Genomic DNA, 110,196 nt, shown 5'->3' on the forward strand with positions numbered 1-110,196 from the left:
TCCCGGCCGGGGAGGTGTAGTCGGCCCAGGCGATGACGGCCGTCTTGGTGTGCGGGGCGTCGGCCCGCTCGTTGTCGTAGAGCGCGCGGGCCATGCCGACCGTGGCGGTGTACGGGCGCCCGGTCTTCTGGAACGTCAGGATGTCGGTGTCCACGCCCGGCACCACGATCGAGACCCGGTTGGCGTGGGCGAGGTCGCCGAAGACCTCGGCGGCCCGGCCGGCGCCCGAGGGATCGAACGAGAGGATCTGCCGCCCGGTGCCCAGCAGGTCCTCGTAGCGGTGCATCCGGCGTGTCGCGTCCGAGCGGCCCATCGGGGTGAGCCGGGTGTCGTGCATCCGCTTGCGCTCATCGGCGCGCGCCTTGAACAGGGCGACGCGGTTGGCGCGGTAGCGCAGGGTCACCGGCGCGCCGTTGAGATTGCCCACGGCCAGCGGATAGCGCCGCACCACCCGGTTGGTCTGGGTCTTGGTGAGGGAGTCGAACCAGCGGCCGAGGGCGCGCGGCGAGCCGTACGGGTCGGGCAGCGCGCGGCCGCCGAGCGATCCGTGGCGCCAGGCGTCCATGGACGCGGAGAGCGCGTCCGGGGCTCCTCTGTGGCTCCGTACGGCCGTCCAGCCGGTCGTGGCGAGGAGGACGAAGACCACCGCCAGCGCGAGCAGGGCGCGCCAGGCGGTGGAACCGGGGGAGGGGGAGCCGAGCTCCGAGAAGGAAGTCACCGCGGGACACCCTAGGAGAAGCGCGGCGCTGCATGCCAAATCCCGTGATTCATATCACGTTTAAAAGTGGGAATGCGCGGGAGCTATGTCGGAATTGATGCTACTTATCCCATTTTCCGGCAAGGGTGGGACCCACGTAATCAAGATGGAACGCGGTGAGGTCTCGCAATGTGACGACGCTGTCCTCCTCACCCTCGGTCCACAGCTTCCCGGCCACCCGGATCACCCCGCCGAACATCGCGACCACCAGCCGCGGCCGCGGATCGGCGTCGATGTCCAGCTCCTCGCGGCGGGCGATCTCGCGCGCCAGCCGCTCCTCCATCTCCGCGGTGCGGCGCAGATGGACCGCGAGCAGGCTCGGCGTGGACTCGATCACCCGGTACATCCGCATATGGAGCTCGGGCGACACCAGCTGCTCGATGGCCTCTCCGATGTTCCCCCAGGCGTCGAGGATCGCGCCGCGCAGCGCGGCCAGTGGCGCCTCGCCCGCGGGGCGTCCGCACAGGGCGGCGAAGAAGTGGCACTCGGCCGCCTCCTGGCTCGCGAAGGCGACCTCCTCCTTGTTGGCGAAGTACCGGAAGAAGGTGCGCTGGGAGACCTCGACCGCCTCGGCGATCTCGTCGACCGTCGTCCGCTCGTATCCCTGACGGGTGAACAACTCCAGTGCGGAGCGCACCAGGGCGCTCCGCGTCCGCCGCTTCTTGCGCTCGCGCAGCCCGGCCGGTGGTGGCGTCGTCGTGCCCGCCACTGCCTCGTCCGTCGTCACCTATCGGCTCGCTTTCTACCGGTGTGGGGCCGCGTCGCGGCTGCTCAGGATACCTGTGACCAAAACGTCAGTTACCGGCGGATGAATCGGTTTGTCAATTGTCAGACGCTGACATTAGCCTCCGGTCATGACCTCTTCGACCACCGTCGCCGATTCGGCGTCGGAACCTCCCATAGCCGATGCCCCGAAGGGGCTTCGGGGTCATCCATGGCTGACGCTTCTCACCGTCGCCCTCGGTGTGACGATGGTCGCCCTCGACGGCACGATCGTCGCCATCGCCAATCCGGCCATTCAGAAAGACCTCGGCGCCTCGCTCGCCGATGTGCAGTGGATCACCAATGGCTATCTGCTGGCCCTCGCCGTCGCGCTGATCACGGCGGGCAAGCTGGGTGACCGCTTCGGCCACCGGCAGACCTTCCTCATCGGCGTCGTCGGCTTCGCCATCTCCTCGGCCGCCATCGGCTTCTCCGGCGAGGTGTCGCTCGTCGTGGCGTTCCGGGTGCTGCAGGGCCTGTGCGGCGCGCTGCTGATGCCCGCGGCGCTCGGGCTGCTGCGCGCCACCTTCCCGGCCGAGAAGCTCAACATGGCCATCGGCATCTGGGGCGCGGTGATCGGCGCCTCGACCGCCGCCGGGCCCATCGTCGGCGGACTGCTCGTCGAGCACGTCAACTGGCAGTCGGTCTTCTTCATCAACGCGCCCGTCGGCGTGCTGGCCATGGTCCTCGGCCTGCTGCTCCTGGTGGACCACCGCGCGGAGAAGGCCCCGCGGTCCTTCGACATCCCCGGCATCGTGCTGCTGTCCGGTGCGATGTTCTGCCTCATCTGGGCGCTCATCAACGCCGCCGACTGGCACTGGACCGACCAGCGCACGCTGCTCTTCCTGGGCCTGGCGGCGGTCTGCTTCGGCGTTTTCGTCTTCTGGGAGAACCGGACGGCGGAGCCGCTGCTGCCGCTCAGCATGTTCCGCTCGGTGCCGCTGAGCGCGGGCACCGTGCTGATGCTGCTGATGGCCTTCGGCTTCATGGGCGGGCTGTTCTTCGTCACCTTCTATCTGCAGAACGTGCACGGGATGAGCCCCGTCGACAGCGGGCTGCGGCTGCTGCCGCTCACCGCGATGATGATCGTCGCCTCGCCGCTGGCCGGAGCGCTGATCACCAAGTTCGGGCCGCGGACGCCGCTGGTGGTCGCCATGGCGATCACTGCCGTGGCGATGTTCGGCATGTCCCGGCTGGACGTGGACAGCGGCGGTGTGGAGATGGCCGTGTGGTTCGCCCTGCTGGGCCTCGGCCTCGGCCCGGTCATGGTCGGCGCCACGGAGGTCATCGTCGGCAACGCCCCGATCCAGCACGCCGGTGTCGCCGGCGGCCTCCAGCAGGCCGCGATGCAGGTCGGCGGCAGCCTCGGTACGGCCGTCCTGGGCGCGGTCATGGCGGGCCGGGTGGACAGCGCGCTGCCGGACAAGTGGGCCGGCGCCGGGCTGCCGCCGATGCCCGAGGGCGCGGAGTCCAAGGCGTCGGACGCGGTCGAGGTCGGCATCGCCCCGGTCCCCAAGGGCACTCCGCCGGAGGTCGCGGGCAAGATCACGGCCGTCGCGCATGACACCTTCGTGTCAGGGATGGGGCTCGCCTTCACGGTGGCCGCCGTCGTCTCGGCGGTCGCGGCCCTGGTGGCGGCCTTCACCAAGCGCGGTGAGAACGCGGAGGCGTCCGGGGGCGCCGTCCACATCTGACCCCTCGCGGTCAACCCCCTATCAGGGTGGACCTTGATCGACCCCATGGTGGCGAACGGGAGCCGGCGGACAGGCTGGCTCCCGTTCTGTTCTTTCCACACGGGGAGCGAAAGCGTTATGCACAAGATCATTACGGCCGCCGTCCCGGCCCTGGCCCTCGCCGCCACCCTCACCGCCGCCCTCGCCCCGGCCGCGGCCGCGGCCCGGCCCGCCGCACCACCGCGGCTGGGGAACTGCGCCGCCGGGCAGCTGTGCCTGTGGCGGAGCGGCGGCTTCACGGGGGCGCGCCAGACCCATGAACTGGCCGACGTCGACATCGAAAGCTGTGTCCCCCTGCCGTCCGGCACCACCGCCGCGGCCCTGGCGAACCGCACGGGCCGCCCGGTGACGGCCTATCAGAGCCGCGAATGCGCCGAGACGGCCGAGTTCCACACCTACCCCACCGGCACGTGGGCCCCCGAAACCCCGTACCAGGTCCGCGCCTTCAAGATCTGGGAACGCTGACCGGCGGTCCGGGGCCCACACCGGGTCCCGCCGCCCGGGTGCGGGGCCGGGATGTTCCCCGACCCGCCCCTTCCCGAACCAGGGGCTCCGCTCCTGGACCCCGGGCGCCCTCCGGGCCTGTCCTCAAGCGTCCCGCCGGACGGCGGCGGGCGGTTCCGCCGCCGTCCGCGGTGCAGCCGATCCGGCCGGCTCCACCGCCATCGGCGCCGCCGGAAGTGCCAGGCACGGCGCCTGGACCGGACCACCAAGCCCGACCCGGGCCCGACGCCCGGGGGTCCGGGGTTCCGTCGCCCGTGACCCGGGCGCCAGATCCGGGTCTGGCGCCCGGGGGCGAGATCCGGGGTCCGGGGCTGTGCCCTGGGGTCCGGGGGTCCGGGCCCGGGGTCCGGGGTCCGAGGCCCTGGGACCCGGGGGTCCGGGGTCCAAGGGTCCGGGGTCCGAGGCCGTGCCCTGGGATCCGGGGGCCTGGGGGCCTGGGGTCCGGGATTCGGGGTCTGGGTCCGGCTTGGGATCCGGGGGTCTGGGGTCCGGGGCCGTGTCCCGGGGGCTGGGGGTCCGGGGCGGAGCCCCCTGGACCCTGCGGTGGGGGGCGGGGGCGCCGCGCCCCCGCCCTCAACTACCCCCTGGCCCCAGGCGCCAGGGCCTCGGGGCACACGACGACGCGGGGCGGGCTGGAGGTGGATCTCCGGCCCGCCCCGCGTCACGGGTTGCTGCCGTCGTAGACGGCTACGCGTCGCCGCCTGCCGGGCCCGGGTCGGCGGCGGCCACGTCCAGGAGCTGGTAGCGGTCGATCGCCTGCTTGAGCGCCGAGCGGTCGATCTTGCCGTCGCGGGCCAGCTCCGTCAGGACGCCGAGCACGATCGACTCGGCGTCGATGTGGAAGAAGCGCCGCGCCGCGCCGCGGGTGTCGGCGAAGCCGAAGCCGTCCGCGCCCAGCGACTGGTACGTGCCGGGCACCCAGCGTGCGATCTGGTCGGGAACCGCGCGCATCCAGTCGGAGACGGCCACCTTCGGGCCCTCCACGTCCGCGAGCTTCCGGGTGACGTACGGAACGCGCTGCTCCTCCTCCGGGTGGAGCAAATTGTGCTCCTCCACCTCGACGGCGTCCCGGCGCAGCTCGTTCCAGGACGTGGCCGACCAGACGTCCGCCTTGACGTTCCAGTCCTCGGCCAGGATGCGCTGGGCCTCGAGCGCCCACGGCACCGCGACACCGGAGGCGAGGATCTGTGCCGGTACGGAGCCCTTCTCGCCCTGCCGGTAGCGGTAGAGGCCCTTGAGGATGCCCTCGCGGTCCACGTTGTCCGGCTCGGCCGGGTGCTGGATCGGCTCGTTGTAGACGGTGAGGTAGTAGAAGACGTCCTCACTGTTCTCGCCGTACATCCGGCGCAGACCGTCCTGGACGATATGGGCGATCTCAAAGCCGAACGCCGGGTCGTACGCGACGACCGCCGGGTTGGTCGAGGCCAGCAGCTGGGAGTGGCCGTCCGCGTGCTGGAGGCCCTCACCGGTCAGGGTCGTACGACCGGCGGTCGCGCCCAGTACGAAGCCGCGTGCCAGCTGGTCGGCCATCTGCCAGAACTGGTCACCGGTGCGCTGGAAGCCGAACATCGAGTAGAAGACGTAGACCGGGATCAGCGGCTCGCCATGGGTGGCGTACGCGGAGCCCGCCGCGATCAGCGAGGCCGTACAGCCCGCCTCGGAGATGCCGTCGTGCAGCATCTGGCCGGTCGGCGACTCCTTGTAGGCCAGCAGCAGCTCACGGTCGACCGACTCATACATCTGGCCCAGCGGCGAGTAGATCTTCGCCGAGGGGAAGAGCGAGTCCATGCCGAAGGTGCGGTACTCGTCGGGCGCGATCGGCACGAACCGCTTGCCGATCTCCTTGTCCCGCATCAGGTCCTTCAGCAGCCGTACGAACGCCATGGTGGTGGCGATCTGCTGCTGACCGGTGCCCTTCTTCAGCGTGGCGTAGGTCTTGTCGCCCGGCAGCTGGAGCGGCTTGGCGCGCACGACACGGGTCGGCGCGTAGCCGCCCAGCGCCTTGCGGCGGTCGTGCATGTACTGGATCTCCTCCGAGTCCCGGCCCGGGTGGTAGTACGGCGGGAGGCCGGACTCCAGCTCCTTGTCCGGGATCGGCAGGTGCAGCCGGTCGCGGAAGCGCTTGAGGTCGTCGACCGTCAGCTTCTTCATCTGGTGGGTCGCGTTGCGGCCCTCGAAGTTCGGGCCGAGCGTCCAGCCCTTGACGGTCTGCGCGAGGATCACCGTCGGCTGGCCCTTGTGGGCCTTGGCCGCCGAGTACGCCGCGTAGATCTTCTTGTGGTCGTGACCGCCGCGGCCCAGGTGCAGGATCTGGTCGTCGGTCATGCCCTCGACCATCTTGCGCAGCCGCTGGTCGTCGCCGAAGAAGTGGTCGCGGATATAGGAGCCGGTCTCGGTCGCGTACGTCTGGAACTGACCGTCCGGCGTCGTGTTCAGCCGGTTGACCAGGATGCCGTCGCGGTCCTGCGCCAGCAGCGGGTCCCAGGTGCGGTCCCAGACCAGCTTGATCACGTTCCAGCCGGCGCCGCGGAACTGGGACTCCAGCTCCTGGATGATCTTGCCATTGCCGCGCACCGGGCCGTCGAGCCGCTGGAGGTTGCAGTTGACCACGAAGGTCAGGTTGTCCAGGCCCTCACGGGCGGCCAGGGAGAGCTGGCCGAGCGACTCCGGCTCGTCCATCTCGCCGTCGCCCAGGAACGCCCAGACGTGGGAGTTGGAGGTGTCGGCCACGCCGCGCGCCTCCATATAGCGGTTCATCCGCGCCTGGAAGATCGCGCCGAGCGGGCCCAGGCCCATGGAGACCGTCGGGAACTCCCAGAAGTCCGGCATCGACCGCGGGTGCGGGTAGCTGGACAGCGCGTGACCGAGCTTGGACTTCTCCTGACGGAATCCGTCCAGGTGGTCCTCGCTCAGCCGGTCGAGCAGGAAGGCACGGGCGTAGATGCCGGGGGACGCATGGCCCTGGAAGAAGATCTGGTCGCCGCTGTCGTGGTCCTTGCCGCGGAAGAAGTGGTTGAAGCCCACGTCGTACAGCGAGGCCGACGAGGCGAAGGTGGCGATGTGGCCACCGACCCCGATGCCCGGGCGCTGCGCCCGGGAGACCATCACGGCCGCGTTCCAGCGGGTCGCGTTGAGGACCTTGCGCTCGATCTCCTCGTTGCCGGGGAAGAACGGCTCGTCCTTGGTGGCGATGGTGTTGACGTAGTCCGTGCTGCGCATCTCGGGCACGGCGACGCGCTTCGCGCGGGCGCGCTCGATCAGGCGAAGCATCAGGTAGCGGGCACGTTCCCGGCCTCGCTCATCGACGGCTGCGTCGAGCGAGTCGAGCCATTCCTGGGTCTCTTCGGGATCGAAGTCCGGGACCTGGCTGGGAAGGCCGCCAATGATGATCGGGTTGCGATCGGATCCGGAAGCCACGCTATTCCTTCGCTTTTCGGTCGTGCTGTGCACGGACATGGATTCGTGCTCTGCTGCTGTCGCGCCGCTCTCCATCGTGTACCTCGGGTACGGGATACGTCACCTCTACCCAGTGGTAACCATCACCAGGCGAGACGGGCGCTTCGGCGGCCGTCTCACGCGCGACGGCCGAATCGCAACCTTACGCCCACGACCGGGGTCGTCTGCGTACGACCGTTCGGCACGGGAGCGGCGTAGGGTGGCTAGACACACACGTAAGCCGGACATCCTCGGGCAATCCGGTCGGCCGCGCGCCGTTGCGTGCCGTTCCTCCATGATGGGAGTTGCGGCGACACGTCAACGTTTGGGCGGGATCGCTGGCCGGGTACTTGCGCGATCCGCCCGGCCCGTGTGGACTACGCCCAAGCCCTCGCGTACGCGCGCGGGGCGCACAGACTCGAAGAGTGAATGAAAGATGACAGGAGGCAATCCGTGAGCGCGACCGCGGACCACGCGGAGGAGCGGACCAACCCTGCCGCGAGGCTGGGTTTTCAGCCCGAACAGGTGGTCCAGGAGATCGGCTACGACGACGATGTCGACCAGGAGCTCCGCGAGTCCATCGAGGAGATCACCGGCCAGGAGCTCGTCGACGAGGAGTACGACGATGTGGCCGACGCCGTTGTGCTGTGGTTCCGGGAGGACGACGGCGACCTGACGGACGCGCTGGTGGACGCCATCCAGATGATCGACGACGGCGCACCGGTCTGGCTGCTGACGCCCAAGACCGGCCGTGACGGCTATGTCGAGCCGAGCGACATCAATGAGGCGGCGACCACTGCCGGCCTGTCCCAGACCAAGAGCTTCAACGCGGGCAAGGACTGGACGGGCAGCCGCCTGGTCACGCCCAAAGCCGCGCGCAGCGGCAAGCGCTGAGGCCGGCGGATCCACACCCCAGAGCCCCCCTCCGTTCCCTTACGGAGGGGGGCTCTGAGCGTAGGCTGGGCCGCGCACCTCATGATCAATTCAAACCTTGATCAATTCAAACCTTGATCATGCCGGACATGATCTTCCGAGCATGATCTTCCGAACGTGAGCGAAGGGATGGCTCCCATGGCGATAGAGGTCGGCGCGAAGGCCCCTGACTTCCAGCTGAAGAACCAGCACGGCGAGTCGGTCAGGCTCTCCGACTTCCGGGGCGAGAAGAACGTCGTACTCCTCTTCTACCCGTTCGCCTTCACCGGCGTGTGCACCGGCGAGCTGTGCGCGCTCCGCGACGAGCTGCCGACGTTCGTCAACGACGACGTCCAGCTGCTGGCGGTCTCCAATGACTCGCCCTTCAGCCTGCGGGTCTTCGCCGAGCAGGAGGGCCTCGAGTACCCCCTGCTGTCGGACTTCTGGCCGCACGGCGAGACCAGCCGCGCCTACGGCGTCTTCGACGAGGACAAGGGCTGCGCGGTGCGCGGCACCTTCGTGATCGACAAGGAGGGCGTGGTGCGCTGGACGGTCGTCAACGGCCTGCCCGACGCCCGGGACCTGAACGACTACGCCAAGGCCCTGGAAACCCTGTAGCCAAGGCCCGCGAAACCCTGTAGCGGCCGGGAACCGCTCACTAGGATCGACGCGTTGATCCTGATGGGAAACCTTTGATGAAGGGGCACGCAGTGCTCCTGACGAACCTTTTTTGGGAGGACTCGTGGGAGTCAGCCTCAGCAAGGGCGGCAACGTCTCGCTGACCAAGGAAGCCCCGAACCTGACCGCGGTCGTCGTGGGTCTCGGCTGGGACGCCCGTACCACCACGGGCACGGACTTCGACCTCGACGCCAGCGCCCTGCTGACCAACGCCGAGGGCAAGGTCGGCAACGATCAGAACTTCGTCTTCTTCAACAACCTCAAGAGCCCCGACGGCTCCGTGGAGCACACCGGTGACAACATCACCGGTGAGGGCGAGGGCGACGACGAGCAGATCAAGGTGAACCTGGCGGGCGTCCCCGCCGATGTCGCCAAGATCGTCTTCCCGGTGTCGATCTACGACGCCGAGACCCGTCAGCAGAGCTTCGGCCAGGTGCGCAACGCCTTCATCCGCGTGGTGAACCAGGCCGACGGCAATGAGCTCGCCCGCTACGACCTCTCCGAGGACGCCTCGACCGAGACCGCCATGGTCTTCGGCGAGCTGTACCGGAACGGCGCGGAGTGGAAGTTCCGCGCCATCGGCCAGGGGTACGCCTCGGGTCTGCGCGGCATCGCGCAGGACTTCGGCGTCAACGTCTGAGCGACGTCCGAACGGGCCGTCGAAGGCCGCCGAAGGCCGTCGACAGGGCAATCATTCCGGCGCCGCACCCCCCGCGCCCCAGAGGCAGGGGTGCGGCGCCGGACGCGTATCACCCATGCACCACCGCGGGGAGGAAACAGCATCATGGGCGTCACACTCGCCAAGGGGGGCAATGTCTCCCTCTCCAAAGCCGCTCCGAATCTCACACAGGTGCTCATCGGCCTGGGCTGGGACGCGCGCTCCACCACCGGAGCGCCGTTCGACCTCGACGCCAGTGCCCTGCTGTGCCAGTCGGGGCGGGTGCTCGGCGATGAGTACTTCATCTTCTACAACAACCTCACGAGCCCCGAGGGCTCCGTCGAGCACACCGGCGACAACCTCACCGGCGAGGGCGAGGGTGACGACGAGTCCCTGCTGATCGATCTGGGCAAGGTCCCGGCCGAGGTCGACAAGATCGTCTTCCCGGTCTCCATCCATGAGGCCGAGGCCAGGCGCCAGACGTTCGGGCAGGTCAGCAATGCCTTCATTCGAGTGGTGAACCAGGCGGACGGCCAGGAGCTGGCCCGCTACGACCTCTCCGAGGACGCCTCCGGCGAGACCGCGATGATCTTCGGCGAGGTCTATCGCTACGGCGGCGAATGGAAGTTCAGGGCCGTGGGGCAGGGGTACGCGTCGGGTCTGCGAGGCATCGCTCTAGACTTCGGAGTCAACGTTTCGTAAAGCCGCGTAAAGTGCGCGGGGGAGACCTTACGACGAAGGATTGGGTAGGCAGTGCTCCTCAAAACCTTTGGTTGGTCGTTCGCCATCACGGCGATCGGTCTGGCCCTGGCCGGCGTCCTCTGGGGGTGGCAGGGGCTCGCCATCGTCGGGATCCTCTCGATCCTGGAGATCTCGCTCTCATTCGACAACGCGGTCATCAACGCGGGCATTCTGCGCAAGATGAACGCCTTCTGGCAGAAGATCTTCCTGACCGTCGGCATCCTGATCGCCGTCTTCGGCATGCGGCTGGTCTTCCCGGTGATCATCGTCGCCGTCACGGCCAAGATGAGCCCCATCGAGGCCGTCGATCTCGCGATCAACGACAAGAACCAGTACGAGCACCTGGTCACGGCGGCGCATCCGGCGATCGCGGCCTTCGGCGGGATCTTCCTGCTGATGATCTTCCTCGACTTCATCTTCGAGGAGCGGGACATCAGGTGGCTGGGGTGGCTGGAGAAGCCGCTCGCCAAGCTGGGCAAGCTGGACACGTTCTCGATCGTGGTCGCCCTGATCGGACTGTTGGTCACCGCCACCACCGTGGCCACCGACGTGGCCCACGGCGGCGGTGACAAGAGCGCCACCGTCCTGTTGTCCGGCGTCGCCGGTCTGCTCACCTATCTGATCGTCGGCGGCATCTCCGGCTACTTCGAGGACAAGCTCGAAGAGGAGGAGGAAGACGACGAGGACGACGAGGCCGACGCGGCCGGGGGCGAGGTCGACGAGGGCGCGAAGGCGGCCACGAACGCCCAGCTCAACGGCAGCGGCGGCCGTGGCTCCAGCGGCGCCACCGTGGTCGGCCTGGCCGGCAAGGCCGCGTTCTTCCTCTTCCTCTACCTCGAGGTCATCGACGCGTCCTTCTCCTTCGACGGGGTCATCGGCGCCTTCGCGATCACCAACGACATCTTCGAGATGGCGCTGGGTCTGGGCATCGGCGCCATGTACATCCGGTCGCTGACCGTCTTCCTGGTCCGCAGGGGCACCCTGGACGACTACGTCTACCTGGAACACGGCGCGCACTACGCGATCGGCGCGCTGGCCGTGATCCTGCTGGTCACGATCAAGTACGAGATCAACGAGGTCATCACCGGCCTGGTGGGCGTGGTGCTGATCGCCGCCTCGTACTGGTCCTCGGTCCGGCGCAACCGTAAGGAGGCGGCCGCCGGGGAGGATTCGGAGGCCAAGACGGAAGTCACCTCCGGAGTCTGACCGCCGGGGTGTGACGCGGCGGTGTTTGAGGAACGCTCTGAGCGGGGCGGCCGAGGTCTTCGGACTCCTGGCCGCCCCGCGGCAGTTGAGCGGGTGGCAGGCGGCTTGTGGGGCTGTTTCCGGGGCAGCCTTCTGCCAGCCACGAGGCAGCGAGCGACGAAGGGTGGGGGTGCGCACCATGGCGTTCTGGAACAACTGGGGACGGTCCGCATGGCGTCAGTTCGACAGCGGTGACGCGTCCGGTGTGGTCGAGCTGACCAAGCGGCATGCGTCGATCTCGCTGACCAAGCAGGGGGCCGCCACCGGCAATCTGCGCATCAACCTCTCCTGGCAGATGCGCACCTCGGACTTCAACAGCAGGGCGAGGCGCGGCTCGCTGCGCCATCCGCTGCAGATGTTCAAGCCCGAGCCGGTGCAGGCCCAGGGACCCGCGTTGGTCAATGTCGACCTCGACCTCGCGGTGATGTACGAGCTGAAGAGCGGCTCCAAGGGCGTGGTGCAGCCGCTGGGCGAGTTCTTCGGCAATCTCAACGAGGCGCCGTATATCAAGCTCAGCGGCGACGACCGGTTCGGCTCCGGGTCCGGTGAGACGGTCTACGTCAACATGGACCACAAGGACGACATCAAGCGACTGCTCGTCTTCGTCTACATCTATGACGGCACCCCCGCCTTCGACCGCACCCACGGCCTGGTCACGCTCTATCCGAGCAATGGGCCGCGGGTGGAGATCGCACTCGACGAGCGTGCCCCGCAGGCGCGCTCCTGCGCCGTCGTGCTGATCGAGAACGTCAAGGGCGAGATGATGGTCCGCCGCGAGGTGAAGTACGTCTACGGCTTCCAGGCGGAGCTGGACCGGCTGTACGGCTGGGGCCTCCAGTGGGGCCGGGGCTACAAGTCCAAGGTGTGACCCCGGCCCGCCCCGCGGCCCCGTCCCCGTCCGCTCTTACCTGTTCTGGAACTGCGGCCCCTGCGGCGGCAGGACGAAATGGGGGTCCGGCACCTGGGCCGGGATCGGCGGCGGGGGCGGCGGCACCGGTCCCGTCGGCTGCACCTGCTGCGGATAGCCGTACGCGGGCGGCTGCGGGTAGCCGTATCCCGGCTGAGGCTGCGGCTGCGGCTGCGGATACCCATAGCCGGGCTGCGCCGGGGCCTGGGCGGGCGGCTGCGGATATCCCGCGCCCGGGGCCTGCGGGGGCGGGGGCGGCACCTGCGACGGCACATAGGCGTAGCCGCTGTCGCCCTGCGCGGCGGCGGGGTGCATGGGCTGGGTGCGCTGCGGATCCCAGGGGTCGGGCGACACCGGGTGCGGATAGCCGTACGCCGGGGGGTGGGCCTGGGTCGTCGCGTCGGACGGTGGCGGGGGCGGAGCGCCGGGGGCCGAAGCGGGTGCGGAGGTGGCGGCGGCCGCGGGCTCGGGGGCGGGGGCCGGGGTTTCGGGTGCGGCGGCGGGCTCGGGTGCGGCGATGGCCTCCGGCTCGGCCGCGGCGTCGTCCTCCGGGCCGCCCTCGCCGTCCTCCACCGAGATCCCGTACTGCGTGGCCAGCCCGACCAGCCCGGACTCATAGCCCTGCCCCAGGGCCCGGAACTTCCAGCCGTCGCCGCGCCGGTAGACCTCACCGCAGATCAGCGCGGTCTCCTTGCCGGTGTCCGGCAGCACCGCGAAGATCGCGACCGGCTCGGCGTCCGCCGTGTCCGGCGCACCGGGTGAGGCGTCGTACAGCAGCAGGCTCAGATCCCGTACCTGCCCGAAGGTGCCGCCGTCGGCGGACGCCGCGATCACCACCCGGCGGATCTCCGGCTGCAGCCCGATCAGCTCGGCCTCGATGGTGTCCGTCAGCGTGTCCTGGTTCGGCTTCTTGGGCAGATGCCGGACCAGACCCGAGGGGTGCTGCGGCTGGTTGTAGAAGACGAAGTCCTCGTCCGAGCGCACCCGGTCGTCCGGCCCCAGCAGCAGCGCCGAGGCGTCCACGTCGGGTACGTCCGTGCCGGGGGTCCAGCGCAGCACCGCGCGTATGGCCGTGGCCTCCAGCGGGATGTTCGATCCCTTCAGCATCGCCTGCGTCATGGCGGCAATCCTGCCTTCCCGGTGGGTGCGGGGACAACGCAGGGTACGCGGCGGGCGGCAGCGCGGGGGTGGTACGGGGCGGCAGGGCGGGCATGCCGGACACCACGCGGACGCACATGGGTTACGTGATTTTCACGCCCTTGGGGAACTTTTGACCCATGGCCGCACGTACGATTATCGGCCAACCGTGGGTCAGCGTGACCGAGGCGGCGTACCGGCAGCGCGGGGAGTTGTATGCGGCATTTCGAACATCTGCCCGTCGAGGTGCGAGCCAACCTCTTCCACCGGGAGCCCGGTGAATTCAGCGTGGACTCGCCCACCCGGACGCTGGCCGTCGCCCTCGGAGCCACCCTGTACTGCCCGGCGACCCGGCCCCGGCTGGCCGAGGATATCGTCAAACAGGCAGGTCGTGGCGTCGTCTCCATGGTGCTGTGCCTGGAGGACTCCATCGACGACGCCGAGGTGGCGGGCGCGGAGGAGAACCTCGTACGGCAGTTCGCGGAGCTGTCCGGGCGCGACTCCGGCACCTCGCTGCCGCTGCTCTTCATCCGGGTCCGCACCCCCGAGCAGATCGTCGATCTCGTCTCCCGGCTCGGAGCGGGCGTGCGGCTGCTGTCCGGATTCGTACTGCCGAAGTTCACCGAGGAGCGTGGCGGGGCCTTTCTCGAGGCGCTGATGTCGGCCGAAACCGCCCAGGTGACCGAGGCGTTGGGCGGACGGCGGCTGTTCGCGATGCCGGTCCTCGAATCGCCCGAGCTGATGCACCGCGAAACGCGCACCGACAGCCTCAGCGGCATCAGCCGGATTGTCGACAAGTACCGGGAGCGGGTGCTGGCGCTGCGGCTCGGGGTCACCGATCTGTGCTCTGCGTACGGGCTGCGCAGGGCTCCCGACATGACCGCCTACGACGTCCAGCTGGTCGCGTCCGTGATCGCGGACGTGGTGAACATGCTGGGCCGGGCCGATGGCACGGGCTTCACGATCACCGGGCCGGTGTGGGAGTACTTCAAACCGCATGAGCGGATGTTCAAGCCGCAACTGCGGATCAGCCCCTTCAGCAGCGGCCGCGCCGAGTCGCTGCGCACCGCGCTGATCGAGCACCACATGGACGGGCTGCTGCGCGAGATCGAGCTGGACCGGGCCAACGGTCTCCAGGGCAAGACCTGCATCCACCCCACCCATGTGGCCCCGGTGCACGCGCTCTCCGTCGTCAGCCACGAGGAGTTCAGCGACGCGGTGGACATCCTCGAGCCGCAGCGCTGCGGGGGCGGTGTGCTGCGTTCCTCGTACACCAACAAAATGAACGAGGTGAAGCCGCACCGGGCCTGGGCCGAGCGGACCCTGCGGCGCGCGGAGGTCTTCGGGGTGGCCCGGGAGGATGTGAGCTTCGTGGAGCTGCTGGCGGCGAGCCTGCGGACGTAGGGCGAACCGGGCCCGGCACGGGCCCGGGGACGAGGGACGAGGGACGATGGAAACGAGGCGCAGGGCGGCGTGAGCGTGGACAACGTGTGGTCGGGACAGTGGGTCGCGGACCGGCTCGGAGTACGGCTGGCCGGGGCCGGGACTGGGGCCGGGACTGGGACTGGGACTGGGACCGGCGCCGTGGCCGGGAGCGGGCGCGGGAGCGCGGACGGCGACGGCGGCGCGGAGCTGCGGGAGCTGCTGGGGCTGGCCCTGCGGCGCAACCCCAAGCGGGCGCATCTGCTGGTCTCCAACGTGCTCGGCAAGCACGTCCCGCAGCGCCCCGCCACCGTCCACGGCGCGGGCGTGCGGCTCGGCCGCCGGGTGCGGGAGCTGCTGGGCGACGAGGCGGCGGCGCGCGCGGTGGTGCTCGGGTACGCGGAGACCGCCACCGGCCTCGGCCACAGCGTGGCCGACGGGCTCGCCCTCGCCCCGTACCTCCACTCCACCCGCCGCCCGGTCCCGGGCGTCGCCACGGTGGGCGGCTTCGAGGAGGAGCACAGCCACGCCACCTCCCATCTGCTGCTCCCCGAGGACCCCGGGTTCCTGGCCTCGACGGGCCCGCTGGTCCTCGTGGACGACGAGTTCTCCACCGGCCGCACGGTCCTCAACACCATCGCCGCCCTCCACCGCCGCTTCCCCCGCGACCACTATGTGGTGGTCGCCCTGGTGGACATGCGCTCGCCGGAGGACCGCGACCGCCTGGACGCCTTCGCGGCCGACCTCGGCGCGCGCGTCGACCTGGTCGCCGCCGCGGCCGGAGCGGTGCACCTCCCGGACGACGTCCTGGAGCGCGGCGCGGAGCTGGTGGCCGCGCACGAGGCAGCCGCCGAGGGCGGTGGGGCCGCAATCGAGAACCGTAAGGCCACGCCCGAGGGCCATGAAGACGCGCCCGAGAACCGTAAGGCCGCCGCCGGGAACCGTAAGGCCGCCGCCGAGGACCGTAAGGCCGCCGCCGCCACCACCGACACCGCCACCGGCGCGGGCCCGTCCGCCGACCGCGTGGACCTCGGCTGGCCCGAAGGGCTCCCGGACGGCGGTCGTCACGGCTTCACCCCCACCCACCGCGCCCGCCTCGAAGCGGCCCTCCCCACCCTGGCCACCCGCCTCGCGGCGGCGCTGCGGGAAACCCCGGACGCCTCTGCCACAGCTGCCGACGACCCGGCGGCAGCCTCGGGCCGGGCCGCGCCCGCCCCGGGCGGGCCGGGCGGCGACGCGGGCGGGCCGGGGGGTGCCCCGGGCGGCCTCGGCACCGGCGGCGCCCCCGCCCCGCCCCGCCCCGTCCGTCGCGTCCTCGTCCTCGGGTTCGAGGAGCTGATGTACGCGCCGCTGCGGATCGCGGAGGCGCTGGACGAGGCGCTCGACGGCGTCGAGGTGCGGTATTCGACGACCACCCGCTCGCCCGTGCTCGCCGTCGACGACCCCGGATACGCCATCAGGACCCGGCTGACCTTCCCCGCGCACGACGACCCCGCCGACGGCCCCGGGCCCCGCTACGCGTACAACGTGGCGCCCGGCGCCGACCCCGGCCGCCGCTTCGACGCCGTCGTCGCCGTCGTCGACTCGACCGCCGACACGCCCGCGCTGCACGCCCCCGGCGGGCTGCTCGCCGGCTTGGGCGCGCACACGGACCGGCTGGTGCTGGCCGTGGTGCCGTCCTACCGCCCGCAGACCCCCCCCACCCCCCGCACCGTCCCCGAACGACAGGCACCGCCCATGCACCAACCGTCGAACGAACCCCTGCGCGGACCGGACTTCTCGTCCTACGCGCCCGAAGAGGTCGGCTGGCTGCTCCAGGACTTCTCCCACGTCACCCTCGAGGCGCCCACCGAGGAGCGGGAGGAGGCGATCCAGAGCGGGGGCGCGCACTACGCCGAGTCGCTGCCCGTGGAGTACCAGCCGAACGAGCGCTACCAGGAGCTGTTCCGGGCCGCCCTCGACACCTCCGCCGCCCGGATCGCCCGCGCGGTCGGCGCGGTCACCGAGACCGTGCTCGCCGAGCGCTCCCCGCGCCCCGTACTCGTCTCGCTCGCCCGCGCCGGTACCCCCGTCGGGGTGCTGATGCGCCGCTGGGCGCGCCACGCCCACGGGCTGGACCTCCCGCACTACGCGATCTCCATCGTGCGCGGCCGCGGCATCGACACCGCCGCGCTGCGCTGGCTGGCGGACCACCACGACCCGTCCGACGTCGTCTTCGTCGACGGCTGGACCGGTAAGGGCGCCATCACCCGCGAGCTGTCGGACGCCGTCGCCCCGTACCCGGACTTCGATCCGCGGATCGCGGTCCTCGCCGACCCCGGCCGCTGTGTGGACACCTACGGCACCCGGGACGACTTCCTCGTCCCCTCCGCATGCCTCAACTCGACCGTCTCCGGGCTGATATCGCGCACCGTGCTCCGCGCCGACCTCGTCGGCCCGAACGACTTCCACGGCGCGAAGTACTACCGCGAACTCGCCGGCTCGGATGTCTCGGAGCACTTCCTGGACACCGTCTCGGCCCGCTTCGCCGAGGTCGCCGAGGCGGCCCTGGCCGACGCCGAGCGGCTCGCGGCCACCGACCGCACCCCCACCTGGGAGGGCTGGGCCGCGGTCGAGCGGATCAGCCAGGAGTACGGCATCCACGACGTCAACCTCGTCAAGCCGGGCGTTGGCGAGACCACGCGGGTGCTGCTGCGCCGCGTCCCGTGGAAGATCCTCGCCCAGCGCGGCGCGGGCGCGGACCTGGACCACGTGCGGCTGCTCGCCGAGCAGCGCGGAGTGCCGGTGGAGGAGGCCGACGACCTCCCGTACACCTGCGTCGGGCTGATCCACCCGCGCTACACCCGGGGCGCCACCGGGGCCGACGGAAAGACGGTCGGCACGGCTTCCGACAAGGCGGCCGACAGGACGGGCGACAAGACGGACGACAAGGCGAACACCGCGGACACGGCGGGCATCGCCGCCGGCAGACACGAGAGAACGGTGGCGGCACGATGAGCGTTCTGGTGGCAAGCGACCTCGACCGCACCCTGATCTACTCCGCGGCCGCGCTCGGCCTCGAGATGCCGGACGCCGAGGCCCCGCGGCTGCTGTGCGTCGAGACGTACGAGGGCAAGCCGCTGTCGTACCTGACCGAGACCGCCGCCGGGCTGCTCGCCGAGCTGGTCCGCACCTCCGTCTTCGTCCCCACGACCACCCGCACCGTCGAGCAGTACCGCCGCATCCGCCTCCCCGGCCCCGCCCCCCGCTTCGCGATCTGCGCCAACGGCGGCCAGCTGCTGGTCAACGGCGAGCCCGACGCCGACTGGCAGCAGCGGGTGCGCGGCGCCCTCGACGACGGATGCGCCCCCCTGGAGGAGGTGCGCGCCCACCTCAGCGCCACCGCCGACCCCGCCTGGCTGCTCAAGGAGCGGGTGGCCGAGGAGCTGTTCGCCTATCTCGTGGTGAGGCGGGAGCTGCTGCCCGAGGGGTACGTCAAGGAGCTCACCCAGTGGGCCGACCCGCGCGGCTGGACGGTCTCCCTCCAGGGCCGCAAGATCTACGCCGTGCCCAAGCCGCTCACCAAGAGCGCGGCCGTCGCCGAGATCAAGAGCCGCACCGGAGCCGACGAGGTGCTCGCCGCGGGCGATTCGCTGCTCGACACCGATCTGCTGCTCGCGGCCGACCGCGCCTGGCGCCCCGGCCACGGCGAACTGGCCGACATCGGCTGGTCGGCGCCCCAGCTGACCGTGGTCGAGGAGAAGGGCGTCGCGGCGGGCGAGGCCATCGTCCGCGCCCTGGGGACACGTTCCTCCGTCACCTGGGCGCGCGCCCGCAGCCAGATCATCCGCGCCGTCTCCCGCGGCCGGGACTGACCAGCCGCACGGCCACCCATCCCAGCACCGCGAGCCCGGCCGCGCCCAGCACCGCCTTCGAGTAGACCGAGACGTAGTCCGTGACGTCGCGCCAGTTGTCGCCCAGCGCGTAACCGGCCAGGACGAACACGGAGTTCCAGATCGCGCTGCCGAGGGTGGTCAGGGCGAGGAAGACCGGCAGGGGCATCCGCTCGATACCGGCCGGAACCGAGATCATGCTGCGGAAGATCGGCACCATGCGGCCGAAGAAGACCGCCTTGGTGCCGTGGCGTCCGAACCAGCGCTCGGTCCGGCCGATATCGGCGGGCCTGACCAGCGGCAGCCGCTCGGCGATCGCGACGGTCCGCTCCCGGCCGAGCAGCGCGCCCACCCCGTACAGCGCCAGCGCGCCCACGACCGAACCGGCGGTGGTCCACAGCAGCGCGGCCACCAGGCTCATCCGCCCCTGCCCCGCCGCGAACCCGGCGAGCGGCAGGATCACCTCGCTGGGCAGCGGCGGGAAGAGGTTCTCCAGGGCGATGGCGGCGCCCGCGCCCGGCGCCCCGAGGGCGTCCATCAGGCCGGTGGCCCAGTCGGTGATGCGATCAGTCATGGCCGGAACGCTAGGAACCGGCCGCACCCGGCGGCCATGAGGCCGACCATCCGGTTCCCCGGCCGTCCACCGCACCGGCAACCTGCGGAAATCCTCAGTGTCCCGGCCGGTCCGGGCCGCTAGCGTTTCCACCATGAGTGCCACCACGGGGAGATGGCCGCGGCGCGCGGCGCGGCGCTCGTCGCGCTGCCGTTCCTGGTGGCGGTGGGGCTGACCCTGCTGTCCGTGCCCTGGCCGGGCGCGCGGCAGTGCGTACTGCGGCCGTTCACGGCGGGCGCGGCGCGGCTGACCGAGCTGGAGCGCCGCAGACTGGCCCGGTTCCTGGACATCGAGGTCACCTCCGACTACGGCGGTCACCAGGCGCTGCGCTACCTCGCGGCACGCACCGCCGTCGGGCTGCTCGGCGGTCTGGTGCTGCTGGCCGGGCTCGCGGGCATCGCCTACGGCACCTTCCTCCTCTGGGGCTGGCTGCTCGGCTACGCCTTCCACGACCTGGTCAGCGTCGTGACCAGCGGTGTCGGCGGCCTCTTCCTGTTGTTCCTCGCCGTCCAGGGGGTCCTCGGCGTGGTCGGCCTCGAGGCGCGGCTGGCGCGCGACGTCCTCGGCCCCGAGACCCAGGACGCGCTGCGGCACCGCATCGAGGAGCTGGCCGCCAGCCGCGCCGGGGTGGTCGAGGCGGTCCACGACGAACGGCGCCGCATCGAGCGCGATCTGCACGACGGCGTACAGCAGCGGCTGGTGGCGCTCGGCATGCTGCTCGGCCGGGCCCGCCGCAGCCAGGACCAGGCCAAGGCGCGCGCCCTGCTGGCGCAGGCCCACGAGGAGAGCCGCCAGGCGCTGGACGAGCTGCGCGAGGTGGCCTGGCGGGTCTATCCGACCGCGCTGGACGAGGCCGGGCTGCGGATCGCCCTGGAGACCGTCGCCGAGCGCTCGGCCATCCCCGTACGGCTCGACTACGGGCTCACGGCCGAACCGGTCACGGCGGTGCGCACCGCCGCGTACTTCGTGGTGGCGGAGGCGCTGACGAACGCGCTCAAGCACTCGGGCGCGGCCCGCGTCGACGTCGCGCTGACCGCCGTGGCCCCGGGCACGCTGACCGTCCGCGTCACCGACGACGGCACCGGCGGCGCCGACCCGGCGGGCGGCGGCCTGCTCGGCCTCGCCCGCCGGGTCGCCGCCCTCGACGGCCGGCTGAGCGTGGTGAGCCCGCCCGGCGGCCCCACCACCGTCACCGCGGAACTGCCCGCCCCATCCCCGGGCGGTGTGCCGTGCGGGTGATCCTGGCCGATGACTCGACCCTGCTCCGCGAGGGCCTGGTGCGGCTGCTCGCCGAGGAGGGGCACCAGGTGGTGGCGGCGGTGGGGGACGGCGCCGCGCTGGTGACGGCGGTCGAGGCGGCACCGGACGTGGACGCGGTGGTGGTGGACGTACGGATGCCGCCGACGCATACGGACGAGGGGCTGCGGGCGGCGCTGGAGATCCGGCGGCGGTGGCCGGGGGTGGGCGTGCTGGTGCTGTCGCAGTACGTGGAGAAGCGGTACGCGACGGAGCTGCTGACGGGGGAGGGGGCGGCCGAGACGGACGGGCCCGGGGCTCCCGGGGCACGGTCCGGCGGAGTCGGCTACGTGCTCAAGGACCGGGTGGTGCAGGTCGACGAGTTCCTCGACGCGCTGGAACGGGTCGCCACGGGCCGCGCCGCCTTCGACCCGGAGGTCGTACGCAGACTGCTCGCCCGCTCCACCCGCACCGACCCGCTGGGCCGCCTCACCCCGCGCGAGCGGGAGGTGCTCGACGCGATGGCCCAGGGGCACACCAACGCGGCGATCGCCGAACGGCTGTATGTGTCCCGCAGCGCGGTCGAGAAGCACATCAACGCCATCTTCGAGAAGCTCGAACTGCCGGGGAACGCGGGGTACAGCCGCCGGGTGCTCGCCGTACTGCGCTATCTGGGAAGCTGAAGCTGACTGGATCGGAACCGGTCGGGGAGCCCAGGAGCCGAAAGGGAGGCCGTGATGGCCGAGAGCAAGAGCACACCGATCACGGCCGAGCTCTACGACTACGTCCTGCGGCACAATCCGCCGCTCGACCCGGTCCTGCGCGAGCTCGTCGAGGTCACCCACCGCAACCTTCCCGGCCACGCCGGGATGCAGTCCGCCGAGGAGCAGGCCCCGCTGCTGGCCTTCCTGGTCCGGCTGACCGGCGCCCGCCACATCGTGGAGGTCGGCACCTTCACCGGCTTCTCCGCGCTGGCCATGGCCCAGGCGCTGCCCGCCGACGGCCGGCTGATCGCCTGCGATGTGTCGGAGGAGTGGACGGCGTACGGGCGGAAGGCGTGGGCGAAGGCCGGTGTCGAGGGCCGCATCGACCTGCGGATCGCGCCCGCGCTGGACACGCTGCGCGCGATGCCCGCCGAACCCCATGTCGATCTCGCCTACCTCGACGCGGACAAGCAGAACTACATCCCGTACTGGGAGGAGCTGGTCCCACGGATGAACCCGGGCGGTCTGATCGCCGCGGACAACGTCTTCTACCACGCGCAGGTCATGGAGGCGGCGCCATCGCCCGGGGGCGCCGCGATCCGGGCGTTCAACGACCATGTGGCGGCGGACGCCCGGATGGAGGCGGTCATGCTCACCGTCGCCGACGGCCTGACGCTCGCACGCCGGGTCAGCTGAACCGCCGGTCGGATCAGCTGAGCCGCCGGTCGCGGATCCGCTGCCGGACCCGGGCCCAGCGCCCGGGGGGCCTGTGCTCACCCGCGGGCTCGCCGCCCCCGGGCTGATCCAGCTTGCCCCACTTACCGGGCGGCTGACCGGACCGTTCAAGAGGCTCACCCTGGGCGCTCGGGGCCTCGGGCGTGAGCGGGGCGCCGGGCTGGAGGGCCGTACCGCCCCGTTCGGCGGCCCGCTCCCGCGCCGCGACCAGCTCACGCGCGTGGGCGGCCTCGCGCTCGGCCTGCTCGGGGTGGCGGGTCACCCAGTACGGATTGTCATGCGGCAGACCGCCGCTGACCCGTCCGTACATCCCGAACCACATCAGCAGCAGCGCCACCACAAAGCTGAACAGCACGTTCTGCATCCGGAACGCCAGGAAGTTGTACGGGGTCTCCAACAGCGCCAGATTGACGAACCCGCTCAGCAGGAAGAGCAGCCCGAGCACCATGTTGAGCGTCGAGGCGAAGTTGCCGCCGATGAGCATGCCGAAGAACAGCAGCAACCCGATGACGATGGAGAGCACGCTCAGCGTGCCGTTGGTGTTGAGCCCGGCGACCGTGTTGCTGCCGGTGTCGAAGAAGCCGACCCGGTGGATCAGGCCCAGGATGCCGAAGGCCACGAGCACCAGCCCCATGAGCCCGGCGCCGACGCGATAGACCTTGCTGAGCCGGTGATCGACGGGCAGATGCTCATCGAGCGTGGTGTGCGCGCCGATCCGCTCCGGGAAGTGCCGTGCGACTCCGGCGGGATGAGGACCGATGGGGGAGGGGCGGCCCGTAGCCATCTCCGGCCTCCTTGCTGCTGGCGCCGGACCCCGGCCGCGCGCTCTTCGCGGTCGAGGCCGTACCCGTGGACCGCCACGTCACCGGCGCGTACACGACGTACACGCACGACGTACACGCGCACAACCGGAGGCGCGGCACGGGTACGTATCTCCAGGATCCGCCCGGGTCCCCCAAGGCTCAACCGCAGCAACCGCCGCCGCAGCAGCCGCCACCGCCACCGCCGGACGGGGGCCGGGCCGAGGAAGCGGAGGACGAGGAGGACGCGGCGCCGGTGACGGCCACGGTGGACAGCAGCTTCACCGTGTCGTCGTGCCCGTCCGGGCAGGACGCGGGAGCGGAGGACTCGGCCATGGGCCGGTTCAGCTCGAAGGTGGTGCCGCAGGCGCGGCAGCGGTACTCGTAGCGAGGCATGGCAGGAGCATAACCACCGAACCGCAGGTCAGCCCCCCGAATGAGCCCTGGGCTTCGCGCGGGCTCAATGCCCCCCGCCCCGCTCGTCCCGGATCTCCTGGACGACCCGGCCGACGGTCTGCCGCACGGCCTCGGTCTCGGAGAGGAAGTGCCACCAGTCCGGATGCCGCCCCTCGAGACCCGCGATGGCCCGGTCGAGGCGCTCCACGGCGTCGTCCAGCGGGCGCGCGTGGCGCGGATCGGGGGTGCTGCGCCCGGCCATGGCCAGCCGCTGCGCGTCACGGATCGCGAACCGGGTGCGCTCGATCTCCTTCTGCTGGTCGTACGACACCTCGTCCAGCCGCCGCAGCCGGTCCCCGGCCGCCGAGACGGCCTCGTCCGTACTGTTCAGCAGCGCCCGTACGGTGGCCAGCAGCGCGGTGGCATCCGGCCAGCGCTGCTCCTCGCGCGCCGCCTGCGCCTCCTTGAGCTTCTCCTCGGCCTGCGCCACATCCCGCGCCGCCTGTGCGGGGACGGGCTGCAGATCCTGCCAGCAGGCCGCGGTGTACCGGCGGCGCAGCTCGCTGAGGACGGGCTCGACCCCGGCCGCCCGAGTGGTGATCGCCTGGGCGCGGGTGCGCAGCGACACCAGCCGCTTGTCGATCTCCGCCGCCCGCTCCGGCAGCCGCTCGGCCTCCCCGCGCACCGCCTCCGCCCCGCGCAGCACATCATCGGCGCGCCGCAGCGTCTCCTGTACACCGTGCTGCCCGGCCCCTTGGTTGAGCTTGGTCAGCTCGGGCGACAGCGCCGCCAGCCGGGCCGCCAGATCGTCCGCCCGCAGCCCCGACGCACGCACCGCGTCCAGCGCGTTACTCGCCGCGAGCAGCGCCTGCCGCGCCCGCTCCACCGCCGGCGCCAACCGCGCCAGCCGCGTCTCGGCCTGCTCCAGCAGCGACCCCAGCCCCTGCCCGAACCGGTCCAGATCCGCCTTCGTACGCTCCAGCGCGTCCTTCGCCCTGGTCAGATCGGTACGGGCCCGGGAGGCCGTTGCCGCGTCCAGATCGTCCCGGTCCAGATCGTGGGCGTCCACCGCCGTGATGTAGTCCTGGCTGACCTGGTCGATCCGCCGCTCCAGCGCCGAGAAGTCGGCCGCCGTCCGGCGCGCGGCGGGCGAATCGTCCACCGCGGTGATCGTCTCGATGGAGATCCGCAGATCCCGCTGCGCGGTGTCCAGCTCATAGAACGCCGCCGCCGCGGCATCCTTCGCCGCCTGCGCCTCCGCCCGCTGACTCTCCCCCCGCCCCCCGAACCACCGCCGCCCCCCACTCCCACCGGCGAACGACAACGACCCCACCGCCACCAGCAACGGCACGGGCAGCAGCATCAGCCCGAGCACGGAGGGGCCACGCGACTGACGTGACTGACGAGACCGACGCGCACGGACGATCCGCCCAAAAGCGATGAATGGGGCAACACGGTCGGCCGGACGACGCGGACGGCGCGCTGGACGCGCAGACTCTGCAGATGACGCCGCCACTTCCCGCTCCCGATGGATCGCCCAGGTCCGAATGTCATTCTCCCACCCGACACTGACGAACACAGCGCCCGGTTCGGTTCGCGATCTGCGGATTTCTCCAACCCGGCCCCGCCCCCTCGGCGGCCCCCTCCCCGCCCTTCCCCACGATTGCGGCACCACCCCGGAAACCCTGTAGGCTGACAGCCCCCCTGGGGCGCATAGCTCAGCGGTAGAGCGCTGCCCTTACAAGGCAGATGTCGGCGGTTCGAACCCGTCTGTGCCCACAGTGATTGACCGCAGGTGAGAGGCAGTATCTGCCCCCCGATTCAGTCGAATTGGGGGGCAGTGTCATGTCCGGAGTCCACATGGAGTCCACATCCCCAAAGGATCATGCTCTGCAACGAGGTGTAACCCTGTGTGTCAGGGGTGCGCAGTTCGTAAAGTGAGACTCCGAGGGGTGGCGCTGCTCCCGATCCAGCGCTGCCGATTCCTGCTCAGCAGACCCGTGCGTGGGCAGTGGACGGGGAGGTCCACGTTTGCTGCCGGTCAGATTAGCGACTACCAGCGGGTACCTGTTACGTGTCGTCGATCAGTGGCGGAAGAATCCTGGCGCCCCGTCCGTGCGCCGCGCCCGCGGCGCACGGACGGGGCCGGGACTCAGCGAGGCAGCGGGCCAGCGGTTCCGGTCTCGGGGACGATGAATCCCCGGACAGGCCGGAAGTCGGGCGGGTCCTGCTGGGAGGCCTTCGCCTGGGCCTGTCGCATGGCCTTCACCAGGTCCGCGTACTTCGGGTTGATCCACTCCATCGGTTGCCTCCTCCTTCCGGCCCGCAGCCTACGCGTCAGCCGGGCTTGGGCGGGTTGACGATGATCGGGCCGTCGTCCTTCCCGTGCTGGCACTTCGCCGCCACAGCCACGAGCGGCTCGTCCGGCGCCGTCCACAACTCCTCATCGGGGGCGAACCCAGCCTCGCGCATCATCGCCTGAGTGCGCGTGAGGATCGCCGGATCGTAGTTCTCCGGGTCGTACCCCGGGGTGTGCTCGACGTAGTTCCCGCGCCGCGCGCACAACGCCTTGTACAGGCGGGTGTGAAGGATGAGCGCGTGCCAGCCCTCATCGACGACCCGTGACGGTGCCATTGCCGCCTGTGGGAACTGCGCAGCGGTGAGCACGTACTTGGCCGCCTCATCGACGATGCGGCCCGCCATCTCGGCGGTCATCTCGGGGTTGTTGTCGAGGGCGGTCTGGACGACGCCCTGTCGCTGTGTGTCGTCCAGTAATGCCGTACGTTCGGTCATGTGCCTGCCTCTCTGTCGGGTGGTGCACGGTCCTCGTCCCGGTCGCTGGCCGTCCAAGCGCGCGCCCGGGGCGGGGCTTCTCCGTGTGGGGACTCCGGCCCTCGCGATCCCCATCTCGGGGGCCGGAAGTCCCTGCCCTGCGGTCGGCGGCTGTCCCGGCTGCACCGGCCGCAGGGTGTTTGGAGGGTGGACCGCCAGCGGCGAAGCCAAACCCGGGGCGGGGGATCCCCGGGCCACCAGCGGCCCACCCGGGATATGGGGCCGGCGTGCTGGCGAAGCAGAGCCAGACCGCGAGCACCAGCACCGCGGGGGCCACGGCGAGCAGCAGGCCCATCCGCGCGGCGCGGAAGGCGAGCAGCCCGGCCCTCACGGCAGTGGAGCGGCGGCGGTGCCTCATCCGAGGCCTCCCGGACTCTTCCGGCCGGGTGGAGGTGGCTGCTCGCGCCTGACGTGCTTGCACTGGTCCTGCAGCACCTCCGTCACCGTGGGGTACCGGACGGTGTCACACGACGTACACACCGCTGCCCAGGGGGAACTGGCGTGGCCCGGATACGGAATGAGCGGCCGGTACCCGGCATCACGCAGAATCTGCTCAGCTCTGGCCGCCCGCTCGGCGGGAGTGGCCTTGCGGTGCCCCATCACGCGCCGCCCCCTGACCGGGCCTGCCGCGCAGCCTCCTCGTAGGCGTGCAGCAACTGCTCTCCCTCCGAACAGCCACCGCCGATGGTCTGGCAGGCCCGGCAGCCTGCGGCGTGCTCCAGGGCGGCGCGCCACTCGGTCTCGGCGGCCGGGCCGGTGGAGGTCTCCGCGCAAGAGGGAGCGCAGCCGCGCACCTCGTACGTCGTGTGCGTTGCGCCCCGCGCGATCGTGACCGTGCCGAGCGGCCGGTCCGCGCCGAGGGGCAGCCCGCACAGGGCGCAGTTCCAGCCCTGGAGTTGCTGGTAGGTCAGCGCGTTCGGGTCGATCCCCGCGGGGCCCGGTCGCGCGGTGGCCGCGGTCTGGCTGCCCGTCATCGGGGCCGCCCTTCGTGCTCGGCCGCGGCCGCGCTGGTGAGGGTCCGCGGTCGGCGCTTCGAGTAGAGCGGCGAGTGGGCGGGGCAGGCGTACGTGGTCCTGTCGACGGCGCCGCCGCTGTCCTCCACGTCGACCGGGATCGCCTCGTCGGTGGGCAGCTTGCAGCGGTAGCAGAGTTGACGGCCTTCCGGCCTGCGGCCGTACTCGGCACGGTCGGCCTCGGCCAGCGCCCCCCATAGCCTCCCTGCGTCCGTCAGGTAGTGGTCGGCCGAGAGCGGCACGCGCCAATGGGTGCGGGGGCCCTCCGTCCAGGAGACGGGGGGTACGCCGAGGTAGGTGCTCTCGTCGGCCAGCTCGGTGAGGACGCGGACCTGCCGCAGGTGCCAACTCGTCTCGGTGCCGACGGCGACGAGCCAGTACAGGGTGCCGTTCTTGTCCTTGATGACGGCGCCGGTGGCGTCGCCGAGCAGTTCGAGGGCGCGTTCGCCGACGGTCGGGGCCGCGCGGACGGCGTCCCACCATCTGCCTGCGGGTAACGCCTCGACGTCCTCCGTGTTCGGCGGTGTCCACGGCAAGCAACAGGCGGCGTTCGTCTGCACGATTTCCCCCGACGTCATCGGTGAAGGACTGGCACACATCGAGATTGGTCGTGTGACAGCGATCACGGGATAACCGGCGGGGGTTACCGAGGCGGTAATACGCTCGTTCCCAGCTCGGTACACCACACTGCTTGCGCCTACGATCAGGCGGGAAGTTGGCCCCATGGATGCCACCACCCCCGGCCCGCTCGCCCCAGACACCCTCGACAGAGACGACCTGCGCCGAGCCCTGGAAGAGCACGACTTCGCCGCAGTGTTCTCCCTGATCAAAAAATGGGGCGGCCTGTCACAGAACAGGATCGCCGCAGCTTGCCAGCTCACCCCAGGCAAGGTCTCCACGATCATGAACGGATCAAGCAGAGTCACCTCCATAGAGGTCATCCGCCGGATCGCTGACGGGCTGCGTATCCCCGGGCACCTCGTCGGCCTCGCCCCCCAACCGTGGGAAAGCATGACCTCCGCACCACAAGAACCGCGGAGGGCGTCCAGGCCCCACACCGAGCAAGGAGATACCGACGCCGTACCGTGGCGGCCAGACGCCACCGCTGGCATGGCCGCCGACCTCACCAGGAGCGACCTGATGGACCGCCGAGCCGCGACGCGTGCCCTCGCAGGCATCGTCACCGGCGCGCCGCTTCTCGATGCCCTCGACGGATGGCGCACACCCCCCGCAGCCGACGACCGACCACGCCGTCCCGGGCGCCTGGGCGCTCGCGAGGTGGACGAACTGGAGACCACCGCGCGCGCCTTCCGCCGATGGGGCCGCGCTGGTGGAGGCGGCCTCTGCCGAAAGGCCGTCGTCGGGCAGCTCGCCGAGGTGACTGCCGCCCTCGACGAACACCAGGCCCCGGCCATCGAGCGGCGCCTGTACAGCGTCATGGCCGAACTCGCAGGAACGGCGGCCTCCATGTCGTGGGACATCGGCCAGCAGCGCCGTGCCCAGGACTACTATCGGCTTGCGCTCCGCGCGGCTCACGCAGGTGGCGATGCCCTCTTCGGCGCAAACGTGCTGGCGGGCATGGCCCGGCAGATGCTGTACCAAGATCGGCCACACGACGCTCTCGAACTGGTGCGCCTGGCTCAGGACGGGGCGCGCCGTACTGCTGGTTCCAGACTGCGGGCCATGCTCCACACCCGTGAAGCGTGGGCCTTGGCCAGCATGGACCGGCCGTCAGGTTTCCGGCGCGCAACCGCGCAGGCGGCCGAGGCACTCAGCTCCGCTGACCGGCGTGAGACCGAGCCATACTGGATCGGCTACTTCAACGACGCCGAGCTTGCCGGGGTCACCGGCGGCAGACTCCTGGAGATGGCCCGTTCCCAGCCCCGTACTTACGCTGACCAGGCCGCCGACCACATCCGTACCGCCCTGGAACAACGGGGCCCGGAAGCTGGCCGCAGCCACGCCCTGGACTGGATCGGCCTAGCCGAATACGCCTTCCTTCTGGGTGATATGCAGAGCGGAGCCGACCACGCGCAAAACGCTGTCAATGTCGCGTCCGGCCTTCGATCCGGTCGCGTGCGCGCACAGCTATCACAGCTGTACCCCTACACAGTCGGCGACGGTGTCCCCCGGGCCGTAGCTGATGTGCGCAGTAGCATCCGGAGCCTGCTGACCGCGTAACGAGGAAGGCGTAGGCGTGACGACGATCGCTGTGACCGGGCACATGGACATCACCGACGCATCGGTGCCGTTGGTGCGAGGAGAGCTGGACAAGGTCCTAGCCGCCTATGAGCCCTCCGGCCTGGTAGGAGTGTCGTGCATCGCGAAGGGCAGTGACAGCCTCTTCGCGGATGCGGTTCTGGCCGCGGGCGGGCGCCTGGCCGTGGTGATTCCTTCGGAGGACTATCGGCAGGCGAAGGTGAAGCCAGAGCATGCCGAAACCTTCGACCGGCTCGTCGATGCGGCGGACGAAGTGCTGGTGATGCCTTACGCCACGGCGAACCGTCAGGCGTACGAAGCGGCGAACGCCGTGCTGTTGAAGCGTGCCGATCGACTGGTGGCGGTGTGGAACGGGCAGCCGCCTACGGGCAAGGGCGGCGGGACGGCGGACGTGGTACACCAGGCTCGCGAGGCAGACATCCCCGTGGATGTCGTCTGGCCGGACGGGGCATCCCGCCGGGCATGACGAAAGCCCCCTCGCCCGGCCCGTAGGCCAGACGAGGGGGTGTCGTGGGGTGTCGTGTATCAGAGGCGGCGGCGGTCCGGCGCGAGCGCGGCTGGCGTGCTTGGGGCATCCGTCGGCTCCGGCTGAGGCGCGCCATCCCGCCTGCACACCAATGCATCCGGATCATCAGCGGGCGGCTGGAGGCTGTACCCGTCCGGGCAGGACGGTCCCGGCGGCCCCTGCTCGCCACGGTCGCCCTTCTCACCCCGCTCGCCGGGGAGCGGTACCGGCACCTTGGCCCGCGCCGGGAGATCCTCGATCGCACTCGTGGGATCCGGCGCAACCGGCGTTTTCCCTGCTGCCTTCACTTGGGCCTCGCAAGGCCCGCACGTCCCCGGCCAGTGTGCTGACAGCGGTACCGCGCCGGTCGGCCTCAGTCGCCAGCTGGTCTCCGCGGTGGTCCGCGGATGATATGCGCGCCCACACCAGCAGCACCGCCCCGGTGATGGCCACCAGCCAGCATGCGAGCGCGATGGTACGCCAACGGTGAGCGAGCGCTGCCTGGGTGCGGGTCACGGCTGTCCTCCGAGATGGGTGATGATGCCGCGCAGCCGGGCGTTCTCTGCCTCGGTCCGTGCGGCGCTCGGCGGCCTCGACGGCCAGGGCCGCGCTCGTCTCCGCAAGCGCGGTGCTCTTCTCGGCGAGCTCGGTCTTCTTCGTCGCCAGCTCTTCCCGCAACTGGTCGGTCAAGCTGGTGTACGCGCTGATCGCATTCTCACCGCGCTTGCCCACGAACGTCACCACCGCGGTTGCCAACCCGCCGAGGCCGACGAGCAGTGCGCCGAGGGCGGTGGCGGTGGTGGCGTCCAACAGGGCCTCCTACTGGGGAAGAGAGCGCGGCGCGGGTCTGGCGCCCACGTTCTGCGCGCGAGCGCTGATACCAGTCGGCTTCCACAGGCCGAAGTGCGTCAGCACACCGATGCCGAACGCGACAAGGGACAGCACAGCGGCGGTGCCCCCGTCGTAGTCCGGGCCGGGATTCGCGTACTCGACCACGAAGCCATTGATCGTGCTCAGCGCCGGGAGGAGCACGGCTTTCGCGCTGGAGTTGGTGACGTGGGTGGTGACAAGGCCGACGAGGACGGGCAAGGACCACGCTGGTGAGCGGGCCGAGCCAGTAGGCGAGGTCGAGATGGACGTCCATGGGAGATCCGTTCGTAGCTGGGGTTGGGGTCAGCGCTTGGGGAGCTTGAGCTTCTGGCCGGGGACGATCTGGTCGGCGTCCTTGAGGCCATTGAGCTTGGCGATCTCGGGCCAGCGCGCGCCGTCGCCGAGCTTCGAGGCCGCGATCGACCACAGGGTGTCGCCGCGCCCACCTTCTCGATCGCGTCGAGTTGGGCCTCGGTCCAGGGGTCCTTGCCGTTGCCGAGGTTGATGCACTCGAAGCCGTAGAAGTGCCGGTTCCCGTCCGTCCCGTTGAGGTTGCCCTTCGTCGGCTTCGGCGGCCGGTCGCCGTAGTCCTCGGCGACGACCCGGGCGAGCACCACCGGCGGGGTCTGGGTTGGCGCGATCTGTCAGCCAAGCGGCGTGTCAGGTGAGCGGAGCCATAGGCACTGTCCGCCGGGGGACACGGTCAACCCGAAGTCGCCGGAGTCCGGGCTGCCGTCGTTCATGTACGCGTCGTGCACGGCGGTGGCCTCGTCCCACAACTGGCGTGGGCCGTACTGCCACACCTCCTCCTGGGTGACCGTGGCCGCCGACCCGTTTCGATCGTGGAGCCAGATCTGATGTCTGCCGTCGGGTGCTCCATCGGCCATGACCACGCCCGGCAGTTTCGCGCCCGCGTAGAGCGCGAAGCCGAGGCCGGTCATGGTCTCGGAGGGAAGCGCGCCGGTGCTGCCGCGCCGCCCGGTTCCGCTGTCCACCGGGAGGTCCGGGCCAGGGCGCTCCGAGCGCATCGGCATGAACCGGGCACCGCCGACGAACCGGCCGGAGGCGACCCCGTCACCGGCCACGTCGAGCCGCACCAGCGTCCCGGACCAGAAGTCCCCTGCCAGCGGGGCGACGATGAGCCCGCCCGGCTTGGTCTGCCGTACCCATGCGTACGGGATGCGGCGTGCCGAGCAGGTCGCGGTGATCCGGTCGTAGGGTGCCCCGGACTCCCACCCTCGTGCGCCGTCGCCCCATACGACGTCGGGGCTGTATCCGGCCTCCTTGATGACCCTTGCTGCCTTCTCCGCCAGCACCGGATCGACTTCGATGGTGGTGACGTTCCCGCTACCCAGTCGTGCGGCGAGCAGTGCCGCGTTCCAGCCGCTGCCGGTGCCGATCTCCAATACGCGCTGCCCGTCGGCGACCTCGAGCGCGGTGAGCATGCGCGCCACCATCGTGGGCATGGAGTTGGACGAGGTCGCGATGCCCGGGCCGTCGCGCTGCCCGTCGTCCACCTGCGTCACGATCGGCACATCCCGGTAGACGAGGTCCCACCAGGCCGCGTCCGTCGTGACGGGAACGCAGGTGGCCTGCTGCTCCCAGATGTCGCCCGGGATGAAGTGGTGGCGTGGGACAGCGGCGAAGGCCGGGCGCCATGCGTGCGGGAGTTCGCCGGACGCGGTGAGGGCTTCCAGCAGTGCCGCGTGACGTGGCCGCCAGTCTTCGGTCATGGGCCGTCACCTCTCTCGCGGGGGCGGTGTGCCGTCCGGCGGGGGCGGCGGCGGGGGCGTCCACGGCTTGATCGGGGCGGGATCGCCCTTGTGCTTGTTCTCGGCAGTCACAGTTCTACCTCCTGAGTGCGGGCGCTTGGGCGTCCGCGTAAGGCCCGCCCTGGCCGGGCCGTCCTCACCGATAACGGGGCGGCCGGGGCGGGGGCTTCTCTGTGTGGGACTCCGGCCCCCGGGATCCCCATCTCGGGGGCCGGAGTCCCTACCCTGCGGCCGGCGGCCGTGTGCCTGGCTGCGTCGACCGCAGGGTGCCCAGGGGCGGGCCGCTGGCGCCCTCGTTCCGGTACGGGGGCCCGGAACACCAGCGATCCACCCGGTCTACGGGATGGGGGTGCTCGCGAAGCAGAGCCAGACCGCGAGCACCAGTAGCGCGGGGACCGCGCAGAGCAGGAGACCCATGCGGGCGGCGCGGTAGGCGAGCAGCCCGGCCCGCAGGGCGAGCGGCCTTCGGCGGTGCCTCATCCGGCACCTCCCGGGCTCGGCCTTCCCCGGGGGGTGGGGGCGGCTGCTCGCCACCACCCGGCTGAGCTGCACGAGCCTCGCTGCGCAGTGGTCGGCACACGTACAGTTCGAGGTTCTCCTTGGTGACGCCCCCGCAGGTCCACTCGACCGTGCCGAGCAGCTGGTCAGCGAACAGCCGCCGCCCGCACAGGGCGCGGTTCCAGCCCCGTGGTTGAGGGCCGGTCAGGGTTTCGGGGTCTGGCAGTTCGATGCCCGGGAGCAGGGAGGACCGGCAGGTCGTCATCGGATCTGCCCCTCGTGCTCGGTTGCGGCGGCGCTGGTGAGGGTCCGCGGTTGGCGCTTCGAGTAGAGCGGTGCGTGGGCGGGGCAGCCATAGGTGACCTTGCCGACGTCGCCGCCGCCCTCCACCTCGACCGGGACCGGCTCGTCAGTCGGGAGTTGGCAGTGATAGCAGAGCTGCCTGCCGTCCGGTTCTGGGCCGAGGACGTCGTCGAGAGCCTGGCTCAGGGCAGTGAGTAGACGCTTGATGTCGGTCAGATACCGGTCCGGGCCGAGCGGGATCCGCCAGTATGTCCGGTGCTCAGCCCCCCAGGAGGCAGGTGGTACGCCGAGGAGAGTGCCCTCGTCGGCAAGTTCGGTGAGGACGCGGACCTGGCGCATGCGCCAGCTGCGGACGGTTGAAGTGCCGATGCCGGTCAACCAGTACGTCTTGCCGTAGGTGTCGTCCTGGATGACGGCGCCGGACTGGTCACCGAGCAGTTCCAGGGCGCGGTCCGCGACGGCTGTGGGCGCGGAGACGGCGTCCCACCATTTGCCCACCGGTAACACCTCGACGTCCTCGGTGTTCGGCGGTGTCCACCACGGGAGGGCTCGGGCGGTAGTAGTGGCCATGCTGGCGCTCCTTGTGGCGTTGGCCGCGCCCCGGGAGGCTCTGCCGCCTCCGCCAGGGTGTCGTTGTAACCCTCGACGCTAGGAATGCGCGTATGGCCCATCTAGCGATGTGCAGATTTGTGCACCATGCCTACTCGAACGAGTGGCATGCGGCGTCCCTCTCTTGACGGGCTACTCACCGTGGTTGACGGTGTTGCACACAAATGCACAACACATTGACGGAGGCGGTCATGTCATCGCTACTGTTCATCGGTATCGACCCCAACACCGGGGACAAACAGAGTCCCACGGTGTGGGTTGACCAGGACAAACAGGAACTCGTCTTCCAGGGCTGGAAGCCGGGCCCCGAGCTTGAAGCACAATGCGCCGCGTTCGAGGTGCCGGGCCACGCCAAGGGCATCCCGGACAACGAGGCCGTGATCCGTATCCCCGCCAGGATGGTGCACATGATCCGGGAGGCTTGCGATGCCGTCGAGCGCACCGACATTCGATGAGCTGATCGCCAATTGCACGCGCTCCGCCGTGCACCTGGAGATGCGGGACGCCTACGCCGTCGACTACGAGGAGGGCCCGTTCGCCGCATGGAGCAAGGGTTTCCGCCACGACCCGGCGGACCGCGAGTCCTGGTGGCGTCCGTGGCTCGACTTGATCCAGGAGACCGTAGGCCGCGGCATCGTGGTGCGTCGGGCCCGTATCGTGTCCGAGCCGGTCAGCGAGTACACCCGTTTCCTGTACGACGGCACGTTCACGAACGTCGCGGCCGGCGAACAGGTGCGGTGGCTGCCTCGCCGCCGGGCCTCCGACATCGCCTTGCCCGGCAACGACTTTTGGCTGTTCGACGACCAGTGGGTCCACTGGAACCACTTCGCTGGTGACGGGTCGTGGACCGGTGAGGAGATCACCGACGACCCGGCCGCAGCCAAGCTGTGCGTGGAAGCATTCGAAACGGTGTGGACACGCGCCACCCCGCACGACCAGTACGACATCCACTGACAGCGCGCACCGGACAGGCCAGCTCATGCCCATCTCCCCGTCCTCTTCGGCCCAAGCCGCACGCGAAGTTGTAGCGCGGCGGCTTCGTGACCTCCGCAAGAGCGCCGGGCTGACGGTCGTCGAACTGGCCGACCGGTGCGCCTGGCACCACTCCAAGACCTCCCGCATCGAGAACGCCCAGACCGGTCCGTCCGCGAAGGACATCCGCGCATGGACTAGCGCCTGCGCGGTGACCGATCAGGCGGAAGATCTCATCGCCCAGTCCCTGCACGCCGAGTCGATGTACACGGAATGGCGGCACCAGGTCCGCCGGGGGATGAAGCAACTACAGGACAGTGCGGTGCGGCTCTTCCACAACACCGAGCTGTTCCGCATCTACTCCTCGACGATGGTCCCGGGGCTGCTGCAGACCGAGGGGTACGCGGCCGCACTGCTGAGCAACATCGCGGACTTTCGCGGCATCCCGTTCAACGATGGCGCCGAGGCCGCAGCCGCGCGCGTCGAGCGGTCCCGCATCGTCCATGAGCGAGGCCATCGGTTTGTGATGCTCATGGAGGAGGCGGTCCTGTACGCCCAACTAGGAGATGAGGACGCGATGGCGGCACAGCTCGGCCATCTGCTCACCGTCGGCGCCCTGCCCCAGGTTTCGCTGGGCATCATCCCCAAGGCCACACGTGAGCGACGGCAGTGGCCGGTCGAGACCTTCCACGTTTATGACGACACCCTCGTGTCGGTGGAGTTCGTCTCGGCGGAGGTCAACATCACCCAGCCCTCCGAGATCGCCTTGTACCTGGAAGTATTCGAGCGGCTGCGCAGCATGGCCGTATACGGGGCCGGGGCGCGGGCGTTGATCCTGAAGGCCATCGAGGCCCTGCACTGACTCCAGGCGGCCTCGCCAGGGCCGCCGGATCGAACGAACCATGGCCTGGCTCGTCGAGATCAGGCTCTGACCAGGCAGAAGGGGTGTCCAGCCGGGTCCGTGAGGACCCGCCACCTGTCATTTGGCTGGTGATCCGGTTTGCTCGCGCCCAGCTCCAGCAGTCGCGCCTCGGCTTCGTCCAGGTCATCAACGGCGAAGTCAAGGTGGAACTGCTGGGGAACGCTCTGTTCGGGCCAGCAGGGAGCGCGATAGTCGTCGACCCGTTGGAAGCCGATGAAGAGGCCGTCCTCACAGGTGAGACCGGCGAAGTCGGCATTGGATTTCGGGTGCGGTTCGAGGCCCGTGGCTTGCTGGTAGAACGTCGCCAAAGCCAGCGGATCAAGGCAATCGAGCGTTATCGCGCGCAACCGCATCTGTAGGGGCATGGCACCTCCGGGGCTGATTGAGGGACCTTCGGGACGCACACCCCAGGCGTTGTCCCGCATGGGGCCTGAGTTATCCGGAGAGGGCCATGTTGCACTACGAGGCCGCTTGACCCGCACCCCAGCACGGCCTGATGGACGCCGGTGGCAGGCCGCATCGCCGCTACGAGCGAAAGCCAGAACGCTTCCTCGGCTCACGAGACGCGCATGCCGCCGTCGACGGGGAGGACCACTCCGGTGACGTAGCAGGCGCGGTCGCTCAGCAGCCAGGCGGCGGCCTCGGCGACCTCCTCGGGTTCGGCGGCGCGGCGCAGTGGGGTGCGGGCGTTGAGCTGGTCGATGACGCCCGGCGATTCCGCTTCCCAGCCGCGCATCATCTCGGTCAGCGTGGTGCCGGGGGCGATGGCGTTGACGCGGATGCCTTCCGGGCCGTAGGCGACGGCGGCCGACTCGGTGAGGCTGTGGACACCTCGCTTCATCGCGCTGTAGGCGGGCAGTACGGGGTTGCCCCGCCAGCCGCCGACGGACGAGGTGTTGACGATTGAGCCCGTGCCGGCGGTCGCCCTGATCGCGGCGACCTGGGCGGCCAGGGCCAGCCAGACGCCCTTGAGGTTGACGCCGTACTGCTGGTCGAAGTCCGCCTCCCGCACCTGGTCCATCGGGCCGATCCGCCGCGTGCCGATCGCCCCGTTGTTGAAGGCGGCGTCGAGTCGGCCGTACAGCTCCACGGTGCGGTCGACGGCGGCGCGCACGCTTGTCGGGTCCGCCAGGTCGCACACCGTGTACTCCGCGGTGCCGCCCGCCGCCCGGATCTGTTCGGTCACCGCTTCGAGCTGGCTCTCCGTGCGGGCCGCGAGCAGGACCCGGGCGCCTTCCCGGGCGAACAGCCGCGCCGCGGCGGCGCCTATGCCGCGGCCGGCTCCGCTGATGAAGGCGACCTTGCCGGTCAGCAGGCCCGGGTCGGCGGGGGTGGAGGGGGCGGTGGTCTGTGTGTTGTCCATGCCGATGAGCCTGGGTCCGGCCGCGCGCCCTCATCCAGGCACCGGCGGTACCTGGATCGGCTTCGTCGGCCCGCCGACACTGGGGAACATGGACAGACGTGAGCTGGCCGGTTTCCTGCGCAGCAGGCGCGAGCGGATCACCCCTGCCGATGTGGGGCTGCCCGCCGGGCCGAGGCGTCGTACCCCGGGGCTGCGGCGCGAGGAGGTGGCGCAGCTGGCGTACATCTCGACCGAGTACTACACGAGGCTGGAGCAGGCCCGTGGCCCGCGGCCCTCGCGCGAGGTGCTGGCCGGTCTGACCCGTGCCCTGCGCCTGTCGGACGCCGAGCGCGCCCACCTGCACTACCTAGCCGGCGCCCTGCCCGCCCCGCCGTCAGGGCCCTCCCGCGAGGTGCGCCCCAGCATTCTGGACCTGCTGCGGCGGCTGCCGCACGCCGCGGTACTCGTACTGTCCGCGGCCTATGAGGTGATCGCCCACAACGACCTGGCGGCCGCCCTCCTGGAGGACTTCTCCGCCCTGCCCCGGCGCGAGCGCAACTTCCTGCGCCGTACCTTCCTCGATCCGCGAGTGGGGGAGCGGCAGTGGTACAGCCGGTCCGGTATGGACGTTTTCGGCCGTACCGCGGCCCGGCACCTGCGGGCCGCCACCGCCCGCTACCCCGACGACCCCGAAGTGGCCACGCTGGTGAATGACCTGCTCACCGGCAGCGCGGAGTTCGCCCGGCTGTGGTCCGCCTACGAGATGTCGGTCGAACCCGCCCCGCACAAGACCTTCCGGCACCCCCTGATCGGTCCCATCACGCTCAACTGCGATGTCCTGGACATCACCGACCGGGACCAGCGAGTCGTGATCTACACGGCCGACCCCGGCTCCCCGGCGGAGGAGGCTCTGCGGCTGCTGTCGGTGATCGGCACACAGCGCATGGACGTACCCGGCTGACCGCGGCCTCCGGCGGCCGGTCGGTTCACTCGCGGATCGCATCCGGCCCTCGTCCGTGAGATCGTCCTGGACGTCGGCGCCCGTCGCATGGCGCCAGGCCGTGCGGTAGGCGGCCTCCTCCAGCCCATTGGCGGCCCCAGACGCCTCGCGACACGCCCGTGGCAAAATCAGCGGGTGCAGATCGGGATGCTGGGGCCACTCGAGGTTCGCACGGACGACGGCCGCTCGGCCGACGTGCCGGGGGCGCGGCTGCGCGGACTGCTGGTCGCCCTTGCGCTCAGGCCGGGACAGGTGGTTCCGAAGGCGTCGCTGGTCGACTGGATCTGGGGTGAGCAGCCGCCCGCCGATGCGGCGAATGCCCTGCAGCGCTTGGTCTCCCGGCTGCGGAAGGTGCTGCCGGGCGGGGCGATCGAGGGGCAGCCGGACGGCTATCGGCTGATGGTGGAGCCCGATGCCGTGGATGCCGTGCGGTTCGAACGGCTCGTCGGCGCGGGTCAGGCCCGCGCCGGGGACGGGGCCCGGCGGGTGCGGCTGTTGCGCGAGGGCCTCGGCCTGTGGCGCGGTGCGGCCATGCAGGACGTCGGGCTGCGGGACAGCGCCGCGTTCGACGCCGCGGTCGTACGGCTCGAAGGGCTGCGGCTGACCGCCACGGAGGAGCGGGTCGAGGCGGAAGTCACCCTCGGGCGGGGTGCGGACCTGGTGGCGGAGCTGACCGACCTGGTGGCCGCGCACCCGGTGCGGGAACGGCTCGTCGGCGCGCTGATGCGGGCCCTCGTCGCGGCCGGTCGGGACAGCGAGGCGCTGCAGGTGTACCAGCGCGCGCGGGAGGCGCTGGCCGACGCGCTGGGCGTCGATCCCTCGCCGGAGCTGGCCGCGTTGCACATCGCGCTGTTGCGGGGCGAGCTGGGGCGGGGCGAGCCGGGACGGGGCGAGCCGGGGCGGGGGGAAGCGAACCGTAAGAGCAACCTGCGCGCCGAGCTGACCAGTTTCGTCGGCAGGGACGCCGATGTCGCCGCGGTCCGCGGGCTGATCGCCGAGCACCGCCTCACCACCGTGATCGGGCCGGGCGGCGCGGGAAAGACCCGGCTGGCCACGGAGACCGCGCGCACGCTGCTCGGCGAACTGCCGGACGGCGCCTGGCTGGTGGAGCTCGCCGCCGTTGGCGCGGACGGCGATGTGGCGCAGCCCGCGCTCGCCGGGCTCGGCCTCCGGGACGCCCTGCTCGGCGCGGCCCCGAACGCGGAGCTGACCGACCGGCTCATCGCCGCGGTCCGCGAACGGGAGGCGCTGCTGATCCTGGACAACTGCGAGCATGTGATCGAGTCCGCGGCGGTATTCGCCCACCGGGTGCTCGGGGAGTGCCGACGGCTGCGGATCCTGGCGACGAGCCGGGAACCGCTCGGCATCACCGGGGAGGCGCTGTGGCCGGTCGAGCCGCTGGCCCTGCCGGAGGGGGACGCGGGCCCGGGCGAGATCGGCTCCTCACCCGCCGTCCAGCTGCTGCGGGACCGGGCCGGGGCGGTACGCCGTGGCCTCGCGGCCGACGCCCACACGCTGGCGACGATGGTGCGCGTCTGCCGGGCGCTGGACGGGATGCCGCTGGCGATCGAACTGGCCGCGGCCCGGTTGCGGACCATGTCCATCGACCAGCTCGCCCACCGGCTCGACGACCGGTTCCGCCTGCTGACCAGCGGCAGCCGCACCGCGTTGCCGCGGCACAAAACGCTGCGCGCGGTCGTCGACTGGAGCTGGGAGCTGCTCACCGAGGCCGAACGGATGGTGTTGCGGAGACTCTCGGTGTTCTCGGGCGGGGCGAGCCTGGAGGCCGCAGAACGGGTCTGCGCGGGCGGCGGAGTCGAGCAGGAGCGGGTGCTGGAGCTGCTCACCGCGCTGACCGAGAAGTCGCTGCTGGTCGCCGAGGGCGGTGGCGCCCCGCGCTACCGCATGATCGGCACGATCAGGGAGTACGCCGGACACCGGCTCGCGGAGGCGGGGGAGTCGGACCTGGCGCGCCAGGCGCATCTCGCCCACTTCACCGAGCTCACCGAGACCGCGGAGCCGTGGCTGCGCCGCGCCGAGCAGGTGGAGTGGCTGGCCGTGCTCGAGGCCGAGCACGACAACATCGGTGCGGCGATGCGCGGCGCGCTCGCGGCGGGCGAGGCGCGGGCGGCGATGCGGCTCGCGGCGGGCGCGGGCTGGTACTGGTGGCTCGGCGGGCGCAGGACCGAGGGCCTGGAACTGATCACCGCGGCCACCAGGACGCCAGGGGAAGTACCCGATGACGTACGGGCCTTGGTGTACGCGCTGATCGTGCACTTCGTGACCTCCGGGCGGAGCGATGAGCGCCAGGCCGCGGAGTGGATCCACGAGGCGCACCGGCTCAGCGCGCACGGCCACTGCCACCCGGGGGTGAAGTTCATCGCGGTCCTGGAACGCATGCTGCACACGCCCGAAGCGGCCCTGACCGCGTTCGCACCGCTGCTGGACGACGATGACCCCTGGGTGCGCGCGCTGGCCCGGTGGCATATGGGCAAGATGCGGATCATGTTCGGGCAGGCCGGGCAGGCCGGGCGGGACGGGCAGGCCGGGCGGGACGGGCAGGACGGGGACGGGCAGGACGGTCGGGGTGGCCAGGACGGGCAGGACGGCCCGACCGCTGAGGCCCACCTGGAGGCGGCGCTCGCCGAGTTCCGGGCGCTCGGCGAGCGGTACGGGATCTCGCTCGCCCTGACCGAGCTGGCCAACCTGCTCGCCGTACGCGGCGACTTCGCCGGTGCGTGCGAACGCTACGAGCAGGCGATCGCGGTCGTCAGCGAGGTCGGTGCCACCGAGGACGTCATCCGGATGCGGTCGCGGCAGGCGCAGCTGTACTGGCTGCTGGGCGACAAGGACGCCGGCGCGGCCGCCATGGCCGAGGCGCGGCGGTGCGCGGAGCGGGTCACCTGGCCGGACGCGCTGGCCGAACTGGCCTTCTCGCGGGCGGAACTCGCCCGGTGGGACGGCGACGCCGAGGAGGCGCACCGCCAACTCGGCCTCGCGACGGCCATGCTGGGCGACGAGGCGGAGCGGGCGGACATCCGCGCGGTGACACACGATCTGCTCGGCTACCTCGCCGATGACCTCGGCGAGGTCCGGGCGCACCGCGCGGCGGCCTGCGAGGCGGCGTCCGAGGTGGGACACGCGCTGCTGATCGCGCATGTGCTGGTCGGGGTCGCGGACCTGGCACTGCGCCGCGACGAGCACGAGCAGGCCGCGCGGCTGCTCGCGGCGAGCGCGGTCGTACGCGGGCTGCGGGACCGCGCCCACCCGGACCTGGCCCGGATCGAGCGGGCCGCGCGGTGCCGCCTCGGCGAGGCGAGGTTCGCCGAGGCGACTCGGGACGGGACGCGCACCAGCTGGTCCCGGCTGGTCGAGGTCACGCTCGCTTCCTGAACGTGGCGATCGCCCATACGTACCCGACGAGCGTGAACCCGACGGACCAGGCGACGGCCGCGATCGCGTCGCCGGTCGACGGGTGGCCGCCCGACAGCAGCCCGCGCAGCGTCTCGATGATCGGGGTGAACGGCTGGTACTCCGCGAACTGCCGCACACCGGTCCCCATCGTGTCCGCGGGCACGAACGCGCTGCTCAGGAACGGCAGCATGATCAGCGGCACGGTGGCCATGCCCGCCGACTCCACGGTCTTCGCGGCCAGGCCCATGGCGACCGTGAGCCAGCTGGTCGCGAAGGCGAGCAACAGCATGAGGCCGATCACGGCGAGCCACTGGAGGAGGCTCGCATGCGGACGGAAGCCCATCGCGAAGCCGACGCCGATGATGACCGCGTCGGCGATCAGACTGCGCACCGTGGTGGAGACGACATAACCGGCCAGCACGGCGCCGTGGGAGACGTCCATGGCCTTGAACCGGTTGTTGATGCCCTTCGTCATGTCGCCGTTCACGGCCGCCGCGGTCGGGCCCAGCCCGTAGGTGATGGCCATGACGGTCAGGCCCGGCACCGCGTAGTCGATGTACTCGCCGGTGACCTTGAAGGCGCCGCCGAAGACGTAGACGAACATCAGCATCATCACGACGGGAAACAGGACCGCCTGGAAGACCGTGACCGGATTCCTGACCGTGTGCTTGAAGTTGCGACGCAGCATGATCGCCGCGTCGCCGAACGACGTCGAGACAGTGCTCATTCCGCGATCGCCTCCGTGGTGGCGTGTGTGGTGTTTGTGGCGTGTGTGTCGTGTGTGGTGTCCGCGGCCTGTGTGGCGTGACCGGTCAGGGCGAAGAAGACGTCATCGAGGTCCGGTGTGTGCACCGAGAACTCTTCCGCGGTGATCGTGTGCTCGTCGAGCTTGTCCAGCAGGCCCCGCAGCGACTTCGAGTCACCGTTGCCGGGCACGCGCAGGGTCAGCTCCTGGTCGTCCCGCGTGGACCCGGGCAGGGCCCCCGCCGCCGCGTCGAGTTCGCGGAGACCGGCGAACCGGAGCCGGACATGGGTGCCGGGGACCTGGCGCTTGAGTTCCTCGGAGGTCCCCTGGGCGACCAGGCGGCCCTGGTCGAGCACCGCGATCCGGTCGGCGAGCTGGTCGGCTTCGTCGAGGTACTGGGTGGTGAGGAAGATGGTGGTGCCGTCGGCCACCAACTCGCGGACGATCCCCCACATCGCGCGCCTGCTGCGCGGGTCGAGGCCGGTCGTCGGCTCGTCCAGGAAGATGATCCGCGGATTGCCGACCAGCGTCATCGCCAGGTCCAGCTTCCGGCGCATACCGCCGGAGTAGGTCGCCGCCATCTTGTCGGCCGACTCCACCAGGTCGAACCGCTCCAGCAGCCGCCCGACCACCTGGCCGCCGGAGCGCACGCGCTTCAGGTCCGCCATCAGTCGCAGGTTCTCCCGGCCCGACAGCAACTCGTCCACCGCGGCGAACTGACCGGTCACGCCGATGACCGCGCGCACCTCCTTGATCCCGGTCACCACGTCGTGCCCGGCGACCCGTACGGTCCCGGCGTCGGCCTTCATCAACGTCGTCAGGACGTTCACGGTCGTCGTCTTGCCCGCCCCGTTCGGGCCGAGCATGGAGAAGACCGATCCCGCGGCGACCTCGAAGTCGATGCCGTCGAGCACGACTTTGTCGCCATATGTCTTGCGCAGCCCGGAAACTGCGATCGCCGAACTCTTCATGCCCAACACGGTCCCGGCCGGGCCTGACACCCGCCTGTCACGCCCCTGACACGGCCCCTGACACGGCGCCGTGCCCTACGAGGTGTCCGGCGGGTCTTTCCCCGCCCCGCCCCTTCCCGAAACTGGGGCTCCGCCCCAGACCCCGGGGTCCAGGGGCGAAGCCCCTGGTTACGGGAAGGGGCGGGGCGGGGAGCAGCCCGCCGCAGGCGGCAAGATCCGCCGGACACCCTCCCAACCGGCCGTCGCGGAGGTCAATACGCGAAGCGGCTCACGGTCTCCGGGTGGATGACGAGCCGAATCTGCTCCGTGGCCAGGATCTCGGCGAGGTCATTCGCACGGGCCGGGTCGTCGAGATCCCAGTAGCGAGCGGCCAGACGGGCGCACAGCTCATGGGCTCCGTCGGACTCCACCGTGGTGCGGCCGGCGACCGACAGCCAGCGCTCGCGTTCGCCCACGGGGGCGGCGACGACGATCGAGGCGCGGGGGTCGCGGCGCAGGCGCCGCACCTTGACCGAGTCCGGGGCCGTGAACAGCTGGATCGTCCCCTCGGCAGTGGCCTCGAACCACACCGGCCGGGGCTGTGGCGGGATCGGCCCCTCGGCCACGGACAGGAACCCGTGCAGGGGGCGGCGGAGGAACTCGACGTCCTGGGCGGTCAGCGAGCTGGCGTCGGTACTCATCACGGCCTTTCGGATATGTATTGGATATGTATCGGATATGTAAGACGACGGAACGGGTGTTCCGAGGGCGATGGTCAAGCGGCTCGGTCAACCGCTGTCGGGTCGCCCCAGGCCCCCGCCGCCGCGGCCCGTACGACGTAGTCCTCGAAGGACCGGGGCGACCGTCCCAGCACGGTGGCGAGGTCGTCCGTCGTCCCGGCGAGCAGCCCGCGTTCCATCAGTACGAACATCTCGGCTACGTGGTGGGCGTCGTCCTCGCTCAACCCCTCCTCGACCAGCGCCGCGGCGTACTCGGCCGGGGAGACCTGCCGGTAGACGAGGGGCCGCCCGGACGCCCGGGAGATCAGCTCGACGGCCTCACCGAAGGTGAGCGCACGCGGTCCGGTCAGCTCGTAGACCCGTCCGGCGTGCCGACCGGGCTCGGTCAGCACCGCGGCCGCGGCGTCGGCGACGTCCTCGACGTCGATGAACGGCTCGGGTACCGCGCCGGCCGGAAGCGCCAGCTCCCCGGCGACCAGCGGGGCGTGGAAGACGTCCTCGTCGAAGTTCTGGGCGAAGTTCGACGACCGCAGGACGGTCCACTCCAGCGCCGAACCGCGCACGGCGTCCTCGGCCGAGCGCATGTCCAGTCCGAACGTGCAGTCGCCCCAGGTGTCGGCGCCGCGCCCGGAGAGCAGGACCAGCCGCCGCACCCCGGCGGCCTCGGCCCGGGCCACGAACTCGTGCACCGGGCCCGGTACGCGCGGGGGCACCACGTAGACGACGGCGATGTCCCGCAGGGCCGCGTCCCAGCCGCCGGGGTCGGACCAGTCGAACCGGATCCGGCTCGACCGGGAGGCGGTACGCACCGGCGCGCCGCCGCCAAGCCGCAACCGGGCGGCGACCCGCCGGCCGGTCTTGCCGGTCGCGCCGAGGACGAGAGTGGTGTCGTTGCTCATGACGCCGATTGAACACGGCCGATTCGGACGACCCCATAGGTGAAGAGCCGGATCACCTGCGTATGCGTCTAAACTCACCGAGGTGGACGCGTTCAGTGACCTGATCCGCGGGGTGCGAGCCCACGGCTCGTTGTTCGGCAGTTCCACCCTGTCCCCGCCCTGGGCACTCCACTTCGTGGACGGCGCGCCGCTGACCCTGTGCACCGTCCTCACCGGATCGGGCTGGATCGTGCCGGAGCACCGTCCGCCCGAGCCGCTCCGCGCCCGCGAGACGATCGTCGTACGCGGCCCCGGGACGTTCACCTTCGTCGACGAGGTCGGCACCCGGGCCGAACCGATCGCGTGCGGCGAGCACTGCGCGACGCCCGAGCAGGGCGGGACCAGGCACCGGCGTGGCTGGCACGACGGCGGCGGGGACGCCGGTGACGACGGTGGCGGGGACGCCGGTGACGATTGTGGCGGGGGCGCCGGTGACGGACGCCGCGACGGGGCGACGACCCTGATCGTCGGCGCCTACCCCGTGCGCGGCGAGATCAGCCGCCGGCTGCTGGACGCGCTGCCCGTCGTGCTGCGCGTGGACGCCGGGGGCACGGCCGACCCCGTGCTGGACCACCTCGCCGCCGAGGTGGCCGTCGACACGCCGGGCCAGCAGGTCGTCCTCGACCGGCTGCTGGACTGGATGCTGGTCTGCACGCTGCGCGAGTGGTTCGACCGGCCCGGTGGCGAGCCCCCGGCCTGGTGGGCCGCCCAGCGGGACCCGGTGGTCGGCCACGCGCTGCGCCTGCTGCACGCCGAACCGGCGGCACCCTGGACGGTCGCCGCGCTGGCCGAGCGCACCGGGGTGTCGCGTTCGACGCTGGCCAAGCGGTTCGCCGACCTGGTCGGCGAACCCCCGCTGACCTACCTCACCCGGTGGCGCATGACGCTCGCGGCGGACCTCCTGGTCGAGCGGGAGGCCGCGACCGTCGCGGACATCGCCCGCACCGTGGGCTACTCCGACCCGTTCGGCTTCAGCGCGGCGTTCAAACGGGTCCGAGGCGTCAACCCGAGCGACTTCCGCCACACCGCGACCGCCCCCTGAAAGACGCCGGAACGACGGTTCGAACTCAGTCCACGAATGGACGGTTCACATCACCGTGCGCACAACCGGTCCAATGCCGACTGGCTCTCATCGTCCGCGGCGCGGTAGATCAGCAACCGCTGATCCGGATCTTGAAGTGGCATCAGCACTTCGAATTGCAGTGCGAGCACGCCGACGTCAGGGTGCCGTATCACCTTGTTCCCGCGGCCATTGACCTTGACGTCTCGCTCGGCCCACAGGCGCGCGAATTCCTCGTCGTGAGTGGTGAATTCGGTGATGAGGTCGGTCAGCGCCTTGTCCTCCGGATGCGCGGCCCACGCGGCGCGCAGATGGGCGATTCCCTCCCGTACGACGCGTTCGCGGTCGACATAGAACTCGCGTATCCGCGGATGCATCAGGCACAGCCACATCGCATTGCGCCGCGCCGGTGGCAGGGTGCCGAAATCCAGGAGCAGCTCCGCCATTTCGCCGTTCCAGGCCAGGATGTCGTAGCGGTGGTTCATCAGCATGGCCGGCAGCGGCGACAGGTCGGCGACCAGCCGGGCCAGCGGCGGCACCGCGGTGGTGGCGGGGCTGCCGGCGTTGCGGGGGCGGCGCTGCTGGGCCAGGTCGAAGAGGTAGACGCGTTCGTCGGGGGCCAGGCGCAGCGCCCGGGACAGCGCCTCCACCACGTCCGCCGAGGGCCGCAGCCCGCGGCCCTGCTCCAGCCGCACGATGTAGTCGATGCTGACCCCGGCCAGTTCGGCGACCTCTTCGCGGCGCAGCCCCGGGGTCCGCCGGGACCGCCGACGCGACGGCAGGCCGAAATCGTCCGGATCCAGGCGTTCGCGCCGGGTTCGCAGGAACGCGGCCAACTCCTGTGTCGCGTCCACGGTGCGGTCCACGGTGTGGGTCGTCATGGTCGATCCAACCACCAGGGTAGGACTGGCATTCCCAGGAACTTCCTTCCCTGACCACATCCGCAATGTGACCCAAGGCGACCTGAAGATCGAAACCCGCCTCTGATACCCGACCCGGATTGTCGGTATTCCGCGGCCAGTGCCCGTGGGCGAGTCAGCCGTCGGCAGGCCGAGGCACGATGCTCACCGCGCGGTAGTCGTACCCGTCCTGTTTGAAGCCGGGGGCTTCCCATGTGAGGTCCACCCGCTGTCCGGGCGACAGCGTGCGGAAGCCGGTCACCTGAATGTCGGAGAAGTGGCCGAAGCAGCCACCGGGAGTCTCGGGGGAATCGAGCACGCCCCACCCCTCCTCATCGCTCCACTCGCGGACAGTCGCAATCACCATGGGATGGACCCTATGGGCTCGGTACGGTCTCGTCTCCGTATTTATGCCGACGGTGGTGGCAGGGCTCAGCGACTCACCGCGCTGGGTTCCCTGGGTCCGTAGAAGCAGGCACTGTCGTCCATCCGCAAAAGGCGTCCGGGGGGCAGCGGTGATTCCAGGGGCTGATCAAGGGGGATGCCCGACCAGTCGATGTCGAACGGACCGGTGTCCGGAGCATCCGGCACCCGGGCGATCAAGTCGTAGGTGGTGACGGGCCTGCCGGGCCGGTGTATCTCCAGCTCGAGTTTCAGCATGCCGTCGAGGAGCTCTCGTTCCAGGTCTCCGGTGTCCCGCAGGCACGCTTCGGCGTCCGCGCGGGCAGCGGAGAGGGTCCCGAACAGCCGCCGCTCCTCGAACCAGTCGGAATGGGAGATACGGCCCTGTTCGTGCAGCACGGCGAAGCCATAGGGGCGCCGGCTGATCGGATCGCCCGCCCCGGCGGGCGGCGGCGGCTCGGCGGGTGCGGGTGTCACTTCGAGCCGCTCAAGGCGTTCATGGGCGGTGCCGTCCCACGGGTCCCTCCGCAACGCTTCCTCGTACGCGGCGACGGCACCCTCGCGGTCGCCGATCCAGGTGAGCGCATGCCCCAACTGCAAGGGGACCAAGGGGTCGTCGGGGTCGGCGTCGAGTGCCGCCCGCGCTGCCGCGGCGCTCTGGTCGGCGAGCGCGGTGGTGACGCCGTCCTCGTCCCACTCCATCTCGCCGAGCGGTGGCCCGTCCTCGTCCCAGTCCCACCCGGAGTTGAGGTCGTGGTCCACGTCCACGGCCAGCCGCAGGGCGAACGCGGCGATGGTGGAACGTCCGATGGCGATCGTGGCCGCGACTTCGGTATCGGCGATCTCGACGTCTGCGGTCTCGACATCGCGGGGCGCCGCATCGCCGGGCGCCGCCCGGCCCGCGACCGAGTCGTACAGGCGTCCCGCCTCGGCCAGCCGGTCGGCGATCTCCTCCGTACCGTCGTCGAACCAGAACCGCCGCCAGGAATCGGCGAGCAACTGCCCTGCCCGCACCAGGCGAGCTCCCCCGTCGTCATCGACCATGGGGCGGCACGCTACCCCATCCGGGGAGGTGCGCCGTGGGCTCCGACGCTCGCGTACCCCCACCGGATCCCGGCACCCGGAGTCTCCGCGCCGGAGCCTCAGCGCTTTCGAAGCTCTTTCGAAACGCGTCCTAGGTCTCCGGCCCTCCGCTCGGGCCGACCCGGGATCGTTCGCGGGTCCGATGCCGCGTTCCCGAGGCGGGAGCCACCATGCTGGTGGAGACCTGCGAAGAGGAGCGCATCATGTCGTACCCGGAATTCCTCGAATACCCGGAGCCCCGCTACCACGGTGACAAGGGCGAGGTGAACGCGGCCTTTCGTCCGGCCGATACCCCGCCCGACATCTCCTCGCCCAGCGGCAGCTTTACGCACTATCTCGCCACCAATGAGTCGACCGGTGGTGAATTCGGCCTGTACAAGCTGGAGTTGGGGGCGCGGGCCGCCGGAGCGAAGGCCCACTTCCACAAGGCGATGTCGGAGTCCTTCTACATTCTCTCCGGTGAGCTGGAGCTCTACAACGGCGAGAGGTGGGTAACGGGCCGGGAGGGCGATTTCCTGTACGTACCGGTCGGCGGTCTGCACGCCTTCAAGAACGTGACCGACGAGCCCATGTCCATGCTCCTGCTCTTCTCCCCGGGGGCCCCGCGCGAGGAGTACTTCGAACGGGTCGCGGAGATGTCGCAGCGCGGCGGCGAGGAACTCAAGCGCTTTCGGATCCGGCACGACAGCTACTTCGTGGAGGATTTCGAGCCCGAAGGGGAACGCGGGAACACGGAAGCAGGGGAGTAATCGCCACATGGCCTTGCCCGCGCGTCATGCGCTGACGCGCGGGCAACGTCGGGAACGTCGGGCAACGCACTCTTCGCACTCTCCACCGCGGCCCCTCAGCGCAGGGCTGTCGGTATCGAGCCCTCACCCACCCTGCGAGCTTTCGGGTACGCCGAGCGAATGCCAAGCCGACCAGTCGTTGTCGTTGCCGGCGACATTCTGCCAGGCGCACCTGATGGTGCCGTCGCCGAAGAGGGCGAAGACCTCCAGGCGGCCATCGGCGTTCGAGGCGACCACCGGGTCGCCGATCACGAGCGGGGTGCCGCTGTAGAGCGATACCCAAGCGGAGGACCATTTGCCGTCGGGAGCGGGGTTGGTCTGCCACTTGTGCTCGAGGGTGCCGCCTTCCTGGCGGGTGAAGACGTCCAGTCGGCCATCGGTGTTCACGCCGATGGCAGGGGTGCCCGCCGGAGTGTCGCCGCCGATCGATCGCCAGCCCGGGGCCCAGCCGTTGCCGGGTTTGGTCTGCCAGATGTGCTCGACGGAGTCGTCCGGACCGAGGACGAAGACCTCCTGCTGGCCGGAGGTGTTCAGGACGGCGGTCGGGTCACCCTGCGGGGCGCCGTTGAGCTGGCCGAAGGCCCATCCGTTGACGTGGGGACGCTGATAGGCATGGAGAACGGTGAGTGCGCCTTCGTACGAGTAGGCGCGGGCGAAAGCCTCCAGCCGGCCATCGGCGTCCGGTATGACGGCCACGTCGCCTATCACTTGGTCGTCGAAGAGGGCTTTCCACTCACTTTCCCATCCGTTGTTGGGGGCGGTTTGCCAGACGTGCTGGACGGAACCGTCCGAGGCACGGACGAAAACCTCCAGTCGGCCATCGAAGTTCCTGGCGACGGTCGGGGTGCCCGCCGGGCTGCTGTCGCCGAAGCCACCGAGCGATCCCCAACTCGACCATGAACTGCTGAGAGGGGTGGTTTGCCAGGCGTGCCAGACGGCGCCCTCGGTGTCGAGGATGAAAGCCTCCATCCGGCCATCGAGGTTCGTGGCCACGACCGGGTCGCTTTCCAGACTGCCGCCGAGCGAGGACCACCCCGACCATTCGTTGCGGCTGGGGGCCGTCTGCCAGTTGTGCTGGAGGGTGCCGTCGGAACCGCGGGCGAAGACCTCCAGCGCTTCGTTCGTATTGAGAGCGACCCAGGAGAAGGGGGAAACGTACCGGACGCTGCTTATCGTAGCCATGACCATCCCTGACCTCTCTGGTGACTTGGTGACTGTCCGCATGGCGGCAGCAGGGTTAACCAGCTGAGGAATTGGCCGAAACCGGCAAATTGATCTGATGGGCGGTCCGGCCGTCAGATGTCGACGGGGGTCTGAATGGCAATACGCCGGATACTCCGCCCGTCAGTTCCGATAATGAGGTCGGCGCAGGGGGCAGCCACCCCTCCGAAGCTCCGTATCCGTATCCGTATCCGTATACGACGATACGCTTCCTATGACTCCTCCGCCCGACGGGTTCAGGGATGACCGCGACGATACGCCGCGCACGAGCGTCTGACAGACAGTGCGAACGGTCCGTTAGCCCCTGTCGGTTCAGTCGCCGGAGTGGTCCGGCAGGAGTTGAGCCGCGAGTGATCGTGCCGTGGCAGTGAGTGTGGCCGTGTCCAACCCGGTCCGGCCCATGAACACGATCCCTTGTTGCGCGGCCAGGAGGGCCCGCGCCAATTCGATCGGATCCGCTCCGGCCGGCAGGTCGCCCTCGCGTTGGGCGCGGGCGACGCAGTCACCGATCAGCGCGGTAGACGTCTCGTAGGTGCGGTGGGCGTGGGCCAGGACTTCCGGATCGGCGTTACCGAGTTCGCAGGTGCTGTTGGCCATCAGGCAGCCACGCCGCGTGCCGGTGCCGGTGCCGGTCGGGTCGCCGATCGGTGCCTCGAGGAGCATGCGTAGTGCATCCACAGCCCGTGGGGCCGCGGCGAGGGCTTCCCGAAGTTGGCCATGGATGTCGTCGGTGTAGCTGCGCAGCGCCCGGAGGAAGAGCTGACGCTTGTCGCCGAACGCCGCATACAGGCTGCCTTTGCCCAGCCCGCTGACCCGCATCAGGTCTTCCAGCGAGGTCGCGGCGTAACCGGCGTTCCAGAACTGCTCCCGGACGGCGTTCAGTACCTGCTTCTCGTCGAAAGCTCGCGGACGTGCCATGCGGACCAGGATACGGATTCTTGACCGTGCGGTCCACCATGCTTATGGTGGACCGCACGGTCAAGAACTCCGTCGCACCTAGGGAAGTGGGAAGCACATGGGAAAGCTGGACAACAAGGTCGCGATCGTGACCGGTGGATCGCGGGGGATAGGGGCGGCGTCGGCGCTGGCGCTGGCTGACGAGGGAGCCGACGTCGCGATCAGCTACTCGTCCTCGGCGGACCGGGCCAAGGCCGTGGTCGCCGACCTGGAGGCAAAGGGAGTGCGCGCGGCGGCCTTCCGGGCCGACCAGGCGGACGCGACGCAGGCGGTGAGCCTGATCCACAGCGTGGTCGAGCAGTTCGGAAAGCTCGACATTCTGGTCAACAACGCGGCCACGGGTGGTGGCGGCCTCGTCGACAGCGACCTCGTCGACGAGGTCGCTGTCGAGCGGCAGCTCGCCGTCAACTACACCAGCGTGGTGGCCGGGATCCGGGCGGCGTTCCCGCTGCTGCCCGATGGCGGGCGGATCGTCAGTATCAGCTCGGGTGTGGGAACGCGGGCGGGTTTCCCTGGGATGGCGTACTACGCGGGAACGAAGTCGGCCCTCGAGGGCTTCAGCCGGGGCGCAGCCCGCGATCTGGCGCACCGGGGCATCACGGTCAACGTCGTCCAGCCCGGGTTCGTGGACACCGAAGGAAACCCCGCCGACGGCCCGGCCGCATCCATGTTCCTTCCGACAACGGCGATGGGGCGCTACGGCAGGCCGGAGGAGATCGCCGCAGGCGTCGTCTTCCTCGCCGGCCCGCAGGCCTCCTACGTCACCGGCGCAGTACTGAGGATCGACGGCGGATACAGCGCATAGCACGACCGCGCGGCCGACGGCGGCAGCCACGGACAGCGGCCGGCCACGGACGGCGGTGACGCAGGAGTGAAGTGACACCTACGGGTCGGACGCCTCCTGACTTGGCAGTAGCCGAGGAGGCGGACGCGCGACGGGGCGTCGAACCAAGTACCCCGAGGGGTTCCGCCGCAACGAGGGGTTCCGCCGCAATGCTCCCGAGTTGTTGGCGCTCTACGGCGGCCGGTCGTGGTGCTGGTCGGGCCCGGCCAGGGCGGGGACTCTCCGATGTTCCCGCATCTGATGGCGCACCTGAGCGTCGCCCGGGCGGGCCCGGGCCGTGCCCGGACCCGTCCCGAACGGGCGTGGAACGCCTGTAGGAATGCCTCTTGTGATGCGGTAGTCGTCACCCACGCAACCTACGGCGGTCACCCGGTCACCCGGTCACCCGGGATCCCTTCCGATGAACTCGGTGAACGCCCTGACCAGGCCGTGGGGCGCGTCGTCGCCGAACATGAGCTCGTCGCTGCCGACGCCCTCGGCGGCGACCTCGGCGCTGCGGGGGAACATGGTCCGCTCGTACTCGGCGAGCGCGGCCTCGACGTCGTCGGGGTGCGCGGCGAGAGCCTTGCCGAGTTCGGCGCCGTCGAGCATGGCAAGGTTGGCACCTTCGCCGTTCGGGGCCGTCAGATGGGCGGCGTCGCCGACCAGGGTCACCCCCGGCACCCGGTCCCAGCGGTGTTCGATCGGCAGGGCGTAGTGGGGGCGCGGCACCGGCGGGGTGTCGCCGTCGGTGATCAGCGCGGCGAGCTCCGGTGCCCAGCCGTCGAATTCCCGCGCGATCCGCTCGGTGGCCGCGGCGGCATCGGTGAAGTCGATCGCGGCGAACCAGTCCTGCGGCCTGGGGAGCAATACGTAGGTGTGCAGGGTGTCACCGCTTTCCCGGTGCGCGTGGATCGCCCTGCCCGGCGCGTGCGCCATCATCGACCCGCCGCCGACCGCTTTCGCGGCGGCGGGGTGTCGGGTGTCGGCGTCGTACAGGTACGTCTCGACGAACGACAGGCCGGTGTACTCGGGTATGGCGGTGGACAGCAGCGGCCGGACCCGTGACCACGCCCCGTCCGCGCCGACCAGCAGACTCGTGACGACGGTGCCGCCGTCGGCGAACGTCACCTCGTGGCGGCCCTCGCCGAGGGCACGCACCCCGCTGACCTTGTGCCCCCACCGGACGGTCCCGGCCGGGAGCGAGTCGAGCAGCATCTGCCGCAACTCGCCCCGTTGTACCTCGGGGCGTCCGCCCGTGCCGTCGTCGGCTTTCTCGAACAGCACGGTCCCTTCCCGGTCGAGGGCCCGCATCGCCTGGCGGCCCTCCAGAACGAGGCCGCGGAACTCGTCCATCAGATCGGCGGCCCGCACGGCCAGTTGGCCGTTGTAGTCGTGGATGTCGAGCATCCCGCCCTGCGAACGCGCCATCGGGGAGGCCTCCGCCTCGTAGACGGTGGCCGGGATGCCGTGGACGTGCAGGACGCGGGCGAGCGTGAGCCCGCCGAGTCCGGCGCCGATGATCGTGACGGGAGTGCGCATCGTGACTACTCCTTCGGAACCTTCGGAATCGAGGCCGCCCGGTGCCAGCCCGGCCGGCCTCGCTGGTATGCCATTCCAATATTGGAACGCCGCTCCATAATGGAACGTCGCTCCATGTTGGAACAACGCTCCAGTCATGTCAAAATAGCGGCATGGCAACACGGACACGCCGGTCACAGCGGCGCACAGAGGCGCTCTCCCGCGAGCGCATCGTCGAGGCCGCCGTCGAACTGCTCGACACGGCCGGCGAGAGCGGGCTGACCTTCCGGGCACTGACCGAGCGCCTCGCCACCGGGCCCGGAGCGATCTATTGGCATGTGGCGAACAAGGACGAACTGCTCGACGCCGCGACTGGCGCGGTGGTCGCCGCCGCACTGGCCGCTGAACCGGCCGCGCGCGCTGAGGCGGCCGAGTCCGCAGATCCAGCCGAGCTAGCCAAATCCGCCGAATCCACCAAGCCCGCCGAATCCCCGGACTCGCCGCAGGACAAGATCCGCGCAATCGCGTTCGGCCTGTTCGGCGCGATCGAGGACCACCCGTGGCTCCCCACGCAGCTCGCCCTCCAGCTCTCCCGCAGCCCCTGGGGTTCGGTGACGCCGCAGATCTTCGAAAGCATCGGCCAGCAGGTCCGCGCGCTGGGCGTGCCCGAGGGCCACTGGTTCACGGCAGCCTCGGCGCTGGTGCACTACATCCTCGGCGCCACCGGCCAGAACGCCGCGAACAACGCGAGCGCCCGCACCCTCGCGCCCGACGTGGACCGCGCCGAGTTCCTCGACGCCGCGTCGAAGGCCTGGGAGGAACTCGACCCCGACGACTACCCGTTCATCCGTGCCGTCGCGGCCCAGATGCGCGAGCACGACGACCGCGAGCAATTCCTCGCCGGGATCGACCTCGTACTCACCGGCATCACGGCTCTCCACCTGCCCGGCGAACAGGGCCGCACCACGCCACCCGCCACCTGAGCGGGCGAGGCCCTCGGCTCGGGCCACCAGCGCGGGCCGCCGTCTCCGCGGACAGGTCGTGATCACCGCAAGTCACATGATCGACCGGACTCGTTCTGGTCCGGCAGCCGCCAGCTCATGCCATTCGGCTCGTCCAGCCACACCGTGTGCGTGCCGTCCGGGGAGACCGTCAGGCCGTAGCGCTCATGCCCCGGCCGCCCGGCATCCCGCCAGTGGGCGAGCAGCGGTTCCCGCTCGGCCCACAGATCACGAGGTCCTGCGTGGACCAGCTGTGCGGTGATGACTCCGGTCATGGTGATACGCGCCCACGACGAGCTGTCCGGGTCGTAGAGGCATCGCGTCCGCCGACCGTCCTCGGCCACCAGGGTGAAGTCATTGACCCCCGGCTGTACCAGCGCGGAGAGGAACTGCGGCCCCTGTGCGCCCATGCTCGCCGGTACGGTGATCTCCCGAGTCCGGCCGGACCATGTCAGCAAGGGCCGTACAGCCCGCGCGCGGTGGTGCCCACGGTGTCAGGAGTCGGCCGGGCGGTCATGAACGTGGCCAGACCGGGCAGGAACCGGCCGCTGGCGGAACGGTCGGTGTCGAGTACCAGGCGCACGATGCCGCAGCCGATGTTGGCCACGATGACGCCGCCCGGGCGGAGTTGCTCCCGCCACGGCGTCGGGATCCGGCCCACCCCGCAGGTCGCCAGCAGCCGGTCGTACGGTGCGCGCTCCGGACACCCGGCCAGGCCGTCGCCGGCGACAAGGGCGGGCTCGTAACCGGCCTGCCGCAAACGGGATGCCGCGTCGGCGACGAGCTCGGGGTCCACGTCGATCGTCACGACGTGGTCGGCCCCCAGGCGGTGGGAGAGCAGCGCCGCGTTGTAGCCGGTGCCCGCGCCGATCTCCGGCACGGTGTCGCCGTTCCGCACGTCGAGGGCCTCGAGCATCCGGGCCATGAGGGAAGGCTGCGTGGACGAGCTGGTCGCGGTGGACTCGCGGTCGAACCGGGTCAGCAGGGAGACATCGCGGTAGGCCGTGACGAGCCACGCCGGATCACCTTCCGCGTACCGGTGCAGGGCGCCTTGTACCCGGACGCTGAAGTCGGGCACGAACGCGTGGCGGGGGACGCTCGCGAACGCCGCACGCCACGCTGCGGACCGAATGCAACCGGCCGTCTCCAACTGTTCGGTCATGTGGCGTCGCAGTTCGTCCGCCGATGGTGACTCGGTGATCATCGAGTGGCCCTCTCCAGTAGGTCAGCGAGTGCTCGGGTGATGGGCGTGCGCAGGTCCGGGATGAATCCCCACTGACCGTTGGGGTTGACGTCGATCAGGTACCAGCGCCCTTGTGGGTCAACGAGGAAGTCGAGGGCCACGTATCGCAGGCCGAACGTGAGCATGAGCATGTGGACGCCCCGGGCGATGCGCTCGGGCACCCGGCAGGGCCTGTAGGCGAGGCACTCGTAGTCCGTCCGGAAGTCGATGCGGGAGGCTTCTGATCCGGCATGGATCTCGGCGGCGAACAGGCCGTGCCCGGCGGCCGGTCGTCACGGTCGCTGGGGTGGGCGGTTCCGAGCGCGCCTTGTACGCCGCGACTCGGCCAGGAACGTTCGGATACGACCGGGTCGGCGGTCGCGTCATCGGGCCGTGTCAGCACCAGGACCGTCATGGATCCCTACCTCCGGGCGCTCAGTGATCAGTCGGTGTGGTTCGCCTTGTCGGTTGCCAGCTGACTGTCCTCCCTGGTCTGGCTCACGGTCTGGTGTGTGGATCTTCTTGCGAGGGGACTCCGGCCCCGCGGTGGCCCCGCGGTCCCATGTCGGGGCCGGAGGCCGGATAGCCCGCGATGCGGAGGCGGACAGCAAGGGCGGCGGCGCGGCCTTACGCACCGGTGGCCTCCTTGCACAGTGGGCGGCACACCCACAGTTCGACCGCCTCGGTGGTGCTGCCGCAGGTCCAGTTGACGGTGCCGAGCAGTTGGTCGGCATACAGCCGTCGCCTGCACAGAGCGCAGTGCCAGCCCTGCAGTTGGGGACCGGTCAGGGTGTCGGAGTCGGGCAGCTCGATGCCGGGCAGCAGACCGGCCGTCATGTCCGCGAGCGCACCGCGGTCGGGGGTGGTCGTCACCGGCCGACCTCCCGGTCAGGGCCGAGCTCGGCGGCGACCGCCTGGGCCAAGGCCCCGCGCAGCAGGGGGCTGTCGGTGAGGTAGCGGTCGGGCCCGAGCGGGACGCGCCAGTGCAGTACCGGCCCGGTGGTGTGGCCGATGGGCGGAACGCCGAGGTAGGTAGTCGGGGTCGCGCTGAGTGCCTGCACCTGCGGGAGGCGGCGCCAGTACTGGGCGCTCCCCGCCGCGATCAGCCAGCACATCTGTGCGTAGTCGGCGATGACGGCGCCGGTCGCTCCGCCGAGTAACTCCAGCGCTCGCTCACCGATCTCCACGGGGGCGCGCACGGCATCCCAGTACGGGCCGACCTCGGCCATCTCCACGGTGTCGCCGCAGGGTGGCGCCCAGGGCAGGGCTCCGCTCCTCACGCTGCGCCTCCCGGAGACGCGCCGAGTACGAGACTCGTCAGACGCAGGTGGGGGCCCTTCGCCACTATCGGCAGTCCGTAGGCTTTCAGCCGGTCGGCGAGGTCGCGGAAACGGGATGCGTCCATGCAGCGATCTCACCGCACGGGCAAACGCGGCGGGATATGACAACCTGTGACATGGAGTGGATCATGAGTCGTGCTGTGACCATTACGGGCACCCGGTCCACGGCGCACCGCGATCTCACCAGCTACGCCGAGTTGTTCAGCCGCTATCTCGCGCCCTTTGCCGATGCCGGCACCTGCTTCTACATCGGGGGCGCGAAGGGCATCGACAGCCTGGTCCTGCTGTGGCTGGCCGGGAATTCCGAAGCGCGGATCACCGTGGTCGTCCCCGGCGCGGTCCAGCAGCAGCCTGCCGAGGCGCGGCAGGCCATCACGCGCGGCGGTGCTCGCATCGCCGAAGTGGTCGAGCTGGGTGCCCAGGAGCTCGGGGCTCCGGCATTCCATGCCCGGAACCGGTGGATGGTCGACCGCTCGGAGATGGTCATCGGCTTCCCGCTGGCAGGCGCGCGAACGCAGTCGGGCACCTGGTACACGATCAACTACGGTGCCGAACAGGGGAAGGCGCAGCTGATCGTGCCCGTGTGACGGGGATCACCGGCATGATGAGGGGATGAGCACGGGCGACAGTCTCCGCGGCGCGGCTGCCCTCAAGGCCCTCCGAAAGGCCCGAGGCTGGTCCCTCGCGGATGCCGCCCGGGCGCTCATCGACACCGCGCACCGCCTCGGCCAGCCCCTCGACTCATCGGTCCCGAGCGTGCAGCGGTCCGTCGCACGTTGGGAGAGCGCGAGGTGCCCCGTCCTCCCCGGCGACCGGTATCGGTTGCTGCTCGCGCATCTCTACGCCCGAGGTGCGGACGGCCATGTCGCCCTTGGGCCTGGCAGTGACTTCGCCGAACTGCTCGACGCCCTGGCGCATCTGGGCGAGGCGGACAGCCGACTGAGCGAGCTGCGAGCCTTACTGGTTCGTACCGCCACCGATGACGGGACGGGCCTGCTCGCCCTGCTCGCGCCCACGACTCGGCGGTCGATGGCGGCCGCGCTCACCGATCCGGCGCGCGTCGATGAGGCGCTGTTGGCCGGTCTCATGGCGGCTGTGGATGACGTCAACTCCCAAGTGGGTTCACTGCCCTTCGCCCGATTACAGCTGCTGCTCGCCCCGGTGACCGAGTCCTGTCGGCGACTGCTGAGCGGGGGCGTTCCCGAACCCCTGTTGCCCGAGCTGCGTACAGTCGCGACGCAGGCGTACACCCTGGCCGGACGACTGGCCTTCGAAACCCGCGACGACCAGGCGTCCCGCGCTCTGTACGCCGCCGGCACGGCAACGGCCGGGCCGCTCGGCGACCGGTGGCGCCGGGCCGTCGTCCACATGAGCCACGCGCTGGTGACGCTCTACTCGACTCCTGGTCTCGAGTCGGCCCGCCAACTGGTCGACGCAGCGGTGCGGGACGCCCGCACGGGCGACAGCGTCCGCGTGCGGGCCCGGGCCCATGCGCTCCAGGCCGAGATCGCCGCTCGGTCGGGTTCCGAGCGGCATGCGCAGACCGCGCTGTCTCTCGCCCGGTACGACCTCGACCGCGAGAGCAACACCGGCACCGACCCGTCGGACACGAACTTCAGCGCCGATCACCTGCGCGGCTTCGAGGGGTTGTGTGAGCTGTACGTCGGAGACGCGGCGGTCGCTCACGACTTCTTCGCCGGTAGCGTGGCGGCGCTGGGGTCGGCGCGCGAGCGGGTACAGCGGACCGTCGTCTCCACCGATCAGGCACTGGCCTGCATTCGGCTGGACGCTCCGGAGAGTGCCGCGACCCTCCTGCACAGCTGCGTCGACTCGGCTGCGAGCACCGGCGGACGGGTGCCCGCGCTGCGTCTGCGCCGGGCACGCAAGGAATTGCGGCCCTGGCGGCGTGAGGGCTTCGTCGCCGATCTGGACGATCACCTCATTGACATGCTGGGGAGCTGACATGTCCCAGGAGACCTCATCCCGCCGGATTTGGTTTCAATTGATACCGTATCGAACGAATGAATGGCTGTAATGTGGCCCCATGAGCGCCGACCTCCCTCACCACACCACCGCCTCGCGGGCGACCGGCCGGGCCGGGGATGCCTCGCCCTTCGCGCTCGGTTTGCTGTTGCGGCGGGCGCACTGGCGGGCGGCGGCGGTGATGACTGAGGCGCTTCGGCCGCTCGGCATTGAGTTGCGGCACTTTGCCGTGCTGATCGTGCTGGTCGACCGCGGGCCCACGGTGCAGCGGGATCTGGCGGCGGCGACGGGGTCGGACAAGGCGGGGATCATGCGCGTTGTGGACGACCTGGAGCGCAAGGGGCTGGTTGTGCGCAAGGCCGTGCCGGGGGACCGGCGGGTGCGGGCTGTGGAGATCACGCCTCGGGGGCTTGAGCTCTTCGACGCGGCCCATGTGGCGGCGGAGCCGCTGGCCGAGCGGCTGGTCGGCGAGCTGGGGTCCGATGAGGCCGAGCGGCTGAAGGATCTGCTGACCCGGTTTGCCTATCCCGCGGAGGGCGGGGCGTAAGGGTGTTGTGCGTCGGCCCTTGGCCGGGATGGAGTGAGTGGACGCCGTGTGACGGCCTCGCCTTGGTGAGGTGTCACACGGCGTCCATGGTCTAAGGGCTACGCGGCCAGGCGCTACGCCGCCACGCGCTCCGCGAGCTCCTTCGCCTTCGTGATCGCGTCCTCGAAGGCGCGCTCGCGGGAGGCCTCGTACAGGGGGATCAGCTCGGACATGGCCGGGTTGCGCGGGGCCATGGTGAGTTCCGGGACGATGAAGTCGAGGTCCAGGCCGAGGGTGCGGTGGAGGACGGCCTCCAGGTAGTTCTGTACGAAATCGAAGCCCTCGCGCGGGGTGCCCGGCGCGTAGGAGCCGCCGCGGCTGGCGACGACGACGGTCGGGGTGCCCTGGGCGGAGGGGGACTCGCCCGCGGTGCGGCCGAGCAGGAGCACGTTGTCCAGCCATGTCTTGAGGGTCGACGGGACCGAGAAGTTGTGCATGGGGGCGCCGATCAGGATGGCGTCCGCCTGCTCCAGTTCCTCGATGAGCTCCTCGCGCGCGGTGAACGCCGCCGACTGTTCCGGGGTGCGCTCGGACGGCGCGGTGTAGCCGGCGGACCAGGCGTCGGCGGTGATGTGGGGGGCGGGGTGGGCGGCGAGGTCGCGGTAGATCACCGTGCCCTCCGGGTGCTGCTCCTCCCATGCCGTACGGAAGGCGGCCGTGACCGATCGGGACGCGGACGCCTCGCCCGGAAGCACGGATGAGTCGATGTGCAACAACGTGACCATGGACTTTTCTCCCATGAGTGCTCGGTGATGGTTGAGAGTAAGATGGTATCGAATGATACAGTCTCGACTGTAACGAAGATATCGGCGCCTTGAGCAGATGGGAGATGGACGATCTTGGACGTCTACGAGGCCGTCACGAGCCGACGGGCGGTGCGCGGATTCACCGACCGGCACGTTCCGCGGGAGGTGCTGGAGCGGGTGCTGTCCGCCGCGGCTTGGGCGCCGTCCGCGTCGAACCTCCAGCCGTGGCACGCCTATGTGCTGACCGGCGGGCCGCTGGCCGAGCTCAAGAAGCGGGCCGGTGAGCGGCTGGCCGGGGGCGACGCCTGGGACGAGCCGGAGTACGAGCAGTACCCGCCCGCGCTGAAGTCCCCGTACCGCGAGCGCCGAGCCGCCTTCGGCGAGCAGCGCTACGGCGCGCTCGGGATTCCCCGCGAGGACCTGGAGGCGCGCCAGCGGGCCGCCTCCGCGAACTGGCAGTGCTTCGGCGCGCCCGCCGCCCTGTTCTGCTACATCGACCGCGACCTGGGCGGTCCCCAGTGGTCCGACGTCGGCATGTTCCTGCAGACCGTCATGGTGCTGCTCCGCGCCGAAGGGCTGCACAGCTGTACGCAGATGGCGTGGGCGAAGTACCACAAGACCGTCGCGGAGATCGTGTCACCGCCGGAGGGGCTCATCCTCTTCTGCGGCATGTCGATCGGGTACGAGGATGGCGCCGTGAGTCACCCCCGTACGGGGCGGGCGCCGCTCGGCGAGACGGTCAGGTTCGTCGACGGCTGGTGAGGAGTGAGGCGTGAGGGGCCTCAGCCCTGCGGGGTGGTCAGCCACGCGCTGACCCGGGCCAGCGCGGTGGGGCCCGAGGCGGAGGCCACGTCCTGGGCCAGGTCGGCGATCGAGACCGTGCGCAGCGCCTCTCGCCAGGCCGCGTCCGCGCCGCCCATCACGCGGGCGATCGGGCACGGGGTGGTGCATGCCTCGGCCGGGGTGGCCAGCGGGCCGCGCTGGCGGATCTCCGTGCAGGTGAACGCCGGGCTGGGGCCGTCGACCGCTTCGACCACGTCGAGCACGGTGATCGAGGCGGGCTCCCGGGTGAGGACGTAGCCGCCCGCCTTGCCCTGGACCGAGCGGATGAGCCCGGCCCGGGAGAGTGCCTGTAGCTGTTTGGCCAGGTAGCTCGCCGAGACGTCGTGCAGTTCCGCCAGCTTGGTCGCGGGGACGGGCTCCTCGACGGATGTGAGCACGACGCAGCAGTGCAGGGCCCACTCGACTCCGCCGGACATCTTCACCCGCCCCACTCTAATCAGCTCGCTTACTCGGACAACTTGTGTCCGGGTATTTTCTCGGACAAGATGTGTCCGAGTTTGATGGACGGCGCGGCCACGTGGTGGTTCATGCGCCGTATCCAGGCAGGCGCCATGCGCCCATACGGGCGGCCATGCGCACCACTCCGACGGAAGGCATGTCATGAAGTTCGCGGTCATCGGCGGTACCGGGCTGATCGGGTCCCAGGTCGTCAGGAATCTGAACGCCGCCGGGCACGAGGCGGTACCCCACGCGCTGTCCACCGGCGTCGACATCATCAGCGGTCAGGGGCTGGACGAGGCGGTCGCGGGAGCCGATGTCGTCGTCAACCTGACGAACTCCCCGACCTTCGACGAAGCCTCCCCGGCCTTCTTCAAGACCTCGATGGACAACCTGCTGGCCGCGGCCCGGAAGGGTGGCGTCGGCCACTTCGTGATCCTCTCGATCGTCGGCGTCGACCAGGTGCCGGAGCTGGACTACTACCGGGCCAAGGCGCTCCAGGAGGAGATCCTCGCGGCCGGGCCGATCCCGTACTCGATCGTCCGGGCGACGCAGTTCATGGAGTTCATGGACGCCGTCCTGTCCTGGACCGCCGACGGCGACACCGTCCGGCTGCCCGCCACGCCGATCCAGCCGATCGCCGCCAAGGACGTGGCCGCGGCGGTGACGGAGGCCGCCGCGGGCGCCCCGCTGCGGGGCATTCGCAACGTCGCCGGGCCCGAGGTCTTCCCGCTGGACGAGCTGGGCCGGATCACCCTGGCCCAGAAGGGCGACCCCCGCACCGTCGTCACCGACCCGGCCGCCGGGATGTTCGCCGTGGTCCAGGGCGACGTCCTCACGGATACGGGTGCCCAGCTGGCGCCCACCCGTTACGTCGACTGGCTCTCCTGACTCGCGCGCGGCCCGGAGCGGGCTGAGCCTCCGCCCGCCCGGCGTTACGGGCCCGGCGGGCGGAGCTCGATGTTGTGGTTGAGCCGGAAGACGTTTCCCGGGTCGTACTGGGGATGAGCGTGAGCCTGTTCGTCGTCTCCGGCGCGAGATTCGTCCTCGCCGGGGAGTCCCTGGTTATCGCGCTCCTCGCGATCGTCCTGTGCGGCATCGCCTTCGGCGGGGCGGCGACGCATCTGCAGACGGCCGGCCATGGGGGAAGCCGCCGGCGAGAACGGCGACGTTGCGAACGCCCTGCTCACGACTGCCTTCAACCTGGCGATCTTCGCGGGTGGCGCGCTCGGGGCCGTCGTCGTCGACAGCATCGGCGCATCGGTCCTCCCCATGGGGATGATCGTGCTCGCGCTCATCGCACTGGCCACGGTCGGCTACGGCCGGCGCGCGGCCTTCCCGGCCGGGCGGTGACTCCCGGGGAAGGCGGCGACTCACCGGGAAGGCGGCGATCCGCGCCGGAACGGGGACGTCTACCCCGGCTGGGGGCCCCTGAGGCCTCGGGGCCCACGGCCGGTGCGGCCGTTGCCCGCGCCGTTGAGGGGGAGCAGGGACTCCAGGGTGGCGCCCCGCACCCAGGCGCCGAGGAGGTTCCGGTGCAGGGCGAGGATCTCGTGCTTCATCGCGAGCTTCTCCGCCTCGCGGGTGAAGGCGCAGGTGGCGACGTACACCGCGACGTCCGCGCCGTGTTCGGCCTTCGCGGTGCCGAGGAACTTCTGCATATCGCCGCTGGGCACGGTGCGATGGGGCGCGTAGTGCTTGCACTGGATCACCAGCAGGCGGCCGTCCGGCATGCGGCCGGTGACGTCCGCGCCCAGGTCGCCCGACTTCCCGGAGACGACGACCTGGGTACAGCCGTCCCGGCGGCACAGTTCGGCGACGTAACCCTCGAACTGCTGCCAGGTCATGGCGTCCACCTCGGCCATGGACCGCTCACGTGCCGCGTTCTCCTGCTCGCTCTGCCAGGTGCGGTGTTGTGCGACGGTGCGCAGACGGGTCTTCCGCAGCCACCAGCCGAGGGCGCCGAACAGGCCGATGAGGACCGCCCCGACGACGTACGGCCATACCGTCTTCCAGGTCAGGGCCAGCGCGAGGGCCGCCAGCGCGCCGCCGCTCCAGGCCGTGCGGCGCAGCCGTGCCTTCAACCGCCGTAATGCCGCTTTACGTCCCCGCCCCCCCCCCTGCCCCCGCCCCTGTCCTCGTCCCCGTCGCTGTCGCCCTCGCTTGGTCATTGTCCGCGCCCCCTGTCGGTTCGTTTCTCGTCCCCTCCCCCGCAGTGTCGGGAGCGGCGGGACGCCCCCGCAAGGGCGCCCCTCGCGCGCCGGCCGGGTCTGCCGCGGGCGAATCTGCTGCGGGCCGAGATTCCTTACGGAGCAGGCGAATTGGGTCGATGGTGAAAGGACCGCGGCGGTGTGGGTCGCGGTATTCACAGGGAGGTCCGATGGGAACATTCGCCACCGGCTGGGAGCCGGCAATGAGTCCGCGAGCCGCGGAGGGGGACACGGCGCCCACGCGGTTCGACGATCACCTGGCCGCGCAGCTGTTGACCCAGCGCATCGTCTTTCTCGGCACACAGGTGGACGAGGTGTCCGCGAACCGGGTGTGTGCGCAGATGCTGCTGCTGTCGGCCGAGGATCCGCGGTCGGACATCAGCCTCTACGTCAACAGCCCGGGCGGTTCGGTGACGGCGGGACTGGCGATCTACGACACGATGCGGCTGATTCCGAACGACGTCTCCACGCTCGTCATGGGATTCGCCGCGAGCATGGGGCAGTTTCTGCTCACCGTCGGCACGACGGGAAAGCGCTACGCGCTGCCGAATTCCCGCATCATGATGCATCAGCCGTCCGCCGGTATCGGGGGGAGCACGGCCGATATCGCGATTCAGGCCGAGAATCTGGAATTCATGAAGCGGTCGATCGAGCGGATCACGGCGGAGCACACCGGACAGAGCGTGGAGACCATTTCGCGCGACGGTGACCGCGACCGGTGGTTCACACCGGATCAGGCGAAGGAGTACGGAATGGTCGACCGGGTCGTGGAGTCGCTCGCGGACGTACGGCCCGCCGGTACGCGGCGCAGGATGGGGATCTGACATGGGGCAGTACACGATTCCGACGGTCGTCGAGCGCACCACGCAGGGGGAGCGGGCGTACGACATCTACAGCCGGCTGCTGTCCGAGCGGATCATCTTCCTCGGTACGGAGATCGACGACGGCGTCGCCAACGTCGTCATCGCACAGCTGCTCCACCTCGAATCGTCGAGCCCGGAGCAGGAGGTCTCGATCTACATCAACTCCCCGGGCGGCTCGTTCACCTCGCTGATGGCGATCTACGACACGATGACGTTCGTGTCCGCGCCCATCTCCACGTTCTGCGTGGGGCAGGCGGCCTCGACCGCGGCGGTGCTGCTGGCCGGGGGAGACCCCGGGCGGCGGTTCGTGCTGGAGCACTCCCGGGTGCTGCTGGGGCAGCCGGTGAGCGGCGGTGCGCAGGGGACGGTCTCGGATCTCAGTCTGCAGGCCAAGGAGATGCTCCGGATCCGCTCGCAGGTCGAGGAGGTGCTGGCACGTCATACGCCCCACGACGCCGCCGCGCTCCGCGCCGATATGGACCGCGACAAGGTCTTCACGGCGGAGGAGGCGGTGGCGTACGGGCTCGCCGATGAGGTGCTGAGCCGGCGGATGGCCCGGGCATTCTGAGGGCTCGGTGCCTCAGGCGGCCAGGCGTACGTCGCCCTGCCGCCCCGCGTGCCGCGCTCCGCGGTCCGCGACGGAGGTGGCGGAGGTGACGGACGTGGCGGAGGTGACGGACGTGAGGGACGCGACCGACATCGCCGCGCCGTCGCGCCGCCGCGGGCCGGAGACGAGGCGGATCAGCTCGCCCTGGGCCATCGCGAGGAGGTCGGCCAGACCGAGGCCGAGTGCGCGGGCGGCGGCCGCGAGGACCTCGGACGACGCCTCCTTGCGGCCCCGTTCGAGCTCGGAGAGGTACGGCATCGAGATCCGGGCCGCCTCGGCCACGTCCTTGAGCGTGCGCTGCTGGGCGAGGCGCTCACGCCGCAGCACGCCGCCGACGACATCCCGCCACAAGGGTTCCCTCACCGACTCCCGGCCGGGCTGCTCCGGTCCGCCGGGCCCACCCGGGCCCGCCGGAACGGCGGGAGCCGCCGGGGCGGGGGCGGCCGAGGGGGCACCGGCCCCGGCGGTGGCTCCAGACCGGGGCGCCGGGTCCGCGGTGGCCGGACGCAGGGGAATGACGCGGGCTCGGTTCGACGCGTGGCTGCTCACCCCCTCAGAGTAGGAGCGTCGCGCCCCACGGGAAGGGGACAACGTTCTGCCCTTGGCGAATCGCTCATGCGTTCGGTGTGGGGCGGATGGCGCGAACCGGACCGCGCACACCCCGCGCATCCCCGGCGAGGAGCCCCGTTGTCAGTGCCGGGCCCTAGCGTATGGCTGTCCTTATTCACGCTTGCTGGGCTGCTTGCGTAACTCGGACACGGCGGGGGCCGGACCCAACAGCGCGGGTCCGGCCCCCGACGGAAAGACGGTTCGACCGCCCGGGGCCACGAAGCCACGGGGCCGGGTCGCGAGGCCACGGGGCCGGGTCAGGAGGTGATCCGCAGCTCCGGCGGATAGCCGGTCCAGCGCAGCGGCGCGGGCAGGTGCGCCATGTCGTTGGAGAAGAGCACCGAGGGCGGGCGGCCGGGCGGGGGATACCGGATGACGGTCAGCGCCGCGTTGCACTGGTTGAGGCCGAGCCAGCGCCACTTCGGGGCGTCGAGCACGGCCCGGACCAGCCAGCCGATGAGGAAGTTGTGCGTCACGACCAGCTCATGGCGGTCCTCGGGCCCGTCCACCGGCCCCGTGAAGCGCTCCTCGGCGGCACGGGCCAGCAGCGGGCCGCGGGCGCGCTCCTCGGGTGGGAAGCGATGGACGAATTCGAGCAGGAAGTCGGCGGAGTCGGCGGGCAGTTCGTCCCGCCGGGGCGTGTACGGCACATAGTCCCCGGCCGGTTCGCAGACATGGGCCGGTACGCCGTCGAGTTGGTCGCCGATCAGCCGGGCCGTCTCGGCCGCCCGGGGCAGCGGGCCGTGGTGGACCGCCGACAGCGGAACGCCCCGGAGCCGCTCGCCGAGCAGTGTGGCCTGGTGGCGGCCGGTGGGCGTGAGCGCGCCTTCGTCCGGCGTGGCCTCGCCGTGGCGGGTCAGATAGAGATAGCGGGCGGCGCGGGGCGTGTGGGCTGTGTGGGTCGATTGGGTCGCGGTCATGGTCCCTGTCCGTCGAGAGTCGCTGGGAGGGACGGCCGGTGGCGGGTGGCGGGTTCCGGCGACGCCCGGCCTGTTCCGGCACCGTTCCGCCTGCTCCGGTGGCGCCCCGCCTGCCCTGGCACCGTCCCGCCTGGTCCGGCGGCGTCCTGCCTGGTTCGGCGGTATCCGAGGGGGCGTTCGGCGGCGCCGTCGTACGGCCCGCTATCGCCTGTCCGGGGAGCTGCGGTTGCCCTCGGGCGGGTGGGGTTCGTCCGGGGTGAGGCGGAAGACCACGTCGGCCAGCTGGGCGCAGACGCGTTCGATCTGGCGGCGGGTGGCGTTGCGTTCGGTGATGATCGCGGACAGGAGCAGGGCCGTCAGGGCCGTGGAGCCGTTGAACGCCTGGAGGGTGACCATCCGGGCCGCGAGAGAGTGGCGGGAGAACGGGCCGGTGCCCTCCGCCGTCGAGGCGATCGCGAGGACCGTGACGATGAGCGAGCACGGGGCGGCGCCCGCGAGCTGGAAGCGCAGGGCGGCCCAGATCAGGAACGGGAAGACCAGGAAGAGCAGGCTGACCTCCGTCCGCATGGCCACCAGCGTGACGGCCGCCGTGCCCAGCAGCAGGGCCACCGCCTCCAGCAGGCGGTACGGGCCGACGCCGCGCGGGAGCCGGGCGCGGCGGAGCACCAGCAGTACGGGGGTGATCACCAGGACGCCCATCGCGTCGCCCGTCCACCACACCGACCAGGCCGTCCAGAAGTCACCCGCCGCGAGCGCGCCCGACAGCAGGAGCGCGACGGCGCCCACCGTGGCGCTGATCAGCATGCCTGCCAGGGCGCCGAGGAAGACCAGGACGAGCGCGTCCCGCAGCCGGTCCACGGCGGGCCGGAAGCCCACGCGCCGCAGCAGCAGATATGAGCAGACCGGGGCGAGGGTGTTGCCCGCCACGATCGTGATGACGGCCGGGGGCGACGGGCCGATGGGGGCGTTGACCGCTACGGCGCCGAGGGCGATGCCCGGCCAGGCCATCGGGCCCAGCGTCAGCAGACAGGCCAGTGCGATGCCGGTCGGCGGCCACAGCGGGGTGACCTGACCGCGCACCAGCTCCTGGAGCAGTCCGATCCTGGCGCCCGCGTAGTAGAGGGCGGCGACGGCCACGAGCCGCAGTGCGGTGGCGCCGTGACGCCGGAGGCTGTTGTTCCGCCGGATCCCCATGTCGCGCGCCACAGCCGCCATCAGACTACGGGCGCCCTCGGACGGCGCGGCTGACACGCGGCCACCGGGGCCCGGCTCGCCCGTACGCAGCACAAGCTCGCCCATAGGCAGCACCGCCTTGCTCGTCGGGAACTTCCGAGGAATCCCCGCCTTCAGGCGGGGGAGGCATCGGACTCCTGCGGAGCAGGGCAGGGGAAGCCGAATCGCCGCCGGGGCTATTCAGTGCCCGCCACCGCTACCGACGGCCTGATCGTGAACGGTGACGACGTCACCATGTACGGCCTGTTCGACGAGCACTATCAGCACTACCAGACGATCTGGAACGGCAACGGCGGCGCCGGACCTACTTCTGCCAGGTCTATTCGCAGTGCACCGGGCTTCAGCCCGGTGATGAAGCGAATCTTTGGCCCGCTCTGACTTCAGCTGTGGGGACGGATCCGCGCTGTTCACCTCAGCCAGAGTCAGAGCGGCCGGTTCTGCTGCTCGTACTGCTTCACGATGCTGAGCGGCGCACCGCCGACCGACCCGGCGAAGTACGGGCCGGACCACAGGCGTTGCGCCCCTCAGTAGTGCCGGACGAGGTCGGGGAACTCCTGGCGGAGCCTGCGCGAGGACAGGCCCTTGAGGGAGTTCACCAGCCTGGACGCGGCGACCTTCGCGTCGTGGCGTACCTTCATCCGGATCGGCCGTTTCGAGCCCACCAGTCAGGTGTGTTGCGTGTGCGGCGTCAAGGACGGCCGCAAACCCCCGCACGTCCGTGTGTGGACCTGCGGGGCGTGCGGGACCGTCCAGGGGAGAGAGGACGTCAATTCAATGTGAATCCCGGTGTCGTCGCGGCCCGCGCCTTCGAGGTTCCCGACACCCCGGGCGTCCGCTTCCACCACATGGTCACCGTGTCGCTCGGCGGCACCGGCACCATCAGCCACCTCATCAACAACACGGGTGGGCCACCCAATTCCGGCAACAATGTGGCGAACCTCGTGAACTATCCGTAGCACCCCCCGCCACACGGACGACCACGCGCCCGCGATACGACCCCTTCCCGGGTCGTATCGCGGGCACGCATATGCGCACCGGGCTTGCCCACCCGAAGCGGGAGACGTCACCGTTGTCCCGCACGGGCACGCGCCGCGCGCCCGTATTCGACTGGGACCGGAGGTGCCATGGGACCGATCGTTCCACCCCTCGTTCCACCGTACGAAACCGTCGGCGACGGGCCGCACCATGTGATGGCGGTGCACGGCTGGTTCTCGGACCGGGCCGCGTACGCCGCGATGCTGCCGCACGTCGACCGGCGCGGGTTCACCTATGCGCTGCCCGATCTGCGCGGCTACGGCGAGGCGCGCGACATCCCCGGCGCGTACACCACCGGCGAGGCCGGGGGCGATCTGCTCGCGCTCGCCGATCACCTCGGCTGGGAGCGGTTCTCGCTCATCGGCCACTCGATGGGCGCGGCCGTCGTCCAGCGCGTCGTGGCGGCCGCCCCGGACCGGGTCCGCCGGCTGGTCGGGGTCGCGCCGGTGCCGGCCAGCGGGGTGCCGATGGAGGGCGAGCAGTGGCAGCTGTTCGCGGCCGCCGCCGACCGCCCGGAGAACCGCCGGGAGATCATCGACCTGACCACCGGCGGCCGCCACCCGGCCGCCTGGCTGGATCTGATGGTGCGGCACTCAGTGGAGCACAGCGACCCCAAGGCGCTCCGCGCATGGCTGGACTCCTGGGCGCTGGAGGACTTCCACGAGGACATAGCCGGTGCCCAGGTGCCGGTCCGGGTCGTGGTCGGCGCCCACGACCCGGCGCTCACGGCGGAGGTGATGCGGCAGACCTGGCTGCGCTGGTACGTCAACGCCGAGCTGGTGGAGCTGGAGTACGCCGGGCACTACCCCGCCGATGAGACACCGCAGGAACTCGTACGGGCCGTGGAGGACTTCATCACGGCCGACGTGTAGCCGCCGGTGAGGAGCCGGAGGCGGGCCCGGACGGATCGCCGGAGGGCGAGGGGGAGGCCGGTGTGGAGGGTGAGGCGGAGGCACTGCTGGTGTGCTTCGCCTCGCTCTCCTGGTACCTCTTCTCGCTCTTCCGGTACTTGGGCAGCAGCTCCTTCAAGATCTTGTCGACATACTCCCGCGTCTCGAGGATCTTCGGGATGCCGCGCGCCCGCAGCACCGCGTTCGGCCCCGCGTTGTACGCCGCGAGCGCGAGCCGGGTCGCCCCGAGCCCGGCCTTGCCGCCCGGGACCACCTTGACCACCTCGTACAGATGGCACATGTAGCGGGCCTGTGAGGGGATGGCGTCGCGGGGCTCCCAGACGTCGGCCTTGCCGTCGCCGTCGCCGTCCTGGCCCCACTCCTTCCAGGTGACCGGGGAGAACTGCGAAATGCCCTGGGCGTGCCCGGAGTCCGCGTCCCGGCGCCAGCCGCTCTCCGCGTCGATCTGGGCGGCCAGCAGCGGCACGCTCAGCGGGGAGCAGGTGCGGACCGCGGCCTCCACGACGGGGCGCCTGGCATCGGGGACCACCGGCAGCTCGGGCTCCGAGGGCTCGGTGAGATGCCGTACGACCAGGACCGCGGCGACGACCAGGGCGAGGCCGGCGAGGAACGCGGCGACCATCCCGGCGGCGCGGGTCAGCATGCCGGAACCGGCACGATGGGGGTACGCATGCAGGGACCGTAGCCGGTATCGACGGCCGATAAGTAATCGTTCGCCGACACGGCCCTACCGCGCCTGGTGGGCGCCGGGCAGCGGCTGCCCGGCCGGACCCGCGGGGAGCGGACTCGGCTCACCCTCACCCGGACGCTTCATCACATACGCGGCACCGGCGCCCGCCGCGAACAGCGCGAGCACCGAGACCGCCGTGCCGAGCCAGGTGGCGCCGAGCCACTGGCCGCCGACATAGCCGAGGGCCACGCTGTACGCCGCCCAGGCGAGCCCGGCCACCGCCGACCACGGCAGGAATTCCTTCACCCTCCGGTGGGCCGCGCCCGCGCTCAGGCTGACGACCGAGCGCCCCGCGGGCGCGAACCGGGCTATGACCACGAGCGGACCGCCGCCGCGCACCAGCGCGGTGCCCAACTTCTCCTGGGCGGAGGTGAGTCGGCGGGAGCGGGCGATGGCGCGGTCGAGCCGGTCGCTGCCGCGCCAGGCCAGCCGGTAGGCGACCATGTCCCCGAGGACGGAGGCGGTCGCGGCGCACAGCATCAGCCCGAACATGGCGGGGAAGTCGGCCGCGCCGGCCTGGCGCACCACGCCGACGGCGTCAACGGTGGTGCCGGCGGCCGCGGTGGCGGCGGTGATCACCAGAACTCCGCTGGGCAGAACGGGCAGGAAGACATCGAGCAGGACGGACGCCCCGATCACCGCATAGATCCATGGGGTGTTGGTCAGCGACCCCAAATGTTCCAACAACGTACTTCTCCCGATCCCGGTCCCCCCGCTGCGCATGTCGCCGGGAAGCGGCAGGCGTCAGCCTGTTACAGCCATACAGCGTACGCCTGTGACTGAAGAGGATAACGGTAAGGGGTGTGATGATGTTGTTCGAATCACGCCATGCGGGGCGTTCGGCCCCGCATGGCGCGATGGGTGACGTCATGCCGAACGCGTGGAACCGGCGGCCGGACGAGGTGACGTCCGGCCGCCGTCCGGCCGGCTGCCGTCCGTCAGACCCGGGACGGCTCGCGCCGCGCCTCCGGCGCCGCCTCGCTCGCGCGGGGCGAGCCGAATATCCGGTCCAGCGCCCAGGGGCCGGGGCCGGTGAAGACGAGCAGCAGCAGGGCCCAGCAGAACATCGCGGCGGGCTCGCCGCCGTTCTGAATGGGCCACAGCTTCTCGGGCTGGTGCTCGTGGAAGTACGCGTAGGCCATCGAGCCCGAGGAGATGAAGGCCGCGCTGCGGCTGCCGACGCCGAGCATCACCAGCGCGCCGCCGACGAGCTGGATGACGGCCGCGTACCAGCCCGGCCAGGTGCCGGCCTCGATGGTCTTGCCGGTGCCCATCATGCCGCCGAACCAGCCGAGCAGCGACGAGGCGCCGTGGCAGAAGAACAGCAGCCCGACCACGATGCGGAAGAGGGAGAGGACATACGGCTTGGCGCTGTCGAGCGCCTCGCCGAGGGTGCGGGGGGTGGTGGAAGAAGGCATGGGAGGGGAGCTCCTTGCTCCTGGGGACGGGGAACAGCGGAACGCCAGGTTAGGTACCCCTCACCTTTTGTTGCAAGTTCAAGTTCCTGCCAATATGAGCGCCCCGGAACCCCTTTTCTGACGTCCTGAACCCGCTCCTCAGAGCCCCACGGCGCACATCGGGGCAGCTTCCTGCCGGGGCTCCCGCGCGGTCGTCACGCGCAGCACCGCCCGTGCCACGGCGTCCGTGTCGCAGAGGGTGACGGAGTTCACGCCCGGCCGCGCGCCCGCGGCCGTCACCCAGTGGACCCCCTCGGTCGGCACCCCGAGGGCGAACCGCCGCGGATGCGGGCGGCCCTGGGCGTCCACCAGCCGGTAGGGGGCGGTGGTGACATCGAGGCCGCCGGTCTCGTAGCCCTCCACCCGGTGTGGACGGCCCTGCCCGGTCTCCAGCAGATGGATCAGCAACTCATCGGCGGTCCGGCGCACATCCGGCTCCGGCAGCCGCGCCTCGATCAGGGTCGTGGCCGCCACCGGGGGACCCGGAACCTCGGCCGACCGGGCGGCGAAACCGGCCTCGGCTCCCCCTTGGTCCGGACTTTCCAAGGTCACTTCAAGCCGTGGGCCGAGGACGTCCAGGACGCCCGCCTCGATCAGCGCGGCCATCTCCTCGATCCGGCGGCGCGGCGGGCCGATCGAGAGGAAGGCGTTGAGCGGGGTGTACCAGCGGTCCAGATGGGCGCGGCGGGACGCCCCCGTCAGCCCGCCGTGGTCGACGATCAGACGCAATTCGTTGCGGAGGTCGCGCAGTACGTCGAGAGCGGCCTTGACCGGGCCCTCGACATTGCCCAGCCGTGCGTGCGCCGCGTCCTGGTGGGCGTAGGCCAGCAGCCACCGCCGGAATTCGTCACGCCCCGTGAACCGGCGTCCGCGGTACGGCTGGGCCACCGCGTCCCAGGACCAGCGCTCCGCGTCCGGAATGCCGTACGCCGCGAGCACGGCGGCCTCTTCGGGGCTGCCGTGCTCGGTGGCCAAAAAGTGACGCCTGAAGCGTGCTGGGGTGAACGGGGTGGGGGTTCCGGAGCCGGACCCGGGGGCTTCCAGGACCTCGGGGACCTCCGGGGCTTCCGCGGCTTCCGGGACCTCCGGGGCTTCCGGTGCGGCCGGGATGTGGGTGTCGGGCGCGCGGAGAGTCAGCAGCGCCCCGTAGTAGACCGTCTCGGCCTCCTTGGCCACGAGCGGCCATATCTCGGTCAGGAAGTCCGGTGGATCGCCTGCGTCCGCGCGCTTGCGGAAGTGGCCGAGCACATCGGGGGTCAGCAGCAGCGGGGTGTGCCGGCCGCACGGACCCTTCGCGTTGTCGCCCCGCGCGTGGTACGGGATGCCGCGCCGCGACCCCGCGTACAGCCGTGGCTCGAGTCCCGAGGGCCGGTAGACCAGACCGCCGTGCGTGTGTGGGACGAACGTGCCGCCCCGGCCCGCCGTCAGCAGCGCCATGTGGTCGAAGAAGTTGAGGCCGAGGCCGCGCAGCAGCACCGGCTCGCCCGGCGCGATGAGCGACAAGTCGACATCGGCGGGGTTGGCGGGCGGGTAGTAGCGCAGCCCGTGCCGCTCCGCGTGGGCCGCGTACCGCCGCTCCGCGGCGTCGGTGGCCGCCGGCAGATGGCCCTGCGCCAGGACGACCGCGCGCAGCCCCTCCAGGCGGCTCCCGTCATCCAGTGTCAGCACTTGCTCGCCGTCGGCCCGTTCCTCCAGCCGTACGGCGCGGGCCCGGTGCGTCCGGACGGTCACGGTGTCCGGCGCGCCCCGCACCACCTCGCCGAACACCCACTCCAGATAGCGGCCGTAGAGCGCGCGGCTGGGGTAGTCGTCCGGGCCGAGGCCGGGCGCCAGGCCGCGCGCGGTGACCCATTCGTACAGGCTCGGCCCGGTCCGCACCGGTCCGCCGCATTCGACGCTCGCGTCGGTGAACAGGGTGACCTGCGAGGCCACGGTGTTCATCAGCAACTCTTCCGGCTGGGCGGTGCGCCAGACCCGTCCCGCGCCGGGCGGCGAGGGGTCCACCATGTGCACGGTCAGCGGGGTGCCGGGCGCCAGCTCCGGGGCCGAGGCGCACAGGCGCTCCAGCACGCTGGTGCCGCGCGGCCCGGCGCCGACGACGGCTATCGCGTGGGGGTCTCCGGCCAAGGCTGTGTCTCCCGGGGCAGATGTGGCTCAGGATGCGCGCCCATCATGCCGCTCGCTCCACACGAATCTCCCCGGTCTCCGGAACGTACCGCTCCGTTGTGGTCTGTATCACGTGGCATATGCCGCAGAACGGCACTCAAGGGGTCGACTGACCCGCCCAGTCCGTCTCCAGCGCCGCCACCAGCCGGGCGCCGCCGCCCGAGGGGTCCGACTGCGCCTGGTCCAGCCGCAGATGCGCGGTACGGCCCCGGAGGGTCAGCGTCATCAGCTGGTTGCCGAACCAGGGCCCACCCGTCTTGTGCCAGCTCAAACGGGGGTGCGGCACCCGCCCATGGCGCCGGAACGCCCGGCCCAGGGCGCGGCCCGCCGCGCTCCAGCCGAAGCGGAAGCCCAGCCGTATCGAGGCGTAGATGCTGTTGTGGACCGGGGAGCAGGTCAACTGGCGCACCTGGCTGCGGGGCGGCCCGGACGGCCACCGCGACCAGTCCGGGGCGGCCACATAGGCGTGGTGCACATCGCCGGAGAGCACGCTGATCGTGGCGGGCGCGCCCGGTGCGCGGCCCACCGAGGCGATGGTGTCGGTGAGCGCGTCGAAGGACTCGGGGAACGCGGCCCAGTGCTCCAGGTCGCCGCGCTGCCGCAGATCCTCGGCGATCCGCGCCCAGCGCCCACCGCGTCCGCCGCCGCACACCGAGGCGTTCCACGCCTCGACGTCATGCACGAAGTGCGGCAGCAGCCAGGGCAGCGAGGTGCCGAGCAGCAGATGGTCGTAGCCGCCCTCGTGGTGACCGCCTTGGCGACCGCCGTGGTGACCCTCTTCGTAGCCGCCGGGGGCCGCCCCGGGCCTCTCCGGGCTGGGCTCCTCCGGGCCGGGGAAGCCGCCCACGCCGTCCATGGCCTGCTCGCGCACCCAGGCGAGCTCCTTGTCGGTCAGCATCGCCCGCCGGCCCTCCTCGAGCACCCGCGCCGCGCGGGTGTCGACCATCAGCAGCCGGGTGCGGCCGAAGTCGCGGCGGTAGCTCCAGCGGGTGTACCCCGGATCGGCGTCGGCGCGGGCGGCGAACTCCCGCAGCGCCCCGGTGCCGTCCTCCGCCGCGCGCACCTCCGCGTAGAGCGGGTCGGCGGCCAGTTCGGCGGGGGAGAGGTTGCCCAGGTGCTGATGGACCCAGTAGGACATCAGCCCGCTCAGTATCCGCTCCCGCCACCACGGGGTGGCGCGCATCCGGCGCTGCCACGCCTCGCTGGTGTTCCAGTCGTCGATGACGTCGTGGTCGTCGAAGATCATGCAGCTGGGGACGGTGGAGAGCAGCCAGCGCACCTCGGGGTCCAGCCAGGACTCGTAGTAGAGCCGGGTGTACTCCTCGTAGTCCGCCACCTGCTCGCCCGGCGGCTCGCTCAGATCGCGGCGCTCGGCCAGCCAGCGGCGGGTCTCGGCGGACGTCTCGTCCGCGTACACCTGGTCGCCCAGCAGCACCAGCACATCGGGGCGCGGGGCCTCCGGGGCGCGGGCGAGCGCCTGCGCGAGGGTGTCCAGCGCGTCGGGCCCCACGGGGTCGTGCGAGGCGTCGGAGGGCGGTGCGGCCCACCGGCAGGAGCCGAAGGCCACGCGCACGGGCGCGGGGTCCGTGGAGTCGGCGCCCGGGGCCGGGGCCGGGGTGCGGATGGTGCTGTCGGGGAACGAGGAGTCCGGCAGCGGCCAGACCTGCTCGCCGTCCAGCAGCACCCGGTAGGCGGTCTCGCTGCCCGGCCGCAGCCCGGTGACCGGGATCAGGGCGTAGTGGTGGTCCGCGATCCGCCAGGTGCGGGCCGTGCCGCCCGCGCCGTCGGCGCACCGCACCTCGGCCTCACAGGGCCGGTCGGCCTCGACCCAGACGGTCGCGCCGGTGCCGGTCTCCCAGTCGACATGGCGCAGCAGTGGTCCCAGGCGCAGCCCGGCCATCCGGACCTCCTCCGTCGTTCTTCGATGTGCTCGTCATGCGTACGGTACGGAACGACGGAGGAGGTGCGGCGGTTCCTCCGGCCGGTGCGCCGGGGGACGTGTCCGGTAATGCGGTGTCTCGGCGCGGTGTCTCAGCAGCCGTTGAGTATGCCGCTGAGCGCGGACTTCTCGGCCGAGTCGAGGGTGAGCTTGTAGGTGTACTTCACCGAGACCCACATGCGGGCGTACATGCAGTGGTAGGCGGTCCGGGACGGCAGCCACTCGGCGGGGTCCTGGTCGCCCTTGGACTGGTTGACGTTGTCCGTCACGGCGATGAGCTGGGAGTGGGTCAGGTCATTGGCGAACGACTGGCGCTGGGCGGTGGTCCAGCTGTTGGCGCCGGACTTCCACGCCTCGGAGAGCGGCACGACGTGGTCGATGTCCACGTCGCCGGAGGCGGACCAGGTCTCGCCGTCGTACTCGGAGTACCAGGTGCCGCTGGTGGCCGCGCAGCTGGAGTCGGTCTGGACGTTCTTCCCGTCGCGCTTGAGGACTTCCTCGCGGGTGTTGCAGGCGCCGCTCTGGGTGATCCAGTGCGGGAACTTGTCGCGGCTGTAACCGTCGGACGAGCCCTCGGCCTTGACGGTCAGCGAGGCCAGCTGGGTACGGGCGGTGGCGGCGCTGGGCGGAGTGGGCGGGGAAGCCTCGGCGGCGGGCCCGCTCAGCACGAGCGTGCCCAGCAGGGCGACGAACCCGCCGAAGACGGAGGCGCGACGCGCGTAGACGCGACGGCGAGAAAACGTGTCCGACATGCGAACTCCCTTGAGGGTGGGGGGTCGTTGGCCACTGGTGCCCGGCCATGGTTGCGGCGCCGGGTTGCTGTGGGGTGGGCGCCAGGTAACAGAGTGACGACGCGGTCATGTCAACGCAAGGGGTTCCAGGAGGCAGTTGGTGCCGGGCACCCGCTCCGGCGCGGCCGTCGCGCGCTCACGATGCGCCCACATGTGGCGCGCCCCCGTGCCCAGGCCCGGGGCATCGCCGCCGGTCAACGCCGCGCCCCGGGGCGGCGCTCGCGGCTCCGCCGCGAGGCGAGCGCACAAGCCGCCCGCGAGCGGGGCGCACGGGCGCCGACGGCGCTCCGGGCGGCCTGGGGGCGTCCGGCGCCTACGGCGGGCTGTCCCCCTCCCCGCCCCTTCCCGAAACTGGAGCTCCGCCCCAGCCCCCGCCCGGGGCTCCGCCCCAGCCCCCGGACCGGGCTTGGCCCCAGCCCCGGACGGGGCTTGGCCCGGGACCCCGGACGGGGCTTCGTCCCTGGCTCTGGACGGGGCTTGGCCCCGGACTCCGGGCTGGGCTTGGCCCTTGGCTTCGGGTCGGGCTTCGTCCCTGGCTCTGGACGGGGCTTGGCCCCGGACTCCGGGGTGGGCTTGGCCCTTGGCTTCGGGTCGGGCTTCGTCCCTGGCTCTGGACGGGGCTTGGCCCCGGACTCCGGGGTGGGCTTGGCCCTTGGCTTCGGGTCGGGCTTCGTCCCTGGCTCTGGACGGGGCTTGGCCCCGGACTCCGGGCTGGGCTTGGCCCTTGGCTTCGGGTCGGGCTTCGTCCCTGGCCCTGGGCCGGGCCTGGTCCCGGGCTCCGGGTCGGGCTTCGTCCCTGGCCCTGGGCTGGGCTTGGCCCCCGGCCTCGGGTCCGGCTTTGCGCCTCGCCCCGGGGCGGGGCGGACGCGGTGCCGGGGCCGGTGCAGGGCACCGTGCCCGGCGGGGTCCGCCCCGGGGCGGGGCTTTGCTCCTTCCCGCGGTGCCGAGATGCGGCTCCGCCGCGTGGTGGGGCTCTGCCCGGGGTCCAGGGGCGGAGCCCCTGGCTATCGGGAAGGGGCGGGGAGGGGAAAGCCGGACGGCCCCGCTTGGCGCGCTGCCGTCGGGGCTCGACCGGGGCCTGCGCTTGTGGGGCTGGTCACACTTCACGGCGCCTTCGGCGGCATGCCGCCGAGCCGCGGCGGGGGTTCCCGTATCCTTGGCGGGAGCAGAAGGGGAGTAGCTCCTCGCCGGACCGTCGACATACTGCCCGCCCCTCGAGGTGCGGGCCGGCGCCCGGAGCGTACGGATCACCGCGTGACGCGGAGGCCGTACGCCAGCGAGACCTTCGGCCGCAGTGTCCGACGCTGCCGTGCCGAAGCGATCCCTCCCCAGGGGCCCTTGGCGCGGCCCGATCTACGAGGTATCCATTCCGTGTTCAGCATCACCGTCGCCGCCGTGGTTTTCGGCGTCGTCTTCCTCGCCGAGCTGCCCGACAAGACCGCCCTGGCCGGGCTGATGCTCGGCACCCGTTACCGCGCGTCGTACGTCTTCGTCGGCGTGGCCGCCGCCTTCGCCCTTCACGTGGGGCTCGCGATCGCGGCGGGCAGTGTGCTCACCCTGCTGCCGCACCGCCTGCTGCAGGCGATCGTGGGGGTCCTCTTCCTCGGGGGAGCGGCGATGCTGCTCTTCAAGAAGGACGACGACGAGGAGGAGATGCGCAAGCCCGCCGACCAGAGCTTCTGGAAGGTCTCCGGGGCGGGCTTCACGTTGATCCTGATCGCCGAGTTCGGTGATCTGACCCAGATCATGACCGCGAACCTCGCCGCCCGCTACGACGACCCGCTGTCGGTGGGTGTCGGCGCGCTGCTGGCCCTGTGGGCCGTCGCGGGTCTGGGCATCGTGGGCGGCCGCACCCTGATGCGGTACGTACCGCTGCGGCTGATCACCAGGATCGCGGCCCTGGTGATGCTGGCGCTGGCCGGCTTCAGCCTGTACGAGGCCATCGCGGCCTGATCGGCGGGCGGACGGGGCGCGATCACCGCACGGTGTGGGTCCCGGGGCTCAGTCCGAGAAGTGCAGTCGCATCGTGCCGTCGGGCAGGGCCTCGATCCGCACCTGCTCCAGGTCCCGTACATGCGCGTCCGGGGCGTGGGCCCCGGCGCGCGGGCCGATGCCGACGATGCGCATTCCGGCCGCCCGGCCCGCCGCGATGCCTGCCTCCGAGTCCTCGAAGACCACGCAGTCGGCGGGGTCGAAGCCCAGCTCGGCCGCGCCCTTGAGGAAGCCCTCCGGGTCGGGCTTGCTCGCGCCGACGCGTTCCGCGGTGACCCGTATCTCCGGCATCGGCAGCCCGGCGGCGCCCATGCGGGCGCGGGCGAGTGCCTCGTCGGCGGAGGTCACCAGGGCGTGCGGGAGTGCGGCCAGCGCGGCCATGAAAGCGGGTGCGCCGGGCACCGGTACGACGCCGTCGAGATCGGTGGTCTCGCGCTCCAGCATCCAGCGGTTGTCCGCCATGTTCTGCTCCACCGGGCGGTCCGGGAGCAGCGCGGCCATCGTGGCGTGGCCCTGTCGGCCGTGGACGACCTTGAGGACCTGCTCGGGGTCGAGCCCCTGCTCGGCGGCCCAGATCCGCCAGTAGCGCTCGACCACGGCGTCCGAGTTCACCAGGGTGCCGTCCATGTCGAGGAGGAGTGCGCGGGTGGTGAGGGACATCGGGACTCCTGGTCGCGAGCGCGGAGCGGACCGCGGAACGGCACAACGGAAAGACGCAACGAAAAGGCGCCACGGAAAGGGAAACAAGCGGCTCCGCCCGCCGGTCAGGGAAAACGGGCGGAACCACTTTGTTCCTTCACGATACAAAGCCGGGCCGCTATGCGCCAGGGGGTGGGCCCATAAGGCACCCCTCACGGCGTCCCATACGGAGTCCCCTACGGCTGGTTCCCCTTGTGTCCGCCTACGGCTCGTCGGTTCTCGATTCGAGGTCGCGGCGGGTGTTCTCGCCGTAGACGCCATCCGGATCACCCGTGATGTCGTGCTGGTCCTGGTAGCTGGACACGATCCTCCGCAGCCCCCCGTCGTACTTCCCGTCCGCCACACCGATGTACTGCAGCAGCTGGGTCAGCCGCTTCTGGAGCTCGACCACCTCGGCCCCGCTGTCGCCCTCGCGCAGCACCGGCGGGCCGGGCGGCTCGGGCGGGTCGGACGGGGCGGAGGTCGGACGGCCGGACGCGCTCGGCCCGGGTTTCGTCGCCGAGTCGGTCGCGGAGGCCGACGCCGAGGGGCGGGCCGAGCCCGAGGGGCCGCCCTCGCTCGGGGCCGCGCCGGCCCGTACCGAGCCGGACGCGGAGGGGCGGGGGGTCGTACTCGACGAGGGGGAGCCGGACGACGTGCCGGGCCCTTCGGCCGGCAGCTCCTCCTCGGCCGGAGGGCTGACGGTGCTGTCGGCGAGCGTGTGATCGCTCGCGCCGCCTCCGCCGCCGTCCTCCTTGTGGTCACCGAGTAAACCGGTGCCGATCGCCAGCGAACCGGCCACCGCCACGGCCGCCGCGCCCGCGAGGACGACCGCCACGACCTTGCGCTTGCTCTTGCGGTGGCGGCCCGGGCCGGGGGCGTCTCCGTCGGCATCGCCGTCGGCCTCGTCCCCCTCGTCCCCGCCGGGTCTCTCCTCGACGCGGTCGATCACCCGCGTCTCCTCACCCTCCCCCTTCCCGGCGTCACCGGCATCACCGGCATCACCGGCGTTCGCGGCGTGCTCCCCCTTCGCCGCCCCCCTCGCCGCCGTCTTCGCCTCCGCCGCCCGCTCCGCCTCCTCGAAGAGGCGCAGATCGCGCGGATCGGGGCCGGCCGGGCGCTCCTCCGGGAGCGTCACCTGGGGGTTCGGCCGGGTCTGGTCATCGGTCGCACCTGCCGTCGCGGTGGCCGCGGCGGCGCGTTCGGCACATGTACAGCCGGGGCGGCCGTTGGCGCGCGCCGGTGCGAAGCAGTGCGGGCAGGACTCTGCCGTCACGGAACTTTCCCTCCCTGGAGTTCGCAGCGATTATGCGCATCCGATCGGCCTCCGCGCAGGTGTTCGCCCGCCGTGCGGACCGGTCCGGCGGGCCGTAACAGGGCATAAAGGTGAGGATGGGATGAGGATGAGGAGGGGACGGAGGGGAGCGAGGAGGAGTCGCCATGGCGCGGGACGCCGGCAGCCCGGCTCCGGCCCCAGGGGGCCCAGGAACCCCCGGCACCGTGGCCCCCGGCCCGGGAGGGGACCGGCCGCGGCGCACGGTCCTCGTGGCCATCGGCGCGCTGCTGCTCGGCATGCTGCTCGCCGCGCTCGATCAGACGATCGTCTCCACCGCGCTGCCCACGATCGTCAGCGACCTCGGCGGTCTGGAGCATCTGTCCTGGGTCGTCACCGCGTATCTCCTCGCCTCGACCGCGGCCACCCCGCTGTGGGGCAAGCTCGGCGACCAGTACGGCCGCAAGAAGCTCTTCCAGACCGCGATCGTCATCTTCCTGATCGGCTCCGCGCTGTGCGGACTCGCCGGGAACATGGCCGAACTCATCGCCTTCCGCGCGCTGCAGGGGCTGGGCGGCGGCGGCCTCATGGTGCTGTCGATGGCCATCGTCGGCGATATCGTCCCGCCCCGTGACCGCGGCCGCTACCAGGGTCTCTTCGGCGCCGTCTTCAGCGCCGCCAGCGTGCTGGGGCCGCTGCTGGGCGGGGTGTTCGTGGACCGTCTCAGCTGGCGCTGGGTGTTCTACGTCAATCTGCCCCTCGGCGTCGTCGCCCTCCTCGTCGTCGCCTCCGTCCTGCACATCCCGGTGCGCCGCACCTCGCACACCATCGACTACCTCGGCACCTTCCTGATCGCCGTGGTGGCCGCCGCCCTGGTGCTCATGACCTCCCTCGGCGGGGTCACCTACGGCTGGGGCTCCTGGCAGATCGTCGGGCTCGCGGTGGCCGGCATGCTGCTGCTGGCGGCGTTCGTACGGGTGGAGACCCGCGCGGCCGAGCCGGTGCTGCCGCTCACGCTCTTCCGCAGCCGCACCTTCACGCTCTGCGCGGTCATCGGCTTCATCGTCGGCTTCGCGATGTTCGGGAGCATGACCTATCTGCCGACCTTCCTCCAGATCGTGCAGGGCGTCTCGCCGACCACGTCCGGCCTCCATCTGCTGCCGCTGGTCCTCGGCACGCTGGTCTCCTCCACCGTCTCCGGCCATCTGGTCAGCCGCACCGGCCGCTACAAGGTCTTCCCGGTCCTGGGCACCGCGGTCACCGCCGTCGGGCTGCTGCTGATGCACCAGCTGCGGGAGTCCAGCGGGGTGGCCGAGATGAGCGCGTACTTCTTCGTCTTCGGCTGCGGTCTCGGCCTGGTCATCCAGGTGCTGGTGCTGATCGTGCAGAACTCCGTCCGCTATCAGGACCTGGGCGTCGCCACCTCCGGCGCGACCTTCTTCCGCTCGATCGGCGCCTCGTTCGGCGTCTCCGTCTTCGGCACGATCTTCGCCAACAACCTCGGCCCGCATATCGCGGACGCCCTCGCCGGACGGCGTCTGCCACCCGGAGTCACCCCCGGCGCCCTCACCTCCGACCCCCGCACCCTCGGCCGGCTGCCGCCCGCGGACCAGGCCGCCGTCCGGCACGCGTTCTCCGTCTCCATCACCGACGTCTTCCTGTACGCGGTGCCGGTCGTACTGCTCGCCTTCCTCCTCGCCTGGTACCTCCGGGAGGAGCCGCTGCGCGCCAGCGTCACCGCGCCCGACGGCAGCGAGATACTCGCCAGCAACCCCGTGCAGCGCACCTCGCGCGACGAATGCGCCCGCGCGCTGTCCCTGCTGGGCAGCCGGGAGGGCCGCCGGAAGGTCTACGCGGACATCACCCGGCGCGCCGGTCTCGACCTCGGACCGGCCGCGAGCTGGATGCTGCTGCGCATCCAGCACTACGGCTCGGTCGAACCCGCCCTGCTCGCCGAGCGCACGCCCGTACCGCTGCGGGCCATCACCGAGGCGGTCCGGCAGATCGAGGCGCGGGGCCTCGGCCGCCGCTACGGTCTTGAGCTGTTCCTCACCGACGACGGCCGCGAGATCGCGACCAGGCTCTACCGGGCCCGCGAGGCGTCCCTCGCGGAACTCCTGGGCGACTGGTGGTCACCGGACCGCCCGACCGACCTGACCGAGCTGGTGGACGAGCTGACGCGGGAGCTGTGCGGCTCGGACGCGGAGCGGCCGAGGGAGGGCACGCCCCGCCCGGACCACCGCGGACCACCGCCGCCGCGGGGCCCCTGACCCGGGTCCGGCATTCGGATCAGCCCAGCTCCTTGGCCATCCAGACCTCGGCGTACGGCCCTTCCGTGAAGGGCGCAACCTCCCGGTAGCCGTGGTGCGCGTACAGCCCACGGGCCTCGACCAGATCGAGGCGGGTGTCGAGCACGATCCGCCCGGCGCCCAGTTCGCCCGTCGCCGCCTCGACGGCCGCGAGCAGTGCGGCGCCCCCGCCCAGGCCCCGCTTGGCGGGCCGTACGTACACCCGCTTGAGCTCCGCCGTGCGCGGGTCCATCAGCCGCACCCCCGCGCATCCGGCGGGTTCGCCCTCGTGGTGCGCCAGCAGGAACACGCCCTGCGGCGGGGCGAGATCGTCGCTGGGCATCTCGGCGAGCGCCCGCTCGATCTCCTCCGGGGTCGAGTCCCGCTCCTCGTGGAGCCGGTAGTAGCGGTCTGCGACATCGACGAGGTACTCGCGCAGCAGCATGGCCGAGACGGGGTCGTCGACGGGCCGCGGGGCGACGGTCCACGCGGAGGAGGCGTCGGCGCGCTCACCGGCCTGGGCATGGGGCGTACTCGTCATGGCCCGCATCCTGGCACCCACCACACCTCTGACGCACCGCAGTTTGAGGGGCGAAGACCGGGCTACCCGAAGAGAGGAGCCCCCCGAACGCGGAGGGGGAAGCCAGCGGGAAGGCAGAAGCAGACCATGTCAACTGGTGCGATCAGCATCGTGGTTGTCGTCGCGGTCGTCCTCGCGGCCGCGCTCATCATCCGCGTCGTCCGCGCGGGCGCCGGCCGTAGGGAACGCGCTCTGCGACGCCGCTTCGGGCCCGAGTACGAGCTGAACGTCGCCCAGCACGCGGGCGACACCAAGGCGGCGGAGCGGGAACTCGAGGAACGGCTGCGGCGGTACGGCGATCTGAGGACCGAGCCCCTGCCCGGTGAGCTGCGCGAGCGGTACGTGGCCGAGTGGGCCGGTATGCAGGAGATGTTCATCGAGTCTCCGGAACACGCGGTGACCGGCGCCGATCAGCTCCTGGCCCGGCTCGCCCAGGACCGTGGCTACCCGTCGGGCCATTACGAGGAGCAGGTGGCGGCGCTGTCCGTGCACCACGCCGACCACGTCCAGGGCTACCGGCAGATCCACGACACGGCCGCCCGCGCCCGTGAGGGGCGCGCGGACACCGAGGAGCTGCGCGAGGCCGTGGTGCACGCCCGGCCGTTCTTCGAGGATCTGGTCAGGCCGCCGCACCACGGCGCCCCGACCGGCTCCGAGACCGCCCGGCAGCACCACCACGGCGAGCGGCGGAGCGGGAACGGCCTCCGGAAGTGGCTGCCGGGGACCGGGACCGGGACGCGGACGGGTACCGGTACGGGTACGGGCCATACGCGGTTCGGCCACACCAGGAAGGGCGGCGCGTGGTGACGGACCCGACCGACCCGACCGACCCGGAGGAGAACGACGGGCAGCGGCGCCACGGACTGGAGAAGCATGAAGTGGCACCGCTGCCCCGGCGGCCGGGCCACACGGAGGCGGCGGAGCCGATGACGTCCTGGCACGCCACGATGCCGAAGCACGAGCCGACGAACGGAAGTCGGCCCACGCCGACGAACGGGTCCTCCGCCCAGCCGTCGGGCGAGCCGTCGGACACCCCGAACGGCCCCAGCTTCCCCGTGCTGCCCACGAGCGAGCACGACAAGCTGATCCAGCGACTGCGGTACGCGGTCAGCGGCTTCGTGGACTCCCCACGCGGCGCCGTCGAGGAGGCCGACGCCCTGCTCGTGGAGGTGGCAGCCCGCCTCACCGACCTCCTGGCCGAGCGCCGCGCCACCCTCCGTGCCGCCTGGCACGAGGACGACGCGGCCAGCTCGGAGACGGAGGAGCTGCGTCTGGCGATGCGGGGCTACCGCAATGTGCTGGAGCGCCTCATCAGCATCTGAGTGCCCCGGCCCACCCTTTGGCCGCCGCCCGGACCTCTGCCGGGCGGCGGCCAAGGCGTATCGGCCGGGGGCCCTCGTAAATCGTTCGTGGTGGGGGCGGGTCACGGCCTACCGTGGCGCGGTTGTGGTCACGCGGGGTTCATGGAGGACCGGGGGCGATGAGGGTGTACAGCGGGTGGGTCGACGAGGGGTTCGGCGGCGTCGCCGATGTGTTCGCGCGGAACTTCGAGGAGTTTCCCGAGCTCGGGGCGGCCGTCACCGTCTTCGTCGGCGGGCGCAAGGTCGTGGAGCTGTGGGGCGGGGTCGCGGATGAGGGGAGCGGGCGGGGGTGGGAACGGGACACCGTCGTGCCGGTGTTCTCCTGCGCCAAGGGCCTGGTGAGCGTCTGCGCCCACCTCCTCGCGCAGGAGGGGCGGCTGGACCTCGACGCCCCCGTGAGCCGGTACTGGCCGGAGTTCGGCCGGTACGGCAAGGAGGCCATCACCTGCCGTATGGTCCTCGGGCACCGGGCGGGGGTCCCCGTACTCGACGGGGTGCTGACGTTCGAGGAGATCGCCGACTGGGCGCCGGTGATCCGCGCCGTCGAGGAACAGTCGCCGCTGTGGGAGCCGGACACGGCGTACGAGTACCACGGCCATGTCTTCGGCTTCCTCATCGGCGAGGTCATCCGGCGGATCACCGGGCACACCCCGGGCGCGTACTTCCGCCGGGCCGTGGGGGACCCGCTGGGGCTGCGGGCCTGGATCGGGCTGCCCGACGCGGAGATGGACGGGCGGGCCCGGCTGGTCGAGGCCGAGGGGCGGCCCGGGATGCCGGGGCCCGAACACCTGCTGACCCGCATCGTGACCATGAACGGTGCGCTGGTCTTCCCCGGCCTCGACGAGCCGCACGGCTGGAACGACCCGGAGCTGCTCGGCATGGAACTGCCCGGCGCGGGCGCCACCGCGTCGGCGAGCGGGCTCGCCGGGCTGTACGCGGCGGCCGTGACCGGCATCGGGGGCCATCGGCGGCTACTGGCCCCCGAGACCGTGACGGACGCGGTCCGCGAGGTCTCGTCCGGTAAGGGCTGGCTGGGCTTCGACATGGGGGCGCGCTGGGGTTCGGGCTTTCTGCTGGACTCGCCTTCGTTCCGGCCGATGCTGGGGGAGCGGAGCTTCGGCAATGACGGGGCGGGTGGGCAGTTCGCCTTCGGCGACGACGAGTTCGGGGTGGGCTTCGCGTATGTGGCCAACCGGATGATCGGGCACGGTGACGCGCGCGCGTCGCGGCTCGTCGCCGCCGTGCGGAAGTGTTCGCCCGGCTGACTCACCCCCACCCCGCCCCTCCCCGAAACCGGGGGCTCCGCCCCCGGGCCCCTGCCGGGGCTCCGCCCCGGACCCCGCTCCTCAATCGCCGGAGGGGCTGGGATGGGTAACGCCGCAGCCCCGATATGCGGCTCCGCCCCGGGCCAGGGGCCCCACCCCCGGCCCCCCGGCCCCCCCGGCCCCCCGGCCCTCGGCCTCGTGGCCCCCGGCCCCCCGGCCCCCCGGCCCTCGGCCTCGTGGCCCCCGGCCTCCCGGCCCCCGGCCTCCCGGCCCCCGGCCCTCGGTCTCCCGCCCGGCCCCCGGCCTCCCGGCCTCGTGGCCCCCGGCCCTCGGTCTCCCGGCCCCCGGCCCCCGGCCCTCGGTCTCCCGGCCCCCGGTCTCCCGGCCTCCCGGGGCCCGACCAACCGGGGGGCCGGGGGCGGAGCCCCTGTGGGGTCCGGGGCGGAGCCCCGCCGGGGTTGGGGGCGGAGCCCCTGTGGGGTCTGGGGCGGAGCCCCGCCGGGGTTGGGGGCGGAGCCCCTGTGGGGTCTGGGGCGGAGCCCCGGTTTCGGGAAGGGGCGGGGAGGGGAACAGCCCGCCGCAGGCGGCGCGACCCGTCGGGCGCCCCCTACGCCGCTACGCCGCATCCCACAGGTCGGGGCTGTACGACCTCACCAGCGCCTCGATCCGGGGCAGTACCTCGCCGACCGGTAGTGGGGGCAACCGGCGGCCGTCCCGCAGCCGCAGGGCGACTCGGTCGTCGGCGGCCTCCCGGGCGCCCACGACGGCCTGGTACGGGACTCGGCGGGCCTCCCGGATGCGGGCGCCCAGGCTGCCGTGGTCCGGGCCGGCGAGTTCCGCGCGGAGGCCGAGTTCATCGCACCGCCGGACGAGTTCCCCGGCTCGGGCCAGCTCGGTCTCGGAGATCGGCAGGACCACCAGCTGGGTGGGGGCCAGCCAGGCGGGGAAGGCCCCGCCGTGGTGCTCGACGAGATGGGCCACGGCCCGCTCCACGCTGCCGATGATGCTGCGGTGGACCATGACCGGACGGTGCCGGGCGCCGTCCGGGCCGATGTAGTGGAGATCGAACCGCTCGGGCTGGTGGAAGTCGACCTGGACGGTGGACAGGGTGGATTCCCGGCCCGCGCCGTCCGCGACCTGAACGTCGATCTTGGGGCCGTAGAACGCGGCCTCGCCCTCCACCGCCTCGTACGGCAGCCCGGAGCGGTCCAGGACGTCGGTCAGCAGGGCGGTCGAGCGGCGCCACAGCTCGGGCGCGGCGACGTACTTGCCGCCGGGGCCCGGGCCCGGGAGGGAGAGCCGGTAGCGGGCCGGGGTGATGCCGAGCGCCTCGTACGCCCGGCGGATCATCTCCAGGGCGGCCCCGGCCTCGTCGGCGACCTGGTCCAGGGTGCAGAAGATATGGGCGTCGTTCAGCTGGATGGCCCGGACCCGGGTCAGCCCGCCGAGCACCCCCGACAGCTCCGAGCGGTACATTCCGCCCAATTCGGCCATGCGCAGCGGCAGTTCGCGGTAGCTGTGGCCTCGGGAGCGGTAGATGACCGCGTGGTGGGGGCACAGGCTCGGGCGCAGCACCACCTGCTCAGCGCCCAGGTCCATCGGGGGGAACATGTCGTCGCTGTAGTGCTGCCAGTGGCCCGACAGCTCGTACAGCTCCCGTTTGCCGAGCACCGGCGAGTACACATGCCGGTAGCCCGCCCGCCGCTCGGCGGCGCGGATGTACTCCTCCAGGGTGTGCCGTACGGTCGCGCCGTCGGGCAGCCAGTACGGCAGGCCCGCGCCGATCAGCGGGTCGGTGTCGAACAGGCCCAGTTCGCGGCCCAGCTTGCGGTGGTCGGACATCGCGGTCTCCTCAACAACGTGAGGCGAGTGACCGCACGGCGAAGCCCCGGGGCACTCGCCCCGGGGCTTCGGATCAGAACATCGATCAGCGCGCCGGGACACTCTCCGGCGTCGTCGTCATCGCAGTGGTCATCGCGGCGCGCTTCATGCCGCTCACCGTAGCAAGGCCCGGCGCGGCCCGCCCGGCGATTTTCCGGGCGTACGCCACGCCGGGCCACGGCCCGTACACCGCGCGGTGCGGTGTACCCGCTACGCCCCTTCCGGGAGCAGTTCCCCCACCGCGTCCCGCCACGCCGCCCGCGTCGCGACCGCCTGCCGCCACGTGCGCACCGCCTTCGGTGGCATCCCGACGGCCAGCACACCGGCCACCCGGTCCCCGGAGCGGTAGACGGCCAGGAACTTCCGCTCCTCCAGTTCGCCCTCCACCACCGCGACTTCCTCATGGCCGCGCAGATACCCGTGCGCCTGGATGCGGAAGTCGTACTGGTCGGACCAGAAGTAGGGCACCGGGGCGAACGGCCGCCGCTCGTCCGGGCGGAGGAGGTTGCGGGCCACGGCCATGCCCTGCTCGGTGGCGTTGGTCCGGTGCTCGATCCGCATCGCGGTGCCGAACAGCGGATTGTGCCAGCGGGCCACGTCCCCCGCGCCGTACACACCCGGCGCGGCGGCGCTGTACTCGTCGCACTCCAGGCCGTCGCCCAGGGTGAGTCCGCTGCCCTCCAGCCAGCCGGTGTTGGGCACCGAGCCGATCGCGACCAGCACCTCGTCGGCCTCGACGAGGGTGCCGTCCGTCAGCCGTACCCCGCCGTCGGCCACCTCGGCCACCGCGACCCCGGTGCGCAGGTCCACGCCGTGGTCGTGGTGGGCCTGGGCGAGCATCCGGCCGACCCGCTCGCCGACCGCCGGGGCCAGCGGCACCGGGGCCGGTTCCAGCAGCGTGACCTCCGTGCCCAGCCCCCGCGCGACGGCGGCGGCCTCGGCGCCGAGGAACCCGGCGCCGACCACCGCCAGCCGCCGCCCCGGGCCCAGCCGGTCCCGCAGGGCCAGGGCGTCGTCCAGGGTGCGCAGCACATGCGCCCGCTCCCCGCCGTCGCCGGGCAGCCGGCGCGGGCGAACGCCGGTGGCGATGACCAGGCCGTCGTACGGCACCCGCGCCCCGTCGGCCAGCGCGACCGTACGGCCCGCGAGGTCGAGCCCGGTCGCGGCGACGCCGAGGCGCAGATCGAGGCCGAGCGCGTCCAGGTCGGCGGGGGCGCGCAGCGGCACCCGGTCGGGTTCCCACTGCCCGCCGAGGATCTGCTTGGACAGCGGTGGCCGGTCGTACGGGTGGTACGGCTCCTCGCCGATGAGCGTGAGCGTTCCCTCGTAGCCCTCCCGGCGCAGCGTCTCCGCCGCCGCCAGACCGGCGGCGGAGCCACCGACCACCACCACTTGCTTCACTTCTCGACCACCCGTATCGCCGCCGCCGGGCAGACCACCGCGGACTCCCGCACATCGGCGTGGAGTTCGGGCGCGGGCTGTTCGTCCAGCAGGACCACGATGCCGTCCTCCTCCCGCTGGTCGAACACATCGGGTGCGATCATCACGCACTGCCCCGACGCCACACACTTGGGCACATCGACTTCCACACGCATGGTGACTCCCTTGCCTTCGCCGCTGCCGTCCCCGCCGCCTTCGCCGCTCATGACGTCCAGGCTCATGACGTCCAGGCGACGGGCAGCTCGTAGACGCCGTAGACCAAACCGTCGTCTTTGAACGGTAGTTGGTCGATTCCGGTGGCCAGCCGCAGGGTGGGAATACGGCGGTAGAGCGTGCCGTAGACCACCTGGAGCTCCATCCGGGCCAGCGGCTGGCCCAGGCACTGGTGGACGCCGAAGCCGAACGCCATGTGGCGGCGGGCGTCGCGGCCGATGTCCAGCCGCTCGGGCTCGGCGAAGACCTCCGAGTCCCAGTTGCCGGTGCCGGTGTAGATGATGATGCCCTCACCGGCGCGGATGGTCTCACCGCCGATCTCGATGTCCTCCAGCGCGACCCGGCGGCGGCCGTTGTGCACGATGGTCAGATAGCGCAGCAGCTCCTCGACGGCCCGGGCGATCACCTTCGGGTCCTCGGTCTCCCGCAGGACGGCGAGCTGGTCGGGGTTCTCCAGGAGGGCCACGGTGCCGAGGGCGATCATGTTGGCGGTGGTCTCATGGCCCGCGATCAGCAGCAGTACGCCCATGTTGGCGGCGTCGCGCTGGGTCAGCTCACCGGCCGTGACCCGGGCGGCCAGCTCGGAGAGCATGTCGTCGGCCGGGTCGGCGAGTTTGGCGGCGACCAGCCCGTCCAGATAGTCGGTCAGCGCGTCGTTGGCGCCGACCACCTCCTCGACCGAGGACTGACGGTTGATCAGCAGCGAGCTGTTCCGCTGGAAGAAGTCGTGGTCCTCGTACGGCACCCCGAGCAGCCGGCAGATCACCAGCGACGGCAGCGGCAGCGCGAGCGCGCGCACCAGGTCCACCGGGGTCGGCCCGGCCAGCATGGCGTCGATCAGCTCGTCGGTGATCTTCTGGATCTCGGGCCGCATCGCCTCGATCCGCTTGATGGCGAACGGTCCGGTGACCATCCGGCGGATCCGGGCGTGCTCGGGGTCGTCCATGGTGACGAAGGACCGCCGCCGCCCGGCGTTCTCGCGGAAGCCGGCGCTCGCGTGCGGATACCCGGGCCGCGTGCTCTCGGCGCTGACCCGCGGATCGGCGAGCAGGGCGCGCTGGTCGGCGTACCCGGTCACCAGCCAGGGGGCGCTGCCGTCCCACAGCCGTACGCGCGCGACCGGCCGTTCGGTGTGCAGCGCCCGTGCGGTCGGGGGAGGGTCGAAGGGGCAGCCGGTCGCCCGCGGCATCGGAAACTCCGGAAGCGGCTCTTCCGCCTCGGGCGCGGTCTCTGCCAGCGTCTCGGTCATGTCTCTCCTCGGGTGGGGGTTCCGATGGGAGCGGAGCGTGAACCTTCGGGTCGGTGGGGACGGTGTCTTGGTGTTACGGGGACGCGAACCTTCGCGTTACGGGGGACGCGGACCTTCGCGTTCCGGGGACGTGATGACCAGCGAACCCGCTCGACCTGACTCCCCCCGGTCAGTTTCCTGACGAAACGCTGACAGTGGGGAAGGTCACGGTGACCGTGGTGCCGCGGCCCGGTGTGCTGCTCACGCTCACCTCGCCGCCGTGCCGCTCGACCACCCGCCGCACGATGGTGAGGCCGATGCCGCCGCCCAGCTCGATCCGGCCGTCCTCGTCGTGCGGGGAGGTGAGCCGGGCGATGTCCTGCGGGCCCATACCGGGACCCTGGTCGCTGACCGACAGCTCGACGCGCGGCGTTCCGCCGGTCCCGGCCCCCTCCCCGGTCCCGGTCCCGGCCGCCTCCTCGGCCGCCCGGCCGCGTACCGCCACGGTCACCGGGGACCCGGCGGGGGTGTGGCGCAGCGCGTTGTCCAGCAGATTGCGCACGGCGTGCCGCAGCATGCGGTTGTCGGCGACGACGGTCGCCCGGCCGGAGTTCTCGCGGGTGATGGGGCGCTCGGGGTCGAGCAGCCCGAGATCCGCCACCGCCTCGTCCGCCACGTCCCGCAGATCCACCGGCTCCATGTCAAGCGGCCGTACCCAGGAGACGTCCGCGCGGGGGAACACCTGCTGGACCGCCTGGTGCATATGGTCGGCCTCGTCCTGGATCCGGCGCAGGGCGCGCACCATCAGCGCGGGGTCGTCGCTGAGCCCTTGCAGCGGGAGCTCGGCCCAGCCCCGGATGGTGGTCAGGGAGGTGCGCAGCTCGTGCAGCAGGACCTCCAGCCGCTGCTGGCGCTCGTGCATGCTCATCCGGAGGCGAGTCCGCCGAGCCAGTAGCCGAAGCCGCGGCGGGTGTGGATCAGGGCGGGCCCGGCCTCGTCCACCTTGTGGCGGAGGCGGGAGATCAGCTTCTCGATGGCGTTGTCGCCGTATCGCCGGTGGTCCGCCACCCACAGATGCTCGCCGATCTGCTCCTTGGACAGCACCTGCCCGGCGTTGACCAGCAGATAGCGCAGCAGCCGGAACTCCGCCGGGGTCAGCTCCAGCGCCCGCCGCCCGCGCCGCGCCTGGCGGGTCGTCTCGTCCAGCACCAGATCGGCGTAGTGCGGCGAGGGCTCCTCCCGCCGCCGGCTGCGGGTGCGCAGCAGGGCCTGCACCCGGGCCAGCACCTCGGCGATCCGGAACGGCTTGGTGACGTAGTCGTTGCCGCCGATGCCGAGGCCGGTGACCAGCGAGTCGAGCGAGTCGCGGGCGGTGAGGAAGAGCACCGGCGGATGGTTCTCGTCGGCCGCCACCAGGCGCCTGCACACCGTGAAGCCGTCCAGATCGGGCAGCATCACATCGAGGATCACCAGGTCGGGCCGGTCCCGTCCGACCCGGTCGAGCGCCTCCCCGCCGGTGGCCGCGGTGCCGACCCGGTAACCGGCCAGCTCAAGGGTGGTCGAGAGCAGTTCGGCGATTCTCGATTCATCGTCGACGACCAGGATGCGCTGCCCGTTGCCACGGGCCGGCGCTGGTTTCTCGCTGACACTCCCGTACACGCCATGACAGTACGTGAACCGACCGTTCCGGGGCACGGGGGCCTTGACCGCGACCGAAGAGATCCGGACAGGGCGGAGCGGGATGCCTTACCGGACTGTGCGGCATCGCTCAGATAGCATGATCCGAACTCACGACGAGCGCCCCCATCGCCCGCCCTTCACCGGAAAACCGTGCTATCCGGTGCGAAGAGTGACCTACAGCCCACATCGAGCAAATCGGCCAAACAATTGATATCTATAGCATCGCGGGTGTTTTCGCGAATAAACAGCCGAATAACGTTCGCCGCGTGGCGCCGACCACGGACGGTGCTGTGGGCTGTGGCGGGTGTGGCGGTCCTCGGGTTCCTCGTCGCGCTGGAGGTCACGGCGCGCCGTTACGGTCTGCCGGGGCCGATAACCAATCAGGTGCAAGAGGTTGTATTCGCCCCCAAATCGGGCTTTCTGCTGTATGCCGGTATGGGCTTGATGATGGTGGTGCTCACCTGGCGGGAGCGGTTCATCGCCGCCGGTGCCGCGATCGGCATCGACATCGTCATCTTCCTGGTGCGGTGGGTGGCCGACGCGAAGGTGACCGAAGGGCACCCCTTCGGCAACGGCGCGCTGTGGGTGATGCTGGGCTGTGTGGTCATCGCGGTCACGCGCCGCACCGGCCGGGAACGCGCCCTGCTGCTGAAGGGCGTGGGGCTGGGGCTGCTGCTGGTGGCCGGCCGCAAGACCGGCGACACCTGGCTGCTCATCACGGCGAAGTCCCGCCCGACGGTGCTCGATCCTTACCTGGCGACCGCCGATCACGCGCTGGGCAACCCGTCGTGGCTGGCGGGCCGGATCGTCGAGGCCATGGGCCCGATCGGCGCCCACGTGCTCGACTACGTCTACATTCAGCTTCCGGTGGCCGCGGTCATCGTCTCGATTTATCAACTGCGCAACGTGTCGGTCGAGCGCCGCTTCCCGCGCCACCACCTGGTGCGTACCTTCCTTGCCATCGGCCTCCTCGGGCCGGCCATCTACATGGTCTTCCCGGTGGTCGGACCGATCTTCGCCTACGGCGGCGGCGCCTTCGGCACCGGTGGCGAGCACTGGGCGCTGGCCAACCTGTGGCCGCACACGCCGCCGCCCATCAGCGTTCCGCACTCGATGCCCTTCGACGAGATCACGCCACGCAACTGCATGCCCAGTCTGCATACGGCGTGGGCCACCTCGATCTTCATCCATTCCCGCCAGGGCCCACGGATCCTGCGGTTCGCGGGAACGTTCTGGCTCGTCGCCACGCTCGGCGCGACGCTGGGATTCGGCTACCACTACGGCGTGGATCTCATCGCGGGCGTGGTGTTCGCGCTCACGATCGAGGCGGCGCTGCGCTCGCTCGCACGTGGCTGGGACCGGTCGGGGACCCAACTGGTCGTCCACGGCGCGGCGGTCTTCGCCGCCCTCCTGGTGGCCTATCGCTATCTGCCGGTGGAGATGGCCGGACACCCATGGGTGTTCGGACCCCTTCTCCTGCTGGCGATGGGCTCGGTGATCCACGGCTATGTACGGACCACCAGGCTGTGGGAGCCGAAGGCCGCACCCGCGCTGCAACCGGAACCGCGGCCCGAAATGGTGTGAGCCGTGCTGACCGCAAGGCGGGCAGGGGCGGCCATGAGTCGGCCATGAGTCGGCCATGAGTCGGCCATAGGGCGGCCGTGGGGCGAGGTCGGTTAGCGATGCGTTAGCCGATCGGCAGAGGATCATCAGCGGCGGCGGACAGGCTGGTTGGCACAGGTCCCGAACGACGGAGACCGCCCGCGCCACAGGCGGGGACCACCCGCGCCACAGGGGGAGACTCAATGCCACGCCGCATCGCCCGCCAGCACGCTCGCAACGCCGCCGTCGCCACGGTGGCCGCCATCGCCGCCCTCGGGCTGGCCGCCTGCCAGGACACTTCGGACGGCGCCTCCGGAGCCGCGTCCTCCACCGCCTCCCAGCACTCCGGTTCCAAGGGCCCCGGCTCCTCCGACGCCGAGGCGAAGAACGGCGAGGGCAGCGCGGCGGCCCTGCGGAAGACGGACCCCAAGCCGCTGCGCGACGGCGCGGGCCTCTACCCCCGGGCGATCCGTCTGGAACACAACGGGAAGGACAACGGCCGCGTACTCGCTTCGACCGTCGTCCCGGGCGGCGGCAACGGCATCGGCGCCATTCAGGAGAGCACCGACGGCGGAGCGAACTTCAACCAGGTGGGCACCATCGCCGACCCCGCGTCCGCCGACGGCAAGGGGCTGTGCTGCTCGGTCCTCTACGAACTGCCGCAACAGGTCGGTGACATGCCGGCCGGCACGCTGCTGTGGGCCGCCTCCTTCGGCCAGGACGTACCCAAAGCCGACCGCCACATGTCGATACGCGTGTTCAAGAGCACCGACGTGGGACGCCATTGGAGCCACCTCTCCACGGTAGCCTCCGCGCCGGACGCCAACGGGCTGTGGGAGCCGGAGTTCTCCATCGACGCCGACGGCAACCTGGTCTGCCACTACTCCGACGAAACCGATCCGAACCACAGCCAGAAGCTCGTCGCCGTACGCTCACGGGACGGCGTCTCATGGGACGGCTTGCATGACACCGTCGCCAGTGCCCCGGTCTCCGACCGCCCCGGGATGGCGGTCGTACGGAAGGTGCCGGACGGCAAGTACGTCATGACGTACGAGATCTGCTCCGACGACCCCAAGTTCTCGTGCGTCGTGCACTACCGCACATCCCCCGACGGATGGGACTGGGGCGACCCCGCCAACCTCGGCACCCGGCCCCAGACGGCGAACGGCAAGTACTTCAAGCACGCGCCGACCCTGGCCTGGGCGCCGGAGGAGGGGAACCCGCAGGGCAAGCTGTTGCTGGTCGGACAGGTGATGTACAACGCGGACGGCAGCAAGGCCGAGGGCAGCGGGCGCACGGTCTGGACCAACAGCAAGGGCGGAGAGGGCGCCTGGAAGGAGATCCCGGCCCCCGTCGCCGTGAAGTCGGACAAGATCGACTTCTGCCCCAACTACAGCTCCAGCCTGCTGCCCTCGGCCGACGGCCGCCAGCTGCTGGAGATCGCGACCGACTACGACGGCGGAGTGTGCCGCCCGTACCACGGCACGGATGGCATGTGACCCCAGCCGCTGACCGGATCCCACCGATATCCGCTGTACCGGCCGCCCATGGGCCGAAAGACTGCCGCGCATGGAGTTCTTCTGCTACCACCGCGACCGGCCCGGCTCCCTGGCTCTGCGCCAAGAACTGGTCGAACAGCACTGGTCCTACATGGATCGGTATGCGTCGGAGATGATCGCCCGAGGACCGACCCTCTCCGACGCCGACGGGACCCCGACCGGCAGCGTCCACATCGTCGACCTGCCCGACCCGGCCGCCGCCCGCTCGTTCGCCTTCGACGAACCGGGCTACCAGGCCGGTGTGTACCGGGACGTACTGCTGCGGCGGTGGCGCGATGTGCTGGGTCGCACGATGTGGGAATTCCCCGGCGGCCGGACCGGCGGCAACCGATTCCTGGTCCTCGGCCTGGGCCTGGGCTCGGGCGAGGCCGCCGACGTCGCCGTACCCGCCGACCAGGACGAACTGATCGCCTACGGGCCACTCCTGTCCGACGACGAAAGCACATGGCTGGGCACAGCGGCACTGGTCCGGGCACCCGACCCGGAGACGGCCCGCGCCGTCCTGACCCCGGACGGGTACGCGGACATCGAGGTCCACCGCTGGCAGTTCGGCGGGCGGCCGTCATGACCCGCGCACTCGGACCCGTCGCCTGGCCACCCGCCCCGATAAGGACCGAACGGCTCGTGCTCCGCCCGTCCGAGGCCCGGGACCGTCCGACGTTCATCGAACTGCTCGCCTCACCGGAGGTGCACACCTACCTCGGTGGCCCTCGACCGCGTGATGAGCTCGAACGCGCGGTGCCCGAGATACCCGGGCGGCAGCCTGGCCTTTTCGTGATCGATTTCGACGGAGCGGTGATCGGGATGGTCAAGCTCGATCGGCACGACGCGGAGAGTCCGGGCCATGTCCGTCCGGACATCGGGGAGGCCGAGCTCGGCTACCTGTTCCTGCCGGAGGCGTGGGGACACGGGTACGCCGCCGAGGCGTGCGCGGCGGCACTCGACTGGTTCGCCGAAGCGCTTCCCGGCGAGTCGGTGGTGCTGCGCACCCAGACCGCCAACGAGCGCTCGATGCGCCTTGCGGCAAAGCTGGGGTTCACCGAGGTGGAACGGTACGAGGCCTACGGCGCCGAGCAGTGGTTCGGCGTGTGGTCCTCCTCGGCCACGCCGTCCGGTTGAGCGGTCCCAGTCCCTGGCCCCGGCCACCCCATGTCACGGCAACGAAGCCACGGGTGCGCGGTTGGGCCCGCAAGGCTGTCGTCCGCCCGGGCGGAAGATCCTGGCCGATCGGACCGGAAGCCTGGCCGGTCAGGCGACGCGGAGTCGGGAGAACGTTGGCTAGCGTCCTTTTCGGCAGGTATCACCACGGAGAGGAGGCACGATGGATCGGCGAACGTCCGACCGCGACGCCGACGTGACCACCGAGTTCGAGAGGGAAGTCGTCAAGCTGTTGCTGGAGGCGATGCGCGCGGTGGCCAAGCAGGAACGCGGGGACCTCGGTACGGAAAGTGTGCTGTATGCGCTCGTGTCGGGTGACTCGGCCGCGGGTTCCGCGATCGCGCCCGGGATGAGGGACTCCGGCTCGCTCAGCGCTTCGATCGGGTGCCGAGGGACATCCGTGTGGGTCAGCGACGACGCGGGGGACGGCACAGCGGGAAGCCCGGACGACGAGCGGGAGATCGACGCCTTGTGGCGGGGGGTCCGACAGGAGGAGGCCAAGAGGCTGCGCTGGAAGAACCGGAAGAAGAAGGAGGGGGAGGAGGGGGAGGAGGGGCACAGCCTTGAACTCCCGCCGATGACCGGTGCGGTGCGGACCTGTCTGCGCAAGGCGCTGGAGGCCGCACGGGAGGAGGGCACCATTTCCGTGCGCGTCCGCCATGTGGCGCGCGCACTGGTCGAGCTGCCCGGTACGCGTGCCCGCGAGGCCATGGTGGTGGAGAAGCTGGATGTCCCGGCTGCCTTGACCGCGCTCGACGCGTTGCGGGGAAGCGACGAGGCGCCGGAGCCCGGCTCGGTGTTGATGCTGCGCAAGGCGGGAACGTTCGGGAAGAGCGGTAATCCGCTGACCCGGAAGTTCACCGCCTGGATCTTCGGGGGCGGTGCCGGGTTCGGCTCCGCGGTCGTGGGCGCGGTGCGCGCGGAGGCACGACAAGCGGCGGTGCGGCGCGGGGCGTCGGAGATAGAACCCGTCGATGTGCTGCTGGGTATCCTGGCGCTGGACCGGTCGTTGACCGTCGCGGGACGTGAGCTGCCCGAGAAGCTGACGGGAGCGAACCAGGGGGCGGAACTGCTACGTCGATACGGCGCACGGCAGGATGCCGTCGCCCGACTACTGCTTCCCACCACCGGGGTCGCGGAGGAGGAGCCCCCGGAGGTCGGCGGCGCCGCCGACTTCGAGCGGCGGCTCCTGCACGTCACACAGTTCACCGCCGCCGCTCAGGACTCGCCCACGGTCGGCACGACCCACCTGCTGGCCGCGCTGCTGGACGAGACCGGGACGGACGCGGAGTCCGCGGCGGAGATCGAGCGTGTGCTGACCGAGAGCGGGGCGGACGTCGCCGGGCTGCGGGCGGAGCCGGAGCTCCGGGTCCCAGGCGGAGCGGCACATGCTGCCTGAGGCTGCGGCGGTTCGCCAACGCGTATGACCAGTGCGGTCGTTGAGAACGGCACCCACACGGAGGAAACCATGAGCCCGGCAGCGCGACCGTGGAGGCGGATGCGCCGCGAGGCCGCCGCTGTCCGGGAGGCGGTGCGCGCCGCGCCCCGGCGGACGGTCGTCACCGAGTCCGTACTCGCCGGCCTGGTCCTGCTGTGCTCGCTGGCGTCGGTTCCGCTGATTCCGCCCGCCCACCCGGTGTCGGTGGCCCTCCTGGGGGTGTGGGCGGCGCTGCTCGTGCCCGCGCGGCGGATGTACCCGACCCTCACGGTGCTGTGCTGCGTGCCGTTGATCGCCGGGGACAACGTGTGGGCCGCGGTGGTGGTGCCGTGTGTCGTGTGGTCCGCCGTGCGCCGCATCGCCTCCGCGCGGCGCGCCTGGGCAGTGGCCGGGGCGAGCGCCGCCGGCGCCGTGTTCGTATCGATTGCCGCCCAGTCCCTCAGCGGACTTCCGAAGATGTCGTACCTGGCCGCGGGCGCCGGCGTGGCCGCGCTGTTCATCCTGCTGCCCGCGCTGTCCGGCATGATGCTGGGGCGTCGCCGCCCGCTGACGGGGCTGCTGCGGGAACGCAACGCCTACCTCGAACAGACCCGCTTGCTCACCGACGAGGCGGCCCGCATGGAGGAACGGGCGCGCATCGCCTCCGAGATGCACGATCTGCTCGGCCATCGCATCGGCCTCATCTCCGTGCACGCCGGAGCCCTCCAGCTGGCCGCCGAACGACAGGCGCCCCCGCTGGCCTCCCAGGCCGAACTTCTGCGCACCACTGCCGGAACGGCCATGGACGAACTGCGCGGCATCCTCGGCGTCCTCCGTCACCAGTCCGGCGAGAACATCGGCGAGCGGGGGACCCACGAGGATCTCTCGGCCCTGGTCGCGGATGCCCGGAGCGCTGGGGCCGACGCCGAACTGCACTGGAACGCGACCAGGCAGACGGACGCGGACGCCCGCACCCGTCAGGCCGTCCACCGTGTCACCCGCGAAGGACTCACCAACGCGCTGAAGCACGCGCCCGGCGCGCCTGTCCGTGTGGCGTTCCACGACGAAGGGGAAACGCTGGTGGTCACCGTCGTCAACGATGCCCCGCCGGTGCCCTGTCCGCCCGGGAACGGGAACCGCAGTGGACTCATCGGCCTCCAGGAAAGGATCAGCCTGCTCGGGGGCGCCTTCCACGCCGGACCGCGCCCGGAGGGCGGCTTCGTCCTCTCCGCCCGTATACCCGTCCGGCCCGACTCGCCGCCCGTGTACGCCACTTCGCCCGGGCCGGTGTCCGGCGGGGCGGGCTCCCGGCCCCCGCTGTCCACGGATGTCCTCACGTGGCCCCGCCTCCTGGGCGGCGGCTGCGTGGGGATGCTCGTGTTGCTGCCGACGGTCGGCTTCACCATCGCCCTGCTGATCATGGCGGTTCTACACTGAACCCGTGATCCGAGTCCTGATCGCCGACGACGAGGCGCTGATGCGCACCGGGATCCGGCTTATCCTGGAGAACGACGACGAGTTCCATATCGTGGCCGAGGCACAGGACGCCCGCGAGGCCGTCGAGGCCTGCCATGTCCACCCCGTCGACGTGGCCCTCCTGGACATCCGCATGCCCGGGGACGGCATCACCGCCGTCGCCGAGATCACCCGGCACTCGCCCCGCACCCGGGTGGTGATGCTGACGGCCTTCGGCGAGGAATCGACCGTCACCAGCGCCCTGGGCGCCGGAGCCCACGGCTACCTCCTCAAGGACACCGGCCCCCGCGACCTCATCGACGCCGTACGCCGCGCCGCCGCCGGAGAACCCGTCCTCGCCCCGCAGGTCACCCGCCAACTCGTCGACTTCCGGACCCGGCTGGGCCAGGGCAGCGACGCCGCATCACGTCGGCTCGCGGACCTGACACCGGCCGAACGGGACGTCCTCCGGCTGCTGGGCACCGGCCTCTCCAACGCCGAGATCGCCGTACAGCTCCACCTGAGCTCCGGCACGGTCAAGGCCCACATCAGCAGCATCCTCACCCGCACCCACTGCACCAACCGGGTCCAGGCGGCGGTGCTGGCGCAGGTGGCGGGGCTGCTCGACTGACGCCCGGGCAGGCCACACAGCCGCACACCTTTCCGCCACGAGAGCCGCCTTCAGGGGGGGCTCACGTGCGAAGTCGAGAACGGTACTCGCCCGGGGCCATGCCCCGGGCACGTCGGAAGGCACGGCTGAAGGTGTGCGGAGAGCCGTATCCGACCGCACTGGATATCGACTCGACCGGCTCATCGGTATCGCGGAGCCGGACGGACGCCAGGTCGATGCGCCACTGCGTCACGTACGCGCCCGGCGTCTGTCCGAGGGCGGACCGGAAGTGCCTGGTCAGCGTTGCCCGGGAGACGCTCGTCGCGGCGGCCAGGGTCTCCGTGGTCCAGAGGCGTTCCGGTTGGGCGTGGACACATGCCAGGGCGTCGCGCACGACCGGATCACGCATCGCTCCCAGCCATGAGCCGGACCGCTCCTCCGGATGGCGGGCCAGCCAGGCGCGTACGAACTGGACGAGCAGAAGGTCGACGATGCTGTTGATGGCGGCGGTGGTGCCGATCTGCGGCTGTGCGAGCTCCGCCGCGAGGAGTTCGACGGTCCTTCTGAGCTGCGCGTTCTGGCGGGCTGTGACGTGCATCGGCCGGGCGAGGGAGGTGAGCACCGGTGTGCTCACCTCCGGGTCCTGCTCATAGTGCAGGACGATCACTTCCGTCTGCACCGGCGCCGAGCCCAGCCGCAGGGCTCGGCCATCGCCAAAAGCCCGGGCCGCCGCCTCACGGTCGCAGGAACCCATCGTCACGCCGGCGCCGCAGGCTATCCCGTGTGCGGTGCCCGGCGACACCAGGACGGCGTCTCCGGCCTGCACCTGAAGAGGTTTCTCGCCTGTGACGTGGAGCCACATCGTGCCACGGGACACCACGTGCAGCGCCGCTCCCGGATAGGAGTCCAGCCACAGGCCCCAGGTTCCTCCAGCCTCCAGCATGACCCCGAGCGCGCCACGCGCACCCGAAACCCGCAAGACCTCCGCCAGCACGTCCATGGGTCCATTCTCGTTCACCGCCGCGAACCGCCCACCGGCGGGCGACGGCGCACGCGCCCTCGTTCACGGCTTCAGGCCACGTCGAGAACGACCTTTCCGTGCACCTTCCGCGCGAACAGCGCCCGGACGGCGTCGTCCACGTCCTGCCAGTCGCCTCGCAGTCCGACCGGTGCCGAGAGCCGTCCGGCGGCCAGGAGGCCCAGCAGGTCCGTCAGCTCCCCGCCGGTCGGCGTCATATCGCCGTAGGTGGCGATGGAGCGGGGTTCGCCGAAGCCGAACAAGGCCCCTGACGGGAACGTGGTTTCCTGCCCCGAGGAGTAACCGACCAGGTGGATGGTGCCGCCCTCGGCGAGGGAACTCCACGCCTGGCCCACCAGCGGCCCGCCGACCGTGTCCAGGACGAGGTCGAACCGGTCCACGGTCCCGGCCAGGTCGGTCAGGACCTCGTCGGCGCCGAGTTCGCGGAGTCCGGCGGCCCGGTCCGGCGAACCGACGAGTGCCGTCACCCGGGCGCCCGCCAGCGCCGCCAGCTGGACGGCGAAGTGCCCCACGCCCCCGCTGGCGCCGGTGACCAGGACCTCGCGCACCAGCAGGGAACGCTTGCGCAGCACCCGCAACGCGGTGACTCCGGCGATCCCCAGCGCGGCGGCGTCGGCCAGGTCCACGCCCTCGGGGACGGTGCCGAGCGAGGCGGGACTGACCGCTACCCGCTCCGCCCACGCGTGGGGAGCCATTCCCAGTGCGACGCGCGCACCTTCGGGTGGCCCCGAGCCGTCGGACGCGGCACGCACCACGACCCCGGCCGCGTCGTGACCGTGCACGGCGCCGGCCGGCCACTGGCGCACGTAATTCAGCTCTCCGAAGTTGAGACCGATGTGCCGTATCTCGACCAACGCCTCGTCGCTGGACGGCACGGGCTCATCGACATCGGCGAACCGGACGGGTCCGGCCTCGCCGTGATCGACCACAAGGGCGCGCATGGGTGTGTTTCCTTCTCTCGTGGATGCGCCTGAACACTCGGCGCGATACGCAAAACCCTTACGCACGGCCAGGACGGCGACCAGTCCCGTGAGAATCAATCAGTTGACGATCTGTGTCAGCACGACTCGCGTATCACAGCGTGAATGGGTCCTCCTCGAGCTTTTCCGCCAGGTGCTCAAGAGTGTCGGTAAGGCTTGTCGGCGCACCGTTCAGCGTTTCGTGCCGCTTGGCGACGTGACCGATGAGGCGGAGGGTCCGTCCCGAGGAGATTCCGGGTGCGGCGGTGACCAGGGACCCGATGATGTCTTCCGCGTCGCGCCAGGCATTGACGTCCAGTAGGCATTGTGCGAGCCGTGCGGATGACATACTTGCGTAGCCGGTCCCGACGCCACGCCCTGGTTGTGCGGATTGCAGTAGCCGCTCGATGGCTTTCCGCACATCACCTGCGATCTGAAGTGTGTGACCCCAGTGGCCGTCGATTTCCCTGTCGGTCAACCACCATGACCAGTCCGGTTCGCCGACGTCGTTACCGTCCTCGACGAGTGACCGGGCGCGTTGAAGCGACTCGATGGCATCCGACGTACGTCCCGTGCCGACCAGTCCCTTCGCTTCACGCATGCGGAACATCGCCTCGACGCGCGGGGAGAGCCGCCTTCGGTTGAGCACCGACCGGGCAATGGCCAGCGCCTCTTGGTTCCGTCCGCGCCATTCACTGTGCATCGCCATGTTCTGCAGCGTCAGCAGTGCGATGGAGCGGTCCCCCGAGAGGTTCGCGAGGAACAGCGCCTCTTGGTTGAAGCGCCGGGCGGCGCCGTCTCTTTCCGCGTCAAACAGAGCCCAGCCGGTTATTTCGGCGAGTTCGGCGGCCGCCGACTGAATGTCGCGCTCGTACCGGGGGTCGAAGTCTCCCGCTCCGAGCCGCCGATGCACGACCTTGAACGCACGGCCTGCGGGCTCCGCGATGGATACTCCGCTGAGTTCGTTGTCCAGGACGACCAGGCGATGGGAAGTCTCCCGGATGGCCTGTACGAAGTCGGCTCCGCGTGCTTCGTTGAGCCCGAGTATCCGGTCAGTGATGGCCGGTGATTCAGTCGCTTCCTGGCTGAACTCCCCGCTGCTCATGGTGACCAGGGTACGGCTTGTCACCGCGTAGTCACCAGGCGATCACCAACCGCGACCGCGCATTCCCGGTTGTCTTGACGTACGTAAGGACCGCTAATGAGAGCGACAACATGTCGGACACGGTGAAGGGCCACCGTCAGCCCCCTGGCCTTGGCCAGGGGGCTGACGGTGGCGGCAAGGGGTCCGGGTCAGCCCTGCTTCGGCGCCGCCTGCTGGACTACCTCGAAGGACCACAGGGTGGAGCCGGACGCGGCGGGCTTCTGCTGGGGGGCGTCCTCACCGCCGCGCTGGTGGGCCGCCTTCATCGGGCCCTCCATCCACGCCTGGAAGTCCTCCTCGCTGCGCCAGCGCGTGTAGACGAGGTACTGGTCGGTCCCCTCGACCGGACGCAGCAGCTCGAACCACTCGAAGCCGTCGGAGCCCTCCACGGACCCGGCGCGCGACGCGAAGCGCTTCTCCAGCACCTCGCGCTGTTCCTCCGGCACGGTCAGCACATTGATCTTGACTACGCTCATGGCCCCATCTTGCCGCAGCCCCTGCCGCCCGTCGGCGGCGCCTCACCCGGCCGTCCCTCAGCCGTGCAGCGCCAGGCCCTTCGTCACCTTGTCCACCTGGCCGCGCGGCCCGTAGACCGCGAGGCCGACCAGGTTCAGGGCGTCGGCCTCGACGGCGCGGACCGTGGCGCGGTTGTCGTCCTCGTTGTCGGTGGCGAAGAGGTCCTCGGTGTAGAGGGACATCGTCAGGTCGCGGGAGAGGGCGCGGGCGTGGGTGCGGGTGAGGGCGGGGGTGTCGGCGGTGTAGACGAGGACGGGCTCGCGGAACATCGGAAGGTAGACATTGCCGGAGGCGTCCTCGTACGGCTTGCCGACGATCTCGTCCGAGGCGTGCGCCAGGCCGCTGGAGAGGAAGGCGGTCACGTTCAGCTTCTGCCAGTCGGCGAGGTCGGAGCGGACGATGACGGCGATCTTGGTGTCGAAGCGCATGCCGTCACTCTCGCCACTGCCGCGATCTGCGGTCTTGAACGCTCGTGCGCCACGGCACAATGGATCCGTGGACGCCGTCGGAGAAGGGGAGCGGGGCCGGGAGGACTGGGCCCGGTACTGGCGTGATCCCGACCGGCCCGTGGAGGCCATGCACGCGCACTTTTTCAGCCATCGTTTCCATCCCCACAGCCATGACACCTACTCCTTCGCCGTGACCGAGGTCGGCGCCCAGCGCTTCCGGTGCCGGGGTGCGCTGCGCACCAGCGGGGCGGGGATGGTGATGGTCTTCAATCCCGACGATCCGCATGACGGGGAGGCGGCCGCCGAGCTCGGCTACAAGTACCGCATCGTCCACATAGGTCCCGATGTGGTGCGGAACGTCCTCGCCGATGTGGCCGACAGTTCGGACGGCCGGGCGGCGCTGCCGCTGTTCGACCGGCCCGTGGTGTCCGATCCGCTGCTGCCCCGCGCCCTGCTGCGGCTGCACACCGCCCTGGTCGGCGGGGCCGGGCCGCTGGTGCGGGACGAGCGGCTGACCGCGGCCGTCGGGGCGATGGTGCGGCGCGGGGCCACCGGGCCGCTGTGGGCCCGGGAGCTCGCCGACGGGAGCGGCGAGCAGCTGCGGGCCGCGCGGCGGGCCAGGGCGCTGCTGGAGGAGGCGTACGCGGAGGAGGTCCCGGCGGCACGGCTCGCGGAGGCCGCCGGGTGCAGCCGCTTCGCGCTCTACCGGGCGTTCCGCACCGCGTACGGGATGGCGCCGAGCGACTTCCAGCGGCAGCTCCGGCTGCGCCGGGCGCGCGGGCTGCTGGTGGCGGGCAGCAGCGCGGCGGAGGCCGCGGCCCAGGCGGGTTTCGCCGACCAGAGTCACTTCCACCGCTGGTTCGTACGGTGCTTCGGTGTGACGCCGGGAACATTTCAGCGCGCGGCGAGTCCCGATTCGCGGCGCGCCCCGTGACCCTGATGAAATTGGCCCGGACCATACGGACCCTCGCGGAGCGCAAGGGACCCTGTCAAAGCCTGACATCTTTCGGACAACCCCGGACGACAGTCAGGTGAAGAGGGGGTATTCCGCGTCTGAGTAGTGGGCTCAGTAGGGTCTCCAAACATCCGGGACAGATGAAGAGGGCGAGTGGGGGAGCGGCACGGCGTGGCGAACGTGGAGCGGAGCGGACTGGGGAGAAGCCCGGACACGGGGCCGGCCCCCGGCGCCGTAGGGGCGCGGACGTCACGGACCAGAATGGGGCTCGTGGCCCTGTGGCTCCTGGCGGGCGTGCTGGCGGTCCGTCAGGCGGCGGCGGTGCTGCGGCTGCCGCCCGATGAGCGGCTGACCGATCTGGAGACCTGGATCGGCGACCGCGGTGTGCTGCATGTCAGCGGGTCGCTGTACGACGGGGACTCCTTCACCGGCACCCCGTTCTCCGGGCTCGTCCTCAAACCGCTGACCCGGGCCGCCGAGCAGAGCCTCGGGGTCGCCTGGACCTTCGGCACCCTGCTGCTGGTGGTCGTCCTCGGGCTGGTCGTGGCCCGGTCGCTGCCCGGCCCGGTCTCCCGCCGCACCTCGCTGATCGCCGCACCGCTGGCCATCAGCCTGCTGGTGCTGTCGCTTCCGGTGCGCAACACCTTCACCCTCGGCCAGACCAGCATCATCCCGGTGCTCCTGGTCGTCCTCACCGTGCTGCCCAGAACCTCCGGGCGGCAGGCCGGTGTGCTCATCGGCGTGGCCGCGGCACTGCAGCCCGCGCTGCTGCTGTTCGCCGTCCTGCTGTGGCTGATCGGACGGCGCCGGGCCGCCGTGCTCGCGGGCGCCACGTTCGCCGTGTGCACCGCGCTCGCCTGGGCGGCCATGCCGCACGACTCGGGGACGTACTGGGGGCATCACATCGGCGGCTTCGGGCTCGGCGCCCCCGCCGACAGCCTGGCCAACCAGTCGCTGCACGGACTGCTGCTGCGCATCGGCGTCGAGGGCCCGATGGAGCTCGCGCTGCTGGCCGTGCTCGGGGTCGTGGTCGCGGTGATCGGCCTGCGGCGCGCGGTGCGCTACGCGAGGGACGGGCAGTTGCTGCTCGCCGCCGCCATCACCGGCAGCGTGGCGCTCGCGGTCTCGCCCACCTCCTGGCTCCACCAGCAGCTGTGGATCCTGCTGGCCGTGGTCGGCCGGGTGGGGCGGCGCGGCTCCGACCGGCTGGTGTGGCCGGTTCTGGTCGTACTGGCGATGTCGCTCAACCGCACCGCGCTGCTGCCCGACATCGAGATCCTCGGCCATATCGGCTACAATGCGCCGCTGCTCGCGGCGCTCGCCGCCGCCTGTCTGGTGCCGTTCCTCTCCCGCACCTCGCCCCGGTGGGACGACCCCGAGCCGACGCCGGTCGCCGAACCGGCCAGGAGCCGCTTCGCCTGGGTGCCGCTGCTGCGCGTCCTCAAGCGGCCGCTGTCCCGCCCGAACCTGATGCTCGAACTGATGCTGATCCGCGTCGGCTACTTCGCCTACTCCTGGATCCGTGGCCACGCCCCGGACGAGCGCGCCGTGGCCGAGGGCCACGGAGACCAGGTGCTCACCCTCGAGGGCTGGCTGCACATCGACATCGAGCACTGGTTCAACGCCATCGTGGCCGACACCGGATGGCTCAAAGACTTCATGAACTGGTACTACAGCACCTTCCACTTCCTGATTCCGCTGTCCCTGCTGGGCTGGCTGTATCTGTGCCGTCCCGCGACCTACCGCTGGGCCCGCACCCCGCTGGCCTTCGCCACGCTGCTCGCCCTGGTCGGCTTCTGGCTCTACCCGCTGGCCCCGCCGCGGCTGATGGGGCTCGGGTACGTGGACACCGCGCACGGTCCGCAGGATCTGAGCAACCCGGACTTCGGCGCGCTCACCAAGCTGTCCAACCAGTACGCGGCCATGCCGTCGCTGCACGTGGGGTGGTCGCTGTGGTGCGGGGTGGTCATCGCGATCGTGGCGCCGTACCTCTGGGCGAAGGTGCTCGGCATCCTGTATCCGCTGCTGACGACGGCGGTCATCGTGGGCACCGCCAACCACTATGTGCTGGACGCGATCGGCGGCGCGGTCATCGTCACGGCCGGGTTCGCGCTGCAGTACGTGTTCCTCGGCGTGGGCGGGCGCCCGCACGAGGAGGCGCCACCGCTGTCGGCGACGATGGGCGCCGCGGTCGCCCGGGCCAGGGGGCTGGTCCCGGGGCTGGTACGGCAGCGGGGCGGACAGCACGACGACGCCGAGCCCGCGGAGAAGACCCAACCAGGGGCCGGTGAGTCCCCCGAAAAGGGGGCCGGGGCTCGCGTTGAGCAGCATGACCAGCGGGTCTAGCGTGGTGAGAAGGGGGGGCGGAAAGGCGTGAAAACGCGTTAAACGGGGGGACCTGGGAATCGAGACGGGGAGCGGGGACCCCGACCGAGGAGGGATCAAGGATGTCCCTGGTGAAGGCAGTAACCGCGGCGGTCGCGATGGGCGCCTCAATGGCTATCGCGACACCCGCGGTCGCCGCGCCGCCCCACCCCTTCGTCTTCGTCCACGACCAGTTCCAGCCGGCGTCGCAGGCGAAGACCGCCGGTGCGGTGACGTACGACAAGTCGCTGGTGCCGACGTCCGCGTCGGTGTTCATCGCGGAGGCGCGGCTGAGCGGCAAGGGCATGAAGAACCACCACGAAGGTGGTGAGGGCCACGGCGAGTACAAGATGCACAAGGGCACGTTCGTGTTCATCAGCGTGCGTGGTCTCGCGGCCGATCACCACTTCGGGATCCACGTCCACACGAAGCCGTGTGGCACCAAGCCCGACTCGTCGGGGCCGCACTACCAGAACAAGCAGGACCCCAAGCAGCCCTCGACCAACCCGAAGTACGCCAACCCGCACAACGAGGTGTGGCTGGACCTCACCACCAGGGGCAACGGCAAGGGCTGGGCCAAGTCCTGGGTGAAGTGGAACTTCCGGCCCGATGAGGCCCGTTCCGTGGTGATCCACAAGCATGCGACGGGCACCACGTCGGGCAAGGCCGGACAGGCGGGCGCCCGGGTGGCGTGTGTGAACGTGCCGTTCAAGTAGCGGCGTTCCGCGCGTCGCGCGTCGCGCGGCACTCGGCGGAGGGCGGGCAGGCCTCACGGCGGCAGCAGTCCGCCCTCCACCGAGGCGTCCCTGATCTCCTCGTACAGCGCGCGCAGCGTCTCGCTCACGGCCACCCGCGGCAGATGCAGCCCGTCCAGCGCCTCGGCGTCCACGGGAGCGTGGCTGTCGGTGGCCATGTCGCCCCAGCCCTGGCCGGTCAGACAGCGCATCAGGGTGGGGTTGAGCCGGTCCACCCCGCGCACCAGGCACGCCTCGGGCGTACGGCCCTCCTCGTACTCCCGCCACAGCGCGAGGAGTTCGGCCCCGAGCGGCGCGGGGAGCGAGGCGAAGCGCGGTGGCTCACCGCCCGCGGCGCCCCGCTCCACCGCGTCCATCTCGACGAGGTCGTGCATCAGGCAGAGCTTGATCATCTTGGTGAGGTCGAGTCGCTGCCCGGCCTCGCGCTCGAACTCGGCGTGCAGGATCCAGCTCACCATCGCCAGGTGCCAGGAGTGCTCCGCGACGCTCTCCTTGCGCTCCGGGGTGGCTTTGTTGGCGCGCTCGATCTCACGGAGGCGGGCGGTGAGGGCTATGAAGTCGAAGAGTCTTCGACGGCCGCCCGCCGCGCCGTGCGGGCCGTACATCTCGCTCATGGCGGTCAGTGTGCTCCCGCCCGGGTGGTTGCGGGACTCCTGGCGCGGCACGAACAGCTTACGTGTAGGTCACCCTGAGCTCCTTGATCCCGTTCAGCCAGGCCGAGCGCAGCCGCCGGGGCTCACCCACGAGCCGGATGTCCGGGAGGGTGTCCGCGATGGCGTTGAAGATCAGCCGGATCTCCAGCTCCGCCAGGCTCTTGCCGAGGCAGAAGTGCGGTCCGCCGCCGCCGAAGCCTAGGTGGGGATTGGGGTCGCGGCCGATGTCGAAGACCTCCGGGCCGTCGAAGACCTCGGGGTCGTTGTTGGCGGAGGAGTAGAAGACGCCGACCCGCTGGCCCGCCTCGATGCGCTGTCCGCCGAGTTCGGTGTCCTGGGTGGCGGTGCGCTGGAAGGACATCACGGGGGTGGCCCAGCGCACGATCTCGTCGGCGGCGGTGGCGGG

Annotated in this window: 113 protein-coding genes, 1 tRNA gene and 4 pseudogenes (2 of these 118 only partly in view); 53 read left to right on the plus strand and 65 right to left on the minus strand. The window is 71.1% G+C overall.

The genetic code is table 11. From position 1 onward, the window contains the following. Window positions 1–718, minus strand: partial view of an alpha/beta hydrolase gene (locus LIV37_RS33815; protein WP_020871579.1) — the 5' portion only. 488 nt of this gene lie to the left of the window's left edge; the window shows 718 of its 1,206 coding nt (coding positions 1–718); the start codon lies at window positions 716–718; its stop codon lies beyond the left edge, outside the window. Window positions 719–818: 100 nt separating this feature from the next. Further along, complete coding sequence (locus tag LIV37_RS33820) at window positions 819–1,484, minus strand: TetR family transcriptional regulator (RefSeq protein ID WP_121824197.1); 666 nt, start codon at window positions 1,482–1,484, stop codon at window positions 819–821. Window positions 1,485–1,611: 127 nt separating this feature from the next. On the opposite strand from LIV37_RS33820, the gene LIV37_RS33825 reads away from it, so the two are divergent. Beyond that, window positions 1,612–3,213 carry an MFS transporter gene (locus LIV37_RS33825; RefSeq protein ID WP_020871581.1) on the plus strand — a complete coding sequence of 534 codons (1,602 nt, stop codon included), beginning with the start codon at window positions 1,612–1,614 and terminating at the stop codon, window positions 3,211–3,213. A gap of 117 nt (window positions 3,214–3,330) precedes the next feature. Further along, window positions 3,331–3,717: a peptidase inhibitor family I36 protein gene (locus LIV37_RS33830; protein ID WP_020871582.1), complete on the plus strand. Its 387-nt coding sequence runs from the start codon at window positions 3,331–3,333 to the stop codon at window positions 3,715–3,717. A gap of 726 nt (window positions 3,718–4,443) precedes the next feature. Here the strand turns inward: LIV37_RS33830 and aceE are convergent. Beyond that, the gene (gene aceE / locus LIV37_RS33835) at window positions 4,444–7,173 is read right to left on the minus strand and encodes a pyruvate dehydrogenase (acetyl-transferring), homodimeric type (RefSeq protein WP_020871583.1); all 2,730 of its coding nucleotides are present in this window, start codon (window positions 7,171–7,173) and stop codon (window positions 4,444–4,446) included. 471 nt (window positions 7,174–7,644) lie between these two features. Here aceE and LIV37_RS33840 point away from each other — a divergent pair, with 471 nt between their 5' ends. The 6 genes from LIV37_RS33840 to LIV37_RS33865 all read left to right on the plus strand — a co-directional run bounded on the left by LIV37_RS33840 (window position 7,645) and on the right by LIV37_RS33865 (window position 12,293). Next, window positions 7,645–8,085, plus strand: coding sequence for a DUF3052 domain-containing protein (locus LIV37_RS33840; protein ID WP_014060347.1), 441 nt, complete (start codon window positions 7,645–7,647; stop codon window positions 8,083–8,085). Between the two features lie 177 nt (window positions 8,086–8,262). Then, window positions 8,263–8,721 carry a peroxiredoxin gene (locus LIV37_RS33845; RefSeq protein ID WP_020871584.1) on the plus strand — a complete coding sequence of 153 codons (459 nt, stop codon included), beginning with the start codon at window positions 8,263–8,265 and terminating at the stop codon, window positions 8,719–8,721. A 124-nt stretch (window positions 8,722–8,845) separates the two neighbouring features. Next, entirely contained in the window at window positions 8,846–9,421 is a 576-nt protein-coding gene (locus LIV37_RS33850; RefSeq protein ID WP_009718272.1) for a TerD family protein, read from the plus strand. Between the two features lie 144 nt (window positions 9,422–9,565). Next, on the plus strand, window positions 9,566–10,141 hold the full coding sequence (locus tag LIV37_RS33855; RefSeq protein WP_020871585.1) for a TerD family protein: 576 nt from the start codon (window positions 9,566–9,568) through the stop codon (window positions 10,139–10,141). A gap of 51 nt (window positions 10,142–10,192) precedes the next feature. Continuing rightward, window positions 10,193–11,386 carry a DUF475 domain-containing protein gene (locus LIV37_RS33860; protein ID WP_020871586.1) on the plus strand — a complete coding sequence of 398 codons (1,194 nt, stop codon included), beginning with the start codon at window positions 10,193–10,195 and terminating at the stop codon, window positions 11,384–11,386. Window positions 11,387–11,564: 178 nt separating this feature from the next. After that, window positions 11,565–12,293: a TerD family protein gene (locus LIV37_RS33865; protein WP_121825109.1), complete on the plus strand. Its 729-nt coding sequence runs from the start codon at window positions 11,565–11,567 to the stop codon at window positions 12,291–12,293. A gap of 36 nt (window positions 12,294–12,329) precedes the next feature. Here LIV37_RS33865 and LIV37_RS33870 read toward each other — a convergent pair whose 3' ends face one another. Beyond that, window positions 12,330–13,451 (minus strand): TerD family protein, encoded by a 1,122-nt coding sequence (locus LIV37_RS33870; RefSeq protein ID WP_020871588.1) that lies wholly within the window; start codon window positions 13,449–13,451, stop codon window positions 12,330–12,332. Window positions 13,452–13,685: 234 nt separating this feature from the next. On the opposite strand from LIV37_RS33870, the gene LIV37_RS33875 reads away from it, so the two are divergent. From LIV37_RS33875 to LIV37_RS33885, 3 genes and pseudogenes are all read left to right on the plus strand, one after another. Next, window positions 13,686–14,873 carry an HpcH/HpaI aldolase/citrate lyase family protein gene (locus tag LIV37_RS33875; protein WP_020871589.1) on the plus strand — a complete coding sequence of 396 codons (1,188 nt, stop codon included), beginning with the start codon at window positions 13,686–13,688 and terminating at the stop codon, window positions 14,871–14,873. A 69-nt stretch (window positions 14,874–14,942) separates the two neighbouring features. Further along, window positions 14,943–17,768: pseudogene (locus tag LIV37_RS33880) on the plus strand (phosphoribosyltransferase); the annotation flags it as partial. A 116-nt stretch (window positions 17,769–17,884) separates the two neighbouring features. Next, window positions 17,885–18,745, plus strand: coding sequence for an HAD family hydrolase (locus LIV37_RS33885; RefSeq protein ID WP_121824195.1), 861 nt, complete (start codon window positions 17,885–17,887; stop codon window positions 18,743–18,745). Here LIV37_RS33885 and LIV37_RS33890 read toward each other — a convergent pair. Then, window positions 18,714–19,337 carry a DedA family protein gene (locus tag LIV37_RS33890; RefSeq protein WP_020871593.1) on the minus strand — a complete coding sequence of 208 codons (624 nt, stop codon included), beginning with the start codon at window positions 19,335–19,337 and terminating at the stop codon, window positions 18,714–18,716. The genes LIV37_RS33885 and LIV37_RS33890 overlap by 32 nt on opposite strands. A 153-nt stretch (window positions 19,338–19,490) precedes the next feature. Here LIV37_RS33890 and LIV37_RS33895 point away from each other — a divergent pair, with 153 nt between their 5' ends. Genes LIV37_RS33895 through LIV37_RS33905 form a run of 3 tightly spaced genes read left to right on the plus strand, consistent with a single transcriptional unit; the run spans window position 19,491 to window position 22,012 of the window. Then, window positions 19,491–20,615 (plus strand): sensor histidine kinase, encoded by a 1,125-nt coding sequence (locus tag LIV37_RS33895; protein ID WP_020871594.1) that lies wholly within the window; start codon window positions 19,491–19,493, stop codon window positions 20,613–20,615. Then, entirely contained in the window at window positions 20,606–21,295 is a 690-nt protein-coding gene (locus LIV37_RS33900) for a response regulator (RefSeq protein WP_020871595.1), read from the plus strand. Before LIV37_RS33895 ends, LIV37_RS33900 begins: the two co-directional genes overlap by 10 nt. A gap of 54 nt (window positions 21,296–21,349) precedes the next feature. After that, window positions 21,350–22,012: an O-methyltransferase gene (locus LIV37_RS33905; RefSeq protein ID WP_020871596.1), complete on the plus strand. Its 663-nt coding sequence runs from the start codon at window positions 21,350–21,352 to the stop codon at window positions 22,010–22,012. A gap of 13 nt (window positions 22,013–22,025) precedes the next feature. Here the strand turns inward: LIV37_RS33905 and LIV37_RS33910 are convergent, their stop codons facing one another. The 3 genes from LIV37_RS33910 to LIV37_RS33920 form a co-directional block, all read right to left on the minus strand. Further along, window positions 22,026–22,835, minus strand: a complete 810-nt coding sequence (locus LIV37_RS33910; protein ID WP_020871597.1) for a DUF4383 domain-containing protein — start codon at window positions 22,833–22,835, stop codon at window positions 22,026–22,028. A gap of 178 nt (window positions 22,836–23,013) precedes the next feature. Further along, window positions 23,014–23,247, minus strand: coding sequence for an FmdB family zinc ribbon protein (locus tag LIV37_RS33915; protein WP_037962217.1), 234 nt, complete (start codon window positions 23,245–23,247; stop codon window positions 23,014–23,016). Between the two features lie 64 nt (window positions 23,248–23,311). After that, on the minus strand, window positions 23,312–24,610 hold the full coding sequence (locus LIV37_RS33920; RefSeq protein WP_185058012.1) for a coiled-coil domain-containing protein: 1,299 nt from the start codon (window positions 24,608–24,610) through the stop codon (window positions 23,312–23,314). A gap of 344 nt (window positions 24,611–24,954) precedes the next feature. Between LIV37_RS33920 and LIV37_RS33925 the strand changes: the two genes are divergently transcribed. Continuing rightward, a tRNA-Val gene (locus LIV37_RS33925) sits at window positions 24,955–25,026 on the plus strand. Between the two features lie 373 nt (window positions 25,027–25,399). Here LIV37_RS33925 and LIV37_RS33930 read toward each other — a convergent pair. The 4 genes from LIV37_RS33930 to LIV37_RS33945 form a co-directional block, all read right to left on the minus strand. Next, window positions 25,400–25,549 carry a hypothetical protein gene (locus LIV37_RS33930; protein WP_020871601.1) on the minus strand — a complete coding sequence of 50 codons (150 nt, stop codon included), beginning with the start codon at window positions 25,547–25,549 and terminating at the stop codon, window positions 25,400–25,402. A 35-nt stretch (window positions 25,550–25,584) separates the two neighbouring features. Then, entirely contained in the window at window positions 25,585–26,040 is a 456-nt protein-coding gene (locus tag LIV37_RS33935; RefSeq protein ID WP_020871602.1) for a glycine-rich domain-containing protein, read from the minus strand. 638 nt (window positions 26,041–26,678) lie between these two features. Continuing rightward, window positions 26,679–27,053, minus strand: a complete 375-nt coding sequence (locus tag LIV37_RS33940) for a hypothetical protein (RefSeq protein ID WP_020871604.1) — start codon at window positions 27,051–27,053, stop codon at window positions 26,679–26,681. Next, entirely contained in the window at window positions 27,050–27,652 is a 603-nt protein-coding gene (locus LIV37_RS33945) for a hypothetical protein (RefSeq protein WP_243146118.1), read from the minus strand. The genes LIV37_RS33940 and LIV37_RS33945 overlap by 4 nt, the downstream gene beginning before the upstream one ends. A 163-nt stretch (window positions 27,653–27,815) precedes the next feature. On the opposite strand from LIV37_RS33945, the gene LIV37_RS33950 reads away from it, so the two are divergent. Further along, window positions 27,816–29,273, plus strand: coding sequence for an NsdA family TPR-like regulatory protein (locus LIV37_RS33950; protein WP_020871606.1), 1,458 nt, complete (start codon window positions 27,816–27,818; stop codon window positions 29,271–29,273). A 16-nt stretch (window positions 29,274–29,289) separates the two neighbouring features. Continuing rightward, entirely contained in the window at window positions 29,290–29,778 is a 489-nt protein-coding gene (locus tag LIV37_RS33955) for a hypothetical protein (protein WP_020871607.1), read from the plus strand. Window positions 29,779–30,018: 240 nt separating this feature from the next. On the opposite strand, the gene LIV37_RS33960 is transcribed toward LIV37_RS33955, so the two are convergent. From LIV37_RS33960 to LIV37_RS33990, 6 genes are all read right to left on the minus strand, one after another. Beyond that, the gene (locus LIV37_RS33960; RefSeq protein ID WP_243146117.1) at window positions 30,019–30,627 is read right to left on the minus strand and encodes a hypothetical protein; all 609 of its coding nucleotides are present in this window, start codon (window positions 30,625–30,627) and stop codon (window positions 30,019–30,021) included. A gap of 9 nt (window positions 30,628–30,636) precedes the next feature. Beyond that, window positions 30,637–30,906 (minus strand): hypothetical protein, encoded by a 270-nt coding sequence (locus tag LIV37_RS33965; RefSeq protein ID WP_020871608.1) that lies wholly within the window; start codon window positions 30,904–30,906, stop codon window positions 30,637–30,639. 84 nt (window positions 30,907–30,990) lie between these two features. Continuing rightward, window positions 30,991–31,197, minus strand: coding sequence for a LysM peptidoglycan-binding domain-containing protein (locus LIV37_RS33970; protein ID WP_243146116.1), 207 nt, complete (start codon window positions 31,195–31,197; stop codon window positions 30,991–30,993). A 134-nt stretch (window positions 31,198–31,331) separates the two neighbouring features. After that, entirely contained in the window at window positions 31,332–32,420 is a 1,089-nt protein-coding gene (locus tag LIV37_RS33980) for a methyltransferase domain-containing protein (protein ID WP_020871610.1), read from the minus strand. 375 nt (window positions 32,421–32,795) lie between these two features. Then, the gene (locus LIV37_RS33985; RefSeq protein WP_167525784.1) at window positions 32,796–32,939 is read right to left on the minus strand and encodes a hypothetical protein; all 144 of its coding nucleotides are present in this window, start codon (window positions 32,937–32,939) and stop codon (window positions 32,796–32,798) included. Between the two features lie 279 nt (window positions 32,940–33,218). After that, window positions 33,219–33,830, minus strand: coding sequence for a hypothetical protein (locus LIV37_RS33990; RefSeq protein ID WP_020871612.1), 612 nt, complete (start codon window positions 33,828–33,830; stop codon window positions 33,219–33,221). 203 nt (window positions 33,831–34,033) lie between these two features. On the opposite strand from LIV37_RS33990, the gene LIV37_RS33995 reads away from it, so the two are divergent. Genes LIV37_RS33995 through LIV37_RS34005 form a run of 3 tightly spaced genes read left to right on the plus strand, consistent with a single transcriptional unit; the run spans window position 34,034 to window position 35,703 of the window. Continuing rightward, complete coding sequence (locus LIV37_RS33995) at window positions 34,034–34,324, plus strand: hypothetical protein (RefSeq protein WP_020871613.1); 291 nt, start codon at window positions 34,034–34,036, stop codon at window positions 34,322–34,324. Next, window positions 34,296–34,823: a DUF6879 family protein gene (locus LIV37_RS34000; RefSeq protein ID WP_121824189.1), complete on the plus strand. Its 528-nt coding sequence runs from the start codon at window positions 34,296–34,298 to the stop codon at window positions 34,821–34,823. The genes LIV37_RS33995 and LIV37_RS34000 overlap by 29 nt, the downstream gene beginning before the upstream one ends. Window positions 34,824–34,848: 25 nt before the next feature. Then, window positions 34,849–35,703 (plus strand): helix-turn-helix domain-containing protein, encoded by an 855-nt coding sequence (locus LIV37_RS34005; protein ID WP_020871615.1) that lies wholly within the window; start codon window positions 34,849–34,851, stop codon window positions 35,701–35,703. Window positions 35,704–35,762: 59 nt separating this feature from the next. On the opposite strand, the gene LIV37_RS34010 is transcribed toward LIV37_RS34005, so the two are convergent. Together LIV37_RS34010 and LIV37_RS34015 are read right to left on the minus strand one after the other, a co-directional pair. Next, complete coding sequence (locus LIV37_RS34010; RefSeq protein ID WP_020871616.1) at window positions 35,763–36,128, minus strand: VOC family protein; 366 nt, start codon at window positions 36,126–36,128, stop codon at window positions 35,763–35,765. A gap of 191 nt (window positions 36,129–36,319) precedes the next feature. Then, complete coding sequence (locus LIV37_RS34015; RefSeq protein ID WP_020871617.1) at window positions 36,320–37,126, minus strand: SDR family NAD(P)-dependent oxidoreductase; 807 nt, start codon at window positions 37,124–37,126, stop codon at window positions 36,320–36,322. An 88-nt stretch (window positions 37,127–37,214) separates the two neighbouring features. Between LIV37_RS34015 and LIV37_RS34020 the strand changes: the two genes are divergently transcribed. Beyond that, window positions 37,215–38,066, plus strand: a complete 852-nt coding sequence (locus LIV37_RS34020) for a helix-turn-helix transcriptional regulator (protein ID WP_121825104.1) — start codon at window positions 37,215–37,217, stop codon at window positions 38,064–38,066. A gap of 174 nt (window positions 38,067–38,240) precedes the next feature. Next, the gene (locus tag LIV37_RS34025) at window positions 38,241–41,498 is read left to right on the plus strand and encodes an AfsR/SARP family transcriptional regulator (RefSeq protein ID WP_121824188.1); all 3,258 of its coding nucleotides are present in this window, start codon (window positions 38,241–38,243) and stop codon (window positions 41,496–41,498) included. Here the strand turns inward: LIV37_RS34025 and LIV37_RS34030 are convergent. The 4 genes from LIV37_RS34030 to LIV37_RS34045 form a co-directional block, all read right to left on the minus strand. After that, window positions 41,482–42,246 carry an ABC transporter permease gene (locus LIV37_RS34030; RefSeq protein WP_020871620.1) on the minus strand — a complete coding sequence of 255 codons (765 nt, stop codon included), beginning with the start codon at window positions 42,244–42,246 and terminating at the stop codon, window positions 41,482–41,484. The two genes, LIV37_RS34025 and LIV37_RS34030, sit on opposite strands and share 17 nt — an antisense overlap. Beyond that, window positions 42,243–43,235, minus strand: coding sequence for an ATP-binding cassette domain-containing protein (locus LIV37_RS34035; protein ID WP_020871621.1), 993 nt, complete (start codon window positions 43,233–43,235; stop codon window positions 42,243–42,245). The genes LIV37_RS34030 and LIV37_RS34035 overlap by 4 nt, the downstream gene beginning before the upstream one ends. A gap of 251 nt (window positions 43,236–43,486) precedes the next feature. Beyond that, the gene (locus LIV37_RS34040) at window positions 43,487–43,915 is read right to left on the minus strand and encodes a pyridoxamine 5'-phosphate oxidase family protein (protein ID WP_020871622.1); all 429 of its coding nucleotides are present in this window, start codon (window positions 43,913–43,915) and stop codon (window positions 43,487–43,489) included. A gap of 74 nt (window positions 43,916–43,989) precedes the next feature. Continuing rightward, entirely contained in the window at window positions 43,990–44,853 is an 864-nt protein-coding gene (locus tag LIV37_RS34045; RefSeq protein ID WP_020871623.1) for an NAD(P)H-binding protein, read from the minus strand. An 82-nt stretch (window positions 44,854–44,935) separates the two neighbouring features. Between LIV37_RS34045 and LIV37_RS34050 the strand changes: the two genes are divergently transcribed. After that, the gene (locus LIV37_RS34050) at window positions 44,936–45,934 is read left to right on the plus strand and encodes an AraC family transcriptional regulator (RefSeq protein WP_020871624.1); all 999 of its coding nucleotides are present in this window, start codon (window positions 44,936–44,938) and stop codon (window positions 45,932–45,934) included. 50 nt (window positions 45,935–45,984) lie between these two features. Here LIV37_RS34050 and LIV37_RS34055 read toward each other — a convergent pair whose 3' ends face one another. From LIV37_RS34055 to LIV37_RS34065, 3 genes are all read right to left on the minus strand, one after another. Next, a complete protein-coding gene (locus tag LIV37_RS34055; protein ID WP_020871625.1) occupies window positions 45,985–46,833 on the minus strand; it encodes a helix-turn-helix transcriptional regulator in 849 nt (282 codons plus the stop codon). Between the two features lie 154 nt (window positions 46,834–46,987). Then, window positions 46,988–47,218 (minus strand): cold-shock protein, encoded by a 231-nt coding sequence (locus tag LIV37_RS34060; RefSeq protein WP_020871626.1) that lies wholly within the window; start codon window positions 47,216–47,218, stop codon window positions 46,988–46,990. Window positions 47,219–47,283: 65 nt separating this feature from the next. Then, complete coding sequence (locus LIV37_RS34065; RefSeq protein ID WP_121824187.1) at window positions 47,284–48,297, minus strand: hypothetical protein; 1,014 nt, start codon at window positions 48,295–48,297, stop codon at window positions 47,284–47,286. 242 nt (window positions 48,298–48,539) lie between these two features. Between LIV37_RS34065 and LIV37_RS34070 the strand changes: the two genes are divergently transcribed. Next, a complete protein-coding gene (locus LIV37_RS34070; RefSeq protein WP_121825103.1) occupies window positions 48,540–49,085 on the plus strand; it encodes a cupin domain-containing protein in 546 nt (181 codons plus the stop codon). 123 nt (window positions 49,086–49,208) lie between these two features. Here LIV37_RS34070 and LIV37_RS34075 read toward each other — a convergent pair whose 3' ends face one another. Both LIV37_RS34075 and LIV37_RS34080 read right to left on the minus strand, forming a co-directional pair. After that, the gene (locus LIV37_RS34075) at window positions 49,209–50,306 is read right to left on the minus strand and encodes a PLL family lectin (protein ID WP_020871629.1); all 1,098 of its coding nucleotides are present in this window, start codon (window positions 50,304–50,306) and stop codon (window positions 49,209–49,211) included. A gap of 351 nt (window positions 50,307–50,657) precedes the next feature. Then, the gene (locus LIV37_RS34080; protein WP_020871630.1) at window positions 50,658–51,263 is read right to left on the minus strand and encodes a TetR/AcrR family transcriptional regulator; all 606 of its coding nucleotides are present in this window, start codon (window positions 51,261–51,263) and stop codon (window positions 50,658–50,660) included. Between the two features lie 97 nt (window positions 51,264–51,360). Between LIV37_RS34080 and LIV37_RS34085 the strand changes: the two genes are divergently transcribed. Then, the gene (locus tag LIV37_RS34085) at window positions 51,361–52,107 is read left to right on the plus strand and encodes an SDR family NAD(P)-dependent oxidoreductase (protein ID WP_020871631.1); all 747 of its coding nucleotides are present in this window, start codon (window positions 51,361–51,363) and stop codon (window positions 52,105–52,107) included. A 420-nt stretch (window positions 52,108–52,527) separates the two neighbouring features. Here LIV37_RS34085 and LIV37_RS34090 read toward each other — a convergent pair whose 3' ends face one another. After that, window positions 52,528–53,667 carry an FAD-dependent oxidoreductase gene (locus LIV37_RS34090; RefSeq protein WP_020871632.1) on the minus strand — a complete coding sequence of 380 codons (1,140 nt, stop codon included), beginning with the start codon at window positions 53,665–53,667 and terminating at the stop codon, window positions 52,528–52,530. Window positions 53,668–53,819: 152 nt separating this feature from the next. Here LIV37_RS34090 and LIV37_RS34095 point away from each other — a divergent pair, with 152 nt between their 5' ends. Further along, complete coding sequence (locus LIV37_RS34095) at window positions 53,820–54,629, plus strand: TetR/AcrR family transcriptional regulator (RefSeq protein ID WP_020871633.1); 810 nt, start codon at window positions 53,820–53,822, stop codon at window positions 54,627–54,629. Between the two features lie 62 nt (window positions 54,630–54,691). Here the strand turns inward: LIV37_RS34095 and LIV37_RS34100 are convergent, their stop codons facing one another. From LIV37_RS34100 to LIV37_RS34120, 5 genes are all read right to left on the minus strand, one after another. Continuing rightward, complete coding sequence (locus LIV37_RS34100) at window positions 54,692–55,057, minus strand: hypothetical protein (RefSeq protein WP_243146115.1); 366 nt, start codon at window positions 55,055–55,057, stop codon at window positions 54,692–54,694. A gap of 41 nt (window positions 55,058–55,098) precedes the next feature. Beyond that, window positions 55,099–55,851, minus strand: a complete 753-nt coding sequence (locus tag LIV37_RS34105) for a methyltransferase domain-containing protein (RefSeq protein ID WP_243146114.1) — start codon at window positions 55,849–55,851, stop codon at window positions 55,099–55,101. Next, a complete protein-coding gene (locus tag LIV37_RS34110; protein WP_020871634.1) occupies window positions 55,848–56,051 on the minus strand; it encodes a hypothetical protein in 204 nt (67 codons plus the stop codon). Before LIV37_RS34110 ends, LIV37_RS34105 begins: the two co-directional genes overlap by 4 nt. 445 nt (window positions 56,052–56,496) lie before the next feature. After that, on the minus strand, window positions 56,497–56,742 hold the full coding sequence (locus LIV37_RS34115) for a hypothetical protein (protein WP_020871635.1): 246 nt from the start codon (window positions 56,740–56,742) through the stop codon (window positions 56,497–56,499). After that, window positions 56,739–57,149, minus strand: coding sequence for a hypothetical protein (locus tag LIV37_RS34120; RefSeq protein WP_309471180.1), 411 nt, complete (start codon window positions 57,147–57,149; stop codon window positions 56,739–56,741). Before LIV37_RS34120 ends, LIV37_RS34115 begins: the two co-directional genes overlap by 4 nt. Window positions 57,150–57,325: 176 nt before the next feature. Between LIV37_RS34120 and LIV37_RS34125 the strand changes: the two genes are divergently transcribed. The 3 genes from LIV37_RS34125 to LIV37_RS34135 all read left to right on the plus strand — a co-directional run bounded on the left by LIV37_RS34125 (window position 57,326) and on the right by LIV37_RS34135 (window position 59,739). Further along, a complete protein-coding gene (locus LIV37_RS34125; protein ID WP_243146113.1) occupies window positions 57,326–57,796 on the plus strand; it encodes a DNA-processing protein DprA in 471 nt (156 codons plus the stop codon). Between the two features lie 25 nt (window positions 57,797–57,821). Beyond that, window positions 57,822–59,171 (plus strand): NsdA family TPR-like regulatory protein, encoded by a 1,350-nt coding sequence (locus tag LIV37_RS34130; protein ID WP_020871638.1) that lies wholly within the window; start codon window positions 57,822–57,824, stop codon window positions 59,169–59,171. A gap of 82 nt (window positions 59,172–59,253) precedes the next feature. After that, window positions 59,254–59,739, plus strand: coding sequence for a MarR family winged helix-turn-helix transcriptional regulator (locus LIV37_RS34135; RefSeq protein WP_020871639.1), 486 nt, complete (start codon window positions 59,254–59,256; stop codon window positions 59,737–59,739). Between the two features lie 113 nt (window positions 59,740–59,852). Here LIV37_RS34135 and LIV37_RS34140 read toward each other — a convergent pair whose 3' ends face one another. Continuing rightward, on the minus strand, window positions 59,853–60,503 hold the full coding sequence (locus tag LIV37_RS34140; RefSeq protein WP_020871640.1) for an FMN-dependent NADH-azoreductase: 651 nt from the start codon (window positions 60,501–60,503) through the stop codon (window positions 59,853–59,855). A 114-nt stretch (window positions 60,504–60,617) separates the two neighbouring features. On the opposite strand from LIV37_RS34140, the gene LIV37_RS34145 reads away from it, so the two are divergent. Continuing rightward, window positions 60,618–61,286, plus strand: coding sequence for a nitroreductase (locus LIV37_RS34145; protein WP_020871641.1), 669 nt, complete (start codon window positions 60,618–60,620; stop codon window positions 61,284–61,286). A 20-nt stretch (window positions 61,287–61,306) separates the two neighbouring features. On the opposite strand, the gene LIV37_RS34150 is transcribed toward LIV37_RS34145, so the two are convergent. Further along, window positions 61,307–61,783, minus strand: coding sequence for an RrF2 family transcriptional regulator (locus tag LIV37_RS34150; RefSeq protein WP_121825099.1), 477 nt, complete (start codon window positions 61,781–61,783; stop codon window positions 61,307–61,309). A gap of 184 nt (window positions 61,784–61,967) precedes the next feature. Between LIV37_RS34150 and LIV37_RS34155 the strand changes: the two genes are divergently transcribed. Next, window positions 61,968–62,696 carry an SDR family oxidoreductase gene (locus LIV37_RS34155; RefSeq protein ID WP_020871643.1) on the plus strand — a complete coding sequence of 243 codons (729 nt, stop codon included), beginning with the start codon at window positions 61,968–61,970 and terminating at the stop codon, window positions 62,694–62,696. A 44-nt stretch (window positions 62,697–62,740) separates the two neighbouring features. On the opposite strand, the gene LIV37_RS34160 is transcribed toward LIV37_RS34155, so the two are convergent. Beyond that, window positions 62,741–62,947 (minus strand): hypothetical protein, encoded by a 207-nt coding sequence (locus tag LIV37_RS34160; RefSeq protein WP_020871644.1) that lies wholly within the window; start codon window positions 62,945–62,947, stop codon window positions 62,741–62,743. Between LIV37_RS34160 and LIV37_RS34165 the strand changes: the two genes are divergently transcribed. After that, window positions 62,946–63,158: a hypothetical protein gene (locus LIV37_RS34165; RefSeq protein WP_020871645.1), complete on the plus strand. Its 213-nt coding sequence runs from the start codon at window positions 62,946–62,948 to the stop codon at window positions 63,156–63,158. The genes LIV37_RS34160 and LIV37_RS34165 overlap by 2 nt on opposite strands. A 59-nt stretch (window positions 63,159–63,217) precedes the next feature. Here LIV37_RS34165 and LIV37_RS34170 read toward each other — a convergent pair whose 3' ends face one another. Then, window positions 63,218–63,889, minus strand: a complete 672-nt coding sequence (locus LIV37_RS34170; protein ID WP_020871646.1) for a restriction endonuclease — start codon at window positions 63,887–63,889, stop codon at window positions 63,218–63,220. 296 nt (window positions 63,890–64,185) lie between these two features. On the opposite strand from LIV37_RS34170, the gene LIV37_RS34175 reads away from it, so the two are divergent. Both LIV37_RS34175 and LIV37_RS34180 read left to right on the plus strand, forming a co-directional pair. Next, window positions 64,186–64,839 carry an ATP-dependent Clp protease proteolytic subunit gene (locus tag LIV37_RS34175; RefSeq protein ID WP_020871647.1) on the plus strand — a complete coding sequence of 218 codons (654 nt, stop codon included), beginning with the start codon at window positions 64,186–64,188 and terminating at the stop codon, window positions 64,837–64,839. A gap of 1 nt (window position 64,840) precedes the next feature. Next, on the plus strand, window positions 64,841–65,446 hold the full coding sequence (locus LIV37_RS34180) for a ClpP family protease (protein WP_020871648.1): 606 nt from the start codon (window positions 64,841–64,843) through the stop codon (window positions 65,444–65,446). A 12-nt stretch (window positions 65,447–65,458) separates the two neighbouring features. Here LIV37_RS34180 and LIV37_RS34185 read toward each other — a convergent pair whose 3' ends face one another. The 3 genes from LIV37_RS34185 to LIV37_RS34195 all read right to left on the minus strand — a co-directional run bounded on the left by LIV37_RS34185 (window position 65,459) and on the right by LIV37_RS34195 (window position 68,208). Next, window positions 65,459–66,034: a helix-turn-helix domain-containing protein gene (locus LIV37_RS34185; protein ID WP_121824183.1), complete on the minus strand. Its 576-nt coding sequence runs from the start codon at window positions 66,032–66,034 to the stop codon at window positions 65,459–65,461. Between the two features lie 317 nt (window positions 66,035–66,351). Then, window positions 66,352–67,014, minus strand: a complete 663-nt coding sequence (locus tag LIV37_RS34190; protein ID WP_020871650.1) for a histidine phosphatase family protein — start codon at window positions 67,012–67,014, stop codon at window positions 66,352–66,354. A gap of 201 nt (window positions 67,015–67,215) precedes the next feature. After that, entirely contained in the window at window positions 67,216–68,208 is a 993-nt protein-coding gene (locus LIV37_RS34195; RefSeq protein WP_121825098.1) for an MASE1 domain-containing protein, read from the minus strand. 222 nt (window positions 68,209–68,430) lie between these two features. Between LIV37_RS34195 and LIV37_RS34200 the strand changes: the two genes are divergently transcribed. Continuing rightward, on the plus strand, window positions 68,431–68,625 hold the full coding sequence (locus LIV37_RS34200; RefSeq protein WP_167525765.1) for a hypothetical protein: 195 nt from the start codon (window positions 68,431–68,433) through the stop codon (window positions 68,623–68,625). A 44-nt stretch (window positions 68,626–68,669) separates the two neighbouring features. On the opposite strand, the pseudogene LIV37_RS34205 reads toward LIV37_RS34200, so the two are convergent. Continuing rightward, window positions 68,670–68,855: pseudogene (locus LIV37_RS34205) on the minus strand (IS200/IS605 family transposase); the annotation flags it as partial. 19 nt (window positions 68,856–68,874) lie between these two features. Here LIV37_RS34205 and LIV37_RS34210 point away from each other — a divergent pair. The 3 genes and pseudogenes from LIV37_RS34210 to LIV37_RS34220 all read left to right on the plus strand — a co-directional run. Further along, window positions 68,875–69,021 (plus strand): annotated as a pseudogene (locus LIV37_RS34210) (zinc ribbon domain-containing protein); the annotation flags it as partial. Further along, window positions 69,018–69,203, plus strand: a pseudogene (locus LIV37_RS34215) (hypothetical protein); the annotation flags it as partial. The pseudogenes LIV37_RS34210 and LIV37_RS34215, both read left to right, overlap by 4 nt. Before the next feature lie 168 nt (window positions 69,204–69,371). Next, the gene (locus LIV37_RS34220) at window positions 69,372–70,154 is read left to right on the plus strand and encodes an alpha/beta fold hydrolase (protein ID WP_020871653.1); all 783 of its coding nucleotides are present in this window, start codon (window positions 69,372–69,374) and stop codon (window positions 70,152–70,154) included. Here the strand turns inward: LIV37_RS34220 and LIV37_RS34225 are convergent. The 6 genes from LIV37_RS34225 to LIV37_RS34250 form a co-directional block, all read right to left on the minus strand. Then, window positions 70,138–70,836 (minus strand): lytic transglycosylase domain-containing protein, encoded by a 699-nt coding sequence (locus LIV37_RS34225; RefSeq protein WP_020871654.1) that lies wholly within the window; start codon window positions 70,834–70,836, stop codon window positions 70,138–70,140. The two genes, LIV37_RS34220 and LIV37_RS34225, sit on opposite strands and share 17 nt — an antisense overlap. 84 nt (window positions 70,837–70,920) lie before the next feature. Beyond that, the gene (locus LIV37_RS34230; RefSeq protein ID WP_121824182.1) at window positions 70,921–71,610 is read right to left on the minus strand and encodes a DedA family protein; all 690 of its coding nucleotides are present in this window, start codon (window positions 71,608–71,610) and stop codon (window positions 70,921–70,923) included. Window positions 71,611–71,861: 251 nt separating this feature from the next. Beyond that, window positions 71,862–72,341, minus strand: a complete 480-nt coding sequence (locus tag LIV37_RS34235; RefSeq protein WP_020871656.1) for a DoxX family protein — start codon at window positions 72,339–72,341, stop codon at window positions 71,862–71,864. A 138-nt stretch (window positions 72,342–72,479) separates the two neighbouring features. Next, a complete protein-coding gene (locus tag LIV37_RS34240; protein WP_020871657.1) occupies window positions 72,480–74,507 on the minus strand; it encodes an FAD/NAD(P)-binding protein in 2,028 nt (675 codons plus the stop codon). 136 nt (window positions 74,508–74,643) lie between these two features. After that, window positions 74,644–76,446, minus strand: a complete 1,803-nt coding sequence (locus LIV37_RS34245; RefSeq protein WP_020871658.1) for an alkaline phosphatase D family protein — start codon at window positions 76,444–76,446, stop codon at window positions 74,644–74,646. Between the two features lie 131 nt (window positions 76,447–76,577). Next, window positions 76,578–77,237: an HNH endonuclease family protein gene (locus tag LIV37_RS34250; protein ID WP_020871659.1), complete on the minus strand. Its 660-nt coding sequence runs from the start codon at window positions 77,235–77,237 to the stop codon at window positions 76,578–76,580. 1,410 nt (window positions 77,238–78,647) lie between these two features. Between LIV37_RS34250 and LIV37_RS34255 the strand changes: the two genes are divergently transcribed. Continuing rightward, a complete protein-coding gene (locus tag LIV37_RS34255) occupies window positions 78,648–79,229 on the plus strand; it encodes a TMEM165/GDT1 family protein (protein ID WP_020871660.1) in 582 nt (193 codons plus the stop codon). Between the two features lie 48 nt (window positions 79,230–79,277). Here LIV37_RS34255 and LIV37_RS34260 read toward each other — a convergent pair whose 3' ends face one another. Both LIV37_RS34260 and LIV37_RS34265 read right to left on the minus strand, forming a co-directional pair. Beyond that, on the minus strand, window positions 79,278–79,928 hold the full coding sequence (locus tag LIV37_RS34260) for an HAD-IA family hydrolase (RefSeq protein WP_020871661.1): 651 nt from the start codon (window positions 79,926–79,928) through the stop codon (window positions 79,278–79,280). 241 nt (window positions 79,929–80,169) lie between these two features. Next, complete coding sequence (locus LIV37_RS34265; protein WP_020871662.1) at window positions 80,170–81,222, minus strand: peptidoglycan-binding domain-containing protein; 1,053 nt, start codon at window positions 81,220–81,222, stop codon at window positions 80,170–80,172. Between the two features lie 164 nt (window positions 81,223–81,386). On the opposite strand from LIV37_RS34265, the gene LIV37_RS34270 reads away from it, so the two are divergent. Then, entirely contained in the window at window positions 81,387–83,489 is a 2,103-nt protein-coding gene (locus LIV37_RS34270) for an MDR family MFS transporter (RefSeq protein ID WP_121824181.1), read from the plus strand. A gap of 19 nt (window positions 83,490–83,508) precedes the next feature. On the opposite strand, the gene LIV37_RS34275 is transcribed toward LIV37_RS34270, so the two are convergent. Continuing rightward, the gene (locus tag LIV37_RS34275) at window positions 83,509–84,048 is read right to left on the minus strand and encodes a GNAT family N-acetyltransferase (RefSeq protein ID WP_020871664.1); all 540 of its coding nucleotides are present in this window, start codon (window positions 84,046–84,048) and stop codon (window positions 83,509–83,511) included. A 126-nt stretch (window positions 84,049–84,174) separates the two neighbouring features. On the opposite strand from LIV37_RS34275, the gene LIV37_RS34280 reads away from it, so the two are divergent. The 3 genes from LIV37_RS34280 (at window position 84,175) to LIV37_RS34290 (ending at window position 86,713) form a co-directional block, all read left to right on the plus strand. After that, entirely contained in the window at window positions 84,175–84,894 is a 720-nt protein-coding gene (locus tag LIV37_RS34280; protein WP_020871665.1) for a hypothetical protein, read from the plus strand. Further along, window positions 84,888–85,409 carry a hypothetical protein gene (locus LIV37_RS34285; protein ID WP_020871666.1) on the plus strand — a complete coding sequence of 174 codons (522 nt, stop codon included), beginning with the start codon at window positions 84,888–84,890 and terminating at the stop codon, window positions 85,407–85,409. The genes LIV37_RS34280 and LIV37_RS34285 overlap by 7 nt, the downstream gene beginning before the upstream one ends. A 158-nt stretch (window positions 85,410–85,567) precedes the next feature. After that, the gene (locus LIV37_RS34290; RefSeq protein WP_020871667.1) at window positions 85,568–86,713 is read left to right on the plus strand and encodes a serine hydrolase domain-containing protein; all 1,146 of its coding nucleotides are present in this window, start codon (window positions 85,568–85,570) and stop codon (window positions 86,711–86,713) included. A 615-nt stretch (window positions 86,714–87,328) separates the two neighbouring features. Here LIV37_RS34290 and thrS read toward each other — a convergent pair. The 6 genes from thrS to LIV37_RS34330 all read right to left on the minus strand — a co-directional run bounded on the left by thrS (window position 87,329) and on the right by LIV37_RS34330 (window position 93,134). Further along, a complete protein-coding gene (thrS, locus tag LIV37_RS34305) occupies window positions 87,329–88,657 on the minus strand; it encodes a threonine--tRNA ligase (protein WP_274596668.1) in 1,329 nt (442 codons plus the stop codon). Between the two features lie 147 nt (window positions 88,658–88,804). Further along, the gene (locus LIV37_RS34310; RefSeq protein ID WP_185058013.1) at window positions 88,805–89,995 is read right to left on the minus strand and encodes an NAD(P)/FAD-dependent oxidoreductase; all 1,191 of its coding nucleotides are present in this window, start codon (window positions 89,993–89,995) and stop codon (window positions 88,805–88,807) included. Next, window positions 89,992–90,189, minus strand: coding sequence for a ferredoxin (locus tag LIV37_RS34315; protein ID WP_121825096.1), 198 nt, complete (start codon window positions 90,187–90,189; stop codon window positions 89,992–89,994). Before LIV37_RS34315 ends, LIV37_RS34310 begins: the two co-directional genes overlap by 4 nt. A gap of 62 nt (window positions 90,190–90,251) precedes the next feature. Further along, window positions 90,252–91,496: a cytochrome P450 gene (locus tag LIV37_RS34320; protein ID WP_020871672.1), complete on the minus strand. Its 1,245-nt coding sequence runs from the start codon at window positions 91,494–91,496 to the stop codon at window positions 90,252–90,254. Window positions 91,497–91,665: 169 nt separating this feature from the next. Next, complete coding sequence (locus tag LIV37_RS34325; protein ID WP_020871673.1) at window positions 91,666–92,403, minus strand: sensor histidine kinase; 738 nt, start codon at window positions 92,401–92,403, stop codon at window positions 91,666–91,668. Then, window positions 92,400–93,134 carry a response regulator transcription factor gene (locus LIV37_RS34330; protein ID WP_020871674.1) on the minus strand — a complete coding sequence of 245 codons (735 nt, stop codon included), beginning with the start codon at window positions 93,132–93,134 and terminating at the stop codon, window positions 92,400–92,402. Before LIV37_RS34330 ends, LIV37_RS34325 begins: the two co-directional genes overlap by 4 nt. Before the next feature lie 249 nt (window positions 93,135–93,383). On the opposite strand from LIV37_RS34330, the gene LIV37_RS34335 reads away from it, so the two are divergent. The 7 genes from LIV37_RS34335 (at window position 93,384) to LIV37_RS34365 (ending at window position 100,977) form a co-directional block, all read left to right on the plus strand. Next, window positions 93,384–94,739, plus strand: a complete 1,356-nt coding sequence (locus tag LIV37_RS34335; RefSeq protein WP_243146112.1) for a phosphatase PAP2 family protein — start codon at window positions 93,384–93,386, stop codon at window positions 94,737–94,739. A 221-nt stretch (window positions 94,740–94,960) separates the two neighbouring features. After that, on the plus strand, window positions 94,961–96,256 hold the full coding sequence (locus LIV37_RS34340) for a sialidase family protein (RefSeq protein WP_020871676.1): 1,296 nt from the start codon (window positions 94,961–94,963) through the stop codon (window positions 96,254–96,256). 70 nt (window positions 96,257–96,326) lie between these two features. Further along, entirely contained in the window at window positions 96,327–96,884 is a 558-nt protein-coding gene (locus LIV37_RS34345; RefSeq protein WP_020871677.1) for a YciI family protein, read from the plus strand. After that, window positions 96,881–97,435, plus strand: a complete 555-nt coding sequence (locus LIV37_RS34350; protein ID WP_121824179.1) for a GNAT family N-acetyltransferase — start codon at window positions 96,881–96,883, stop codon at window positions 97,433–97,435. The genes LIV37_RS34345 and LIV37_RS34350 overlap by 4 nt, the downstream gene beginning before the upstream one ends. A gap of 202 nt (window positions 97,436–97,637) precedes the next feature. Then, window positions 97,638–98,873 carry a hypothetical protein gene (locus tag LIV37_RS34355; RefSeq protein WP_020871679.1) on the plus strand — a complete coding sequence of 412 codons (1,236 nt, stop codon included), beginning with the start codon at window positions 97,638–97,640 and terminating at the stop codon, window positions 98,871–98,873. A 69-nt stretch (window positions 98,874–98,942) separates the two neighbouring features. After that, window positions 98,943–100,328 (plus strand): sensor histidine kinase, encoded by a 1,386-nt coding sequence (locus LIV37_RS34360; protein WP_121825095.1) that lies wholly within the window; start codon window positions 98,943–98,945, stop codon window positions 100,326–100,328. Window positions 100,329–100,332: 4 nt separating this feature from the next. Next, window positions 100,333–100,977 carry a response regulator gene (locus tag LIV37_RS34365; RefSeq protein WP_020871681.1) on the plus strand — a complete coding sequence of 215 codons (645 nt, stop codon included), beginning with the start codon at window positions 100,333–100,335 and terminating at the stop codon, window positions 100,975–100,977. A gap of 61 nt (window positions 100,978–101,038) precedes the next feature. On the opposite strand, the gene LIV37_RS34370 is transcribed toward LIV37_RS34365, so the two are convergent. From LIV37_RS34370 to LIV37_RS34390, 5 genes are all read right to left on the minus strand, one after another. Next, window positions 101,039–101,956, minus strand: a complete 918-nt coding sequence (locus LIV37_RS34370) for an AraC family transcriptional regulator (protein WP_020871682.1) — start codon at window positions 101,954–101,956, stop codon at window positions 101,039–101,041. 71 nt (window positions 101,957–102,027) lie between these two features. Further along, window positions 102,028–102,936, minus strand: a complete 909-nt coding sequence (locus LIV37_RS34375) for a zinc-binding dehydrogenase (protein WP_020871683.1) — start codon at window positions 102,934–102,936, stop codon at window positions 102,028–102,030. Between the two features lie 133 nt (window positions 102,937–103,069). After that, on the minus strand, window positions 103,070–104,059 hold the full coding sequence (locus LIV37_RS34380) for an NsdA family TPR-like regulatory protein (RefSeq protein WP_185058014.1): 990 nt from the start codon (window positions 104,057–104,059) through the stop codon (window positions 103,070–103,072). A gap of 188 nt (window positions 104,060–104,247) precedes the next feature. After that, a complete protein-coding gene (locus LIV37_RS34385; protein WP_020871685.1) occupies window positions 104,248–104,574 on the minus strand; it encodes an antibiotic biosynthesis monooxygenase family protein in 327 nt (108 codons plus the stop codon). A gap of 57 nt (window positions 104,575–104,631) precedes the next feature. Then, on the minus strand, window positions 104,632–105,042 hold the full coding sequence (locus LIV37_RS34390; RefSeq protein WP_020871686.1) for a DUF2000 domain-containing protein: 411 nt from the start codon (window positions 105,040–105,042) through the stop codon (window positions 104,632–104,634). Window positions 105,043–105,190: 148 nt separating this feature from the next. Between LIV37_RS34390 and LIV37_RS34395 the strand changes: the two genes are divergently transcribed. The 3 genes from LIV37_RS34395 (at window position 105,191) to LIV37_RS34405 (ending at window position 109,098) form a co-directional block, all read left to right on the plus strand. Further along, window positions 105,191–105,997 carry an AraC family transcriptional regulator gene (locus tag LIV37_RS34395; protein ID WP_243146263.1) on the plus strand — a complete coding sequence of 269 codons (807 nt, stop codon included), beginning with the start codon at window positions 105,191–105,193 and terminating at the stop codon, window positions 105,995–105,997. A 282-nt stretch (window positions 105,998–106,279) separates the two neighbouring features. After that, entirely contained in the window at window positions 106,280–108,364 is a 2,085-nt protein-coding gene (locus tag LIV37_RS34400; protein WP_020871688.1) for a bifunctional glycosyltransferase 87/phosphatase PAP2 family protein, read from the plus strand. 101 nt (window positions 108,365–108,465) lie between these two features. Further along, window positions 108,466–109,098 (plus strand): superoxide dismutase family protein, encoded by a 633-nt coding sequence (locus LIV37_RS34405; protein WP_020871689.1) that lies wholly within the window; start codon window positions 108,466–108,468, stop codon window positions 109,096–109,098. Between the two features lie 53 nt (window positions 109,099–109,151). Here LIV37_RS34405 and LIV37_RS34410 read toward each other — a convergent pair whose 3' ends face one another. Together LIV37_RS34410 and LIV37_RS34415 are read right to left on the minus strand one after the other, a co-directional pair. Further along, the gene (locus LIV37_RS34410) at window positions 109,152–109,751 is read right to left on the minus strand and encodes an HD domain-containing protein (RefSeq protein ID WP_121825094.1); all 600 of its coding nucleotides are present in this window, start codon (window positions 109,749–109,751) and stop codon (window positions 109,152–109,154) included. Between the two features lie 58 nt (window positions 109,752–109,809). After that, window positions 109,810–110,196 carry the end of a cytochrome P450 gene (locus LIV37_RS34415; RefSeq protein WP_020871691.1) on the minus strand. The gene runs 846 nt beyond the window's last position, so 387 of the gene's 1,233 nt are visible here — the last part of the coding sequence; the start codon falls outside the window, past its right edge — the gene reads right to left on this strand; the stop codon is at window positions 109,810–109,812.

Source organism: Streptomyces rapamycinicus NRRL 5491 (genome assembly GCF_024298965.1).
Lineage (GTDB): Bacteria > Actinomycetota > Actinomycetes > Streptomycetales > Streptomycetaceae > Streptomyces > Streptomyces rapamycinicus.

Bases quoted from the DNA above. Each gene is read 5' to 3' on its own strand.
- LIV37_RS33825 (WP_020871581.1), top strand. From the start codon at position 1,612: ATGACCTCTTCGACCACCGTCGCCGATTCGGCGTCGGAACCTCCCATA.
- LIV37_RS33830 (WP_020871582.1), top strand. From the start codon at position 3,331: ATGCACAAGATCATTACGGCCGCCGTCCCGGCCCTGGCCCTCGCCGCC.
- LIV37_RS33845 (WP_020871584.1), top strand. From the start codon at position 8,263: ATGGCGATAGAGGTCGGCGCGAAGGCCCCTGACTTCCAGCTGAAGAAC.
- LIV37_RS33855 (WP_020871585.1), top strand. From the start codon at position 9,566: ATGGGCGTCACACTCGCCAAGGGGGGCAATGTCTCCCTCTCCAAAGCC.
- LIV37_RS33865 (WP_121825109.1), top strand. From the start codon at position 11,565: ATGGCGTTCTGGAACAACTGGGGACGGTCCGCATGGCGTCAGTTCGAC.
- LIV37_RS33870 (WP_020871588.1), bottom strand. From the start codon at position 13,451: ATGACGCAGGCGATGCTGAAGGGATCGAACATCCCGCTGGAGGCCACG.
- LIV37_RS33875 (WP_020871589.1), top strand. From the start codon at position 13,686: ATGCGGCATTTCGAACATCTGCCCGTCGAGGTGCGAGCCAACCTCTTC.
- LIV37_RS33885 (WP_121824195.1), top strand. From the start codon at position 17,885: ATGAGCGTTCTGGTGGCAAGCGACCTCGACCGCACCCTGATCTACTCC.
- LIV37_RS33890 (WP_020871593.1), bottom strand. From the start codon at position 19,337: ATGACTGATCGCATCACCGACTGGGCCACCGGCCTGATGGACGCCCTC.
- LIV37_RS33895 (WP_020871594.1), top strand. From the start codon at position 19,491: ATGGCCGCGGCGCGCGGCGCGGCGCTCGTCGCGCTGCCGTTCCTGGTG.
- LIV37_RS33905 (WP_020871596.1), top strand. From the start codon at position 21,350: ATGGCCGAGAGCAAGAGCACACCGATCACGGCCGAGCTCTACGACTAC.
- LIV37_RS33910 (WP_020871597.1), bottom strand. From the start codon at position 22,835: ATGGCTACGGGCCGCCCCTCCCCCATCGGTCCTCATCCCGCCGGAGTC.
- LIV37_RS33915 (WP_037962217.1), bottom strand. From the start codon at position 23,247: ATGCCTCGCTACGAGTACCGCTGCCGCGCCTGCGGCACCACCTTCGAG.
- LIV37_RS33920 (WP_185058012.1), bottom strand. From the start codon at position 24,610: ATGCTGCTGCCCGTGCCGTTGCTGGTGGCGGTGGGGTCGTTGTCGTTC.
- LIV37_RS33930 (WP_020871601.1), bottom strand. From the start codon at position 25,549: ATGGAGTGGATCAACCCGAAGTACGCGGACCTGGTGAAGGCCATGCGA.
- LIV37_RS33935 (WP_020871602.1), bottom strand. From the start codon at position 26,040: ATGACCGAACGTACGGCATTACTGGACGACACACAGCGACAGGGCGTC.
- LIV37_RS33940 (WP_020871604.1), bottom strand. From the start codon at position 27,053: ATGACGGGCAGCCAGACCGCGGCCACCGCGCGACCGGGCCCCGCGGGG.
- LIV37_RS33950 (WP_020871606.1), top strand. From the start codon at position 27,816: ATGGATGCCACCACCCCCGGCCCGCTCGCCCCAGACACCCTCGACAGA.
- LIV37_RS33980 (WP_020871610.1), bottom strand. From the start codon at position 32,420: ATGACCGAAGACTGGCGGCCACGTCACGCGGCACTGCTGGAAGCCCTC.
- LIV37_RS33985 (WP_167525784.1), bottom strand. From the start codon at position 32,939: ATGAGGCACCGCCGAAGGCCGCTCGCCCTGCGGGCCGGGCTGCTCGCC.
- LIV37_RS33990 (WP_020871612.1), bottom strand. From the start codon at position 33,830: ATGGCCACTACTACCGCCCGAGCCCTCCCGTGGTGGACACCGCCGAAC.
- LIV37_RS33995 (WP_020871613.1), top strand. From the start codon at position 34,034: ATGCACAACACATTGACGGAGGCGGTCATGTCATCGCTACTGTTCATC.
- LIV37_RS34000 (WP_121824189.1), top strand. From the start codon at position 34,296: ATGCCGTCGAGCGCACCGACATTCGATGAGCTGATCGCCAATTGCACG.
- LIV37_RS34005 (WP_020871615.1), top strand. From the start codon at position 34,849: ATGCCCATCTCCCCGTCCTCTTCGGCCCAAGCCGCACGCGAAGTTGTA.
- LIV37_RS34010 (WP_020871616.1), bottom strand. From the start codon at position 36,128: ATGCCCCTACAGATGCGGTTGCGCGCGATAACGCTCGATTGCCTTGAT.
- LIV37_RS34015 (WP_020871617.1), bottom strand. From the start codon at position 37,126: ATGGACAACACACAGACCACCGCCCCCTCCACCCCCGCCGACCCGGGC.
- LIV37_RS34020 (WP_121825104.1), top strand. From the start codon at position 37,215: ATGGACAGACGTGAGCTGGCCGGTTTCCTGCGCAGCAGGCGCGAGCGG.
- LIV37_RS34030 (WP_020871620.1), bottom strand. From the start codon at position 42,246: ATGAGCACTGTCTCGACGTCGTTCGGCGACGCGGCGATCATGCTGCGT.
- LIV37_RS34035 (WP_020871621.1), bottom strand. From the start codon at position 43,235: ATGAAGAGTTCGGCGATCGCAGTTTCCGGGCTGCGCAAGACATATGGC.
- LIV37_RS34040 (WP_020871622.1), bottom strand. From the start codon at position 43,915: ATGAGTACCGACGCCAGCTCGCTGACCGCCCAGGACGTCGAGTTCCTC.
- LIV37_RS34045 (WP_020871623.1), bottom strand. From the start codon at position 44,853: ATGAGCAACGACACCACTCTCGTCCTCGGCGCGACCGGCAAGACCGGC.
- LIV37_RS34055 (WP_020871625.1), bottom strand. From the start codon at position 46,833: ATGACGACCCACACCGTGGACCGCACCGTGGACGCGACACAGGAGTTG.
- LIV37_RS34060 (WP_020871626.1), bottom strand. From the start codon at position 47,218: ATGGTGATTGCGACTGTCCGCGAGTGGAGCGATGAGGAGGGGTGGGGC.
- LIV37_RS34065 (WP_121824187.1), bottom strand. From the start codon at position 48,297: ATGGTCGATGACGACGGGGGAGCTCGCCTGGTGCGGGCAGGGCAGTTG.
- LIV37_RS34070 (WP_121825103.1), top strand. From the start codon at position 48,540: ATGTCGTACCCGGAATTCCTCGAATACCCGGAGCCCCGCTACCACGGT.
- LIV37_RS34075 (WP_020871629.1), bottom strand. From the start codon at position 50,306: ATGGCTACGATAAGCAGCGTCCGGTACGTTTCCCCCTTCTCCTGGGTC.
- LIV37_RS34080 (WP_020871630.1), bottom strand. From the start codon at position 51,263: ATGGCACGTCCGCGAGCTTTCGACGAGAAGCAGGTACTGAACGCCGTC.
- LIV37_RS34085 (WP_020871631.1), top strand. From the start codon at position 51,361: ATGGGAAAGCTGGACAACAAGGTCGCGATCGTGACCGGTGGATCGCGG.
- LIV37_RS34090 (WP_020871632.1), bottom strand. From the start codon at position 53,667: ATGCGCACTCCCGTCACGATCATCGGCGCCGGACTCGGCGGGCTCACG.
- LIV37_RS34095 (WP_020871633.1), top strand. From the start codon at position 53,820: ATGGCAACACGGACACGCCGGTCACAGCGGCGCACAGAGGCGCTCTCC.
- LIV37_RS34100 (WP_243146115.1), bottom strand. From the start codon at position 55,057: ATGGGCGCACAGGGGCCGCAGTTCCTCTCCGCGCTGGTACAGCCGGGG.
- LIV37_RS34105 (WP_243146114.1), bottom strand. From the start codon at position 55,851: ATGATCACCGAGTCACCATCGGCGGACGAACTGCGACGCCACATGACC.
- LIV37_RS34125 (WP_243146113.1), top strand. From the start codon at position 57,326: ATGGAGTGGATCATGAGTCGTGCTGTGACCATTACGGGCACCCGGTCC.
- LIV37_RS34130 (WP_020871638.1), top strand. From the start codon at position 57,822: ATGAGCACGGGCGACAGTCTCCGCGGCGCGGCTGCCCTCAAGGCCCTC.
- LIV37_RS34135 (WP_020871639.1), top strand. From the start codon at position 59,254: ATGAGCGCCGACCTCCCTCACCACACCACCGCCTCGCGGGCGACCGGC.
- LIV37_RS34140 (WP_020871640.1), bottom strand. From the start codon at position 60,503: ATGGTCACGTTGTTGCACATCGACTCATCCGTGCTTCCGGGCGAGGCG.
- LIV37_RS34150 (WP_121825099.1), bottom strand. From the start codon at position 61,783: ATGTCCGGCGGAGTCGAGTGGGCCCTGCACTGCTGCGTCGTGCTCACA.
- LIV37_RS34155 (WP_020871643.1), top strand. From the start codon at position 61,968: ATGAAGTTCGCGGTCATCGGCGGTACCGGGCTGATCGGGTCCCAGGTC.
- LIV37_RS34165 (WP_020871645.1), top strand. From the start codon at position 62,946: ATGGGGGAAGCCGCCGGCGAGAACGGCGACGTTGCGAACGCCCTGCTC.
- LIV37_RS34160 (WP_020871644.1), bottom strand. From the start codon at position 62,947: ATGGCCGGCCGTCTGCAGATGCGTCGCCGCCCCGCCGAAGGCGATGCC.
- LIV37_RS34175 (WP_020871647.1), top strand. From the start codon at position 64,186: ATGGGAACATTCGCCACCGGCTGGGAGCCGGCAATGAGTCCGCGAGCC.
- LIV37_RS34180 (WP_020871648.1), top strand. From the start codon at position 64,841: ATGGGGCAGTACACGATTCCGACGGTCGTCGAGCGCACCACGCAGGGG.
- LIV37_RS34190 (WP_020871650.1), bottom strand. From the start codon at position 67,014: ATGACCGCGACCCAATCGACCCACACAGCCCACACGCCCCGCGCCGCC.
- LIV37_RS34195 (WP_121825098.1), bottom strand. From the start codon at position 68,208: ATGGGGATCCGGCGGAACAACAGCCTCCGGCGTCACGGCGCCACCGCA.
- LIV37_RS34220 (WP_020871653.1), top strand. From the start codon at position 69,372: ATGGGACCGATCGTTCCACCCCTCGTTCCACCGTACGAAACCGTCGGC.
- LIV37_RS34225 (WP_020871654.1), bottom strand. From the start codon at position 70,836: ATGCTGACCCGCGCCGCCGGGATGGTCGCCGCGTTCCTCGCCGGCCTC.
- LIV37_RS34235 (WP_020871656.1), bottom strand. From the start codon at position 72,341: ATGCCTTCTTCCACCACCCCCCGCACCCTCGGCGAGGCGCTCGACAGC.
- LIV37_RS34245 (WP_020871658.1), bottom strand. From the start codon at position 76,446: ATGGCCGGGCTGCGCCTGGGACCACTGCTGCGCCATGTCGACTGGGAG.
- LIV37_RS34250 (WP_020871659.1), bottom strand. From the start codon at position 77,237: ATGTCGGACACGTTTTCTCGCCGTCGCGTCTACGCGCGTCGCGCCTCC.
- LIV37_RS34260 (WP_020871661.1), bottom strand. From the start codon at position 79,928: ATGTCCCTCACCACCCGCGCACTCCTCCTCGACATGGACGGCACCCTG.
- LIV37_RS34270 (WP_121824181.1), top strand. From the start codon at position 81,387: ATGGCGCGGGACGCCGGCAGCCCGGCTCCGGCCCCAGGGGGCCCAGGA.
- LIV37_RS34275 (WP_020871664.1), bottom strand. From the start codon at position 84,048: ATGACGAGTACGCCCCATGCCCAGGCCGGTGAGCGCGCCGACGCCTCC.
- LIV37_RS34280 (WP_020871665.1), top strand. From the start codon at position 84,175: ATGTCAACTGGTGCGATCAGCATCGTGGTTGTCGTCGCGGTCGTCCTC.
- LIV37_RS34290 (WP_020871667.1), top strand. From the start codon at position 85,568: ATGAGGGTGTACAGCGGGTGGGTCGACGAGGGGTTCGGCGGCGTCGCC.
- LIV37_RS34315 (WP_121825096.1), bottom strand. From the start codon at position 90,189: ATGCGTGTGGAAGTCGATGTGCCCAAGTGTGTGGCGTCGGGGCAGTGC.
- LIV37_RS34320 (WP_020871672.1), bottom strand. From the start codon at position 91,496: ATGACCGAGACGCTGGCAGAGACCGCGCCCGAGGCGGAAGAGCCGCTT.
- LIV37_RS34325 (WP_020871673.1), bottom strand. From the start codon at position 92,403: ATGAGCATGCACGAGCGCCAGCAGCGGCTGGAGGTCCTGCTGCACGAG.
- LIV37_RS34340 (WP_020871676.1), top strand. From the start codon at position 94,961: ATGCCACGCCGCATCGCCCGCCAGCACGCTCGCAACGCCGCCGTCGCC.
- LIV37_RS34345 (WP_020871677.1), top strand. From the start codon at position 96,327: ATGGAGTTCTTCTGCTACCACCGCGACCGGCCCGGCTCCCTGGCTCTG.
- LIV37_RS34350 (WP_121824179.1), top strand. From the start codon at position 96,881: ATGACCCGCGCACTCGGACCCGTCGCCTGGCCACCCGCCCCGATAAGG.
- LIV37_RS34355 (WP_020871679.1), top strand. From the start codon at position 97,638: ATGGATCGGCGAACGTCCGACCGCGACGCCGACGTGACCACCGAGTTC.
- LIV37_RS34360 (WP_121825095.1), top strand. From the start codon at position 98,943: ATGAGCCCGGCAGCGCGACCGTGGAGGCGGATGCGCCGCGAGGCCGCC.
- LIV37_RS34370 (WP_020871682.1), bottom strand. From the start codon at position 101,956: ATGGACGTGCTGGCGGAGGTCTTGCGGGTTTCGGGTGCGCGTGGCGCG.
- LIV37_RS34375 (WP_020871683.1), bottom strand. From the start codon at position 102,936: ATGCGCGCCCTTGTGGTCGATCACGGCGAGGCCGGACCCGTCCGGTTC.
- LIV37_RS34380 (WP_185058014.1), bottom strand. From the start codon at position 104,059: ATGAGCAGCGGGGAGTTCAGCCAGGAAGCGACTGAATCACCGGCCATC.
- LIV37_RS34385 (WP_020871685.1), bottom strand. From the start codon at position 104,574: ATGAGCGTAGTCAAGATCAATGTGCTGACCGTGCCGGAGGAACAGCGC.
- LIV37_RS34390 (WP_020871686.1), bottom strand. From the start codon at position 105,042: ATGCGCTTCGACACCAAGATCGCCGTCATCGTCCGCTCCGACCTCGCC.
- LIV37_RS34395 (WP_243146263.1), top strand. From the start codon at position 105,191: ATGCACGCGCACTTTTTCAGCCATCGTTTCCATCCCCACAGCCATGAC.
- LIV37_RS34400 (WP_020871688.1), top strand. From the start codon at position 106,280: ATGGGGCTCGTGGCCCTGTGGCTCCTGGCGGGCGTGCTGGCGGTCCGT.
- LIV37_RS34405 (WP_020871689.1), top strand. From the start codon at position 108,466: ATGTCCCTGGTGAAGGCAGTAACCGCGGCGGTCGCGATGGGCGCCTCA.
- LIV37_RS34410 (WP_121825094.1), bottom strand. From the start codon at position 109,751: ATGAGCGAGATGTACGGCCCGCACGGCGCGGCGGGCGGCCGTCGAAGA.